Raw genomic sequence first — 110970 nt, forward strand, 5'->3', positions numbered from 1 at the left:
GGCCGCCCCGTCGAGAAGGCGCCCGTCGAGGAGCTGTATTACGATCCGAAACACCCCTACACGGTCGGGCTGATGAGTTCGATCCCGCGAATCGGCGACAGCCGCGAACGGCTCCAGACCATCCCCGGGACGATGCCGGACCTCGTGGAGGTCCCGCCAGGGTGTAGCTTCCACCCGCGGTGTCCCTACGCCGAGGAGTCCTGTACCCGCAAACAGCCTGGGCTGGTGGACCCCGAGACCGGGGAGCCGGCCGCTGACGACGCCGAACGGGCCAGCGCGTGTCTGGCCTACACCGGCGACCTCGACGGGGAACTCGACTACGAGGTCGTCGTCGACGGGGAGAGAGACGGAGGCGACGAGAGCGAGGACAACGCCGATAGCGGGACCATAGAGGAGGAACAGGATGCCTGGTGAGGAGCCGATCCTCCGTGCGGAGAACGTCACGAAGTACTACGACGCCTCCAGCGGGTTCATCGACAGCCTACTGGGCGGTGACCAGTACGTCAAGGCCGTCGACGGCGTCGACCTCGAACTCATGGAGGGCGAGACCTTGGGAGTCGTCGGCGAGAGCGGCTGCGGGAAGACCACGCTCGGCCGCACGCTCCTGCGGCTCACCGAACCGACCGACGGCTCCGTCTACTACCGCGGCGACGACCTCACGGAGATGGGGTCGAGCGAACTCCGTGGCCTGCGGACGGACCTCCAGTACATCTTCCAGGACCCCTTCGCCAGCCTCAATCCGCGGCTCACCGTCGGCGACATCATCGGCGAACCGCTCGACATCCACGACATCGCGTCGGGCGAGGAACGGACCCAACGTATCTACGATCTACTGGAGACCGTCGGGCTCAACCCCAGCCACACCCACCGGTATCCACACGAGTTCTCCGGCGGTCAGCGCCAGCGCATCGGCATCGCGCGGGCGCTGGCGGTCGATCCGGAGGTCATCATCTGTGACGAGCCGGTGTCGGCACTGGACGTCTCGGTGCAGGCACAGATCCTCAACCTCTTAGAGGAACTCCAGGCGGACTTGGGGCTGTCGTATATCTTCATCGCCCACGATCTGAGCGTCGTCGAGCACATCTCCGACCGCATCGGCGTGATGTATCTAGGCGAGTTCGCGGAGGTCGGGACCACGCGGGAAGTGTTCGAGCCACCACACCACCCCTACACCGAGGCGCTGCTGTCGGCGGTCCCCGAACCGGACCCGCTGTGGGAGGGTGAGGAGATCTTCCTCCCCGGGACGGTCCCCTCCCCGATGGACCCGCCGTCGGGCTGTCGGTTCCACACGCGCTGTCCGGAGATCATCCAGCCGGAGGGGTACGACATGTCACAGGCGGTCTGGCGGTCGGTCATGGATCTGAAACTCCGTCTGCGCCAGGCCGAGGGGCTGGAGTCGGTCACCGCCGTTACAGAGGAGACCGACGACCCGGCTACTGTCGACCGGGCGACCCTCGGTGAACTGGTCCGCGAGGAGTTCAACCTTCCCGAACGGGTGGCGGACCCCCAGGCCGAAGACGTACTCTCGACGGCCATCGACGAGTTGCACGCCGGCGACATCGCCGGCGCGACCGAGCAGTTAGCCGACGCCTTCGAGTCGCCCTGCGAGCGACGGCACCCGGAGATGATCGAGACCGGCGAGAGCCACGCGATCGCCTGCCTGCGCTACGAGGCGGAGTTCGACGACGACCACGCCGGCGCGACCGACGGGGCGACCGCCGACGACTGACCGTCGAAACGGTTTCCACGACTGACACCCTACGAGAACCAATGCGTCGCATCTACGAGTCGGGGGCCGTCTCGCGGGACGACGAGGACGCCTTCGCCCCCAACGAGCGCGACGAGGGAGTCCAGCCCCAGGCGATGCGGTCGGTGCCCGGCCGGCGGCTGAGCAGCCTGCTCGTTCCCGACTGGCTGTGTTACCGTGCGCTGTCGGTCGCCGTCGAGACGCCGAAAGCCACATTCGAGGTTGGGGAGGCCGTCCCGATCCGCGTGACGATGCGCAACGCCCTGCCGATTCCCGTGACGGTTGCCACGGAGACGCCGCTGCTGTGGACCTGGCAGGTCGACGGCGTCCCGGAGGCCTCACACGTCGAGCGGCCCATCGCCGACGAACCCGGGGAGTTCGCCTTCGACCGCGGCGAGCGCAAGGCGTTCACCCGCAACTGGCGCCAGTCGTTCCGCGTCAGCGAAGACGAGTGGGAACCGGCCGGACCGGGCGAGTACTCGATCGGGGCGCGCCTGAACGTCCCCGAAGCGGCCGAGAAGGGCGTCACCGCGGAGACGACGATCCGCGTCGAGGAGTGACCTTTACTTTCGGCCCGTGCGATCCTGCGCTATGAGCAGCGACGGTGCGTCGGTGATCGACCGGCTCAGAGAGCCCGACTACACTGGCGACAACCGCTGTTGGCCGTGTACGGTCGTCAACCTCGGGATCGCTGTGGCCGCCTGTGGAACGGTCGCAGTCCTGTGGGTGGAACTGGGTGCGATCCTGTTCGGGCTCTCGCTGTTGGCGATCTATCTCAAGGGGTATCTCGTCCCCGGGACGCCGACGCTGACGACGCGATACCTCCCCGAACCCGTGTTACAGGCGTTCGGAAAGGGGTCGGCGACACCGCGGGACCCAGGGGCCGGCCAGGAGTGGGAAACCATCGCGAAGGTCAGGGACCACCGGGAGAACGCTATCGACGTCGACGAGTTCCTCCGGGACGCCGGTGTCGTCGAGAACGGCGACGGGAAGCCGGGGCGGGAGCTATCCGGCGGGTTCCGGTCGGCGCTGTGGGAGCGGGTCGATCCGGAAGCCGGCGAGTCGGCCGTTCGAGAGGGACTCGCGACCCTGTTCGACGTGTCGCCGGCCGGGATCACCACCGAGGACGAGCCGTATCCGGCCTTCGTCGTCGACAAGCGGGTCCGACAGTGGCCCTCCGGAAGCGCGCTGGCGGTCGACCTCGCTGCCGACGCGATCCTGCGGGAGCGAAGCGAAGACTGGCCGGCGGTGCCCCTCGAACAGCGACTCGACGCGCTGGGGACGGTACGGACGCTGATCCAGCGGTGTCCGGCCTGTGGCGGCACCGTCGCCGAGACCAGCGACACGGTCGAGGCCTGTTGTGGCGTCCACGAGGTCGTGGGCGTCCAGTGTGTCGACTGCGGGGAGCGACTGGCCGAACTGGACGCGACGACCGACGACGCGAAACTCACCTCCTGACGATGGACAAGCAAGCTATCCGCGAGCGGGTGTGGGACGCGCTGGAGGCCGAGGGGATCGCCCGCTTCCCGTTCCCGCCACACGGACGCATCCCGAACGTCGCCAGCGCCGACGGGGCGGCCGAACGGCTCGCCGAGACGGCCGTCTGGACCGACGCCGAGACGGTCAAAGCCAACCCGGACGCGCCACAGCTTCCGGTCCGACGCCGCGCGCTCCGGGCGGGCAAGACAGTGTACATGGCAGTCCCGCGGCTCCGCGAGGAAGACTGTTTCTACGAACTCGACCCGGCACGGCTCGACGATATCGAGCGGGCGCCGACGGTCTCGAACGTCGCCGACCACGCTCGGCAGGTCGGCCCCGAGGCGGTCGGTACCGTCGATCTCGTCGTCTCGGGCTCGGTCGCCGTCACCGAAGCCGGGGCACGGATCGGCAAGGGCGAGGGGTTCAGCGACCTGGAGTTCGCCGTCCTCCGGGAACTCGGCCTGGTCACCGACGAGACGGCGGTCGCCACGACCGTCCACGAACGTCAGATCGCGGGCGGCCCCTCGGGAGCCGTCGAGTCGGCGTCGGTCCCCGTCGACGACCACGACGTCCCGATGGACTGGGTCGTCACGCCCGGCCGTACCGTCGAGACCGAGACGCCCTACAGACGCCCGTCCGGTATCGACTGGGGAGCGCTGCCGCCCGAGCGGATCGACGAGATTCCGGTGTTGGCCGCTCATGCACCGGATCGGTAAACTCCCTGGCGTCACGTAGCCCCGTGTTCTTTACGCACGGCACCCTAGAGAGGGGTATGGACAACCCCGGACACGTCGGGGATATACGAACCGACAGCAAGGAATCGAACGCCGTCGGGCTGTTGTACGTCGGCGGTAGCGACGGGTCGGAGACGGTGACCGCGGCAGCTAGCGCCGCGACCACGCCCTTCGAACTCTACACCTGCAGCCGCGTCTCCGAAGCCTTGGAACTCATTGCGACGGAGCCGATCGACTGTGTCGTCACGGAGCAGACGCTCCCCGAACGGACCGGGCTGGCACTGCTGGGGGAGATCAGGGAGCGAGCGGACGATCTCCCCGTCGTCCTGTTTGCCGACGACGGGGACGAGACGGTCGCCAGCGAGGCGATCTCCCTGGGCGTCACCGACTACATAGCGAAGACGCCGATCGAAGAACAGGCCGACCTGCTCCTGCGTCGAGTCGCGGCGATCGTCACGGAGCGGGACGAACAGCAGGCGATCCTCGATCGCATGACCGACGCGTTCTTCGCGCTGGATCGGAACTGGGAGTTCACGTATCTCAACGATCGCGGCCGGGAGATCGTCCGAGAGGCCGCAAGCGAGCACGTCTCGACGGACGAACTCGTCAGCCGCAACATCTGGGAGATCCTCCCGGAGGCCATCGGCACGGAGTTCTACGAACAGTACCACGACGCGATGGACGAGCAGTCCCCCGTCGTGTTCGAAGCCAAGTACGAGAAACTGGACACGTGGTTCGAAGTCCGCGGGTACCCCTCCTCGACTGGGCTGTCCGTCTACTTTCGGGACATCACCGACCGGGTAGCGCGCGAGCAGTCGATCACGCGACGGGAACAGGCGCTCAGGGAGATGTACCGTGTGACGGCACAGAAGGAGACACCGCTCGAAACGAAGGTCGAATCGCTGCTTGCCATCGGCAAGGACCTGCTCGGGACGGAGTTCGGTGCGCTCTCCCGCATCGAGGGCGAGACGTACGTCTTCGAGATCACCGACACCCCCGAACACGGTCCGAAACCCGGTGATACGGTCCCGCTGTCGACAACCAACTGTGAGCGAGCGATCGTCGAAGCGGAGACGCTGGTCCTGTCCGATATCGCCGAACAGGCACCCGAACTGACCGACAGAGCGGGCTTTATCGATCAGGGGGTTCGTTGTTATCTCGGGACACCCGTCGTCGTCGACGGGTCGGTGACCGGGACGTTCTGTTTCTACGATCAGGCGGCCCGGACAGAGCCCTTCTCGGAGTGGGAGGTCACGCTGGTCGAACTGATGGGGAACTGGGTCAGCTACGAGCGCGAGCGCCAGCGTCGCGAGCAGGCGCTGACACGCGAGCGAAACCGGATGGCCGACTTCGCGAGCTTCGTGAGCCACGACCTTCGTAACCCGCTCAACGTCGCAGTCGGTCGCCTCGACCTGATCGAAGACGAGTACGACGGCGACCCTGAACACGTCAGCACGGTCGAATCGGCACTGGAACGGATGGACGACCTCATCGAGGACGCCCTGACGCTCGCTCGCTCGGGCGACCGAGTCGTCGAGACGACGACGGTCGACGCTGGTTCGATCGCCTGCTCGGCCTGGGCCGGGATCGGCGGCGAGTCAGCGACGCTGAACGTCGTCGACTCGTTTACGCTGGCGGGCGACGAGAACCGCCTCCGACAGCTGTTCGAGAACCTCTTTCGGAACGCCGTGGAGCACGCCGGAGACGGAACGGCGGGAGTGACCGTCCGCGTCGGCCCGCTTTCGGACGACAGTGGCTTCTTCGTCGCCGACAACGGGCAGGGGATTCCCGCCGACGAACGCGAGCAGGTGTTCGAGAAGGGGTACACCACGTCTACCGAGGGGACGGGACTGGGACTGCGGATCGTCAGCGAGATCGCGACGGCCCACGGTGGCGAGGTAACCGTCACCGAGAGCGAGGACGGTGGCGCGCGCTTCGAAATCCGCGGAATTACTGTCGATAGCTCTTGAGTCAGGTATTTTTAGTACCACCGTGGAAAGTACTAGCGGTATGGGAGCTGCAATCAAAGCGCTCTCCGACACGGGGACGTTGCTGCGTCACAACCCGGTGATCGTCCTGCTGGGTGTGCTCTCGATGGCGGTACTCGCGGTCGTCAACTTCGTGTTGGGGCTCATTCCGCTGATAGGAAATCTCGTATCGTTGTTCGTCTATCCGGCCTTCATCGCCGGACTGCTGTCGCTGATCTACGCCGGTCGGGACGGGAGCGCCGACCTCTCCGACTTCACCGACGGCCTGGGTGAGCACTATCTCCGGATGCTCGGTGCGTACGCACTGGTGACGGTCCCGACGGTTCTTCTGGTTATCGTCGTCGCTGTCGTGACGGCGACCACTGTCGGACTGTCGAATCCACAGCCGGGATCGGCGACCCCCTCGGCGACGCCGATGCTCCTCGTGTTCGCGCTGATGGGCCTCGCCGTCGCCGTTGGCTACCTGGGACTCCAGTTTTTCAACGTCGCTATCGTCAGCGGCGCCGGTGTCATCGAGTCGTTTACCACGTCCCTCGGCCTGGCCACCAGCGCGCCGTTGAGTACGCTCGGGTTCACGATACTGAAGACGGGACTGGGAGCCGTCATGCTCGGTCTCCCGCTCGCGGTCCTGGTCGTGACCGGCGCCGGACTAAGCGAACTCACCGCCGGCAGCAACCCGCTCGCCGGCGGCGTCCTCGTGTTGGGACTGCTGGCGTACTGGCTCGTCGGGATCCCGCTGTGGCGGGTCGTCAGCAACACCTACCACGTGGCGTACTTCAACCGCCGGCAGTTCGCCTGAGCGGCCGACGCGGTCACAACGGCCCACGAAGGCGGGCCGCGCTACTCCAGTTGTGCCGTACAGTCCCTGATCAACCCGTCGAGGTTCTCGGGAAGGGTCGGGTGGTAGGCCCGGTCGGGCAGGTCCCGGACGTCCAGGCCGAGTTCGACGACGATCTGGAGCGTCTTCGCGAAACTGTCGGCGTGGTAGTGCAGCCCCTGCCAGCCCAGCACCGTCCCGTCGTCGGCGTCGACGACGAGTTTCGCGAGTCCGTCGGAGACATCTTTGGACTTGAATACGCCGTCGTCGCTGGCTTGCCGGGTCGCCGTGACAACGTCGTAGCCGGCCGCGTTGGCGGTCCCTTCGGTGTGGCCGACACGGGCGAACGGATAGATGCCGAGCCCGGAGAAGATGACGTGGTGGTGGACGTTCTCGTAGGGTTGGGGCTCGGCACCGGCTTCCTGCCGTCGGATGTTCTCGGCGGCGGTAAAGCCCTGCTCCTTGGCGACGTGGAGGATCGGTTCCTTGCCGTTGACATCGCCGATCGCGTAGACGTGGTCGGCGTCACGGGACTGCATCGTCTCCTGCGCCCAGTCGCCCTCGGGGGAGACGCCGGCGTTTTCCAGCCCGAGGCCCTCGACGGTCGGCCGGCGCCCGGTGAAACAGAACAGCTGGTCGGCCTCGTAGGCCTCCTCGCTGCCGTCCTCGAACTCCACGGACAGGCGAACGCCGCCGTCGTCGGTCGGTTCGAGTCGCTGCTCGTAGCAGTTCGTCGGGATGTCGATCGCCCAGTTGTCCTCGTAGATCCGGCGGGCCTCGTCGCCGAAGGCCGGGTCGGCCTCGTCGATCGGCCGCTCGTCGTGTTCGATCACGGTCAGGTCCATCCCGCCGGCCTCCGCGAGGTAGGGGACCATCTCCATCCCGATGTAGCCAAAGCCCATCACGATCCCCGAGTCCGGGAACTCCGTGGCGTGGAGGACGTCCTTGCTCGTCATGAACTCCACGTCCTCGATACCGGGAACGTCGGGGACGTTGACAGACGAGCCGGTCGCGACGACGATGTAGTCGGCGTCGTAGTCGGTGCCGCCGGCCCGGACGGTGTGGTCGTCGACGACGGTCGCGGTGTCGTGGACGAACGTCACGTCGTCGCGTTCGGCCATCTCGTGGATCGAATCGCGGCGGTGGCCGGCCCACCCCCGCGTCCGGTCGTTTTTCGTCTCGACGACGGCCTCCAGGTCGACATCGGGGATATCGCCGACGAGGCGGTCGTCGTGACGAGCCTGGAACCGGTGGGCTGCCGCCGACAGGACCTCTTTCGAGGGCATACAGCCTTCGAGGATACAGAGGCCACCGCCGGGATCACCGTCGTCGATGAGTGTGAGTTCGATCCCGTCCATCTCGACGAGGTCGCCGGCGGCCGCAGCGCCGGCGCTCCCGTACGCGCCGATGATGACGACGTGAGTCATACCGAAGTCACGGTCTCCGTGGGGATAAATTCTGTAGAAGTGTGTCCGCCCCGGACACGACCGGGCGTCAGTCGTCGGTGCCGGCCGCCTGGTCGGTGACAGCGGCGGTCTCGTCGTCCGGCAGGACCCCGAGCGGGCGGTCGCGATTGAACAGCCGGTCCCAGACGACGAGCACCGACGGGAGGACCAGCAGCGACGTGAGGAAGGCGTAGGCGACCGACATCGCCGTGAGGATGCCGAACTGGCCGATCGCCGGGAACACCGCAAGCGCCAGGACGCCGATGCCAAACACCGTCGTCAGCATGCTGCCGAGCAATGCCCCGCCGGTCCCCCGGACGGTCCGGTCGAGCGCCGTCGTCATGTCGTATTCCTCGATCTCGTCGGCGAACCGGTGGGTGACGTGGACGGAGTAGTCGACCCCGAGTCCGATCGTGATCGCCAGCATCGTGGCCGTCAGCGCGTTGAGCGGGATCTCCAGGTAGCGCATCGTTCCGGCCAGCAGGGCGACGGTGACGACCACTGGGATGATGTTAGCGATCCCCAGCGAGGCCCGCCCCTCCAGGAGGTAGTAGATGAGCACCAGGAACAGCGACGCTCCGACCAGTGCGATCGCGAGCGACTGGATCGCCGACTCGAAGATGACATCCGAGACGGCCTGGAAGACGACGATCGATCCCGTCGCAGTGGCGTCGAACCGGAAGTCCTCCGCGACGGTCCGGGCGTCTTCAGTCACCTCGGAGTTCGAAGCGTCGGACTCGACCGTGTAGACGACCCGCGTGCTCCGGTAGTCCTCGGTAATATAGTTGAGCGCTTGTCCGCGGACCGGGGAGTCCAGCAGGTAGTCGTAGATCTTCTCTAAGTTCTGGTCGGGGACCCCGTTGTCGTTAGCGTCGTTGCGTTCGACGAGTCGCCGGAACTCCTCGTCGCGTTCGGCGTGGTCCTGGATGACCGTCACGATCGACGTCGAGGACGCACGGCCGTCCTCGCGGACGAACGAGTCCGGTGGGTCCGAACCCGCCTGATGGATCTGTTCGAGGGCGCTGTCTTTCCGCATCGGCCCCTCGACGTATATCGTCGCCTGACTGCTCTGGGTCGAGGAGAACTTCTCTTCGAGGAAGTTGGTGATACCGGTCACCGTGTACTCGCTCGGGGCGAACGGTTCGGGTAACTGTTCGAGGTAGTCAGGGTTGTCCTCCGGCGGGAGGAAGTCCTCCTGAGAGAACGACGTGGAGACACCCGTCGCGTACGCACTCGCGCCGCCGGTGACGACGAGGACGAGCAGCAGGAAGACGACCGGTGCCCGCTGGGAGATGACGACACCCCCACGGAGGACGCCACCGAGTGCCGATCCTTCCGAGCCCAGCGGGCTCTGGCTGAACGTCGGGATCGGATACCGTTCCCGCAGACGGTCCAGTTCGACTTTCGCGGCCGGGAGGAACACGCCGAAGATGGCGAAGGTAAACAGGATGCCGACCGCAGCGACGTAGCCGAAGTCCTGGATCGGCGGGAGCGAACTGGTGAGGTTCGCCAGGAAGCCGATCACCGTCGTCCCCGTGACAATGAAGAAGGCAACGATCAGCTGATCGGTCGTGATCTTCATCGAGGTCTCGATGTCCGTCCCGTTCTCACGTTCCTCGCGGTAGCGGTTGATCGCGTGAATCCCGAAGTCGATGCCGACCGCCAGCAACAGCGGCGGAACCGCGATGAGCATCTGGGAGAACGGGATGCCGGCAAACCCCATGAACCCGAACGTCCAGATGATCGTCATAAACAGCGAGAGCAAGCCAAGCGCCATGTCCGCGAGGTCCCGATAGGCGATGGTCAGGAACAGGAGGATGAACAACACCGCGGCCGGAACCGTCAGGATGAGCGAGTCAGCGACGACGTTGGAGAACTCGTCGGCGAGGATACCCGAACCGAACACCGTGATCCCGTTAGGGCCGGTCGACGAGACGGTGAAGTCCGCCTGTTTCTGGATTCCCGTCAGCGGGCTCGACCCGCCCTGGCCCGACCCCGAGGAGATGCCGGCGGGGACCTCGTGAGTGACGAGCCCGATCGTCGCGGAGGCGCTGGCGGAGCCACGGTTGAAATCGTTGCTCACCAGCGAGGTGAACTGCGGTGTCTCCGTGGCCGCATCCCGGACTGCCGCGTCAATCTCGCTGTCGGTCGCGCGCTCGACGGCGCGGATCTGTGCCTCGGTGGTAGTCGCCTCGGGGTCAAGCTGTTCGGCGACGAGTCCAGCGGCGGAGGATGTCGACGTGACCCGGAGATTCGCGTGGTCCTCCAGGCGCTTCTGTGACCGGAGCATCCGCAGCATCGACTCCTTCGAGAGGACGTTGTTGCCATCCTGGATGAGCTGTGTGTTTCCGGTGTCGGTCTCGAAACTGGGGGAGAACTTCGTGTTGACCTGCTGGAGGGCCTCCTCGGCCGGGAGCCCGGTCGTGAACTGTGACGTCCCGGCGTTCGTCGAGACGCCGCCGAGTCCGGCACCGAACAGGAGCGTCACCACTAGGAAGGTGATGACGACTCTCCTGGAGTCATCGACGATGCGGTCGTCGATCCAGTCGATATACCGCTGGTGATCCATCTTATCGGTACCTAATGTATCCTGCAACGGCGAGCACACTCAGCAGGACGACGGCGCCGATCAGCCCGAGCGGGAGTCCGCCGCCACCGCTGCGTTCCGTGACGGAGATCGGGACCCGGTAGGTGTCAGAGACCGGCGTGTCGCCGTCGGGTTCCTCGTACTGGAAGTCCATCGAGATGGGGTAGGTCTTCTGCATCGCCGTCCCACTGGCGCTGATACCGAACGTTAGCGTCTCGGACTCGCCCGGTTCGAGGCTCGCGATGAACGCCTCGTCGTCGGTTGCCGAGATCGGCGAGTCGGTGAACAACTTCGCCTCGATGTTGGTCAGCCGTTCGGTGTCGACGTTGGTGATCGTGAGTTCGATCGTCTTGGACTGGCCGACACTGACGTTGACATCGGTGGTGTCGAGACGGAACTCGTCGGTCCCGTCGGCGACCGACTGCTGTATCTCGATCGTGTCGCTCTCGCGGCGGTCACCCTCGCGGTTGCGGTAGCGAGTGGCGAAGTCGAACTGGCGGGGGCCGCCCTCGGCGCCGTCCGAGATGTCGACACCGAACGAGACCTCCGCCGAGGCGCCGGGTTCGAGGTCCCCGACGGCGTATTCGGTCTTCTGTGGCGAGATGTTGGTGTTGTCGCTCCGCCAGACGAGGACGACGTTGCGAACCGTGTTCCTGCCCGTGTTCGTCAGTGTCGCGTTGAGCCGTCCATCGTCACCGGCCCGGAGGTTCGATTCGACATCGGTCAGGCTGAACGTCTGCTCGGGTTCGGGCTGGAGTCCGAGTTGGATGTTCTCGTCGGCGCCGGCGTCACCCTCCGGATCGGTGTAGCCGACTGTGGCGACGAGCGCGTAGGGGCGCACCTGTGCGTCCTCGCTCGTGGTCGCTTCGACACGGACCGTCCGGGTCTCGCCGGGCTGCCAGGCCCCGACGTACTGGGTCGACGATTCGGAGCCGCTGAACGAGATATCACTGCTCTGTGAGGTGATCTGGACGGTCGCGTCGTTGACCGCGACAGGCCCGTCGTTGCGGAACGTGACGTTGTAGGTCCCGGTGTCACCGATGGAAACGTCGCTTTCGAGATCGGTGACGCTGAAGGTCTGTTCGCGTTCCAGATCGACGCCGACGGACTGGCGGGCCGAACTGCGGTCCGCTCCGTCCTCGTCCTCGAAGTTCACCGAGAGGTCGAACTCGTAACTGTCGGCTTCGGCGTTGGCCGTCGAGCCGACTCGGTAGCGGAAGGTCCGAACCTCACCCGGTTCCCACTGGGAGACGTACCGGGAACTGGCCTGTTGGCCGCCCACAGAGAGGTCGGAACTACTCGCCTCGAAAGCGACCGACGCGTCACTGGCGGCCTCCGAGCCGGTGTTCTCGACCGTGACCGCCACTGTCCCGGTCGAGGCGACGCGGGCGTTCGAGTCGACATCGGTGACATCGAACTTCGCACGGTCCGAGACTTTGACCGTGACGTACTCCCGAGTCGTCGCGGTTCTCTCGTCCCGGTCGCCGGTGGTCTCGGAGATGTACTCGGTGTACTTGTACTTCAGATCGACCGGGACCCGGTAGGTCCCCGGTTCGGCGTCGTCGTGGACCACCACGTTGAAAGAGATGGGTTGGGTGGTCGTCTCGGGCAACGAACCGTAGACCTGCTGTTCGGTCGTGATCGTGAACGGTCCACCGCCGTCCAACACGTCGACCTGCAGGCCACGAGCGGTGGTTACCTGGCTGTTGTAGTTCGGGTTCCGTGCGGACGCCGTATCCAACGATCCGGTGTTGGTCAACACAACGTCGAACCTCGTCTCCTCGCCCGGAACGACCGTCGAGTCGGTGAGCGTGGCTGTGATGTCGGGGCTTCCGACGACAGCACCGGCGGCGATGCCGGGAACCAACAACAACAATGCGACAACTGCCAGCGTGAGAAGTGTGCGTGAGTTCATAGCTGTGACTGAGGGCAAACGATACGGGTACTACTCGCGGAACGAAACAGCGTGAGCCGGTGGAAACGCGGCGTCAGCGGCGGACGTGACAGGGTTGTCTCGGCCCCCCCACGGATGTCTCGGCTGTCGTGATCCATTCCGCGTTCTCGGCTCGAATGAACGTTCGGTTGGTTATCAACGTTGTGGTTCACCCGTCATCTACAGGGTATTTACCTTCCCGAACGAATATTCGGTCAGGATGGTCGACGGGGTTCCCTTCAGCGACGAGCCGGGAGATTCACGGGAGGCAATCATGCAAGCGACGTTCTGCGCGCTCCAGGAGCACGGCTACGCCGGACTCTCGATCCAGCGTATCGCCGACCAGGCGGAGTTGAGCAAGTCGACGTTCTACCATCACTTCGACGGGAAGGACGACCTGCTGCTGTCGTTTCTGGAGTACATCCTCGATACGTTCGACCAGCTGTTCCAGCTCGAATCCTCGGGGGACCCCCACAACGACCTGAAGACGTTCATGAGCCTGATCCTCGGCGACCTCCCGCACGCGGAGGAACTGCCCGATAGGGACGCCGCGCTACGGGCCTACGTGGAACTGCGCGCACACGCTGTCCGAACCCCCGAGTTCCGCGCGAAGTTCACGGAGACCGACCACCGGTTTACCGACCGGGTGGCGACGATCATCGAGGAGGGGATCGACGAGGGCGTCTTCGCCGACGTCGATCCGGAACTGACGGCCCAGTTCCTGCTGACCATGCTCGACGGGATCGTCCTCCAGAGCGCGACCCGGGAGGACGATCCTGTTGAGCCGATGCGGGAGTCACTGGACGCGTATATCGACGAGCAGCTTGTGGTCCAAGACGAGAAGTAAGCCCGGCACACTCTAGTCGTTCTCGCGGCGGATCGACTCGTGGGCGTCGACGATCCTTTCGAAGTCGTCGATCGCGTCCCGGAGCCCCGCTTGCAGTTCGTCGGCACGGTCCCGCAGTGCCTGATACTCGCTGCTGTCTTCGAGTTGTCTGGACGGCTTCTCCGCTTCGAGGACCGCCAGCTTCGCCGTGATCTGGAAGTACTCGTCGAGACGGTCGTCCTCGCGGGGTTGCGAGAGGTGCTGATCGAGTGTCGCCAGTAGCGTCTCCCGGTCGACCGGCTTACAGAGGTAATCGTCGAACCCCATCTCTAGAATGTTCAACTCGGGGTCGACGGCCGTGATCATCACGACAACCCCCTCGTAGCCGCGCTTGCGGAGTCGATCGAGCACGTCGTCGCCGTGGACATCGGGCATTCGCCGGTCGAGCAAGACCGCGTCGAACGACGGCCCGGCCCTGTCCAGGGCAGCCTCGCCGCCGTAAACCGTCTCCGTCTCGTAGTGCCCCGCGAGACGAGCAGCCTGCGTGTCCGCGACCGCTGGCTCGTCGTCGACGATCAACACGCGACCGCGGGTGGAGGCTGACACAGTCTCTCACTACGGCAGCGCAGTAAGTATGTCTGGCGGCTGGCCGGATGCGGAAAACGTTAACCCGTGGCCGGGCGACTGACCGGGTGATGGCCGGGACATCGGACGAGCAGGACGGGGGTCGGTTCGGGAGCGTCGCGACGATGGTGGTCTGGATCGGGGCCGGTGCGCTCCTCGTCGCCGGCGGGGCGCTCGCCGTCGGTGCGGCCGTCGAACTCCCGCTGTCCCAGGCGGTCCTGGGCGGACTGGGGGTCGCACTCGGCGGCGGCATCGGCGCGGTCGGATATCTCGTCTCGGCCGACGACATCCAGCAAGTCGACACGGAACGGACGGGAAACGCCGTCGAACTGGACGAAGAGGAGATCCCTGCCCCGGAACCGATCGATCTGTTCGGCGGCCACCCCGATCCGATCCTCTACTACACCGACGAGGGGTACGGCCCGGTCGTTCGGGCCGCAAACGAGGCGTTCGGGGACACGTTCGACGTTCCACCCGCCCGGATCGCCGGGACGCCACTCGGAGAGACGCTGATGACGGTCGACTCCGGGGCGATCGACGCCGAATCGGTCACGGACGATGGGTTCGATACGACCGTCACCTGTGAGACAGCAGCCGGTCGGAAACAGTTCCGAGTCCGGTCGGTCGGGGACGGGACCGACGGCTACCTGTTGTACACACCGGTAGAGTAAGGGACCGGCCAGTCAACCGGGCCGACGACCGATCTCTTCGAAGGCCGTCTCGATGTCCTCGAACTCCGCGAGGGCCTCGTCCATCTCATCTCTGAGTCGTTCGGCCCGCTGTTGGAGCTGTCCCATCTCGTCGCTGTCTTCGATCGACTGTGGCGTCTTCTCGGCTTCCAGGAGCGCGAGCTTCGATGTCGCCTCTAAGTACTCGGTCAGTCGCTGGTCGTAGCGGCGAGCGGCGAGTTGCTGTTCGATCGCAGCGACGAGGTCGTCCTTGTCGACGGGCTTGCACAGGTAGTCGTCGAACGGCATGTCGATGATGTCGAAGTCCGGATCGACGGCTGTGATCATGATGACCCGGATCCCGAGATCGCGATCACGGATCTCATCGAGCACGTCGTCGCCCGAGATGTCCGGCATCCGTCGATCCAGCAGGACGACATCGATGTCGTCGTCGATCATCTCCAGGGCTTCCCCACCGCCGTAAGCTGTCTCGGTCTCGTATTCGTTCCGGAGTCGCAACGCGTAGACGTCCGCGACCTCCGTCTCGTCGTCGACGACGAGGACAGTAGCCTCTGTCACAGTATCCTGTAGTGCCCGCTGTGGACATATAACTATAGCGGGGAAGTCCCGTCTCCGGTACGGCTGTAACGGAAGTTTAATGATCGCGTCACGGCGAGATTCGGGATAGGAATGCTCGCGCCGCTGCAACTCATCGACAGCTTCCTGCTGAACTACAACGTTGGCGACGTCCTGTTACTGAGCTTCGTCCTCGGCGCTGTCGGAGTGCTTCCGACGCGATCGCTCCGTCTGCTGGGGCTGCACACGCTCGGCATCGGCGTTGTACTGCTGATCCTCCCGACAGCCACGATGGAGCCCAGCACCGGAAGCGTCCTGACATCGGCGTTCCAGTACAAGCTGTTCGGGCTCGTGTTGCTCGTGATCGCACCCGTGCTGTTCTCACTGGGTCGGCGCTAGGCGAGTTTCTCCAGCGCGGTGAAGAAGTCAAGCGGCGGTCCCGCGAGACGAATGGGATCGCTCGCCCGCGAGATAACGACCTGACATGGCGGTTCGAGCTTCTGTCTGACACGTCCGTCACTGACCACGACACCCGTGTCTCGATCGCTGACTTCGACGACGATCTCGCTGTCGGCGTCGACGACCAGCGGTGGCATCCCCTCCGCGCCGGCCATCTCGGTGACGATGAGTCCGTGGAGATCGGGGTGGACCAGCGGCCCGCCCTCGCTCAGGTTGTACGCCGTCGAGCCCGTCGGTGTCGCGACGAGGACGCCGTCGGCGTGGTTGTCGGTGTAGGTCGCGCCGTCGACGCGAACCCGAAACGTCGCGCCGCCGCCGTGACCGCGATGGGACCCCTGGACGACGACTTCGTTGAGTGCTGGCGAGAGTGTCCACCCGTCGCCACTGGCTCGAATCCGTGCCAGGGCACGGGTCCGTGCGCTGCCGGTCTTCTGGATGTGTTCGACCTCGGCGACGACTGTCTCGATCGCCTCCTCGGGCGCGATAGCGTTCAGGAACCCGACTTCGCCGAGGTTGACGCCCATGATCGGCGTCGATCCTGCCCCGCGGGCAGCATAGAGGAAGGTCCCGTCACCGCCGATACTCACGACGAGATCGCAATCGTCCATCGACTCGACGGGTGTCGTCTCGGGTGGCGCACGCTCCCAGTCGTCGTGGTCCACGGCCGTTTCGCCGGTGGTCTCGTCGACCACGACAGCGGCGGAGACCTCGTCGAGACGGTCCGAAAGCGTACTCGCAAGCGAGATGGCCCGGTCGTTGTTGCGCTGGGCCACGATGCCGACGGTCATACCGATAGCTACGGCGCTGCGGTCATAAACCAACCACGGGTTCGGACCCTGTTAGACTAGATCTCTTCAAGGGAAGCGAACTCGCTCCAGCACGTACAGTCCAGGTCGTCGATCGAGGTCACCTCGTCGGGGAGCGACGAGATGGGCATCCCGTCGTCGAACTCCTCACACCCTTCCCGATGGATGGAGAAGTCACCACTCGCCATAACTGGCATACAGGCAGCCACGTAACTCGGAAGTATAAATCCCGCTATCCGGGGCTATCGGCCGGGTGTGTCGAGCATCCGAACAGTTCCGATCCGGTCTTTTCGGTGTCTACCTTTCCACAGCGAGAGAGTCCCGCCGTTCACGGCGGGCGTGAATCGCGTACACTCCTGTGAGGAACCGTCATGTTACAACTGGCCGTGAGTCTCCAACGATCACCAGCAGTTTTCACTTTCACTTTGGTTGACCGGTATTTACGTTCCCACAACTCCTACTGGTAGTTGGCAGATGAAGCGTACCAACACGTTCGCTGTGCGACCGCTCTCCGAGACTGGAGAGCAACTGCTACGGGACCTGTTGGACGCTTCCGCCGCTCTCTGGAACGAGGTTAACTATCAGCGCCTCATGCGGTACAACGACGAGGACGGCTTCGAGGGCGATGTGTGGGACGCCGACACCGGCAGGCTCGAAGGGAAGTACAAAGGCGTTCTCGGCGCGTCCACGGCCCAACAGGTGATACGGAAGAACAACGAAGCGTGGCGCGGGTTCTTCGAGAACAAGAAAGCGTGTCACGACGCCTCGAATGCATCGGTCACAGAACACCCCGAACCACCGGGGTTTCGTGGCAACGAGGACGACGGACGGCAACTCAAGACCGTCATTCGCAACACGTCGTACACCGTCGAATGGGGAGATCGCTCCCGGCTTGAGATACTGGTCGGCAGCGAGTTGAAAGACCGATACGACCACACCGGGCGTCTCCGCTTGGAAATCGCTGGCAACCCGAATTGGCCCGACTACGAGAAACAGGGCCGGTTAGACCTGTGGTATGACGAGACTGACAGCACCTTCCGGGCTTCGCAACCCGTGACTGTTTCTGACGAGACACGGGCGACTCCACTGGCCTCAGAGAAGGCCGCTCTGGACATTGGTGCAAACAATCTCGTCGCCTGTACCACCACAACCGGCGAACAATACCTGTACGAAGGCCGTGAGCTGTTCCATCGATTCCGTGAGACGACACGAGAAATCGCCCGGTTGCAGTCCAAACTACCGGACGGCCGATACAGTAGTGAGCATATCCGGCGACTGTACCACAAGCGAACCCGCCGCCGTGACCACGCCCAAGAAGCGTTGTGTCGTGACCTGCTGGAACGACTGTACGAGGAGGGCGTTGACACGGTGTATATTGGCGGGTTGACTGACGTGTTGGAGACACACTGGTTGGTCGAAACCAACGCCAAGACCCACAACTTCTGGTCGTTCAAGAAATTCACCGAGCGACTGGCGTGTACCGCCGAGGAATACGGTATCTCGGTGGAAGTCCGGTCGGAGGCATGGACCAGCCAAGAGTGCCCGCAATGCGGTTCGACAGACCGAACAACACGGCATCAGGACACACTCACCTGTCCATGTGGATTCAAAGGCCACGCCGACCTCACAGCCTCAGAGACGTTCCTAGAGCGGCAGACAGAGCAGTCAGCCAGGCCGATGGCACGGCCCGTGCGGTTCGAGTGGGACGACCACAACTGGTCGGGGATATCACACCCTCACGAAAGTCCCAAAGAACAGCGCACAGACCCGAGTACCGTCCACCGTAACGGGAATATTGTCTCCAGTGAGTCTTAGACTGGTTGAGACTCCCACGGAGGAAACCGCGCCGTTTACGGCGCGGAGGATGTCATAGGACGCCCATCTCGGTCAGCCGTTCGGGGAGATACGTGTCGGTCACGAAGTCCAGCCCGCGGGAGGCAAGCGCCTGCTGTTCGGCCTTCTTCCCGATGTCCAGTTGGAGTTCGATCTGTTCCTCCCAGAAGTCGGTCTGGAACCGGGGGTCTTCCAGTTCCGACTCCAGCGCGTTGATGTCCGAGTCCGACAGCGGGTCCGTCGGGAGATCGTACTCGACGATATCCTCCGGTCGGATGCCGACGAACTGGGCCTGTGGGGTCGCCAGATACTCCGAGAGGTGGGCGGACTTGATCGATCCGTAGGCGACCGACCCGTAGATGCGGTACGACCACGGGTCACCGTCTGTAAAGACCACGACCGGGAGATCGAGTTCGTCGTGGAGCCGCTTGGTGATCCGCCGTGTCGCCCGGGCTGGCTGGCCCTTCAGGTGGACCACGATGACGTTGTACTCGTCGTCGAAGCCGTTCTCGACCAGCCGATCGCGCATCCCGCCGGTCTCGACACAGAGGACGAAGTCGGCGTCGTTGTCCAGGAACTCGATGGTGTCGGGGTTGTTCGGGATCTGGTAGCCGCCCTCGCCGACGTCCTTCTGGCAGTGGATGACCCGCTCGCCCCGGCGGGTCTGCTCGCGCAGTTCTAGCGGCCCCATGATCGTCGCGCCCGACTCCTCGGGGCGCATGTGGAAGTCCTCGCGGGTCACGTCGGAGACGATCTCCAAGTCCTCGATGAGCTGGTTGGACTCGTCCTGGCTGTTGAACTGGGCCTCTTCGAGGTCCCAGGACTCCGAGAGGTAGTACAGTTCACGCAGTGTCGACGAGCGATCCTCTTCGAGTTGCTGGGCGAGGAAATCGATCGCGTAGGTCGCTTTCAGGAGCTTCTCGGCCCCGGAGACGGACTTGGCCGACCGCGTCGAGGTGCGGTCGCCGTAGACCCAGACGTTCTTGTCCTCGTCGTACTCGATGTTCGATTTCGTCCGCGTGGGGATCGACATCGTCGGGACGTCCCCCTCGGCGAACTGGTCGTAGAACTCCGCCGCGAGGTCGATGAGTTGCTCGCGGGCCTCCTCGGTGTCGGGTGTCGTGCTCTCGCTCATATCAGGCATCCACCGTCAGTTTCTCCGCTTCGATACCGTCGACCGAGACGGTGAACTCGGCCTCCGCTGTCACGCTGTACTCCAGTACGGCCCGGTCGCCGGCGGCGACCGTCGGCGACCACTTGACGAACCACTCGCCGTCCATCTCGACGACCGTCGCGCCGTTGGTGTCCTGCGGTTCGGCGGTGACGATGTCGGTCAGTTCGATGTCGGCGTTCGTGTCGTCGTTGTTCTCGACGACGAGCCGGACCGTTCCGTCCTCGACCTCGCGTTCGACGAGGACGTTGTTCATGATGCGGGCCAGCGAGTCGTCGATGTGTAACTCGTCGTTGCCGGTGACCTCGGTGAGTTTCTCGGCCATCTCCGGGAGGATGGTCGCGAGCTTGTTCTGTTTCTTCCGGCGCTGTTGCATCGACCGGCGCTTGTTGAGGTAGCTCTTGAGTTCGCGGGCCGCCTCCCGGATGGCGAGTTCGATCTCGTCTTCCATCTCGGGGACGTTGGCGATGGCGTCCTTGGACTCGCTGGTGAACGGGACGTTCGTCGAGGCGACATGGACCATCAACACGGCGGGGCCGTTGGGGATGCCGGAGCCGCCGGGCTGGTCGAGGTTGTAGTTGCGCCAGTTGATCGACTTGACCACGTCGGTCGTCGCACAGGCGCCGCGTTGGTAGACAAGCGGGACGCGGTTGGCGAAGCGCATCACGTCGATGTTGCCCTCTACCGGGATGTCGCCGCCATAGGCGATCCCGGCCTCAACGATGAACGGATCGCCGCCGTGGACCGACGCGTCCCGTGTCGACGCCGCGTAGAAGTCCGCGTCGAACTCCTTTCGTAGCCCCTGTTCGACGAGTTCAGCGTTGATCGGCGCGAGACAGTCAGTCGGCGGTGCAATGATGTCGGTCTCGCGCATCGCCGAGAGCAGTTCGCTGGCCGTGTCGCGGTCGTCGGCCACGTCCGTGACCTTCGGTGGGTCGTCGGGGACGCGGACCGCGATATCCCACAACTGGTCGAGAATCTTTTCCCGGGCCGTCTCCCCGAAGGTCTCGCCGTCCTGTTCCTCGGTCATGTCGGCGGCACGGGCGACGTACCCCCCGAGCGCGTCCCGGGTCAGGACGTGGCTGTCGTCGCCGAACTTCTCGGCCAGTCGGCTCGCCAGTCCCTCGATTGCGGCGTCGTCTTTCCGTTTGGTCGTCGCCGCGTCGACGAGTTCGTAACAGTCGCTCGCCCGCTCGGCGGTGACGGCGTCCCAGGCCGCCTCGACGGCGTTTTCCCGGACCGTCGAGCCGAAGGTCGTGTCGTACTCCGCCGCCACGTCCGCGGCCGTCTCGTCGACGATCGCCGCGATCTCGTGGTGAGCCACGCGGTCGCTCTCTCCGATCACGTCGGCCACCGCGGTCGCGAACGCGGCGGTCGCCTCCGCACCTTTGTTCGCGACGGCGGCCTCAACGGCCGTCTCCACGTCGACCTCTTCGTGAGCCTGTGGCGGGCTCCAGGCCATCCCGCGCCCGTAGTGGCGGTCGTTGAGGTTCGCGATGACCTTGTCGGCGGTCTTGCCCCCGACCCTGGTGAACTCCTCCTGGAGGAACCCGGAGATCGAGTACGAATCGGTCGCCTCCAGCATCTTCAACAGCGTGCCGAGTTCGACGCCGTGGGGGTGTGGGCGGATCTCCTCGGTCTCCTCCGGCAGGTCCGCGCCCTCGACGCGTTCGAACTTCTCCGGTTCGTCCAGCCCGGGCTCGTCGAACTCGATGCGTGCGTGGGGGTTGACGACCGCCGTATCCTGGATGTAGTCGTGCAGCGACGACCGGGCACGCATGTTCGCCTCCATCTCCAGTTCGATGCGGGTCCCGTGGGGCCGCTCCCAGGTAGTCGTCTCGTCGGCGCTGATCTCCGGTTCGTTCGAGTCGGTGTCGACGATGAGTTCGAAGTATTGTGCGTCGGACTGGCCTTTCGGCCGGGACGTGATCTTCGCCGGCTTGCCCGAGGTGAGCTGCGAGTACAGGACCGCAGCGGAAATCCCGATTCCCTGCTGCCCGCGGTTCTGCTCGCGGGCGTGGAAGCGAGAGCCATAGAGGAGCTTCCCGAAGATCTTGGGCAGTTGCTCTTTCGTGATTCCGGGACCGTTGTCCTCGACGATCAGGCGGTAGTAGTCGCCGGCCTCCTGGATCTCGACGTAGATATCGGGGCGGATGCCGGCCTCCTCGCAGGCGTCCAGGGCGTTGTCGACGGCCTCCTTGACCGCCGTCACGAGCGCCCGGGCCTCCGAGTCGAACCCCAGCATGTGTTTGTTCTTCTCGAAGAACTCGGCAATGGAGATGGCCCGTTGGGATTCGGCCAACTCCTCGGCGATCCCCTCACCGTCGCCGAGTCGGGACTGATACGAAGTCATTGTCGTGCGGTAGGTACCGGCGTCGAGGTTAAAAGGTGTTCGCCGCCGGAGTGAAAGTGAAACTGCCGCCGGCAGCGACAGTAGTGTGACAGTTATTTCGTTTGACGAGTGGGCGGAAAATTTCTCCAAAGTCGCCGTCATCGCCGGGTTTTGCTGCTCGGCCTTCCGCACGCGCGTGCGGGAGTTTTATCAACCCCCATCTACTAACAAGAGTAAGTTCCTATGTCAGGAGAGTCCGATGAGTACGGCGCAAAGTCGATCCAGACCCTCGAAGGGCTGGAAGCCGTCCGGAAACGACCCGCGATGTACATCGGGTCGACGGACGCCAGAGGCCTCCACCATCTCGTCTACGAGGTCGTCGACAACGCTATCGACGAAGCCCTCGCCGGCTACTGTGACACCATCGACGTAACCATCCACGAGGACGGCTCCGTCTCCGTCAGCGACGACGGACGGGGCATCCCGGTGGACGAACACGAAGAACACGGCCGCCCGGCCGTGGAGGTCGTCATGACCATCCTCCACGCCGGCGGGAAGTTCGACAACAAGTCCTATCAGGTCTCCGGTGGCCTCCACGGCGTCGGCGTCAGCGTCGTCAACGCCCTCTCGAAGTGGCTCGAAGTCGACATCAAACGCGACGGCGCACTGTGGCGCCAGCGGTTCGACCACGGCACGCCCGAGTACGATCTGAAGAAGGTCCGTGAGTTAGCGCCCGACGAGGGGACCGGGACCACCGTTCGGTTCTGGCCCGACGACGAGATCTTCGAGACCGGCGAGTTCTCGTTCTCGACGCTGTCTTCCCGACTGCGCGAACTGGCCTTCCTCAACTCCGGTGTCGGCATCACGATCGAGGACGAACGCGACGGCACCGAGGAGACCTTCGAGTACCAGGGCGGAATCAGGGAGTTCGTCGAGTATCTCAACGAGACCAAAGAGCCCCTGCACTCGGAAGTCATCTACTTCGAGGACGAGGACGACATCGCCGAGGGGACCGTCCAGGTCGAGATCGCCATGCAGGGCACCGACGACCTCCAGGGGTCGATCCACGCCTTCGCGAACAACATCAACACGCGGGAAGGCGGGACTCACCTCACGGGGTTCAAGACGGCGCTTACACGCGTTGTCAACGACTACGCGACCGACAACAATCTGCTCAAGGACTTAGACGACACGCTCAAAGGCGACGACATCCGCGAGGGGTTGACCGCGGTCATCTCGGTCAAACACCCCGACCCGCAGTTCGAGGGCCAGACGAAGACGAAACTCGGTAACAGCGAGGTCCGGGGGATCGTCGAGTCGGCGATGCACGACGGCCTGGCGACCTTCTTCGAGGAGAACCCCGACACCGCAGAGATGGTCGTCGGCAAGGCCGTCGAGGCCGCGAAGGCACGCAAGGCCGCCAAGAAGGCCGAAGAGCTCACCCGCCGGAAGTCCGCCCTGGACTCGACGGCACTGCCCGGGAAACTGGCCGATTGCCAGACCCGCGATCCGGAGGACGCCGAACTGTTCATCGTCGAGGGCGACTCCGCGGGCGGGAGCGCGAAACAGGGGCGCAACCCCGAGTACCAGGCGATCCTCCCGATCAAAGGGAAGATCCTCAACGTCGAGAAACACCGCCTCGACCGCATCTTGGAGAACAACGAGATCCGGAACCTCATCACCGCGCTGGGCACCGGCATCGGCGACGAGTTCGACATCGACGACCTTCGCTACGAGAAGATCATCATGATGACCGACGCCGACGTCGACGGCGCCCACATCCGGACGCTGCTGTTGACGCTGCTGTACCGGCACATGAAGCCGCTCATCGAGGCCGGCTACGTTTACGCGTCCCAGCCCCCGCTGTACCGCGTTCGGTACCGCGGCGAGACCTACGACGCGATGACCGAGCAGGAACGCGACCGGATCGTCGAGGAGCAGTGCAACGGTAACCCCACCCAGGTCCAGCGGTTCAAGGGACTGGGCGAGATGAACCCCCAGCAGCTCTGGGACACGACGATGGACCCGGACAACCGCATCCTCAAGCAGATCACCATCGAGGACGCCGCGGCGGCCGACAAGATGTTCAACGTCCTGATGGGTGACGCCGTCGAGCCCCGCAAGGAGTTCATCAAGGAACACTCGCCGGAAGCCGAGTGGGTGGACATATGAGTTCGGACGTTCCAGACGACGCGAACGCACCGGCAGACCGCATCAAACACGTCCGCATCGAGGACGAGATGGAGCAGTCCTACATCGACTACGCGATGTCGGTCATCGCGGGGCGGGCGCTGCCGGACGTCCGCGACGGGATGAAACCCGTCCACCGGCGCATCCTCTATGCGATGCACGAGATGGGCGTCTCCTCGGGGTCGAGCCACCGGAAGTCCTCCTCGATCGTCGGGGAGACGATGGGTGATTACCACCCCCACGGTGACAGCGCCATCTACGACACGCTCGTTCGGATGGCACAGGACTTCTCGATGCGCTATCCGCTGGTCGACGGCCAGGGGAACTTCGGCTCGATGGACGGGGACCCGCCAGCGGCGATGCGGTACACGGAGGCCCGGATGGCCCCCATCGCCGAGGTCCTGCTCGAAGACATCGAGAAAGACACCGTCGACTTCTCCAGTAACTACGACGACCGCCTCCAGGAACCGGACGTCCTCCCGGCGAAGGTCCCGAACCTCCTGTTGAACGGCTCCTCGGGTATCGCGGTCGGGATGTCGACGAACATCCCGCCGCACAACCTCGGCGAGCTGGTCGACGCGACGATCCACCTCATCGAGAACCCCGAGGCGACCGTCGAGGACCTGATGGAACACGTCAGCGGGCCGGACTTCCCGACCGGCGGCAACATCGTCGGCCGGGACGCCATCTACTCGGCGTACGCGACCGGCCGCGGGCGGCTCCGGGTCCGTGCCGAATACGAGGTCGACCGCGAGAACGGCCGGATCGTCATCAGCGAACTCCCGTATCAGGAGAACAAGGCTCGCATCGTCGAGCGCATCGCCGACGACGTCAACGAGGGCAAGATCGAGGGCATCGCGGACCTCCGTGACGAGTCCGACCGCAACGGCGTCCGCATCGTCGTCGAACTCAAGCGCGGCGCAAACGTCGATGTCGTGGAGAACCGTCTGCTGGACCACCACCTCGAATCGACCTTCGGCGTCATCAACCTCGCGCTGGTCGACGGTCAGCCACAGGTGCTCTCGCTGAAAGCGAGTCTCCAGCACTACGTCGAGCACCGCCGGGAGGTCGTCCGTCGGCGCTCCGAACACGACCTGGCCGAGGCCCAGGACCGCGCACACATCCTCGAAGGCCGGCTGAAGGCCCTGGAGAACGTCGAGGACGTCGTCGAACTCATCCGCAACAGCGAGGACCGGGACGCCGCCCGGGCCGGCCTCCACGAGGCGTTCGACTTCTCGGAGGACCAGGCTGCCCACATCGTCCGGATGCAGTTGGGGTCGCTCACCTCGATGGAGTCCGCGGAGATCGAGGCCGAGTACGAGGAGGTCCAGGAGACCATCGACTACCTCCAGGCAGTGCTTGACAGCCAGGCGAAACTCGACGGCGTCATCACGGACGAACTCCGCGAGGTCAAAGCCGAGTACGACGACGAGCGCCGGACTTCGATCATCGAGGACGAGGGCCAGGTCACCCACGAGGACCTCATCCCCGAGCAGGACTGCGTGGTCGTCATCACGGAGGACGACTACATCAAGCGGATGCCCGTCGAGAACTTCGATCCCCAGAACCGCGGCGGCAAGGGGATCATCGGTGCCGACCCCAAGGAGGGCGACCGCGTCTCGAAGGTCTTCCGTGCCAACAGCCACGACTACCTGCTCTGTTTCACCAACCAGGGACAGGTCTACCGGCTGAAGACCTACGAGATCCCCGAGATGTCCCGCACCGCCCGCGGGAAGTCGGCGGTCAACATCGTCAACTTGGACGACGGCGAGGAGATCACCGCCGTCGTCTCGACGGACGACTTCGAGCCCGAGGAGTGTCTCACAATGGTCACCCGCGACGGCTACGTCAAGCGGACCTGTGCCGCCGACTTCGAGAACATCCTCTCGACGGGCATCCGCGCGGCGAAACTGGAGGACGGCGACGAACTCGTCGACGTCGAGGTGACCGACGGCACGAAGGACCTGGTCATCGCCTCCGAGGGCGGGATGACTATCCGCTTCGACGAGGACGAGGTCAGCGAGATGGGGCGGTCCGCACGCGGTGTCAACGGAATCAAACTCGAAGACGATGACAAGGTCGCGGCGATGGTCGCGACCGACGACGACGACGAGCGTGCGCTGTTGACCGTGACCGAACACGGCTACGGCAAGCGGACGAAACTCACCGAGTACCGCGCCCAATCCCGCTACGGGAAGGGGCTGGTCGACATCAAGACCGACGATCGAAACGGCCGGGTCCGCACTGCGAAGGCCGTCACCGGCGACGACCACCTCGTCATCATGTCCGAACGGGGCCAGATCATGCGCATCCGCGCCGACGACATCTCGCAGGTCGGCCGCAACACGAAAGGCGTCACGATCATGGAACTGGAAGACGGCGACGGTGTCGCGAGTGTCACCGTGGTGCCGACCCTCTCTGAAGAATAGTAACCGCGAGCCAGGCGATCAGCTTTTTCGCCCGTTGATACCTCATTCGGGGTGATCGTAACGAATAGCAGTGTTCCGTCGGGACGGTGGCACATGTCCGCCGACAGGTCCCCCTCGGACTGGACGAGTCCGGAATACGTCGCGACGGTCGTCGGCGTCCTCGCGACCGGGGCGCTCGTGTTCTACAGTTCGCTAACTCCGTCCGGCCCGACTGTCGACGAGATCGTGTTCGTCGTGCTCGCGATTACCCTCCCCGCGACTGTCGCGTACGAACTCGCACGCCGACTGGGCTGATCCACAGGCATAATTCTGTCGCCGGTTGCGCTGAGCCGCAACCCGACCTTTTATATAATGCACCCGGGGTCCGATAGTCGACACGCGATGGTTCCCGACGAGACGACACGACGCGAGGCCCTCCGACTCGCCGCGGGATCGCTCGCGGCCGGGACGGGAGCGAGCCTGAGTGGCTGTACCTCCGCACTGCCACCGCTTGGCTCGCAACTCGATTTCGGTCGTGTCGACGTTCCCGACCCCGACGAACCGACGTACAGACAGTGGCTTCCGGCGCCCTCCCGGATCGCCGACGACCGTCGACACTACAACGTGTTGTTCCGGCGGCCGACAGCCATCGACTACATCGCTCCCGTGCGCTTTGCTGTCCCGAAGAAGTCCCTGCTGACCGATCTCGACTACGTCGGCGTCGACTACCCGGAGTACGACCGCCTGCTCTCGACGCCGTTCGGCGTCGTCCTCGACGGACAGTTCGACGCCTCGACGGTCACCGAGGCGCTTGCCGACACCGGCTACGGCCGCGAGGGGGCGTACCACGAGTACGACCTGTTCACCCGAAGTGACGACCCGCGAACGGTCGCGCTCCGGGACGGGACCGTCGTGTTCGCCAGCGAGCGCGCTCACGGGACCCCGGACATCCGGGCGCTCGCCGACGCCGAGGCGGGCCGGACCGACCGCTACCACGAGGTCAGCGACCGGTTTGCCCGGGCGAGTACGGCCATCGGCGAGAGCCGGATGGTCGAGTTCCGCCGGCCGAACGAAGCCCGCAATTGGCTCAAAGCCGAGGCGTTCCGCTTCGAGGGCGAGACTGCCTATCACGTCGTCACACACCACTACCCGGACGACGAGGCGGTGCCGACCGATCGGCTCAAACAGCGCAGCGTCCAGAAGACGCTGCTGACCCGCGAGGTGGACGCGTTCCACTACGAGGAACGCGGACAGATGGCGACGGTCGCCGGTCGGGTCCCGCCCGGCGAGGGACTCGATCCGGCGACGGAGCCGTACCCGCCACACGCAGCCTGGGGCGGGGCCGTCGACTCCGGGACCGTGACGCTCCGCCACGAGGCCGGCGAGACCGTCGACGCGGCGAACCTCCGGTACGAACTGCGCTCCCCGGCCGGAACCACCGTACAGAGCGGGGCACCGTGGTCCGGTACCGAGACAGTCCGGGCCGGCGATACCACGACCGTCTCCCTGGACGGATCGACCGACGTAGCCCGGTTTGTCCTCCAGTTCACGGCCGAGGGTGCCAGCTACGGCTCGGTGTTCACCCTCGAAACGGGGGGAGACGGATGAGTGTGGCGACCGCATCCACCGACCGGCAGGCCTGGTCCCCGTCGCCAGCGGTCGAGCCCCGACACCACGGGAGGTTATTTCACCAGCGCATGACAGAGACACCTGTGTCAGAGGACACCGACCTGTCGACCGTCGTCGGCCTCCTCGACGACGAACACGCCCGGTCGATCCTCGTGGCGACGAGCGAGGAACCGCTGTCGGCGACGGAGCTGAGCGAACGGTGTGACGTCTCCGTCTCCTCGATCTACCGTCGCCTCGACCGGCTGGCGGAGGCAGACCTGCTTGACGAGCAGACCCGGCCGCGACGCGACGGCCATCACGAGACGGTGTACGTCTCCCTGCTGGACCGGTTCGAACTCACGATCGAGGACGGAACCCTGGAGTGGACCGTAGAAGGGACCGAGACCGACGTTGCCGACGAACTCACTCGACTCTGGGGGAACTTCTGAGATGGTCGCTGTCGGTTCGCTCACCGGGGTACTCACCGGCGCTGCGGCGACCGGATCGGCGGTGATCGGCCTCTACATCGGGTATCACGCCTACCGGGGGCTCCGTCGCCACGGCGATCCGGCGATGCGGTATCTCTCGGTCGGCATGATCGTCCTGTTCGGCGTCACCTATCTGGTGGCCCTACTCGGACAGGGACTGATCGCCTCCCACGTCGTCGGCATCCGCTACCAAGACAGCTTCCGCCTGGTCGTCAGGCTCCTCCAGTTTACCGGACTCGTGCTCATCGCGTACTCGCTCCGGCTCGCAACCGACGGCGGCGTGTTGTCCCGCTGAACCAGCCGTCGTAGTCACCGACGGGCGGTCAGAGAATCCGCTCGCCGAACGCACTCGAAACGAGTTCACAGGCCAGTTCCGCCGTCCGATTGTGTTCGTCGAGGATCGGGTTGACCTCCACGACTTCCATCGATCGGAGCGAGGCCCTGTTGTCGGCGACGTGCTCCATGGCGATGTGTGCCTCCCGGTAGGAGACACCGCCCCTGACGGGTGTCCCGACGCCGGGCGCTTCCGTCGGATCGAGCCAGTCCAGATCCAGCGAGACGTGGATCGCGTCGGTGCCGTCGGTAGCGATAGCGAGCGCCTCCTGGACGACCGTCGAGGCCCCACGGGTGTCGATGTCGGACATCGTAAAGGCCGTCACGTCGCTCTCGGTGAGCAACTCCCGCTCGCCCTCGTCGAGGCTCCGTAGTCCGACGAGGACGACGTTCTCCTCGCTGACGCCCGGAACACGCGCCCACGGTGTTTCCCCGAACCGCCCCTTCCCGAGAATCCCGGCCAGCGACATCCCGTGGATGTTGCCGCTCGGCGTCGTCCGTGGGGTGTTGAAATCCCCGTGTGCGTCGAACCAGACGATTCCGAGTTCCTCGTCGGGATCGGTCGCTCCGTCGACGGTTCCCATGGCGATCGAGTGGTCACCACCGAGAACCAGCGGGAACTCGCCGTCGGCACGTGTCGCCGCAACAGCCGCCGAGAGATCCGCACAGACCTCCCGTGTCTCGGGGAGGAACTTCGCACGACCGTCCGGGAGGTCGTTCGCGTCCGGATCGCCCGCCTCCGGTCGTGGAACGGCGATATCACCGCCGTCGATACAGTCGAACCCGAGATCGTCGAGCCGATCCGCGAGGCCACCGTACCGGATGGCCGACGGTCCCATGTCGACGCCCCGGCGGTCGGCGCCCAGATCCATCGGGACTCCCAGGACACGCACGTTCTGTCGCATACATTCAGTATAAACGGTCTCAGTAAAAAATGGTGCCAGTTAAGTTAGTCTACCGAGTACCTTTGGGACAATGGAACAATGCGAGTCGGACCACTCCACCGAAGGGTCGATCCACGTTCTCGTCGTCGATCCCAACTCGGCACGGGGGGATCGACTCGCGGACTCTCTGGAAAGACAGGGTGCCATCGAAGGATACGGGAGTGTGTCTGTCAGCGAAGCCATCGACCGACTGGCGTGGCCCGATATCGACTGTCTGGTCGTTCGCCACGGCACTGAGGGGTTCGACGCCGTCGAGGCAGCCGACGCGATCCGTGAGAAACACCCCTGTCTCCCGATCGTCCTGTTTACGACCGTCGCGGACTCGACGATCGCGGAACAGGCCGTCGGGACTGCAGTCGACGAGTTCGTCGACGGCACCGACGGTGACGCGATGGCTCGACTCGCGGCCACCGTCGAAGACGCCGCACTGGATTCGAGCGCACAGAAAGGACTGACGACACCACCCCTCGACGAGAACCCAACGCCGAACGTCGATTCCGGGGCTGTCGAGGAGTTGCTGGCCGAGGGCATCGATGCGGGCCGCCTCTCGCAACTCCTCCACAAGAGCCGGCTGTTCGATACGATCATGGAGTCGATTCCAGTCCACCTCTATATCAAGGACGCCGACGCGCGTCACCTCTACGTGGGAACCGGCTACTTCGAGGAGCCACTGGAGGAGTTCATCGGAAATACCGACCCCGAGATCGGACTCTTCGCCGGCAGGCAAGCGCTACGAGCCCACCGAGAGGACAGCCACGTCATCGAATCGGGCGAGCCAATCCTGAACAAGGTCGAATACCTGCCGATGATCGACCAGTGGAACCTCACCTCGAAGGTCCCCTGGCACGGCCCCGACGGGGAGGTCGTCGGACTCATCGGTGTGACCCGTGATATCTCGGCCCGCAAGGAACGCCAGGAGGAGGTCAAACGCCAGAACGAGCGGCTCGAACGGTTCTCGAAGATGGTCAGTCACGACCTCAGGAACCCGCTGCAGTTGGCGACGATGCGGCTCGAACTCGCTCGCCGGGCCGACGACCCGACGCCACACCTCGACGACATCGACGAGGCACTGCAGCGGATGGATAGCCTCATCGAAGACGTACTCGCACTGGCGAGACAGGGCAAACAGGTCGTCAGTCCCGAACCAGTCGAACTCGACGGCATCCTCCGGACAGCCTGGAGTTCGGTCGACGCCCCGGGAGCGACGTTCGTGATCGACTCTCCACCCGGGGTGGTCTTGGGTGACAAGGGACGATTGCGACAGTTGGTGGCCAACGTCTTCCGGAACGCGATCGAACACGGTGGACCGTCAGTGACAGTCACCGTCGGGCAACTCCCGGACGACACCGGGTTCTACATCGAAGACGACGGCCCTGGGTTCCCGAACCCGAATAACGCCGACCTGTTCGAGGTCGGCTACACCACCAGCGAGACGGGAACCGGGCTCGGGCTCTCGATCGTCGCGGAAATCGCCGACGCACACGGCTGGACCGTCCGTGTGGGGACGAGAGACGAGGGCGGTGCACGGCTAGAGTTTGCGGACGTCGAGCGGCCGTCCGGCAGGTGCGACACCGAGGCTGACAAAAACTGAGGGGAACCCCGGCCCAGCGAGGGACGACTGTGACGGGTCCCCCGCTTCGATCGGCTCAGCGTCTTCCCGTCAACTCTCGATCTGTGGCCACTCGTCGGTACTCACGTATACTGTTCACAGACCCGTTCGATTCCGTCCTCGAACGAGATCTGGGGCTCCCAGCCGGTCGCCTCGTTGATCTTCGAATAATCGCCACAGGTGTCGTGGACGTAGACGTCTTCGGGGATCGGGTTCTCGACGAACTCGGGGTCGATGTCGGTCCCGAGTTCGTCGTTGAGCATCTCGACGACAGTCAGGAAATCGTATGCGTCGCCGGTTCCCAGGTTGTAAACGCCGTTCAGTTCGTGGTCGGCGGCCTGTTCGAGTCCGCGGACGATATCCGTGACGTGCGTGAAATCACGGGTCTGAGTGCCGTCGCCGTACAACACCGGTGGTTCGCCATTGGCCATGTCGTCGGCGAACTGTGCGATGACGTTGGCGTACTCACCTTTGTGTTCCTCGGCCCCACCGTAGCCCTGGTAGACGGAGAAAAACCGCATCCCGGCGAGCGAGAGATCGTAGTGGTTGTGGAAGTATTCGGCGTACGTCTCGCGGGCCATCTTCGAGGCCTCGTAGCCGGTGTTGACCGTCACGTCCATCTCCTCGGGGGAGGGCGCTGTCTGACTGCCGTAGATCGACGACGTGGAGGCGTAGACGACGGTGTCACAGCCGTCGTCACGGGCCTGTTCGACCGTGTTGACGAACCCCTCGACGTTGACCCGAGCGCCGTGGGTCGGGTTGTCCTCGTGCATCTGATAGGAGGACAGCGCCGCCAGATGGAACACGACATCGACATCCGTCGGGAGATCGTCCTCGACGACGCTACGCTCGACGTACTCGACCTCCTCGGAGACGTTTGTCGGCGTCCCGAGATAGCCGTCGTCGACCACGATCACGTCGTTGTCCGCCGCCAGCGAGTTCGCGAGGTTCGACCCGATGAATCCGCCACCACCGGTAACCAACACGCGTTGACCGTTCATGTTTGTCCCACGTATACCGACTGACAAGTGGGTATCGGTTGCGGGTCACCGGTATGGACCCACCACCGTCGCTTTTAAGGACGGTTGTACCGAACGAAATATTATGTCATCGATAGAACTGACTCCGAGTCAAAAAAATATCTTACAGGAACTCGTAAACCTCTACCGCGAGAGTGAGAGTGCCGTCAAAGGCGAAGATATTGCGGAGAAAGTCGACCGGAACCCCGGGACGATCCGTAACCAGATGCAGAGCCTGAAGGCGCTCCAACTCGTCGAAGGCGTTCCTGGCCCGAAAGGCGGGTACAAACCGACTGCGACGGCCTACGACGCCCTCCAGATCCAGGATATGGACCAGGCAGCCGAGGTCCCGCTTCGGCACAACGGCGAACTCGTCGAGAACGCAAACGTCGAGGAGATCGACCTCACGAGCGTCCACCATCCCGAGGAGTGTCGCGCCGAGATACAACTGCAGGGGTCGATCTCGCAGTTCCACGAGGGCGATTCGGTTACTGTCGGCCCGACACCGCTCTCGAAGCTCCAGATCATCGGGACCCTCGAAGGGAAAGACGACACGAACAACAAGCTCATCCTGACGATCGACGATATGCGGGCACCGGCCGGAGAACCGGAGCACTGACCGGCCCGACTCTCTGCTGTTCTCTTTTCCGTTACCGCATGCGAATCTATCACGAACGATTATCCGGGAAAGCAGTGCTCTGACAGCGATTTCAAAGCCTTTGTATCACCGGACTACCGAGCCCCCTGTATGACAGACCACGTTGTCGTTCTCGGCGCAGGGTATGCCGGTGCTGGCACCATAAACAGCCTCGAATCCGAACTGAACGGCGAGGCGGACATCACCTGGATCTCCGATACGGACTACCACCTCGTGCTCCACGAGTCCCACCGCTGTATCCGTGACCCGAGCGTTCAGGAGAAGATCTCGATCCCGGTCCACGAGATCAAAGAGCCAAGCACCGCGTTCATCCAGGACGAGGTCACCGGTATCGACACCGAGGATCGGCAGGTCGAACTGGCCGACAGCGACGACGTCGAGTACGACTACTTGCTGGCCGGGCTGGGCACCAGTACCGCGTTCTTCGGCATCGACGGTCTCGAAGAGTACGCACACACGCTCAAGAATCTCGACGACGCGCTGGGTATCCACGACGCGATCCAGCAGGCCTCCCGCGAGGCCTCCCGGAACGACCCCGCACAGATCGTCGTCGGCGGTGCCGGCCTGTCGGGCATCCAGACGTGTGGCGAGATCGCGGAGTTCCGTGACGATCACCGTGCGCCGCTTGACATCCACCTCGTCGAGGGGCTGGACGAGATCTTCCCCGGGAACGACCCCGAACTCCAGGGTGCGCTGCGCAAGCGCCTGGAGAACCGCGACGTGAACATCATGTGTGGCGAGTTCATCGGCGAGGTCGACGAGGAAACCGTCTACATCGGTGACGACGAGGAACTCGACTACGACGTGCTCATCTGGACCGGCGGCATCACCGGCCGGGAGTGTATGCAGGACGTCGATCTTGACAAGGACGAGCGCAACCACCGCATCCACGCGGAAGGTGACTTCCAGACGGAAGACGAGCGCGTCTTCGCCATCGGCGACTGTGCACTGATCGACCAGCCCGGCGAGAACCCCGCCCCGCCGACGGCCCAGGCAGCATGGCAGGCCGCCGAGGTCGCCGGCGAGAACCTCGCCCGCGCGGTCCGTGGCCAGCCGCTGAAGACCTGGACCCACAAGGACAAGGGGACCGTCATCTCCGTCGGCGAGCAAGCCGTCGCCCACGACGTCGTGAACGTTCCCATCGACACGTTCGGCGGACTGCCGGCGAAGATGCTCAAGAAGGGCATCGCCGCCCGCTGGATCTCCGACGTGACCGGCTTCGGCCGCGCCGCGAAGGCGTGGCCCGACATGTAGAACCGCGTTCTGACGATCACTTCGTGTTCGACGGGCTCTGCGAAGTGACCCGTTCATCACACAGCCGTTTCGTGCCCGTTCACCCGGACGACCGGTCCGCTCGACTGGCAGAGGTGGCCGGAATTTCGGCCTGCGGTCCCGTTTCGACGAGCTACCGGAAGACAGTGGTCGCGGGGCGTCCTGGACACTAGACCTATTTAGTATCGTGTCATCGACTCCCACAAATGGCTCCCGACGACAGCAAGACGGACGGCGGCAGCGACTCCCCCCAGCCCTCCTACGTCCACTGTCCCGACTGCGGAACGAAGGCGTCCGCGGACTGGTCGTTTTGCAGAAACTGTGAAGCATCGCTCAGCGACGCGGAGCCCGCGGAGAGAACGTTCAGCGGGGACGACAGGCACAGCTCGGAGTCCATCGGTGAGGAGACGGGCTGTCCGAAGTGCGGTCACACGGACGCGGAGGTCGACAACATCACCACGACCGGTGAGGGCGTCACCCGGCTCCTCGACATTCAGAACCGGCGGTGCAAAGCGGTTTCCTGTACCAGATGTGGGTACACGGAGTTCTACAAGGGACAGGACGCGAGCGTAGTGCTCGACCTCTTCATCGGATGAGACCGACGACGGGTGGGTGTACTACTCCGCCTACAGCCCGGAACCAAAGCGTTGGGACGGAGAGACACACCGACCGCTACCGGTCGATCGAGAGCCCGGCGTGCCACCGGTCGGCGTCGGCGGCGGCGACGGCCTCGTCCATCCGTTCGAGGTAGGTCACGGCGAGGCTGGCACAGTTCGCGGCCTTGCGCTCGCCCTCGGTACGGAACTCGCCGGTGACGCGGTTGGCGTACACCGTACAGACGGCGCCGGCGCGTAGACCGTAGAGGCCGGCGAGCGTGAGAATGCTCGCGGCCTCCATCTCGAAGTTGAGGACGCCGGCCTCGCGGAGTTCGTCGAGTCGTTCCTCCGTGCCGCGGGCCTCGAAGCCGCCGAATCCCGGCCGTGACTGGCCAGCATAGAAACTATCCGTCGAACAGGTCACCCCGAGGTGGTAGTCGTAGTCGAGTTCCTCGGCGGCGGCGACCAGCGCCGAGACGACCCGGTGGTCGGCGCTTGCGGGGTAATCCTCGCGGACGTACTCGTCGCTGGTCCCCTCCTGACGGACCGCACCAGTCGTGATGACCAGATCCCCGACGCTAGCTTCCTCGCGGATCGTGCCACAGGAACCGACCCGAAGGAACGTGTCGGCACCGACCCGGGCCAGCTCCTCGACGGCGATCGCGGCCGACGGGGAGCCGATCCCCGTAGAGGTGACCGAGATGGGCGTTCCCTCGTGGGTACCAGTCGCGGTACGGTACTCCCGGTGGTTGCCGACGATTTCGTGGTCCTCCCAGCCGTCGACGACCTTCGCAACCCGTTCGGGGTTGCCCGGCAACAGGACACTGTCGGCGACGTCGCCGGGACCGACTTCGAGGTGGTACTGCTCGTCGTCGTTGGGATCTTCGCTGTCGCCGGTCATACGTCCAGGTGGGCCTTCGTGATGGTGTTTGGAAGCAGTTCCCCCAGCGTGTACTCGCTGACTTCGCCGTCGCCCTCGTCGCAGTAGATCGGCAGGTCCTCGCCACAGAACTCCGCGAGCGACTGCCGACACATCCCACAGGGCGTGACACCGTCGCGCTTGTCCGAGGCGACCGCGAGGCGAGCGAACTCGCGGTGGCCGTCCTGGACCGCTTTGCTCAGCGCGAGTTCCTCGGCGTGGATGCTGTTGCTGTAGTTGGCGTTCTCGATGTTACAGCCGGTGTAGACGGCTCCGTCGGCCGTCTCGATAGCGGCACCGACCCGGTACTCGGAGTAGGGGGCATAGGAATTCCCGATAGCCGTCCGGGCTGTCTCCAGCAGGTCGTTCATACCGGGGCAACTCGTGGGACGGGCAAATACCCACCGGCGCCGCCGGGACAGCACCGAGAGACAGTCTGTACGGTCGGACGGAGCGCCGACTCAGCCCTCGGACTGTGCGGCGACGGCGTCTGCGACCGTCTCGACGACGCCCTCGACGAGCGCGTCGACGTCGTCGCTCTCGGCGTAGACCCGGACGTACGGTTCGGTCCCGCTGGGGCGGACCAGCGTCCAGGACCCGTCTTCGAACGAGAGTCGGACACCGTACTCCGTCGAGACACCAGCCTCGGGGTAGGCGGCGGGCAGTGATTCCGTCAACGTCTCCATGGCGTCCGCCTTCGCGGCGTCCGGACAGTCGACGCTGACTTTCCGGTACGGTCGCTCGGGGACGACCGCTCGCCGGTCGGCCAGCGACTCCGCGGCGAACAACCGGGTCAGGACGGCCGCGCTGACGACGCCGTCGATCCAGCCGCCGAACACCGGGTGGATGTGTTTCCAGGGCTCGCCGGCGAAGACGACCGCAGTCCCCTCGTTGGCGTCGGCCCTGACCCGTGCGATGCCCTCGTGGAGCGCGCCGAGGTGGACCCGTTCGACCCGGCCGCCGGCGGCCGAGACGCGTTCGTCGACCCGCCCGGAGGCGTTCGGCGTCGTCACGACGACGGGGTCATCAGCGGCCGAGGCCCGCGTGTAGTGCTCACCCAGGATCGCCAGGATCGTGTCCTCGTGGACGATCGCGCCGTCGCTGTCGACGACGACGATGCGGTCGCTGTCGCCGTCGTGGCCGATGCCGACATCGACTGCGGTGTCGGCGACGAACGACCGGAACTTCGACAGCGTCTCGGCCGTGGGTTTGCTCTCGCGTGCCGGGAAGTAGCCGTCGACGTTGGCCTCGACGGCACGGACGTTTGCGCCCAGTTCCCGGAGAACCTGTGGCGTCGCGACACCGGACATCCCGTTGCCGCTGTCGACCGCGACCGTCAGGTCGCTGGGATCGCTGCCGTAGTCGCCCGCGTACGCGGCGACCGCCCGGCGGTACTCGGCGAGCGGCTCGACGGGGGTGGTGTCACCCCACCGGCCCCACTCGGTCGGCGCGAGTCCCGCGTCGATGCGCTGGCTGATGCGGCGCTCGGCCTCGCCGTCGTACTCCTGGCCGTCGACGAACAGTTTGATGCCGTTGTCGTGTGGCGGGTTGTGACTCGCCGTGATCATCGCGCCCCGGCGCTCCCGTGACGCCCAGGCCAGCGTCGGCGTCGGTACCGCTCCGACGCGGACGACCGCGACACCGGCGCTTGCCAGTCCTGCGGCGAGTGCGTCGGCCAACGCCGGGGAGGTGATCCGGCCGTCGTACCCGAGCACGAACTCCTCGCCGTCCTGTCCCGCAGCCCGCCCCACCTCCAGCGCGAGTTCGGGGGTCACTCGCTCGACTACGTCTCCTCGAATTCCGGCCGTCCCGAACAGTTCCATACCGCTTCTCGGAACGGCTATCGCTTAGTTCTGTCCTCGCCCGTTTTGCAATGGTGATCGCCACCACCGGAAAAACAGCCTCAGAGCAGTTCGTCGAAGTCGTATCCTTCGATGTCGACGCCGTCGCTCGTGACATCGGCCAGGTAGATGCCGTTGCCCGACCCGGTATCGCGTTCGGCAGCAGCCTTGATCGCGGCGGCGGCGACCTCGCGAGCCTCCTCGTTGGTCATGTCCTCCTCGTAGCGGTCCTCCAGGGTCCCGTAGGCGACGGTCAGCCCGGAGCCGGTAACGGTGTAGTCGTCCTGCATGACGCCGCCGGCGGGGTCGATTGAGTAGACGTGGTGGCCGTCCTCGTCGACGCCCCCGAGGATGGGGTTGATCATGAAGAAGGGGCCGCCACGGGCGAAGTTCCCCGCGAGCGTCGAGAGCGCCTGCATGCTCATGTCTTCACCGCGACGGGCCTCGTAGAGGTTCACTTCGGCCCGCAGCGAGCGGATGAACGACTGGGCGCCGCCGACGCTGCCGACCAGGGTCAGCGCCGCAGTCGGGTGGATCTGTTCGACCTTCTGGACGTTTTTGTTCGAGACGAACCGGCCGCCCAGCGAGGCGCGCATGTCGGTCGCGATGACGACGCCCTCGCTCGTCGCGATCCCGATCGTCGTCGTCCCGGTCTTGTTGACTTTCTCCGTGTCCTGCTCGCTGCGGTCGGGCAGGGAGCCGACCTCCGGCTCGTAGGGATCGGTCTGGAACTCGTCGGTCGACGGGGGACGCTGTCGCTGAGAGAACGGTGAGTCAGGAGTGGTGTCGCGCATTAGCGCTTCTTTCCCGTCGGGCGGTGATAAATCCTCTTCTTGGAACTCCCTTACGCACTCGCCCGGTCGTAGGCCGAGTTCAGTTGGGTCACCAGGCGGTCGATCGGCAGTCGCAGTCCCACGCGCTCGGTGACCATCGCAACCGGCAGGAGTGCGATCCCGAGCAGCAGCGTCAGTTGATACAGTGCGAGCACCGCGGCGGAGTACAGTCGAACGTCCATCGGTCTATAGCACCAGCCAGGGAGAGAGTCGTATATAAACCTTCCGTCGAGTTTAGTGAGAAAAAACCGCCGCAGTCTGGTGGTTTTACGCGACACCCTCTCGTTTGGCTGCTGCTGGCTCAGTGGCCCCGCTTCGAGCGTAACACGAGTGTCGATGAACTGCCTCGTTCGCATAACTTATGGCGATAATGACGGTGACGTGCGCACACCGACGAATCAAAACTATCGAGTAGTCGGCCCACATTGGAGGAGATATGAACTACCTCGTGGCGATGGAAGCAGCCTGGCTGGTTCGTGACGTAGAAGATATCGACGACGCGATCGGTGTTGCCGTGAGCGAAGCAGGCAAGCGCCTCAACGAGGCCGACATGGACTACGTCGAGGTCGAGGTCGGCGCCACCGGGTGTCCCGCTTGCGGGGAGCCGTTCGACTCGGCGTTTATCGCCGCCGACACGGCGCTGGTCGGACTGGTCCTCGAAATGGAAGTGTTCAACGCCGAGTCGACCGAACACGCACAACGGATCGCCAAGAGCGAGATCGGCGGCGCGCTCCGTGATGTCCCGCTGAAAGTCGTCGAATCCTTCGAGACAGAGGCCGACGAGGAATCCGAAGCCGAGGCCTGAGCCGACCGCCGGTGGCTTTTTGTATTACCCCAGGTTATCGGAGGGTATGGACTTACCCACGTCAGCGGACCTCCGGGAACGCCGTACCGAACTCGATCTGACCCAGAGCGAGTTGGCCGACAGGGCCGACGTTTCACAGCCGCTGATCGCACGGATCGAGGGCGGCGACGTCGACCCGCGGCTCTCGACGCTGCGCCGGATCGTCAACGCCCTCGAAGAAGCCGAAGGCGGGATCGTCCGCGCTCGGGATCTGATGAACTCGCCAGTCCACAGCGTCGAACCGGACGATTCGGTCCACAACGCCAAGGAACTGATGGACGGGAAGGGGTTCTCGCAGGTCCCGGTCGTCCGGGACGGCTCCCCCGAGGGACTGATCGGGAACTCGGACATCCGCCAGCGCGACGAGGAGAACGTCGGCGAACTACCGGTCGCCGAAGTGATGAACGAATCGATCACGACCGTCGAACCCGACGCGACCATCGACACCGTCGACGACTACCTCAACCACAACGCCGCCGTCCTGGTCGTCGAGGACGGCCAAACTATCGGCGTCATCACCGAGGCCGACATCGCCCGGACGGTCAGCTGAGCGCCCTGTCGACCGGCCGCACTACTGTAGTTCTAGTCCCCGCACCGCCACGCACTCCTCGCCTTCGCCGACGATTCGTGCGTCTTCGCTGTCCTCGACGACAGCTTCGGCGTCCGCTTCCGGCAGCGCCGCCACGAAGCCGGTCCCGCGACCACTTTTTACTCCTCGGGTTCGACTCGCGGCTTCACCGCGGTCGAACCGCTCGTCACAAAAACGTGGGGCAAAACTCCCTGCTGGCTCACTCCGTTCGCCAGCAGTACGCATCCTCACGTCACCGCAACCGCACCACGACCGCACTACTGTAGTTCTAGTCCCCGCACCGCCACGCACTCCTCGCCCTCAGTGACTTCGCCGACGATCCGCGCGTCCTCGCTGTCCTCGACGACAGCCTCGGCGTCCGCTTCCGGCAGCGCCGCCACGAAGCCGGTCCCCATGTTGAACGTCCGGTGCATCTCCTCGTCGTCGACGGTCCCTTCCTCTTGGACGAACTCGAAGACCGGCTGGGCCTCGAACGGATCGGTGATCTCGTAGCGGTGCTCGCCCATCCGCGTGAGGTTCGTCCAGCCGCCGCCGGTGACGTGGGCGGCGGCGTGAGTTTCGTGGGCGCGCAGCGTCGGCAACACGTCGGTGTAGATACGAGTCGGTGTCAGCAGTTCCTCGGCGATCGTCCGGTCCGGGTTCGGCGGGAACGGGTCGGTGTACTCGTGGTCACGGGTGACCGCTTCGCGGGCCAGCGTGAGCCCGTTCGAGTGGATACCCGAGGACGGCCAACCGACGATCGCGTCGCCGACCTCGGCTTCACCGGGGAAGACGGCGTCTTTCGGCGCCAGGCCGGCACAGGTGCCGGCGATGTCCAGGCCCTTGATCACGTCGGGCATCACCGCCGTCTCGCCGCCGACGAGTGCGACACCCGCCCGCTCGGCGCCCTCGCGCAGGCCCGCACCGATCGCCTCGCTGGTCTCCTCGTCGGGGACTTCGACAGCCAGATAGTCGACGAAGGCGACGGGTTCGACGCCTGTAGCGACGAGGTCGTTGACGTTCATCGCCATGCAGTCGATCCCGATGGTCGAGTAGTCGTCGATCGCCTCGGCGACGAGCAGTTTCGTCCCGACGCCGTCGGTCGCCAGCGCGAGGTACTGATCGCCGATATCGACCAGGCCCGCGTAGTCCCCCTCGAACTCGCCGGCGGCGCCGATGAGTGCCATCGTAGCCGCCTCGCTCTCGTCGATGTCGACGCCGGTCTGGGCGTACGTGAGTCCCTCTTCTTCGGGGTCGTCCTCGGCTGTCATGTCCGAGAGGGTGCGGGGCGCGGGCAAAAGCCCATCGTTCCATCAGAGCACGAACAGCGCGCCGATGCCGAGCAGGATCGACGGCACGGCCACGACGAGGAACACGCCGGTACTCCACTCGCGGACCTTCCGGCCGTCCAGCGGACCGAACGGAATCATGTTGAACCCGGCCAGCAGGAGGTTGATCTGGAGGCCGCGGCTGGCGAGGTCCCAGAGAAAGCCGCCGACACCGCTGGTGGCGAACGCGAGATACGGAACGAGAAAGACCACTGCCAGTCCGATGTTCGTCACCGGCCCGGCCAGCGCGATGAGACCGTTCTCCTTGGGCGTGATCCGTCCGCGATGGACGACGGCACCGGGCGCAGCGAAGAGAAATCCCACGAGCGCGCCGACGATCGCGAAGCCCAGCATCCGGTAGTCGGCTTTGAACGCGGCGACCTGGCCGAAGCGGATCGCGACGACCTTGTGTGCGAGTTCGTGGAGCAGGAAGGCGACGCCGACGGTCAGCAGGCTGACCACGAGGGTCCGTATGACGACGCCGACGGAGACCCCGCCGACGGTCCCGAGGAGCGCATCGGTCAGCCGCGGTTCCAGCAGGAGCGTAAACGCGAGCCCCAGCGCCAGCCAGGCGACGAACAGGTCCTGGAGTTCCTGACGAGTGAACGTCAGGTTCACCTCACCACCCCCCAGAGGAGGTCCGCGCTGTTGCGGGCACCGCGGAGCATCAAGCGGGCGACCCCGTCGACGCCCCCGATCTCCTGTGAGAAGTACGGTAACAGGACCGTCGCGAACAGGAAACTCGCGATCATGCTCCCGACGTTTGTCAGCGCGACGATCATGATGAGCCGGAAGAGCGGCACCGCACGCAACCGCTTGATGAGGTCGAGGATCGGCGACTCCTCGTCGGCGAGGATCTCGTTCAGCGTCGCGATATCGCCGACGTTGACCGAGATGTACCGCAACTCGACGTAACCGGCGAACCAGCCCGGTGCGAGCAGGGGGTTGACGCTGGTCATCCAGGCGACCCCGCCGCCGACGAGCGAACTCGTCCAGTGGGCGCCGGCCAGTCGGGCGAGCCCCGCGGCGATGATACCGTTGATGAAAAACCAGGCGCCGAACAGTCGCAGGAGGAACGCGTCGTTGACGCCCGCCATCACGAGCAGGACGAAAAACACCAAGAAGCCGACTGTCATCACGTATCCCAGGAGTTTGTACACCGAGAACCGGCTTCCCGTCTCTTTCCCGGTCAACGACTCCATGGGCGGGAGTTCCCCGGGGTGCTCCAGATACCGCTCGATCCCCTCCCTGTGTCCGGCGCCGACGACGGCAACCACGTCGTAGCCGGCGTCACGGAGCGCAACGAGCCGGTGGGCGATATAGGCGTCCCGTTCGTCGATCAGTGCCTCGGCGCCGCCCGGCGAGAACCGCCGGAACTCCTCCATCATGGCGCTGACGGCGTCGGTGTCGGTCAGTTGCTCCATGTCGAACTCGTCGATCTCCTCTTCACTGTGGAGTTGCGTGACGAACGCGGCGACAGGGACACCGATCCCTGCGGTCACGAGGACGCCGACGAGGACGGTGTTCAGGACGGAGGCCAGCGAGCCGACGGCGGCGGTCGGGATCAGGACCGGCCAGCCGACGACACCTGAGACGACGGCCGCCATCACACCGAAGACGGCACCGATAGTGAGGCCGACGGTCAGTGGCGGCCCCATCTCGGCCATGAGACTTCCGAGTAGTTTCAGTTTCTCCAGTGCGGTGAGCCGGGACCAGAACCGCTGGACGGTCGTCTGGATATCGCGGTCGACGAGCGCGACACCGAGCCCGTGTTGCTCGGCCGTGTCGATCGCGGCCTGCATGTCGGCACCAGGTTCGATATCGAACCGGTCACCCAGACGTGCCTGGATGTACGAGAGCATCCAGTACGCGAGAAACTGGAAGACAGTGTTCCCACGGAGGAGATCGCCGGCGTCGAGGTCGTCGGGGGTCTCCCCTTGCATCTGCCGGTAGCGACCCTCGTCGAGTTCGACAGCGACGATGTCGGGCTGCTCCTCGGTGATGCGTTCCCGTACTTCCTCGACGCTGTGCTCCGAGACGTGGGCGGTACCGACGACACGGACACGGCCGGCGCCCGACGGCTCCGGGAGTCCGTCTGCCACCGACTCCGCGTGTTCGGTCATCAACCGCTCTACACAGTCGGGTCCTTTACCCTTGTCGGGACACAGCAAGCTCCGTGAGGAGGAAACACACGGATCGGCGTGGGTTTCTGTTACAGCAACGACAGCAGTTCCAGTTCGGATACATACCCGCCGATACCGGCCACAGTATCTCCGGAAGTCGAAGTTAGATTTAGCAACCGAGTATCGAGAACTACCGGACTGAGGGAGATAACTACTTGGTAAGTAGGTTACCCGTATACCATGAATATTGATATGTATGGCGCCAAAACAATTCGGAGAGGAATGTACGATCTGACCGGATTCCAACGAGATCTGTTGTACGTGATCGCTGGCCTCGACGAACCACACGGACTCGCGATCAAAGAGGAATTAGAGCACTACTACGAAGGCGATGTCAACCACGGCCGTCTCTATCCCAATCTCGATACACTCGTCGAGAAGGGACTCATCGAAAAAGGGGAACTCGACCGCCGGACGAACTTCTACACACTGACGAAGCGTGGCCAGCGTGAACTGGACGCACGCAACGACTGGGAAGCACAGTACGTCTCGGCGTAGTGGCGCCAGTGGGTTCTGTTCCGCTATCGGAAGCGAGTGGCTACCTGTCGACAGCGAACAGCGAATAGCGACAGCAAGGTTATATCAGGCTCCACGAAAACTCTGGAGTATGGTGCGTCTCCGCGGTCGGTGGTCGGACGCATGAGCGACGACGACTCCACAGAACAGGAGGACGGTGACTGGTTCGAAGAGGCAATCGAGGAGTCGGACGACGAGTCCAGCGACCGAGTCGGTGGTGACGACGCCGACCCCTTCGAGGAGGGAACTGACGGTTCCGAGAGCACCGGCGGCGGGACGAGCGAGAGCCCCGACGAGGAGAGCGGCAGTCCCTTCGGCGATAGCGGCAGTGAGAGTCCGTTTGACGATAGCGGCAGTGAGAGTCCGTTCGACGGGGGCGGCGGCGACAGTCCGTTCGGTGACAGTGGTGGTGACAGTCCCTTCGACGACAGTGGTGGAGAGGAAGAAGGCGGTCTGTTCGACGACGACTTCGCGTCCGCGTTCGATTCAGCCGGGGGCGGAGACGGCAGTGGCGGCGAGTTCGAAGACGAAGATTTCGATTCGGACATCCCGCGGATCGATATCGGTATCGAGGGGCTCGACCGGATGATCCAGGGCGGGATTCCCGAACGTCACCTCGTCGTCACGGTCGGTTCTGCAGGGACCGGGAAGACGACGTTCGGGCTCCAGTTTCTCCATCACGGGCTGGAGATCGGCGAGAGTTGCATCTTCATCACGCTCGAACAGTCCTACGAGTCGATCATGGACACCGCTAACGACCGGGACTGGGAGTTCGAGCAGTACGAAGCCAACGATCAACTCGCTGTCATCGACTTAGACCCCGTCGAGATGGCAAACAGCCTCGACAACATCCGCGGGGAACTCCCGCGGTTGATCGAGGACTTCGACGCCGACCGGCTTGTGCTCGACTCCGTGTCGCTGCTGGAGATGATGTACGACGACCAGGCCAAGCGCCGTACCGAGGTGTTCGACTTCACCCGAGCGCTGAAAAACGCCGGCGTGACGACGATGCTGACCTCGGAAGCCAGCGAGGACAACGCCTACGCCTCCCGGCACGGGATCATCGAGTATCTGACCGACGCTGTCTTCATCCTCCAGTACGTCCGCTCGGAGACCAGAGAGACGCGACTGGCCGTCGAGATCCAGAAGATCAGGAACGCCAACCACTCACGCGAGACCAAACCCTACGAGATCACGATGGAGGGGATCAGCGTCTACCAGCAGGCGAATATTTTCTGAGCGGCGTTCAGACTGCGGCCGCCGCGGAGGGTTCGGTCTCGTCGGATCGTTTCATCACGTCGTTGTAGCCACCGGCCCACAGCTCCGCGGCGACGACGTATGCGTAAAACGAGAAGAACGGCCCGATGATCGCTCCGAGTCCGGGCACCACGTTGAGGACACTGACGGCGATACCGGCCGCGAACAAGATCCCGACCGAGATGAGCCACGGGACCGCGTAGTCCGACGACAGCGCCAGTTTCCGGAGCGCTCCGATGTCGAAGGCGGCACCGAGGCTATCCTCACAGGCGAAGTTGACGATCGCCGCGACGGCGAAGTAGCCAAACACGAGCGAGAGGATCCCCGAGATGACGAACCCGCCCAGCAGGCTCGCCATCCCGAGGCCGGCTCCCGCATCGGTACCGGTCAGGAACCCCATGATCGCCGTGCCGACTGTGAGGGCGAACACACCGACGGGGATGATCATGTAGACCAGCCCGATGACTGTCGCCTTCAGTCCGTCGACGAGGAGCTCTCCCCACTCGTCGAACACCGGCGGTTCGGTCGCGCCTGCGGCGCGCTCGCGGATCGCCCGGACGACGTATCCGCTGACCAGGATCCCCGGAACGATCAGGAAGCTGAACAACACGAGCAGACCGCCGATGATGACCGTCTTTACCCACTCGTCGCTCTCCATCGGATAGCGCAGTGAGTCTTCACTGAAGCTCATGTTACGGATACATACTTTACACCCACATAACCTTTTGTGTCGTGTCACCGATCCGCATTCACGACCGACAACAGTTAACTCACGTCCGGTCGAGACGCCCGATATGGTTCTGTTAGTTCCGTTCGACGGGTCGGATCTGTCCGCGGCAGCGCTCGAACGAGCGACCGAGTTCGCCGCCTACCGGGACGAGGAGGTACTAGTGTTGAGCGTGGTCCCGCAAGCCCCGGAGTTCGCGCTGGAACGGGGCTGGCTCAACGCTGACGAGACGTTCAGCACCGAGCTGGTCGCGGATAAGCTCGAAACACAGGTCCACGAGATCGCCCCCGACGCACGCTTCCGCTGTGAAGTTCCGGAGGACGTGAGTTCGATGGCGTCGCTCACCACCGATGTCGTTCGGACGATCCGAGCCGTCGCCAACGAAGTGAACGCCTCGATCCTCTTCATCGGCAGCGAGAACGCCGGCCGGGTGTCGACGCCGGTCACGAGCGTCGGTGCGCCGGTCTCGGAGGACCCCCAGTACGACGTTCACATCGTCAGACACGCCTGATCAGCGGACGACCGTCACCGGAACCGTCGCCCGTCGGACGACGATCTCCGCGACGCTTCCGAGGAGAATACGGGAGACGCCGGAGCGGCCGTGACTCCCCATCACGATGTGGTCGATGTCGTTGTCCTCGGCGTAGTCGACGATGGTCTTCGTGGGGCGGCCGACCTCCAGCGCGTGCTCGGTCTCGCCGCCGCCCGCAGCACGGATCGTCTCATCGAGTTTGTCGAACAGTTCCTCGGCCGTGCGCTCCTGTTGTTCGTACCACTGCTCGGAGAAGGAGGGGACCGATGCCTGGGCGCTGTAGCCCGCCTCTGCGGGATTGATGACGTGTAACAACACCAGCGTCGCGTCCGGAAACTCCTCGGCGGCGAACTCACAGGCGTGTGCTGCCCCGTCGGACCCGTCGACGGGAACGAGGATGCGCTTTCCCATACAGTACGTGGTCACGCCGTCGGGCTTGAACCTTTGGCCCGAGAGCACTACAATTCCGAGAGCACTCGGAGGACGAGTTGAAGGATGTGGATGAACACACCCATCACGGCGATGTAAATGCCGATGGCGTTGAGCAGGTCACTGGCGTACTGGTCGGTCTTGAGCGCCCAGATCTCGTAGACGAGGTCGGCGAGGAACCCGAGGAAGAAGAACACGCCCGCGACGACGACGAAGGCCGGCGCGGCGAAGTACGCGACCGCCCCGACGACGAAGCCGCCGCCGAAACAGACGTACGAGTACAGTTGCCAGCGCGAGAAGTCGTGGTCCGTCTTGAACACGATGACGGCGGCGACAGCGGTGATGAGGCCGGTGACGACCGCGGTGATCCCCAGCGCAGGCGCTCGGATCGACGCGGGTGCGACCAGGAGAATCGCCGAGCCGAGCAGCCCGTAGCCAGTCTGTGTCAGGGCCACGCCGGCACCAGCAAGCGGCATGTTTCCGCTCTCAGTCCCCTTTCCAGCCAGCCAGTAACCGCCGCCCACCGTCACGAGGAAGACGGCGATGCCGATGAAGAAGTTCGAGAACAGCACGGCCCCCAACTCCGCTATCGGGGTATACGAGAGGGCGAGCATCAACAGGACGTTGACGACAACCAGTGCGGACGCGATACCCGCGACTTTGTTGACGTTGGTCGTCGCTGTCGGCTGTGCACTGACCGATCCGTAACCGCCGGGTTCCGCCATATTCGGTTTTCTCACTGTCGTCGTACTTGTAACTTAATAGACCGCGCCCGTAATCCAGGCCGGTTCTCGGAAGCCAGGTTCGGACGACGGTGTGGCCCGCTCGCTGCCAGCGTTCGGGATCGCTTGACAGACAGCGTGGTCCGGGGAGTCGGGAGAGTTACGTGGCTATCACGTCAACGGGGAAGCGATGCGCTATCAGGCCGCGGCAGTCGACGACGAAACGACCGACGACACTCCGGTAGCGGGGGGTCGTCGATGACGGCCTACGAACCGGGCGGGGACGCCGTCGACCGGATCGTCGACAGCATCGCCGAGACGGCGACGGCGGTCCGGGACGGACTCGCCAGCGACCGGACCGCGAAGGTCGGAACGAACCCCAGCGGCGAGCGCCAGGAGGCCGCCGACGTCCGCGCGGACGAGTTGTTCGAGGAGGCACTGTTGGCCCACGAGGAGGTGGGGACCTACGCCAGCGAGGAGCGCCAGGAACTCGTCGACGGTGGGTCGGGGGAGTACCACATCGCACTCGACCCGCTGGATGGCTCCTCGAACCTCCGGTCGAACAACGCGATGGGGACCGTCTTCGGCATCTACGACGCGCCGCTGCCCGCGAAAGGACGCGACCTCGTCACTGCCGGGTTCGTCCTCTACGGGCCGATCACGACGATGGTCGTCGCCCGCGACGGCGTCGTCGCCGACTACCTCATCGAGGGAGAGACCCCGGAGCGACTCGCCGACGACGTCACGCTCCCCGAGGACCCCGACATCTACGGGTTCGGCGGGTTCGTCCCCGACTGGCCGGACGATTTCACGGCCTTCGCCCGGGAGATCGAACAGGAACTGAAACTCCGCTACGGCGGCGCGATGATCGCCGACATCAACCAGTTGCTCACCTACGGCGGCATCTTCGCGTATCCGGGACTAAAGAGCAACCCGAACGGGAAACTTCGCCTCCAGTTCGAGGGCAACCCTATCGCCTTCGTCTTCGAGGCGGCCGGTGGGGCCTCCTCCGACGGCACACAGTCGATGCTCGATATCGAACCCGAGGGGTTCCACCAGCGGTGTCCGCTCCACGTCGGCAACACCGAACTCATCGAGCGACTGGAAGCGAGCCTGGAGTAGCCGGGCCGTCGGTCACTCTCGCCCGTGGCGGGTTACACACGTCGAGAGACCGATCAGCTCGACGGGCTCGGAGTTGTCCGGCGAGTACACCACCCGCTGACCTTTCTCCATGTAGGGGACCTTCGATTCGAGGTTCGTGGGGATATTCACCGCGGAGATCGCGTCGTCGTCGCCCAGGTTCAACACCATCGTCGTGTTGATCTGTTTGAACACCGAATCCGCGATGTCCTGGGGGTCCTGCGTGATGAGATACAGCCCGAGCCGTTCCTTGCGGCCCTGTTTCGCCGCTTCGGTGAACTTCCCGATGACCTTCCGGGCCTGGACGCTATCGGCGTCTGTCAGGAAGTTGTGGGCCTCGTCCATCCCCAACACGAGGGGCGTCTCCTTGATGCGGTCGTAGGTCGGGTCGTTCGAGAGCTTCTGGTCGATGAGCAGGCTGGACACCGCCAGCACGACCGTCGAGGCCGTCCGCGAGTCGGAGATGTGGTAGGTCGGGATGACCGTCAGCCCGCCCGCGCGGACGAACTGTGAGATCTGGTCGGTAATCGGGCGGGCGTCCTGATCGAAGACGGCCCCGAACCCACGCACGCGGCGCTTGACCGCGTCGAAGGTCGCCTCGTGGATGTCGCCGGTTTCGTCGAGTTCCTCCTTGAGCGCCGGGTCGTTGAGGAACGTCAGGAACTGGTCGTAGGTCGCCTCCCGGCCGTACTCTCGCTTGAAGCGCGGCAAGAGCGTGTTCACGAGGGCGCCGTACTGGTTGTCGTTGAGGCTGGAGCCGGCGATGAGCCACGGGTTCTCGTGGACCAACGAGAACGGAACGGTGAACTCGACCTGCTCGGCGCGGTGGTGGCTGGCGCTGTAGTCGGCCCCGGCGACTTTCGGAACGAACGCGATGGTGTCGTCGTAGCCGCCCGTCGCGACCCCCTCCCGTTCACAGCGGCGGGCGAACTCGTCGGTCATCGCGGGGTTGTCGTCGTGCATCTGTGCGTACTCGTCCTGGGGGTCGAACTGGACGACGGCCAGTTCCGGGGAGCGATCGTCGGTCATCTCGTATGTCCGCCCGAGATACTGCCGGAGGACGTTCTTCGAGGCGTGCGTCTTCCCCGACCCCGTCCCGCCGGCCACGAGCGTGTGCCGGAAGACGAGCGGGTCGCCGTCGTCGTAGCTGTCTTTCAACCGGTAGTCGATCGTCGGTGGCTCCGCGGCGGTCCGGACCTTCTCGCCGCCGACCGAGAGGTGACCCAGGAAGACGCCGTCTTCGGGGATCTTCAGCCCGGTCTTGATCTCGCTCTTGTCGGTGGCCTCCCGGACCACCGTCTCCGGTTTCGGGACCCGATCGGTCATCCGCCGTTTGAGGTCGTCGCCGTCCGAATAGAGGACTGCGACCGGGTCCAACTCGGCGATGAACTTGAAGTCCTGTTCGTCGATCCCCTGCTCGCGCATCGCTCGCCGGGCGTGGATCTCTGTAGCGTCGTCGGCCCGGAACTCCTGGGCGTACTCTAAGGCAGTGATCCGACAGAACAGCCGCTCGCCGTCGGGATAGGGGACCAGGAGGTACGTGCCGAGCCGGACCGCCGAGCGGTTCGCGGCGGTGACGTAGGCGAGCAGGAGCGATTCGTCTTCCTCCTCGCTGATCCGGAGCCCGTTGGTCGCCGAGAGCACGCCGAGCCCGCTGTCGGGGTCGGCCGGCGAGACCTCCATCGGCTCGAAGGCGCTGTCGGGTTCCGCCTCCTCGGCTGCGCGGTCGGTCTCGGCGGCCGGAGCCTCGGCCGTGTCCTCGTCGGTCGGCCCGTCGTCGGCGTCGAAATCCGTGAAATCCCCGAGGTCTGACATGCTCTCATCGAGGGTGGCGGGGAACTAACGCCTTTCCCTGCCCGGGCGGGCACGGAGACATTCGGTGGAGGGGGACAGTCAGTCCGGAACTGGAACCCTTACCACGGAGGGCGCCACAGCACAGATATGAACCGGGTGCGGGTGGCGTCGTTCAACGTACGGTACGACGCCGCCAGCGACGGCAGGGACAACTGGGCACACCGCCGGCGGCTGGTGGCCGGGACGATCCGGTACCACGCCCCCGCCGTCGTCGGCGTCCAGGAGGCGATGACACACCAGCTTCGGGAACTGCAGTCGATGCTCCCGGAGTACGACTGGGTCGGCGACCCGCGGGACAGCGTCGCCAGTGGCGGCGAGCACACCGCCATCGGCTACCGGACCGACCGCTTCGACTGCGTCGCGACGGGGACGTTCTGGCTCTCGGAGACCCCCGACGAACCGGGCAGCGTCGGCTGGGACGGGGCGTATCCCCGCGTGGCGACCTGGGCTCGGTTGGCCGACGGCGACCCCCTCGTCGTGGTCAACACCCACCTCGACCACAAGGGCGAGCAGGCCCGCCGGCGCGGGGTCGATCTGGTACTGGAGCGACTGGACACCCTCGTCGACGGCGAACCGGCCGTCCTCCAGGGGGACTTCAACTGCGTCGTCGGTGACCCCGCCTACGAGCGTGCGGCGGGTCGGTCGCTGTCCGACGGCCGAACGCTCGCGGACACGCGGTCCCTGACAGACCACCGTCACGGACCGACGACGACACGGACCGACTTCCACGACCTACTCCCCGAGATGGGCATCGACCACGTGTTCGCCACGGACGACCTCGACGTGACGAGCCACGCCGTCTGTACGGACCGGGACGACGACCACTACCCGTCGGATCACCTCCCCGTCGTCGTCGACCTCCGTCGGTGACGCCGTCCGGAGAGAGCCTTTTGTCGCTGTGGTCCCTACGTGAGGGTATGCTCCACATCCGCGGATCGGCCGGCGGTACCGGGTTGACCGGGACCCTGTACGAACCCGGTGAGTCGCCACCGTCGTTCAAGGGCGCACCGGACGGCGGCGCTCCCTACGTCTGGGTGTGTGACGCCTTCTACGAGGTCGAGAGCGGTGGCCAGACGCAATCGATCGGCGACCGCGAGGTCAACGTCGCCTTCGAGTCGCCGATGCCACAGGGGTTCGAGGACCGCGATACCGCTATCGAGGCGGCCAAAGACCACGTCCGGACACAGTTCGCCCGGCTCGGCGTGACCGAGGCCGCGGTCGAGGTGACCGTCCTGCAAGCCGAGGAAGCGCAGTAGTCCGGCACCGAGAGATCAGAAGGCTTCTTCGACGGCGCCCCAGCGCAAGTCGTCGTAGCCCCGCTCCCGGTCGGTGTCGAAAGCGCGTTCGATGCGGCGCGTGAGTTCCTCGCCGCCCTGACGGTCGATCCCGGCGAGTTCATCGGCCTTCGAGACGGCCAGAGGAGGACCGCGCTCGGCCGCGACATCGTGGAGCACCTGCCGGGCGAGTCGCTCCCGACAGTCGGGGTCCCGTGTGAACGCGTAGGGAGCCTCCACGCGAAAGACGAGATCGTTGCGCGGGTCGTAACAGACGAAGAACGTGACCTCGTAGGCCTCGGGGTCCAGTTCCCGCTCGATGCCCAGCGCGTTCCCGTCGGCCGCCATGACCCCGTCGGTGCCCGCCCGCGAGCGGAACCAGTTCGTACAGGTGAGCGCGTCGGTCCGCCGCTCGCCGTCGTCGTCGCGCCGTTCGAGTACCCGCCGGAAGAAGGCGGCGTCGTCGACCCACGGCGCGTTGGTCTTGCGGCGAACCGCGCGGGTCAGGGCCTTCGTCGAGGAGTTCTTGACGAAGCCGATCAGGGGGACGCCCCGCTCGACGAACCGTTCGACGAGTTCGACGTAGTTGCCGACGACGGTCTTCGGGCGGTCGTCCTCGGCCAGCAGGTCGGCCAGTTCCGTCTCGCGGTCCGCCCAGCGCAGGAGGCCGGTCGGGTAGATCGGCCCGTCGAGGACGAACAGGTCCTCGACCATGTCTGCGTTCGTCAGCGCGTGCTCGCTCTCGGCGAGATACAGCGCCAGCGCGTGGACGACCCGCTGCTCGTAACGGTCGACCTGCGGGGCGTTCAGGACTCGGCGTTTCGCGTAGCCCCGATCGTCGACCGCCCAGTCCTCGGAGAGTGAGACCGTGGCATCGTTGGAGTGGACCGCCATGATGATCGTCCGCCCGCGGTGGAGTTCGACATCCGAAGGAACCGCACTCATCGCCGCCTGGGCGACATCCAGCACCAGGCCGTTCTTGAACGTCGTCGGGTTGATCGTCCCCGAGTCGAGTCCGTGCTGTGTGGGAAAGGGTGGGTCCGTCAGTGCGATGTCGTCGATCGGGACCTTCCGGCGGCGTCGGTCGCCCATCGGAGTCAGGATCTCGTCGCCATCGTGATAGAGCGGGTCCAGAAAGTCCTCCCACACCCGCTGGGCGGCGGCGTCGTGATCGCTCGTCTCGACGGTCTGGCGCACCTGGCGTGCGAGGTGCGCGATGCCGTCGACGTGTACCGGGTCCAGGGTCATGGCGGTTGTTCGACGGCGGGGAGGTAAGGCTTTGGTGGGACATTTTAGGGACCGCCGGCCGACTGCGGGAGTATGAACCTGGGCAGACGGCACCGTGTCGGAGGGAGACACTGACTCGTGTTGTTCGACGGTCTCTTCGTCGCTGTGGCGGTCGTGGGACTGTGGATCGGTGCCGAACAGTTCGTCACCGGCGCGAGTCGGGCGGCCCGCCGGCTCGGCGTCCCCGGACTCGTCGTCGGGCTGACCGTCGTGGCCTTCGGGACCTCCGCGCCGGAGTTCGCGGTCACTCTCGACGCCGCGCTCTCGGGACGGCCGGACGTCTCGGTCGCGAACGTCGTCGGCTCGAACGTCCTGAATCTGGGCTTCATTCTGGGCGGGGTCGCGCTGGTCCGCTCGCTGCCCATCGGTCGTGACCTCGTCCGGCGGGACAGCACACTGCTCGTCGGGACCACGCTCCTGTTGCTCGTGGTCCTCCGCGATCTCCGAGTGAGCCGCGGGGACGGGCTCGTGCTGTTCGGTGTCCTGGTGGCTTATCTCGTGGTCCTGGCGCGTGCGGGCTCGTCGGGCACCGGCGAGGACCGTCCGACGAGCCAGCCGTTCGGCTGGCTCGACCTCGGCCGGTTGGTCGGCGGGCTGGGACTGGTCGTCGGCGGGGCGCATCTGCTGGTCACGTCGGCGGTCGACATCGCGCTGGCCGTCGGCATCTCCGAGTGGGTCATCGGCGTGACCGTCGTTGCGGCCGGTACCTCGATCCCGGAGTTCGCGACCTCCGTCGCCGCCGTCCGTCAGGGACGGGTCGGCATCTCCGCCGGAAACATCGTCGGAAGCTGCGTGTTCAACACGCTCGGCGTCCTGGGACTGGCCGCCGCGGTCCAGCCACTCCCCGTCGCTGGGGCCGCTATCGGGACGACGCTGTGGCTGCTGGGGTTGACTGTCCTCGTGACGGTGCTGTTCTACACGAACGAACTGCTCTCGCGGGTGGAAGGTGCTATCTTGGTCGCACTCAACGCGGTGAACTGGGTACTGGATTTCGTCGTCTACGGGTAGTTCACTCCTCGCCGGACTGGTCACGCAGGAGTTTGTCGATGGCGTCGGCGATCTCCTCGTAGGAGTTCATCGAGAGTCCGTCTGTCGTGATGAGCACGCCCTGACGCTGTGTCGCCACCCGGAGGAGATAGCCGTTCTCGAAGGCCCGAACGGTAAAGCGATAATCGCCGAGTTCGGACTCCTGGTAGGCGTTCTCGGTCTGTTTGTACCCCTGCCACTCGTGGCCGACGAAGTCGTTGAGGTCGGCGTCACGTTCGAGGTCCTCCCGCAGATAGAGCTGTTCGTAGTCGGCGCGAGTGAAATAGGTGACAGAGCGCAGTGAGTCGCCGGTCGCCGTCCGGGCGGTGGTGACGATACTGTCGGCGAGCTCGTCCGAGAGGATATCTGGGCTCATAGCCGGACGGAGACGTTCCACCCTATTAATATCGAGGTTCCCGGCACCCTCGACGACCACGGGACGGTACGTGACCGAAGCCCTCTTTTGGGTCTCCGGCGAGGGTCCACCCATGCACGTCGGTCTCGTCATCCTCGACGGCTGGGGGCTCAATCCGGACGAAGACACGCGGGACGCCGTCGCCGCGGCCGCGACACCGAACTTCGACCGCTACTGGGACGACGGTGCCCACTCGACGCTCGCGACCCACGGTCGCCGGGTCGGTCTCCCGGAGGGGCAGATGGGCAACTCCGAGGTCGGCCACCTCAACATCGGCGCCGGCCGGATCGTCAAACAGGACTCGGCCCGGATCACCGACAGCATCGCCCGCTCGCGCGGCGAGAGTGCGCCCGACGACGACGCAGACGACCCCCCGTTCTTCGAGAACGAGACGGTCCTGTCGGCCTTCGAGTACGCCGACGATCACGACGGCCGCGTCCACTTCATGGGGCTGGTCTCCGACGGCGGCGTCCACTCGTATCAGGACCACCTCCACGCGCTGATCGAACTGGCCGGCCAGCGCGGGACCGAGGCGGTCACCCACGCCTTCACCGACGGCCGAGACACCTCCCCGACCGGGGGCGAACAGTACCTCACGGACCTGCAGACCCACGCCGAGGCCCACGGGACGGGCCACGTCGCGACCGTCTGTGGCCGCTACTACGCGATGGATCGGGACCAGAACTGGGACCGGACCCGCCGGGCCTACGACGCCATCGTCGAGCGGGCCGGCGATCACCACGCCAACGATCCCGTCACGGCCGCCACGAGTTCCTACGAACGGGACGATACCGACGAGTTCATCGAGCCCACGACGGTCGGGGACCACCCCGGACTGGCCGACGGCGACGCGGTCCTCTTCTTCAATTTCCGGGCCGACCGCGCCCGTCAGCTCACGCGGATGCTCGGGGACATCCGCCCGGAGGACTGGGGCGCGGACACTACCCCGCCGGAGACCCGGCTGGTGACGATGACCGAGTACGACGCGACCTTCGACGTGCCCGTCGCCTTCCCACCGAACCAACCCGAAGACGTACTCGGCGAGGTGCTCGCGGCGAACGGGCTCACGCAGGTCCGTCTGGCCGAGTCCGAGAAGTACCCCCACGTCACCTACTTCCTCAACGGTGGCCGCGAGGTGGAGTTCGACGGCGAGATGCGCCGCATCGTCGAGAGCCCCGATGTCCCGACGTACGACCGCCAGCCGGAGATGAGTGCACCCGAACTCGCCGACACCGCCATCGAGTTCATCGAGACCGAGGACCCCGACGCGCTCGTCCTCAACTTCGCGAACCCCGACATGGTCGGCCACACCGGCGACTTCGACGCGGCCGTCGCCGCAGTCGAGGCCGTCGACGAGCAACTGGGCCGCCTGGTCGCGGCGATCAACGCCGCCGGCGGACACGTCCTGCTCTGTGCCGACCACGGCAACGCCGACGACATGGGAACAGTCGAGGACCCACACACCGCCCACACGACCAACCCGGTGCCGTTCGTCTATCTCTCGCCGGACGGCACCGCCGACGGGAGGACCGCCCGCGACGGCGGGACGCTCGCGGACCTGGCCCCGACGATGCTCGCGCTGCTGGGTATCGATCAGCCGGCGGCGATGACCGGCGAGTCGCTCGTCGAGTGACGACAGAACGGTTCCGCGGGCTACAGCGACCGCCGGGAGACGTACCGCGGGGGGACCCGGTCGGTCGTGTAGGTCGCGGTCCCACGTTTGACGATATCGTTGCCCTCGGCCCGCATCGCCGCCGCGTCGACGACCAACACCACGGGGTCCTCGGCGTGGCGCGCACCGACGGCCTGGGCCTCCTCGACACTCTCCGAGAGGTGGACCTTCTGGCGTGACATCGGTCGCAGCCCTTCGTTCATGATCGCGTCGACGTGTCGCGGCGCGGTGCCGTGGTACAGCGTCTCCGGAACCGGCGTGGGTGCCGACGCCAGATCGACCGGGACCGAGTGGCCGTACGCGGCTCTGATACGTTGTTCCCCGCCCGCCTCGTCCAGTTCGAACCGGCCTTTCGGGTCCGTCGCGACGACGCCCTCGACGTGGTCGCGGGTCGCCCAGTCGTAGTTGTCCTCGACCGCACCGACGAGTGCAGCCAGCGGCGTCCACCCGGCCTCGTCGAGTTCGATCCCGGCGTCGTCGGGAAAATGCCGTAGGGCACCGCTGACGAACTTCGAGAGCCGTCGTCGACGGCTGCCGTCCAGGACTTCACGGCCGACCCGGTCACAGACCGGGCACCCCTCCCCCTGGTAGTACCTGTGGGTCTCGCAGGCGAAGATCGGGTCCGGCATGTCCGGGGGTTCGAGCAGGGGGCGGAAAACTCGATCGGTCAGTTCTGGAGTTCGGCGTTGGCCCGTGCGACCTCGTAGCGGATCGCCAGCACGTCGAAGTGGTCCGTCAGTTCTTCCCGAGTCCGACGGATCGACTCGGGATCGCCGGGCGGGAACTCCTCGGCGAGTTCCAGCGCCCGGTCGAGGTCGTCCCGGGCGCTCGATAACAGGTCGTAGGCCGTCTCCTCGTTGCCGGCGTCCCACTCCCAGTCGCCGGCTCTCCGCCGTTCCCGGGCCGACGCCAGCAGCGCCTCGATCAGATCGGCGATGACAGCCTCGCTCTCCGCGCGTGCCGTCTCCTCGCCGCCCTCGAAGGGGCTGTCGCCGCCGGCGACCAACTGCGCGACCGCGCGGTAGCTGTCGAGAGCGCCCTCGAGTGCCGCCACCCGCTCGGTGGGGTCGTCGACTGTCTCGGCCCGTTCGTGGGCGTCTCGGGCGGTCGTCAGCGGGCGCTCGGCGACTGTCGTCGCGAGTTCGGTAGCGGCGGCCAGCCCCTCCTGTGCCGCCTCGTCGTCGATATCGTGTGTCGTCGCCACGTCGGTGGCGTCCTGAAACCGCTCCCGGGCCGTCCGGACCCGGTCGTAACTCTCCTCGTACTGTCGGTCGTCGAGCATCCGGCGGGCCTCGGCGAGGAGTTCCTCGCCGCGGACGACGTTGCGGTCCCGGACGAGCCGATAGAGGTCCGTTTCGAGCCGGTCGATCCGGTCCTCGACGCCATCGAACGGCGCGGCATCGGCCCCCTCACGGGCCGTCTCCAGTGCGGTTTCGGCGTCGGCTCGGTACTGGTCGAACGCGGTCCAGTCGGCCGATTCGAGCGCGTCGGCGAGCGCGTCACAGTGGTCCGACAGCGTATCGAGCGCGGTCCGGACCTCGCCCCAGACGCCACACGCCTCCTGAAGGAAGTCCGCGACCTCGTCGATGTCGGCTTCGCGTGCGGTGAACTCCCAGATCGCCCCGGCGCTGGTCTCGAACTGGAGCCGTGCGGTCAGGAGTTCGGTGACTGCCTCGGCCTCATCGACATCGGCGTACGGGAGTGAGGCGACGTAGTCGCCGTCGGAGCGGGCGGGCGGGTCGCCGACGAGCAGGAGGACGCGACGGTCGGTCAGAGCGGCGACGGCGCCACAGTCCTCGCCGGCGGTAACCTGCGTCGTGTCACCGTCCTCGGTCCGTTCGACGCCGACCCGTCGGTTGGTCAGGAGGTGAAACAGCTGTTCGTCGCTCCCGAGGTACGCGTCCAGCCGGCGCTGGTCGAGAAGATCGTCCACGTCGCTGTCATCGCCCAGGAGTGACGGCCCCATACCTAGCTCTCAGTATCCACTGCGATCTGTCTGCTCTATGTGGAATTTACCCTATGGTTCTGATAAACATACTGGTCCCGCGTGATACTGCCGCCACCGTCAGCCTCGGTTATCCCGTCCGAAAGGAGAGGTCGAGCGTCGGCGCCGAGTGAGTCAACGCACCCATCGAAATCACGTCGACGCCAGTCCCGGCGTAGTCGGGAACGTCCGCAACGGTAATACCACCGCTGGCTTCGGTCAGCACAGGGCCGTCGACGAGGTCCACGGCACGCTCGATCTCGGCGGGCGACATGTTGTCCAACAGGACGATATCCGCGCCGGCCGCGGCCGCTTCGGGTGCCGTCTCCGGCGTCTCGACCTCGACTTCGATCTTCGTCGTGAAGGACGCACGCTCACGGAAGTGATCGACGGCACCCTCTAGTCCCATCTCGGCGACGTGGTTGTCCTTGACCATCACCGTATGCGAGAGGTCCAGCCGGTGGGTGTCCCCGCCGCCGGCAGCGACCGCTCGCTTCTCGATCCCGCGCAGTCCGGGCGTCGTCTTGCGGGTGCAGGCGATCCGTACGTCGCCGTCGACCGCGCGGGCGGCCTCGACGGCCCGTCGGGTCGTCGTCGCCACGCCGGACGCGTGACCAACGAGGTTGACCGCGACCCGCTCGCCGCGCAGCGTCTCGCGAGCGGGGCCGTCGGTCCGCAGGACGACATCGCCGGGGTCGATCCGCTCACCGGCGTCGACCGGCGTTTCGACAGCCACACCGAGATAGTCGAACACCGCCGTCGCGGCCTCCAGGCCGGCGGCGACGCCGGACTCCTTCGCGACGAGTCGCCCCTCGGTCTCCCCCGGAACGTGGTTCGTCACGTCGTGGTGGCCCACGTCCTCCCGGAGCCAGCGCTCAACGTCGGTGTCGGTGAGCATCAGTCGGCGGTCGGCTCCGGCGGCTCGTCGGCCGCCGTGAGGTTGTGGGTCCCGACGCTGGTGTCGTTCTCGGCTGCGTGGCGGGCGACCAACAGCGCCGTGACGCTGGCGTTGCGGAGTTCGTACAGCGACCGGGCGGTCCGAGTCCGCACGTAGGCGTCGACCTCGCCCTTGAGGCGTCGCAAGACGGCCATCGACCGCCCGAGTTCGGCGGGGTCGCGTTCGACGCCGACGTACTCGTCCATCACCCGGCGTAGCCGGTGGAACTTCTCGCGAGCGAAGCTGTCCGGGAGGTCCGGGTCCCGTTCGAGCAGGTCCGGGGCCTCGATGGGCTGGATCGCGTTCCCGGCGGCGTCTTCGCCGGCACGCAACCCCCAGACCAGTCCCTCCAGCAGCGACGTGGAGGCCAGTCGGTTCGCGCCGTGGACACCCGTTCGGGAGCACTCCCCGACGGCGTAGAGCCGGTCGAGCGTCGTCCGGCCGCGGTCGTCGACGGCGACCCCGCCACAGAGGAAGTGTTCGGCGGGCGCGACGGGGATGCCGTCGGTCCAGTCGACGCCGTACTCCTCGCAGCGGTCGGCCAGGCCCGGGAATTCCTCGGCGAAGGCCAGCAGAGAGACATCCAGCCGAACGTCGCCGGTGGCCTCGCGCTCGGCTTTCACGGCGCGGGCGACCACGTCGCGGGGAGCCAGTTCGGCGTCCTCGTGGTAGTCGGGCATGAACCGGTCGCCGTCGCCGTTCCGCAGCAGGCCGCCCTCGCCGCGGACGGCCTCGCTGACCAGGAAGGCGACCGCGTCGTTGCCTGACTCGTCGCTGTCGTCCGACTCGCCGACCACGCAGGCGGTCGGGTGGAACTGGACGTACTCCATGTCCGCGACCTCGGCGCCGGCCAGGGCAGCCATCGCGATGCCGTCGCCGGTGGCGTCGTCGGGGTTGGTCGTCCGCGGATAGAGTTCACCGATGCCACCGGTCGCCAGGACGACGCTGCCAGCGAACCAGGGTTCGACGGCCCCGTCGGACTCCAGCATCGCGCCGTGGACCCGGCCCTCGTGGCGAATCAGGTCCAGCGCGGCGGTGTCGTCCCTGATCTCGACGCCGTCGTGGTCGTCGAGGTAGTTCAGGAAGGGGACGTGGATGTGCTTGCCAGTGGCGGCGTCGACGTGGAGGATGCGGTCCTCGCTGTGGGCGGCCTCGCGGGCATAGTCCAGGTTCGAGGGACTCGCTGGCACCGTCGACGCCCGCTCGTCCGGGTCCGTCGAGCACGGCTCGACGCGGTCGAACTCGACAGCCAGCGTCTCCAGTAACACGTCCTCGACAGCCTCGTTCGCGTTCTCGACGAGCACGTCGACGGCCTCGGGGTCTGCCGTCCCGTCGCTCGCGGTGACGATGTCCCGTTTGAACTGTTCGGGATCATCACGGGAGACGGCGATACCCCCCTGTGCCCACCACGAGGAGGCCCCCTCCGGACGGGTCGCCTTCGTCGCGACGGTCACGTCACTGCCCTCACGAGCGGCCGCGAGTGCTGCCGCCAGCCCGGCGATGCCCGAGCCGACGACCAGCACGTCGGTAGTATTGTGGTCGGTCATGGTCAGATCTCCAGCATCCGGTCGAGTGCGACCTGTGCCAGTTCCTTCTCCTCGGGTGCGACCTCGATGACGTTGCGCTCCCGGCCCGCGACCAGTTCCTCCAGCACCCAGGCGAGGTAGTTGGGGTCGATTTGGCGCATGGCGTTGCAGTCCATGCAGGCGTCCCCACACAGCGGGAGGACGTTCACTTCGGGGTACCACCGCTGGAGGTGGTGGGTGAGGTGGATCTCGGTCCCGATCGCCCAGGTGTCGCCGGGATCGGCCGCCTCGACGGCCTGGCAGATATCGGCCGTCGAGCCGGCCACGTCCGCGGCCTCGACGACCTCGCGGCGACACTCGGGGTGGACGATGACGTTGGCGTCGGGATAGTCGGCGCGGATATCCTCGACGTGGGACTCGCGGAACCGCTCGTGGACCTGGCAGTACCCCTCCCAGAGGATGACGTCGTGCTCGACGGCGGCCTCGGCGTCCGTGCTCTCGGGGTCCCAGGGGTCCCACTCGACGATCTCGTCGTCCAGCCCGAGCCGGTGAGCCGTGTTCTCGCCGAGGTGTTTGTCCGGCAGGAACAGCACCTTGTCGCCGTGCTCGAAGGCGTACTCGAAGGCCTTGTGGGCGTTCGAGGAGGTACAGACCAGCCCGCCCTGCTCGGCACAGAACGCCTTCAGATCGGCGTAGCTGTTCATGTACGTGATGGGGACGATCTCCTCGTCGTCGAGCGCCGCGGTCAGTTCCGCCCACGCGGCGTCGACCTGGAGCGCCTCGGCCATCCCGGCCATCGGGCAGGAGGCTTCCATCGACGGAAGGATCACCTGTTGGTCGTCGTCGGTGATGATGTCGGCGGACTCGGCCATGAACGTCACACCGCCGAAGACGACGTAGTCGGCGTCGGCCGCCGCGGCCTCCGTCGAGAGCTGGTAGGAGTCCCCGACGAAGTCGGCGTGTTCGACGATCTCCCGGCGCTGGTAGTTGTGGCCCAGAACGACCACGTCGTCACCGAGTTCGTCGAGGGCGGCTTCGATCCGCTCCGTCCGCTCGTCTTCGCCCAGTTCCCGGTACTCCGGGGGAAGCTGTTCGAGGTTGTCGTATTTGAAGAGACTGAGGTCCGTTTCGAACGCAGCTGTTTCCATCTGTGGCATGGGTACGGTATCCTGTGGCTACTAGGCGATTCGGACTGGTGTATTGAAAAAATTTTGCCTTCGATACTGGCTACTGAGGGGAATAATGAGTTGTATATCGGCAATTGGTAGATTTTGTTTTATGTTAACGAGTGTCAATACCCGGATCGCGAGCGAACTGGACAGCCAGCGAGGGGGACCAGGGGCGACGAGAGCGGCTGAGTGACGGCTGACAAGAGCAACTGTTAGGGGTGCGGCCCGCCACCGCCCCTGTATGACCGACGCCGAGACCCTCGCACAGCGCGTCCGCGAGGGTGAACTCCGCCTGTACGAACTCGAAGACCACGCCGACCCGGATACGGCCGCCACGGCCCGCCGGCGTCTCCTCGCCGAGGAGACCGGCGCCGACCTCTCGACCGTCGGCGACTACGGCTTCGACGCCGACGAAGCCGACAGCAACATCGAGAACATGATCGGGACCGCACAGGTCCCGATGGGCGTCGTCGGGCCGCTACCGGTCGACGGCGGGGCGGCCGACGGCGAGCACTACCTCCCGCTGGCGACGACCGAGGGAGCCCTGCTGGCTTCGGTCAACCGCGGCGTCTCGGCTATCCGGACTGCCGGCGGCGCCACCGCACGAGTCCTGAAATCCGGGATGACCCGGGCGCCGGTGTTCAAAGTCGCGGACGTGGCTGCCGCGGGGGAGGTCTCGGCCTGGGTCCGGGACCACGTCGACCGACTGGCCGAGGCCGCCGAGGGGACGACGAGCCACGGCAAACTCCAGGAGGTCACCCCCTACACCGTCGGGGACAACGTCTTCCTGCGGTTCTCCTACGACACCAAGGACGCGATGGGGATGAACATGGCCACCATCGCGACCGAGGCCGCCTGTGAGGTCGTCGAGAGCGAGACGCCGGCCGAACTGGTGGCGCTGTCGGGCAACCTCTGTTCGGACAAGAAACCCGCGGCGATCAACGCCATCGAGGGCCGGGGCCGGACCGTCTCTGCGGACGTCCTGCTCCCCCACGAACAGGTCCAGCAGCGCCTGGATACTACCACGGACGCCATCGTCGAGGCAAACACCCGCAAGAACCTCGTCGGCTCCGCGAAGGCCGGTGCGCTGGGGTTCAACGCCCACGCGGCCAACGTGATCGCCGCGGCCTTCCTCGCGTTCGGCCAGGACGCCGCACAGGTCGTCGAGGGCGCAAACACCATCACGACCGTCGACGCCCGCGAGGACGGACTGTACGCCTCGGTGACGCTCTCCTCGCTGGAGGTCGGGACCGTCGGCGGCGGGACGGGACTGCCGACCCAGTCGGAGGCGCTGGAGGTAGTCGGCTACGGCGGCGGTGGCGACCCGCCGGGGAGCAACGCCGACGCGCTCGCGGAGGTCATCGCCGCCGGCGTCCTGGCCGGCGAACTCTCCCTGCTGGCGGCGCTGTCCTCACGACACCTCTCCTCGGCCCACGCCGAACTCGGGCGCTGACGGCGGTCACTGGCGGGACTGGTTCACCAGGAACCCGACACCGGCGACCAACACGACCACGCCGGCAAGCAGCAGGTCCCCGTTTCCGAGCAACGGCCCCGCGACCAGCAGCGCCCAGGCGACCGCGAACACGCCGTGGGCGAGCGCGAACAGGCGCCGCCCGCGGCGAGCGAAGACGACCGTCCCGAGCGTGAACCCAGCGGTCAGCGCGACGGCCGAGAGCGCGACCGGACTCACCGACAGCCCGCCGATCGGAACGGACCCGACCAGCGGCGTCACCAGGAAGAGCAGTCCGGAGAGCCCGACGAGACAGCCGACCGCGACCGGCCCCGGTTCCAGATCGAGCGTGGTCGTCATAGGAGCCGGTAGCGCCCCCGGGACTCGGTGACCTCGCCGGCCCTGACAAGCTTTTGTAAGGCCCTCCGCGTGTAATCGGGGGGAACGTCCCGCTCCCGGGCATAGGCGACGACCTCGTCCTCGGTCGGGGCGTCGAGCGACCGGAGTGCCGCCAGAACCGTCTGCTTCCGTGACTGTCCCCCGCCGGCACCCGTCTCCGCGCGTTCGCCGGCCGCCGCCACGCTGTCGGTATCGACGCCCGACTGTTCGAGGTACGTCTCGTCGTCGACGCCGGCATCCTCGACCCGGCGCTCCATCTCCGCGACCGAGTCCAGGTCGGCGAACGCGTCGCCGTGGCCCTGTCGATTCGCCAGCATCGAGGCCCTGACCTCCCGTGCGTGGGCTTCGTCGTCGGTCTCGACGAACCGCCGGCGCTTGTCGTGTTGCCGGCGGGACCCACAGCGGGGACACTGACTCGTCGCCTGCTCGCCCTCGACGATCCAGAGGGCGCTGCACTCGCTACACCCCACGACGGCGTACATGGTCGGGGGTTAGGCCCGCGTCCGATTGAACGTTCGGATGGCCCGCCGACCCCTGGATTTAGGCCGGTCGCTATCGATCGCCGGGACATGGAGGAAGTTTCCCAGGCAGCCAGCGAGACTGTCGAGGCGGTCGATGGCGTCCACCTGACCCAACTGGTCGTCGGCGAGCGGATGAGCGCCCAGCAGTTCCACATCGAACCCGGCGCCGTCGTCCCGGAACACAGCCACGATCACGAGCAGATCGGCTTCGTCGTCAGTGGCGCGTTCACGTTTTTCATCGACGGCGAGGAGTCCGTCGTCAGTTCGGGTGACTCCTACGTCATCCCCGGCGGTGAACCCCACCGGGTGGAGAACCGGACCGACGAGCCAGTGACCGGCATCGACGTGTTCAGTCCGCCCCGGATCGACCCCGACTGGCGCGACTGAGACTCGGGCCACTACTGGTTTGTAGGAGTATCCCTAAGTCGGCTCGATGAGACGGCTCGGGCTCCTGATCGTCGGCCTCGCGCTACTGCTTGCGGGCTGTAGCGGGTTGAGCGCACAGGATGCGAACGAGCCGGTGACACCGGCGCCGATTCCCACCGACGAGGCACCGTATCCACCCGGCGTCTCCGAGCGGGCGATCGAGCCGAATGTCCTCGCTCGCTCCCACGAAGGAGCGCTCCGGACGACGAGCTACACGCTGACGACTCGTCAGTACATCGTGGCTGCGGACGGGGAGATACTGCGCCGGACGAACCGCTCACGGCAGGTCGCGACAAACGCGACCAGTTACCGCGGCTACTTCTCACAGAACACTACCAACTACCCCAGCGCCGGGCTCACGACGCGAGTCGACTACTGGACCAACGGAACCGTCGTCGCGACCCGACACCAGGAGCGGACCGGCCGCCAGTCGCTACACATGTGGTTCGTCGAGAACGGCGACTCGATGACCGATCTCACCGCACACCAACGGATCGAGGCCGTACTCGGTGCGGTCGACGTGACCGTCGCACGCCACGAACCCGACGGCGATATCGTCCTGACCGGCTCGGAGTTCGTCGACCGCGAGCGACTCATCCGGCCGCTGTTCGTCAGTCATCCGACGAACGTCAGCGTCCAGTTACGGGTCCGCTCGGACGGGACTGTCGTCACGAAACGGGTCGGCTACGACGCCACACTCGGTAGCCACGACATCCGGGTCGTCCGGGAGACCCGCGTCACCGACGAGGGGACGACGACGATCAACCGGCCGGCGTGGGTCGCGAACGCGACGCTGTCGACCGAGGAGTGACGAAAAATCGCGGGTTGAGTAGGGGAGGTCTCGATATGCTCACGGAGAGAGCCGGGAGGCTCTCTACGAGAGTTGTTCGATGTTCTCGACGACCTTGTCCGCGTACTCGGAGGTCGAGAGCTTGGTGCCGCCCTCGATCTGGCGCTCCAGGTCGTAGGTGACATCGCCGCTGGAGATGGTCTCCTCGACAGCGTCACGGACGAGTTGGCCGGCGTCCTTCCAGCCCATGTATTCGAGCATCAGGCGACCCGAGAGGATCATCGCGGTCGGGTTAACCTTGTCCTCGCCGGCGTACTTCGGGGCCGAGCCGTGGACTGGCTCCGCGAGACAGCGGGCCTCGCCGAAGTTCGCACCGGGAGCGATGCCGAGACCGCCGATCTGTGCGCCGGCGGCGTCGGACATGTAGTCCCCGTTGAGGTTCATCGTCGCGATGACGTCGTACTCGTCGGTCCGGGTCAGGAGCTGCTGGAGCATGTTGTCGGCGATGCGGTCGTTGACCACGAGCGTGCCCTCGGGGGCCTCGCCGTCGTACTCGTCCCACAGCTCGTCCTCGGTGATAACGTCCTCGCCGTACTCCTCTTCAGCGACCTCGTAGCCCCAGTCGCGGAAGGCGCCCTCGGTGAACTTCATGATGTTGCCCTTGTGGACCAGCGTGACGCTGTCGCGGTCCTCCTCGATGGCGTAGTCGATGGCCTCACGGACGAGCCGCTTGGTCCCGAACTCGGTGATCGGCTTGACGCCGATGCCGACCGGGCCGTCGTGGATGGTCTCGTCGAAGTTCATCTCCTCTTCGACGAACTTCTTGACCTCCTGGACCTCGTCGGTGCCGGCCTCCCACTCGATGCCGGCGTAGACGTCCTCGGTGTTCTCCCGGAAGGTGACCATGTCCATCTCGCCGGGGTTCTTGACGGGCGACGGGACGCCGTCGAGGTGGTAGGTCGGGCGGACGTTGGCGTAGAGGTCCAGCGTCTTCCGCAGTGCGACGTTCAGCGAACGGAAGCCAGCGCCGACCGGCGTCGTGAGTGGACCCTTGATGGCGACGTTGAACTCCTTGATCGCCTCGACGGTGTCGTCGGGCAGGTTCTCGTCGTACTTGTCACGGGCCGAGGAGCCGGCGTAGACGCGCATCCAGGAGATGTCGCGCCCGGTCGCGTTCGCGGCGGCTTCGAGGACCTTCTGGGCGGCGGGACCGACATCGGTCCCGATCCCGTCCCCGTGGATGATGGGGATGATCGGGTTCTCGGGAACGTCGAGTTCGTTGTCCGCTGTGACTTCGATCGGGTTGCCCTCGTCGGGCACCTCCACTTTGTCGTAATCGTATCCCATATCTCGGGCATCGATAGTGGCGCCTAAAGGATTGCCGTTTTGCTGCAAGAACGGTAACGTGGGACACAGGGACGTGGACGGTCAGCGGACGGCATCGAGCATCGCCGTCAGCTCCCGCGGACCACTCGAAACGAGCGCCCGCGGGAACCGGCGTCGCGCGTTTCCGACGGCGTCCTCCAGCGCATCCCCGGCGTCCTCGAAGACACCGCTGCCGTGACCGACAAGCACTCGCTCGGGATCGAGGTCGGCGAACGGCTCCCGAGGCGGTGACAGCCGGAGAAAGAGGTTCACCGCCAGCCGTTCGCTCCCGACGGTGAACGACTCGCCGGTCGAGAGAACGTCGGGCACGTACAGGGTCCCGTCGCGTTCCCGGTAGGCGACGGTCTCGCGCCAGGCCCCCAGCGGGTTCAGCCGCCGGAGTTCGAACTCCGCGAGCGAGTTCGTGACCCGGCGTGTGGGCACGTCCAGCCGCTCTACGACGCGGTTCAACCCCGTCGGGACCGTCACCGGAACGTCGTGGTGCCGGGCGAACGCCGCCGCGTCGCGAGCGTGGTAGTCCGCCAGAACGGCCACGCCGACGACATCCCCGAGATCGGCGTACACGTCGGTCACGTCCGGCGCGTCCAGCGGGTCGAGGAGCCAGACACCGCCGTCGTCGTCACGGATCGCGTGGCTCGTCCGGCCGCCGCCCTCCTCGGGATGGGCTTGCCAGCCGACGCCGTCGGCGAAGCGGTCGACGACCTGGAGGGTGGTAGCGTCCTCGCGGGAGTACATCGGCATGGCTGAGACGGGAGCAGCCACCGAGAAAGGCGTTCAGGTTCCGGCAGGTCGGTTACTGGATGCGGGTGCCAAGCGGCGCGTCCTCGTGAGTGGTCAGCAGGTCCGCCTCGTCGCCGGCGGCCAGCACCATTCCGTTGGATTCGATACCGAACAGCTCGGCTTTCTCCATGTTGGCCAGCAGGATGACCCGCGTCCCCGGAAGCTCCTCGACATCGTGGAGCTTCGCGAGGCCGGCGACGACCTGCCGGACCTCGTGGCCGATGTCGACCTCCAGGCGGAGGAGCTTGTCGGCGTCCTCGACCGGCTCGGCGGTGACGATCTCGCCGACGCGCATGTCGATCCCCTCGAAGTCCTCGAAGCCGATCCGCTCCTCGACGAGCGGTTCGAGGTCGGCCGTCTCCTCGGCTTCGCCCTCACTGTCGTCCGTGTCGTCCTCGCTCGCAGCCTCGACGCGGCGCTGGAGCTGTTCCTGGAGGGCTTCGATGTGGTCGTCCTCGACTTGCTCGAACAGTTCGACGGGCTCGTCGAACTCGGCGGGCGGTTCCGAAAGCGCCGTCTCCAGGGTCACGTCGGCCACGGAGCCCCGTTCGCCGAGTTGGCCCCACAGCCGCTCGGCCTTCCCGGGCATGACCGGCTGCATGACGACGGCGACGGCCTTGGTCAACTGCACGCAGTCGCGGATGACCTGGGCAGCCTCCTCGGGTTCCTCGCCGACCAGGTTCCAGGGCTCGTTGCGCTGGATGTACTCGTTGCCGTAGTTCGACAGTTCGATGGCGACCTCGGCCAGCGATCGGATGTCGTACTCCCGGACGGCGGTCTCGAACGTCTCGATCGCGTCCTCGATGCGCGCCTCGACGTCGTCGCTGACCGCCGCCTCGGGCGTGCCGTCGTAGTTCCGGTGGGCGAACAGCAGCGACCGGTAGGCGAAGTTGCCGACGTTGCCGACGAGTTCGCCGTTGACGCGCTCTGCGAAGCGGTCCCAGGAGAAGTCGACGTCCATCTCCAGGCCCGCGCCGGTGGCGATGTAGTACCGGAACAGATCGGGGTGGAAGCCGGCGTCGAGGTACTCGTCGGCCCAGACGGCACGGTTCCGGGAGGTCGAGAGTGCCTTGCCGTCGATCCCGACGAAACCGGTCGCCAGGATCGTCCGGGGTTCGTTGTACCCCGCGCCCCGCAGCATCACCGGCCAGAAGACGGCGTGGTGCTGGATGATGTCACGGCCGATGACGTGGATGATCTCGCCGTTGTCCGCGCTCCAGTCGTCGTCCCACTCGGTGCCGTGCTCGGCGTCGCCGCCGAGTTTCCAGACGTCCTCCCAGTCGTACTCGTCGGCGCCGACCCGCTCGGAGTACTGCTTCGTGGAGGCGACGTACTCGACGGGGGCGTCGACCCAGACGTACAGCACGAGGTCCTCTCCGTCCCCGTCTTCACCCGGGTAGTCGATCCCCCAGTCCATGTCCCGGGTGATACAGAGGTCCTGTAGTTCGCCCTCGATCCACTCCCGGGGCTGGTTCTGGGCGTTGTCGGTCCCCTCTAGACGGTCGAGGTATCCTTGGAGGTACTCCTGGAAGTCTGCCAGGCGGAGGAACTTGTGTTCCCGCTCGCGGTACTCCGCGGGGTTGCCCGTGATCGTACTCACGGGGTCCTCGATCTCGCCGGGTTCGAGGTGGCGCTGGCACCCCTCGTCGCACTCGTCGCCGCGGGCCTGCTCGCCGCAGTACGGGCAGGTCCCCTCGACGAACCGATCCGGGAGTGGCTGGTCCTCCTCGGTGTCCCAGGCGACCTGGATCTCCTTCTCGTGGACGTGATCGTTGTCGATCCAAGAGCGGACGAACTCCTGGGTGAGTTCGGTGTTCGTCTCGTCGTCGGTGTGCCCGTAGTTGTCGAACTCGACGTTGAACCGCGGGAACGTCTCAGCGTAGGTCTCGTGGTACTCCAGGGCGAACTCGCGGGGCTCGACGCCCTGCTGGGCGGCGTTGACCGCTACCGGCGTCCCGTGCATGTCCGACCCACTGACGAAGGCGGTCTGTTGGCCGATGCGACGCAGGGCACGCGAGAGGGCGTCCCCGTCGACGTACGTCCGGAGGTGGCCCACGTGGAGGTCGCCGTTGGCGTAGGGCAACCCACAAGTCACCACCGCCGGCTGCTCGGTCGGGAACTCGTCGTGGCTCATACCCGGTGTGTGCCGCCCACGGGTCAAAAGGGGGGCGGTTTCCGGGCGCGCCGTCGCGTTTGGCCACATCGGTAGTGACGGAACGCGACGACGCCACCCGTCCTACAACAGCGCGAGCGTCCCGCCGGCCAGTCCCAGCGTGACCAGCAGGCGACCCGCGCTGCCCGCGAACGTCGCCGCGCCGAACCGGAGGTAATCCTCTTCGAGAACAGTAAAGGCGTAGATCGACAGCGTGTCCGGGAAGAAGGGGACACACAGCGCCAGCGCGAGGCCGACGTAGCCGTACTTCTTCGCGATCTGGATCGTCTTCTTCTCCGACCACTCGATGATGTCGAACCGCGAGTTCTTGATCCACCGGATCAGCGGGCCGTACTCCTTTGCCTCCTGTCCGATATGGAAGGCGAAGAGACTCCCCAGGGCCTTCCCGAACGCGCTGACGACGATGATGACCGCCATGTTCCCCGTCGTCGACAGCCCCAAACGGAGCGTCTCGGCGGGGACGAGGACGACCTCGCTCGGCAAGGGGAGGATGAACGCGATCAGAAACGAGTACAGTCCGATGATGCCCAGCCCCGTCGGTCCCGTCGCGGTACAGACCGCCTCCTCTAACGGGGACAGAGCCGTTCCCGACGACGTACAGTCGGCGGCGAAGATTATCATCGCGTGGAGGGGCGCTACCAGGTCCACACCCCCCATAGCAATCAGGGGGTTCTAAACCTTGGTATGTTTTCTCCGTAGTCCACAATACTCCTCACCAGCGATCGAGGGGGCCGCTCGCGGCCGCCAGGAGCGCTATCTACCGACTACGGCGGTGTGAACGGGTGCCAGCCGGTCGGTTGGTCCGGAAGGCCACGGACCCTGAGTTCGTTGTCCCCGTCGTCGCTCTCCCGGACCTCGATCCGGCCGTCGGCGACCTGGCTCAGCGTGTTGACCGTCTTCGTGTCGTGGGTCGTGGGATCGATCGCGAACACCCCGAGCCCGTCGGCACTGTCGATACGTCCCGAGAGGGTCTGTGCGAACTGGAACAGCGATCGCAGGTCGACGTACATCGACAGCGAGGAGAGACTGATGAGACTGGTCCGGACACGACCGGCCGTCGCGTCCGCGTACAGTGACTCGTACAACGCCGAGAACTTCATCCCGATGCCGGTCAGATCGCTCTGGGTCGAGACGTACTTGACGTTCACGCCGGGTGGTGACTGTCCGATCTCCTGTCCGCTGCAGTCGATGACGCCCACCAGATCGGTGTCGAGGGACGGATGGGTCTGTCGGCAGGCGTCGAGGACTTTCTTGTGTGTCTTGTTCGTCGAGATGTACAGTGCGCCTTCGCCGTCGCTGTTCCCGTCGGTGACCATCGAACGTGCCAGGTCCTCGGTCCGGCTGAGTGCCGGGCCGGCGACGAGCACTGTCGTCCCCGGCGCCACCGGTTCGAGTGGCACACCGTCGCCGAACCCGTACCCCGAGTCGCCCTCGGAACTCATCGGTGGCTCCCCTCCAGGGCCTGGCTCGCATCGACCCGGGCACGTAACTCGATGAGGTCCATCGCCACGGACGCGAGGTCCCGGAGGTACGCCTCGTCGGCCGGCGAGAACGAGCGTGGTTCGTCGTCGTAGATGCACAACGGCCCGATCACCAGGCCTGCGCTCGTGACGAGGTTCGCACCCATGTACGACCGAATACCCAATTCGAGAAGCGAGTCACTCCGGGATTCGAACCGCGGGTCTTCGGTGACATCCTCGACGGTCATGACATCGTCGTCTTCGAGGATCGTGAACGTACAGATCGAGTCCTCACGGTCCATCGTCTCCCAGTCCTCGGCACCGCCGTGGCAGGCCAGGAACTCCTGGCTGTGTTCGCTGATGATGTTGATCGACGCCTGGTCGACATCGAAGTGTGTGGCCGCGAGGTCGGTGATCCGGTCCAGCGAGGACAGTAACTCCTCGTCGTCGAGGTCGTACGAGCGGAGAGCGGCGATCCGCTCGGCCTCGTTCTGCGGGACCGGATACGTGTTCTGGGTCCGCGCTTCGATCGTCGTCCGGAGCAACTCGACGAGCCGTTCGGCCCCGAACACCGACCCCTTGCCCACGTACTCCGTGATCGACCCTCGGAGTTCGTCGGTGTCGATCGTATCGGGATCGGTCTCGGTATAGAGGATACAGCCGGCGTCCGGACACCGCTCTCTGGCCGTGTTGATGAGATCGAACCCCGTCCCGTCGGGAAGTGTATACTCGGTGATAATCGCGGCTGTCTCCTTGGTCAGCGCGGCCTCCGCATCACCGAGTGTCGCTGCCGTTTCGATGCTGTGATCGAACGCGCCCAGTTCCGACCGGATCGTCTCGACAGTGTCGGCGCGGGTCCCCTCGTCCGGGTCGACACAGAGAATGCGGTCTGTCATTCGAATCCTGGGTGAGAGTTGTCACTGGCGACTATGTACGTACTGGCCCGCGTATCAACAGCGAAAACGCGATCGGTCAGTACCAGTCCAGGTCCGCCACGCCACCTTTTTCCGCGTCGGGTGTTCTCGCGGCGCTTCGCGCCGCTGCGGGCACCCTCCTCGAAAAACGTGGGCGAAAAAGCCGCTCGGACGCCGTTGGCGTCCTCGCGGTCACCAACAGTTAGTACCAGTCCAGATCCGCCACGAACGACCGCAGCATCGACCGGGTGACGTGGGGCATGCAGACGACGCGCATCTCGCCGGCGCCGGTCTTCGAGACCCGCCAGCCCCGTTCGCGCAGTTCGTCGGTCATCGGCACCGAGAGGTCCGCCGCGACCAGCGGGAGTTCCGGGCCGACGACCTCGTGGCCGCGGGCGTCCAGTTGGTCGGCCAGCCACTCGGCGTTGGCCATCGAGCGCTCGTACTGTTCGCGGTAGCCGGCCGGCCACAGCGCCTCCATGGCGGCGACCGCCGAGGCGACGCCGGCCCCCGAACGCGTGCCGGTCAGTGTCAACTGGCTCGTCGACTCCAGATACGGCGTCTCGACGGCCAACTCGTCCAACAGCGAGCGCTCCCGCGCCAGCAGCCCGCCGGCGGGGACCGCGGCCTGGCCGACCTTGTGCGGGTCGATGGTCATCGTGTCCACGTCCGCGTGGCCGAAGTGCCAGTCGTGGTCGGTAAAGGGGAGGTAGAACCCGCCCCAGGCGGCGTCGACGTGACAGAGCGCGTCGGCGTCCGTCGCGAGGTCGGCGATCGCGGGGATGGGGTCGACGTAGCCGTACTCCGTCGAACCGGCGACCCCGACCACACAGACGGTGTCGTCGTCGATCAGTTCCGCCATGGCCTCGACGTTCACGCGATGGTCCGTCGCGGGAGCGGTCCGCAACTCGATACCGAGCACGTCGGCGGCCTTTGTAAAGGAGAAGTGGGCGTGGACCGGGGCGACGACGTTCGGATCGTCGGTGTCGGCGCGGTTCCTGGCGATCCGGATCGCCTGGATGTTGGCCTCGGTCCCGCCGGAGGCGACGTAGCCGGCCGGGTCCGGTAGGCCAGTTAGCTCACCGAGGGAGTCGACCGCCTCGGTTTCCAGTTCCGCGACTGTCTCGTACGTTCCAGGGTCGCCGGGGTTGGTCGCGAGGAACCGTTCTGCGGCCTCGCGGGCCGTCGGATGTGGGACCGTACACATCGAGGAGAGTACGCGTTCGAAGTCCTGTGGTTCGGCCCGCTGAAGCATTCTATACGGTATACGGCGGGCAACCGGTTTATCGGTTTTGCTCGACTCGCCCCGGATACCGCGTCGCCCTCACAACAGTCCGGCCAGTGGTCGGAACAGTTGGGCCACCCCAGAGGGGGCGGTTGTCCCGCCGAGACCGGCGAAGGCGACGCCGACGGCGATCAACACGAAACCCCGTGTGAACGAACCCATACCTCCAGAGGGAACGACGACGAGATCAGCTTTCGCTGGGTCACCAGTTCGACGGCCCGATCTTCTTGGTCGCCTTCGCGCGAAAACCCGTCGGCCCGACCAGCGACTCGAACACCGTCTGGCGCTCCGAATCCAGCGCACCGCCGAAGGAACCGACACGCATCGTCCGGTAGGTCTCGAACCCCTTGTCGTTGGAGTAGAAGTAGACAGCACCGTGGAGCAAGCCGTGGATTCGATCGTCGTCACGAACGGCGCTGGCCCGTCGGTCGAGTTTGACGTATGCGACGTTGCCCCAGTTGACGACGGCTTCCCGCAGTCCCATGAGAAAGGCGATCTCCCGGCCCTGCGAGAGACCGAACTCGGTCGCACGCTCGATATCCGACAGCGAATCGATCACGAGGATGTCGTCGGCCGCCTCGGTGATCTCCTCGCTGATGTCTTCGAGCAGGTCCCCGAACGTGGCGTCGTCGGCCGCCTCGTCCTCGCCCTCGACAGTCCCCTCGGCCGCCTCGATCTCGCTGTCGCCCCGACGGGCGTCGAACAGCGCCTTCGGGACCGGGAGGAGTTCCATGAACCGCTGGGAGAAGTCGACGACGGTCATGTTCTCGGTCAGCGTCTCGAACTGGTAGCCGTCGAGCACCGCGTCCAGTTCGCTGTAGACGTGCTCGCGGTCCTGTGAGAGCGTGACGTAGGTGACCGACTCCGGGATCGTGTCGCTCCGACGGGCGATCCCGTTGGGGACCATCTCCGGGGTGTGTTTCGCCAGCATCAGCGTCGCCAGACTCGTATAGACGAACGCGTCCCCACCGGCGTCGGGCGCACCGGCGACCAGAACCGTACTCCCGGTTGGGATTCCCCGGAGGGTGCCGTCCAGACCCGGGATACCGAACGGCATGTACGAGACGCCCGCACTGATGCTCTTGGCCTCTGGCGCAGACGGAGTCATACCACAACGACGGCGAGGGCGGTAAAAAGTGGTGTGAAGGCCGATCAGCGAACCGATTCCAGCAGCAGCCGTTGTTCGACCCGCTTGACCTCGTGTTGGACGTCACGGACCGCGTCGATGTTCGGCGAGATGGAAGTGACGCCCTCGTCGACGAGGAACTGGACCATCTCGGGTTTCGAGGCCGCCTGGCCACAGATGCTCGTCGCCACGTCGTTCTCCCGGCAGGTACCGATAACCTGGCTCATCAGGTCCAGCACGGCCGGGTGGAGTTCGTCGAATCGGTCGGCGACGTTGCCGTTGTTGCGGTCGACCGCCAGCGTATACTGGGTGAGGTCGTTGGTACCAAAGGAGACGAAGTCCAGCCCCGTCTCACACAGCTCCTCGATACACAGCGCGCTGGCGGGCGTCTCGACCATCACGCCCCAACGGCGCTTCGCGGGGTCGATGCCGACCTCCTGCATGAGCGACTTGGCGCGCAGGATGTCCTCGGCGTCGGTCACCAGCGGGAGCATCAACTCCACGTTGTCATAGCCCAGGTCGAACAGCCGCTGGAAGGCCCGGAGTTCGAGTTTGAACTCGCCGGGCCGGTCCAGCGACCGGCGGATACCCCGGTAGCCAAGCATCGGGTTGTGCTCGCTGGGTTCGTCCTCGCCGCCCTGGAGCTGTCGGAACTCGTCGGAGGGAGCATCCAGTGTCCGGACCCGCACCGGCCGGGGGTAGAACGCTTCTGCGGCGGTCCGGACGCCCTCGACGATCTCGTCGATGTAGGCCCGTTCGCCGTGGTCCTCGACGTAGCGAGCCGGCGTCTTGTCCGTCGAGAGGATCATGTGCTCGATTCGGAGCAGGCCGACGCCGTCGGCACCGGTCGCCGCGGCCCGCTCGGCGGCCTCGGGGATCGAGACGTTGACCTTCACCTCGGTCCCGGTCATCGGTTTGATCCGGGAGTGTTCGCTGCTTGGCTGGGCCGCCGGTTCGGGCTCGTCGTCCTCCTCGGTGGCGACGGAACTCCCTTGCTCGACAGTCCCCATGTCGCCGTCGAGCGTGACCGTCTGGCCGTCCCGAAGCCTGTCGGTCGCGTCCTCGGCACCGACGACCGCTGGGACGCCCAACTCCCGGGAGACGATAGCCGCGTGGCTCGTCATCCCGCCCTCATCGGTGACGATGCCGGCCGCTCGCTTCATCGCCGGCACCATGTCGGGCGTGGTCATCTCGGCGACGATGATGTCGCCCTCCGAGACCTTATCGAGGTTGTCGAGTTTGGTAACGATACTGACCGTACCGGTCACCGTTCCCGGACTGGAGCCGATTCCCGTCAGCCGGACGGCGTCGGGGGCCTCCATCTCGCCGCCGTCGGCGACACCGGCCGCCGTGGCGTCGGTCGTCCCGTCGCCGCCATCGTCGGCACTGTCGGCCGTCCCCTCGTCGATGGTCGTGATCGGTCGGGACTGGAGGACGTATACGGTGTCGTCGTCGATGGCCCACTCCACGTCCTGTGGCTCGCCGTAGTGGTCTTCGACCTGTTCGCCGATCGCCAGCAGGCGCTCGATCTCGTCGGCCGAGAGGACCCGTTCGGTACGCTTCTCCTCGGGGACCGAGCGCTCGATCGTCTCGCCGTCCTCACCACGGACACACATCACTTTCTTGTCGGCGACGGTGACTTCCTCGATCTCGCCGCTCTCGCGATCGACGATATAGTTGTCCGGCGAAACAGCCCCGGAGACAACGGCCTCGCCCAGCCCCCACGCGGCTTCGAGGATTGCCTTCGGTGCCCCGGTCGAGGGATGACTCGTGAACATAACGCCGGACTTCTCGGCGTCGACCATCTCCTGGACGACGACCGCGATGTCGACGTCGACATGGGAAAAGCCCTGTTCCTGGCGGTAGTAGATCGCCCGCTGGGTGAACAGCGAGGCCCAGCATTCCTTGACGCGATCGAGCAGGTCGGCCCGCGAGACGTTCAGGTACGTCTCCTGCTGGCCGGCGAAGGAGGCGTCGGGCAGGTCCTCCGCGGTCGCCGAAGAGCGGACCGCGACATCCGACTCCCCCATCTGGTCGTACGCGGCGAGCAGGTCCTCGCGTACCGACGGGGGCGTGTCGGTCTCCAGGATGAGTTCCTGTGCGCGTTCGGCGGCCGCCGCGAGCGCCTGGGAGTCGTCGCTGTCGATATCGACCGTCTCGAACAGCTCCGTGTCGATCCCCGATTCTTCGATGAACGAACGATAGGTGTCGGCCGTGACAACGAACGCCGACGGAACCGGCAGCCCGGCCGCGGTGAGTTCTCCGAGAGACGCTGCCTTGCCGCCGACCACGTCGAGGTCGTCGGCACCGATATCGTCGAGCCACAGTGTTGGCATTGACTCATCGAGTTGTTCATGAACAACGAGTATGATCTTTCCGGTCGCGGCATTCCCGGCTTCCGTTCACTCGAAACCGAGACAATCAGATCTCGATGATGTCGTCGTCCTCGGCGGCCGGCGGGACAGTGATATCGCCGGACAGCGACGTGACTCCGCGGCCACCGATCCACACTTCGAGTCCGTCGGTATCGACTGTCACTGTCCCCGGGCGGTCGATGAAGTGGCCCTGCTCGACGACCACCTGCTCGACCGTACTGTCGATGGCACCGTGGCGGCGGATGTAGGCGCCACAGGCTCCGGCAGCAGTCCCAGTGACGGGGTCTTCGGCGATGCCGGCAAGCGGGGCGAACGCTCGCCCGTGGAGCGTCGATCGGCCGCTGATCGTGTCGAACGTGAACGGGTAGATCCCCTCGGCGTCGACCGCCCTGCAGAGTTCCTCGATCGCGGTCACGTCGGGGTCGATACTGCCGAGATGTTCGAAGTAGTTCACCGGGACGACCAGCCACGGGACCCCCGTATCGGCGACCGACAGGGGGAGGTCCGCACCCACGTCCCGGAGCGTCGCTACGTCGAGTCCGAGCGCGTCCGCGACCCGCTGCTCGTCGAGATCGACCGTCCGGATGTCGGCCTCGCCCTGTTCCATCCAGACCATGCCGTTTTCCTTCGTCTCGACCTCGAAGACGCCGGCTTCCGTCGCCATCGTGTGCTGGCCGTCCTCGACGACTCCCCGTTCGGCGAGGGCCGCGTGCGCAGCGACGGTCGCGTGCCCACAGAGGTCGACTTCCCGTTCCGGCGAGAAAAACCGGAGCCGCCGGTCGGCGTCGCTGTCGGTGGCCGGGAGGACGAACCCCGTCTCGCTGGCCCCCAGTTCGCTGGCGACGGCCCGCATCTGGTCGGCTGTCAGTCCCTCGGCCTCGGGCACCACACCGGCCGGGTTGCCGGCCAGTGGCTCGTCGGCGAAGGCATCGACGAGCAGCGCCTGTCTCGTCTCCATGCCCGCCCGTTGTGGGGTTGCAGTGATAACCTTTGTCGGTGTCCGGCGCGGATTGATGTACGCTCGCGACCAACGGTCGGTATGCTCTCCCCGTTCGTCCGGCGCTGTCCCGACTGTGGACACGTCGGCTGGAGCCGCCGGTTCGCCGTCGTCAAGCGGTCGCCGCAGGTGGTCGCCTGCCCGTCGTGTGACCACCGCTTCGAGACCGCCGATTCGCCCCTGCTGAACTGAGCGCCGTCCTGAAACCGTTAAGTCCCGGCGCACAAGCGATGACACATGGGCGAGTTACCGGAGGAGTTTCCGTGTACCATCACCAACTGGGAGTATATCTACGGGCTCTGCCGCGACGTAGCCGACGAGGTGAAAGCGGCCGACTTCGAACCGGATGTCATCGTTGCGCTGGCACGCGGCGGCTGGTTCGCCGGGCGGTGTCTCTGTGACTTCCTGGGATTGGACGACCTGGCGAGTCTGAAGGTCGAACACTACGTCGGGACGGCACAGAAACGCGGCGAGCCGGAAGTCCGCTATCCGCTGGCCGACGGCGCCGTCGACGGCAAGGACGTTCTGATCGTCGACGATATCGCCGACACCGGCGGCTCGATCTCGACGGCCGCCGAGTGTGTCGAGGACAATGATCCCGCGAGTGTGCGGACGGCCACGCTCCAGTTACTCCAGACCAGCGAGTACGAACCCGACTTCGTCGGCGAACGGCTCGATACCTGGCAGTGGGTGGTCTATCCGTGGAACTTCGTCGAGGACATGATCGAGGTGCTCGAAGGCGTCATGGAGAAGTCCGACCGACAGCACCACACCGCCGAGGACCTCCGGAAACTCCTCGCGGAGTACCACGGGGTCACGCGCATCTCGATGGAGGTCGCACAGCCCGGCCGGCTCGACGAAGTCCTCACCGAGATGGAGCGTCGGGCCGTCGCCGAGGGGACGACGACCGCCGACGGGACCGACGCCTGGCGACTCGCCAACGGTTAGCTGTCGTCGCCGTCTTCCTCGTCGACGGGGACGGAGACGGGGCCGTCGTCATCGTCGTGGTCGTGTCGGTGTTCCTGTTCCATATCACCCAGCGCGTAGCCGACCGCGTAGCCGGTCGACCCGCCGACGAGTCCGCCGATGCTCGCGCCGACGGGGCCGCCGGGAGAGCCCAGCACTGCGCCGACGAATCCGCCGACGGTCGCCGACCGTTCCGCCGCTCGTTCGGGGTCCTCGTCCAGGGGGTCGCAGTCGTTGCCAGTCATAGGACGGTCGGTCGTTCGGGTCGCGCGGTTGAAACGTTTTCGTGACCCGCCTACCGGTCGCTGGCTTCCTCGTGGATCTCGATCCACTCCCGGAGCGGCCCCCTGATCCCGTCGATGTCGACGTTTACTCCACCGTTGAACCGCCAGGTCGCCCGCGGGGAGTCGTCGCCGAAACGGATCGGGACAGTCACCGTGAGGTCCTCGGCCTCCAGGTAGATCGACTCCTCGCGGTCGACCGTCTCGTCGAGGAGTCGCTCGACGGCGGCCAGCAACTCCTCCGGGTCGGGCTCCGGGACGCCCGCTTGTTGGCTCATATCCACACCAACGACGGCCGTCGTCTTGTGTGTTGTGCGGGCTCGACCCGCGGAGTCTTGAACGTGGGACCGCTACGGAACCCATGGAGGAACGAACGGGGACGTTCCGCGTCTTCCGTGTCGTCGAGTCGGTGCCCCACGTCAACTTCTTCGACACGTCGGAGACGCGGCTGTACACGGTGTTCCAGTCGGGCTACGATGAGCAGTCGACCGTCGACAGTCTGCGGACCGGCGACCTCGTCGAGGCGACACTCGCCGGCGATCCGGAGGACGCCGACGACCCCTGGTCGATCCAGTCCGTCGAGCGGCTCGGCGGTGTCGCGATGGACTTCGCCGTCAACGCGGAGCCACCGGCGGTCGCCAGAGAGCTGTGGGAGCCGGGCCTGGACCACCCCGCCAGAGCGATCCTCAAAGAAGACGGCACGCCCGTCGCAGAGGTGTACGTCCAGCCGCGCGATCCGCTGCCCGGCGGGTCGTTCGTCCCGAGCGTCCTCACCGGGCTGGTCCCGATGGAGCCGTGGCTGACCGAGCTACCGAGCGTCGGAGAGCCGGCGACGGACGCGCTGTTCATCGATCCCGACCCACCGGATACCGACCAATACAGTCGCCCTTACGGCGTCGTCGTCTTGTTTTCCGACGGGGCCGACGAGACGCTCGCGGAGTTCCGCGAGCTGTACGACTGCCCGCCCGGGTCCGACACCCGGCCCGACTACGACCCCTACGGTATCTGAGCCGGTCAGACCGAGACCACGAGTGGCACCGGAACGAAACAGAGCACGCCCAGCAGCAGCGTCACGACGCCGACTGCGCTCCGGCCGGGACCCAGCGGCGTCTCGTCGAAGGGGGTCACCGCGCCGGCACGGCTGAACACCAGCGCGAGGACGCCCCAGAACCCCCAGAGGAAGGCGCCCTGACCGCGCTCGAACGCGACGAGGTAGCCCGCGAGCCCGAACAGTGCGATCGGGACGACGAGCTGGACGCTGCCGAACCGCTCGCCGACCAGCGACCGGACGACGTGAGCGCCGTCCAGTTGGCCGACCGGCAGCAGGTTCAGAAACGTGACGAAGGCGCCGACCCACCCCGCGATGACGACCGGGTTGACGATCGTCGTCGGGTCCGAATACTGTAGCGGTTCACCGACGAGCACGGCGATCCCCTGGATCAACGGCGGAAAGCCCAGTTCGACCTGGGTGACGATGCCGCCGGCGACCTGGACCGGCGGGAGCGTGACGCCGACGGCCGTCACGACCACCGTGGCGACGAGGCCGGCCAGCGGCCCCGCGACCCCGATGTCGAACAGCGCGCGCCGGTCCGGGATGTTGTCGTTCATCCGGATGACCGCGCCCAGCGTCCCGATGACGTTGAACGGCAGCGGGATGAAGTAGGGGAGGCTGGCCTCGACCCGGTGGTATCGGCTCAACACGTAGTGGCCCGACTCGTGGATCGCGAGGATACCCAGGACGCCCGCGGCGAAGGGCCAGGCCTGGATGATCGAGGCGGGGTCTCCCAGAACGTCGAGGCCGTACCATCGGCTGCCGGCGAACAGCGTCGACAGCAGCGTCGCGGCCGCCAGGAGGACGTTCGTCCACGGGATTCCGTCGACGCCGACCGAACGCTGCTGGGCGATCAGAACGTGTTCGCCCGTCTCCTCACGAAGCGCGACCCGGTACCCCCGTTGACGGAACAGCGGCCCGATCCGCTGGAGGATCGTGTCGCTGTCGACGACCGGGTCGCCGTAATACTTGACACCCTCGTCGGTCGCCGCGTCGACCTCGTAGACGCGAAAGCTCTCCGCCAGCCGTCTCGGGGCCGGAAGGTCCTCGGGCAGGCGCTCGGGGTCCCGGACGGTGCCCGCCAGACGGTCACCGGGAAACTCACCCGGGAGGGAGTCCTCACTCATCGTCCCGGCTAGGGACTCGACCCGTTTAGGCTGTTTGCCGGAGCCGGCCCGGAGCATTATAATCGTACACGTCCACGGCGAAGGTATGGATATCACCGAGAGCGATCTTCCCGGTGTCGGGAAGAAACACGAGATCGATATCGGGGGCGACAAGCGCCTGGTTATCGTCACCCACAACACCGGAAAACGGCAGCTCTTCCTGAAAGACGGCCCCGACGCCGACTCCGAGGAACTGTTCGAACTCTCGGACCAGTTGGCCCGAACTGTCGGGACGATCCTAGAGGGGGCGTACTTCCAGCCGGTCGCCTCCGAGAGCGTCGAGACGATGCTCGCCGAAGGGACGCTCCTGGAGTGGTACGCCATCGGGGACGACTCGCCGCTGGTCGGCGAGACCCTGCGAAGCGCCGACGTGGCTCACCGGACCGGCGTCACCGTCGTCGCCATCCAGCGCGAGGAGGAGGTGCTCTCGGACACGCTGGCCGAGACCGAACTCCGGGCTGGCGACACGCTCGTCGCCGTCGGCGACCGGGAGAGTTGCGATCAGTTCGAGGACCTGCTGACGGGGGACGCGTAGGTGTCTCCCAGCGCCTGCCGGAGGTGACGTGGAGTGGCGAACCTGCTGGAAGTCGGCGTGATGTTCGCGGCCATCGCGGCCGCCGGCGTGCTCTCGACCCGGCTGGACAAGTCTGTCATCCCTTTCTACATCGTCGTCGGGATGGTGCTCTCGCCGTCGGTCGCCGGCCAGTTCTCTGTCGGCGGCTACGCGCTCCCGTCCGTCGAGTCCACCGAGTTCGTCGAGATCGGTGCCGAACTCGGGATCGTCTTCCTCCTCTTCTTCCTGGGCCTGGAGTTCAATCCGAGCCGACTCGTCGAGAGCCGCGACCGAATCGTCCGGGCCGGCGTCATCGATTTCGTGGTGAACTTCACCGCGGGCCTCCTGCTTGGGTTCGTCCTCTTCGGCGATCCGTTGGCGGCCCTGCTGGTTGCCGGTATCGTCTACATCTCCTCGTCGGCGATCATCACGAAGTCACTCATCGATCTGGGGTGGATCGCCAACGACGAGGCCGACCCGCTGTTGGGGACGCTGGTCTTCGAAGACCTCGTCATCGCGGTCTACCTGACTATCGCTGCCGCGCTCGTAGCCGGCGGGAACGATCCCGTGGAGACGGCGACCTCCGTCGGCGTCGCCGTCGGCTTCATCCTCGCGCTCGTCCTGGTCGTCTACCTAGGGACCGCCTGGTTCGAGCGGGCGCTCGCGACGACTTCGCGGGAGTTCACCGTCCTCCGGGCGATCGGGATCACAGTGCTCGTCGCCGGTGCTGCCCTGGCGCTGGGCGTCAGCGAGGCCGTCGCGGCCTTCTTCGTCGGGATGGCCTTCGCCTCGACCTCCCACGTCCACGACCTGGCGGAACTGCTCGAACCGATCCGGGACACCTTCGCCGCGGTCTTTTTCTTCTGGATCGGCGTCGAGACCGACCCCGCGCTGGTCGCCGGGGTCGCGGGTCTGGTCGCCGTCGCAGCCGTCGTCTCGGTTCCGACGAAAGCCGTCTCGGGCTATCTCGGCGGCCGCGTCTACGGCCTCAGTATCCGGCGCTCGACGCGGGTCGGCCTGGGGATGGTCACCCGCGGGGAGTTCTCGCTGATCATCGCCGCCGTGGCGCTGACCGGCGCCGGCGGGTCGCTGTCGGCCGCGATGGCTGGAGAACTCTACTCGTTTGCCGTCGGCTACGTCCTCGTGATGAGCATCCTCGGCACGCTGTTGATGCAGTACTCCGAACCCATCGAGACCGCCGTCGAGTCCCGACTCGGCGGCTGATCAGTCCGCGACAGCCTCTTCAGAACTCAGCACGGTGTTGGGGTCCTGTATCCAGAGGTCACCGAAGAGATCGTCCTGCTGGAGACGGACCTGCCCGCGGTGGGCCAGAAAGAGCAGTCCCAGGAACGTCTCGACGCGGGTCCCGCCGGCGGTCTCGACTTCCTTGTACAGCACCTCCTCGCGGCCCTGGTCGTAGTGTTCCCGGACGGCTGCGTGGACGTCCTCGATGATCGCGTCCATGTCCTCCGCGTGGGCCGTTCCGGTGACGTCGTCGACCGTCGGCTCGTCGTCCATCCGGAAGTCGTCGTTGGCCCGGTAGTCCAGTTCCTGTGTCCCGCGGTCGTAGCCGCTCGGGGAGTCGCTCGTGTCGTACTCCCGGGACTCCTTCCACCAGGAGTCCCGTTCTGCCTCCCGGAGGTCACGGACGAGTTCGTCTAGCGTCTGTGGCATTCCCCGGGCACGCCGGCGTTCGAGCCGCCGGTCCATCTCGGACTCCAGAGCGGTGAACGGGTCCGGGTCCTCGATCGGCGCGTCCTCGGTCATCGCCTGCTCCCAGGGTTCTGCGGGTTCCTCGGCCGACTCGTCCTCGCCGAGCATCGCGTCGCTTTTCATCCGGATGAGCACGGAGGCGTAGAACAGGACCCGCCCGGAGGTCCGCAGGTCCGCGTCGTCGATGTGGTCGAGGAACTTGTCGGTCACTTCGACGACATCGATGTCCCAGGGATCGATCTCCCCGTCGTCGGCCAACTGGACGAGCACCTCGACGGGTTCGACCTCCTCGTCCTCGCCGTCGGCTGTCTCCTCCTCCGGCGAGTCGTCGAGCAGCGACTCCGCGTCCTCAGAGTCTAGTGGCTCCCTGTCCTCGCGGGTCCCGTCGCTCCCCGCTTGACTGTCGGAGCCTGGCGGCTCCCTGTCCTCGTGTCCGCTGATGTCTAGGGGGATGTCGTCGTCTGTCATTGTCAGTCGTCCGCAGGTGCTTCCTCACCCTCGTCTGTGCCCGAGAGATCGATCCCGGTAACAGCCGAGACGTTGTCGCCCTGCATCATCACGCCGATCGCGCGCTCGGAGCGATCGAGCATCGCCGAGCGATGCGAAACGACCACGAACTGGGCATCGCCGGCCAGTTCGTCGACGAGTTCCCCGACGAGTTCGGCGTTGGCGGCATCGAGGAAGGCGTCGACCTCGTCCAGGGCGTAGAACGGCGCGGGGTTGTGTCGCTGGATGGCGAAGATGAACGCCAGCGCCGTCAGGGACTTCTCGCCCCCGGACATCGCGTTGAGCCGCTGGATGGGCTTGTCGGCGGGCTGGGCTTTCATCGTCAGGCCGCCGTCGAAGGGGTCGTCCTCGTTTTCCAGGTGGAGGTGGCCGGTGCCGTTCGAGAGCCGCTCGAAGATCTCCTCGAACTGCTCGTTGATGGCGTCGAACGACTCCATGAACGTCTCCTTCTTGCGGGCCTCGTAGGTGTCGATGCGCTCCCGGATACCGTCGGCCTCCTCGACGAGCGTCTCGCGTTGCTCCTCCAGTTCGTCGAGATCCTCCGCCACATCGTCGTACTCGTCGATCGCACGCATGTTGACCGGTTCGAGCGCCTCCATCTCCGCGACCAGTCGCTCGATCTCGGCCTCGACAGTGTCGTGGTCCGGGACGTCCTCGGGGTCGTACTCCCCAACCTGCGCTTCGAGTTCGTCGATCTCCCACTCCAAGCGCTCCCGGTCGTCCCGGGAATCGTCGAGGTCGCGCTCGACGTCGCTGACGGCGGTCTGTTGCTCGTCGCGGGCCTCCTTTGCCGCCGAGAGCTCCTCGCGAAGCTCCTCACGCTCGGCCTTGAGGTCGGCCAGTTCTTCCTCTAGATCGGCGATCTTCGCCTCCTTCTCGGCTTTGAGTTCCTGTTTCTGTGCGACCTGTTCTTCGAACTCGGCGATGCGTTCTTCCTGTTCGGCTTTCCGGTTCTGTGCGGCCTCGATGTCGTCGTGGAGCTCCTCGACGGCGTCCTCTGCGTACTGTTTCTCCAGTTCGAGTTCGTTCCGGCTGCCCTCCAGTTCGTCGAGCCGGTCCTCCAAGTCGTCGATCTCGCCCTCGATGGCCTCGCGCTCGTCGGTCAGCGCCGGGAGCTCGGAGTCTTCGACTTCGGCCTCTAGCTCGTCGATCTCGGTTTGTAGCGCCGCGATCTCCTCGTCTTTGGCCTCGATCTCGGCTTCCAGTTCGTCCATCTCGTCGGCGACGTTGGCCCGCTCGGCCGCGATCTCGGCCAACTCCTCGTCGAGTTCCTCGATGCGAGCCCGGGTGTCGTCGACGGCTTCCTGCTTGCGTTCGATCTGGGCCTCGATGTCCCGGACCTGCTCGGTCGCGTCGGACTCTCGGTCGCGGGCGTCGTCCAGTCGCTGTTCGACGTCCCGGAGGTCGCTGCGGACGCTCTCACGTTCTTCCTCCAGATCGGTGATCCGCTGGGCGACCCGTTCGAGTTTGCCGGCCCCGCCGGAGAAGGAGTACCGCGTCCCCGAGGACGACCCTCCAGTCATCGCACCGCTCTTCTCGACGAGGTCCCCCTCCAAGGTGACCATCCGGAAGTCCCCGATGAGGTCCCGCGCCGTGTCCATGTCGTCGACGATCACGGTGTCGCCGAGCACATAGGCGAAGATCCCGGCGTACTCCGAGTCGAAGTCCACGAGGTTGTACGCGAAGTCGACGACGCCGTCGTGGCTCGGCAGCGACGGCAGCGACCGGCGCTGCATCTTCGTGATCGGCAGGAACGTCGCCCGGCCGGCGTTGCGCGATTTGAGGTAGTCGATACACTGCTGGCCGACGCCGTCGTCGTCGACGACGACGTGTGCCAGTCGTCCCCCGGCGGCCGTCTCACAGGCTGTCGCGTACTCGGGATCGACGCCGCCGAGCTGCCCGACGGTGCCGTGGACCCCCCCGAAGTCGTTGTTCAGGATGGTCGTCACCGCGCGGCCGTAGGAGGAGTCGCCCTCCTGGCCGGCCTTGGCTTCGAGTTCGGCGTACTCCTGTTGTTTGGCGCTGATCTCGTCTTCCAGCTCGTCAAGATCCGACTGGAGTTCGCGTTTCTCCGCCCGCAGGTCGTCGACCACCTCGCCGATGGTCGCCTTGTTCTCGCGGGCTTTCTCCAGTTCCGTCTCTAAGTCCTCGATGTCCGCCTCCAGATCGGGGATGCGCGCTTCACACTCCTCGATCTGGTCCCGCTTCTCGTCTTCCTCGTTAGAGCGCCGGCGGGCCTCGTCGAGCAGACGGTCCTGCTCGCGCTGCAGGTCGTTGTGCTCGCTTTTGAGCGTCTCTAACCGATCGCGTTTGGCTTCGAGTTCGTCTTTGACCTCCTCGAACTCCTCGCCGACGGCGTCGATCTGCTCTTGGACCTCGGCCAGTTCGGTCTCCTTCTCGGCGATGTCGGCCTTGAGGTTGGACTGCTCGACTTTCGTCTCGCGGATCTCGCTCTCCAGATCGTCGATACTCTCTTGTTTGCGGTCGATCTGGACGAACGCCTGGCGGCGCTTGTTTTCGGCCTCCTCGACAGCCTCCTCGGCGGCCTCGATCTTGTCCTCGAACCGGGAGATGTCGCCCTTGATCTCCTCGATATCGCGTTTGATCGCGAGCTGCTCGTCCTCGCCTTTGCGCTCGATCTCCTGGTTCAGTTCCTGGAGTTCGTCTTCCAGGCGGACGACCTTCCCCTGGCGCTCGTCGAGTTCGGCCTGGAGGTCCGCGAGTTCGGTCTCCAGCTCCTCGATATCGCTCTCGACGGCGTCCAGTTCCGCGCGCTTGTCTTCCAGTTCCGCGGCCTTTCGGTAGCCCTCGTACTCCTCTTTCTCCTCGCGCAGCGACTGGTACTCCAGGGCCGTCTCGCGTTCGTCCTCCAGTTGGTCGAGCCGGTCCTGTTTCTCCTCGATACGTAACTCGGCCTCGTCGATGCGCTCCTGGACGACCTCCAGTTCCTCGAAGGCGTCCTCTTTCTTGGCGTCGAACTGCGAGACGCCGGCGATCTCGTCGATGATCTCCCGCCGGGCGCCGGCGGTCATGTTGATGATCTCGGTCACGTCGCCCTGCATGACGACGTTGTACCCCTCCGGCGTGACACCGGCCTGTGCGAGCAGGTCCTGGATGTCCGAGAGGTTGACCGAGCGGCCGTTGATGTAGTAGTAGGAGTAGTAGTTGTCCTCGGTCTGTTTGACCCGGCGTTTGATCGAGATCTCGTCGACGTCGCCGACGTCCTCGGTACCGGCGGCGTTGACGACCTGCGAGCGGTCGAGCGTACGGTCGTCGTTGGCCAGGATGACCTCACAGCTGGCCTGTCGCTCGCCGGAGACATCGGCGTCCTCGTCGGCGTGGCCGGGGTTGTAGATGAGATCTGTCAGTTTCTCGGCCCGGATACCCGACGTGCGGGCCAGGCCGAGGGTGAAGAGGACAGCGTCGATGATGTTGGACTTGCCTGAGCCGTTCGGACCGCTGATGGTGGTGAAGTCGTCGTAGAACGGGATTCGGGTCTTCCGCCCGAAGCTCTTGAAGTTGTCCAGAACGAGCTCTTTGATGTGCATGCGGTGTGGTGGGCCGGGTCCCTACGCGACGATGATGTCCGACTCGGACTCCTCGGTGGTTTCGGCGTCGGCGGGCGCCTCGGCTCCCTCCTCTGGCGGTTCCTCGGGGGCCTCGGTGTTAGATGTGTCGGCCCCGTCGTCGAACTCCGCGTCGACTTCGGCGTCGACATCGGTCTGTTGGCTGGCGATGGGACCCACTTCGCCGTCGACGGCGTTTTCCATCTCGCGAAGGCGGACTTTGCACTCGACGAGTTCGTCCGTGAGTCCTTCCACGGATGCTTCCAGTTCCTGGACGCGTGCTTCCAGTTCCGCGACGCGGTTGTCGCTCATATGAACACACGTTCCGGCCTGGACACTTATACCTACGTCAGACAATATCATGGATTCTGACAGCTCTCGGACGAGTCCGGTGATTCGCCCGCGTTCGGGCGTGGTCGTTAGTCTTTAGCCACCCGACGCCGAACGCCGGGTAATGACTGCACAAGCCGCCGAGTCCCGCGAACTCGCGGCCGTCATCGGGCTGGAGGTCCACGTCCAACTCGAGACGGATACGAAGATCTTCTGTGGCTGCTCGACCGCGCCGGCCGACGAGCCAAACACCCACACCTGCCCGGTGTGTCTCGGACTCCCGGGCGCGCTGCCGGTCGTCAACGAGGGCGCCGTCGAGGCTGCCGTGAAGATCGGGAAGGCGATCGACGCCGACGTACCCGAGGAGACCACGTTCCACCGGAAGAACTACTACTACCCCGACCTGCCCAAGAACTTCCAGATCACCCAGTACGACGCGCCGATCTGTCAGGACGGCGAACTCTCCTTTGCCGTCGAGAGCGAGCGGCGGTCGGTCGACATCCGCCGTGCCCACCTCGAAGAGGACCCTGGGTCGATCAAGCACGTCCGCGAGGGGACCGGCCCGCTGGAATCCCGGACCTGCTCGATCGACCGGGCCGACTACACGCTCGTCGACTACAACCGCGCCGGGACGCCGCTGATGGAGATCGTCACCGAACCGGACTTCCGGGCACCGGGCGAGGTGCGAGCGTTCCTCGAAAAGCTCGAAGAGGTCCTGGAGTACCTGGGCGTGTTCGACCCCGGGCGGGACGGCAGCCTCCGCATCGACGCGAACCTCTCGATGGTCGACGCCGACGAGGTCGGCGACGACGGCGAGATCGACGAGTCGGTGCTGGAAGACGCCAACCGGACGGAGGTCAAGAACATCTCCAGCCACAAGGGGGCGGAACAGGCCCTCTCCTTCGAGGCCTCCCGCCAGCGGAAACTCATCCAGTCCGGGCGCGCGGTCGAACAGGAGACCCGCCATTTCAACGAGACCCACGGAAACACGGTCTCGATGCGCTCGAAAGAGGAAGAGAAAGATTACCGATACTTCCGGGAGGCCGACCTGCCGCCGCTGCGTGTCGCCCACTGGAAGGACGAACTCTCGATCCCCGAACTCCCCGACGCCCGCCGTGAGCGATTCGTCGCGGAGTACGGGCTCAGCGACGAGGCCGCCTCGAAGCTCACCTCCACCAAGCAGGTCGCGGACTTCTTCGAGAGCGTCGCCGAGCGGTTCGACGCCGACCTGGCCGCGACCTGGGTCGCCGACAACCTGCTGGGCGAACTGAACTACCGCGACATGGAGATCACCGACGTCGACAACCGTTTCGACGAGGTCATGCGGCTGGTCGAACTGGTCGCGACCGACGAGATCACCGCCAAGAACGCCCGTGAGAGCGTGCTCCGCGGGATGCTCGACGACGGCGACGATCCCGAGACGATCGTCGACCGGGAGGACCTGGGCAAGACCTCCGGCGACGAGATCCAGCAGGCCGTCGAAGCGGCGATCGACGAGAACCCCGACGCCGTCCAGGACTTCCACGACGGCGAAGGCGGCGCGATCAACTTCCTGGTCGGTCAGGTGATGCAGAAGACCGGGGGAAGCGCCGATCCCGGCGACGTGAACGAGCGGCTGCGGGCCGAACTGGAAGACTGACAGGAGGGTGGTTTGCAGTCGCTGTCGCGGTGCGGTGGCCGGGAGCGCTCCGTTGCGCGACCTGGGGACGGGCGGGGCATGGCTGAGAGCATCCCGCGCAGGAGGCGCGGTTTCACCGGACGAGCGCTCTCCGAGCGCTCGTCCGGCCGTTTTTCTCCATGTTTTTGCAAACGAGGTTCGCGGAGCGAACCCCGTGCAGTAAAAAGTGGTCGCTAGTCGTCCAGTTGCGCCTGCCACTCTCGGACCTGGGTCTCGCTGACTCCCTGGACCTCCGTGGCGACGGTGTCGGAGTTAGCCTCCCGGAGCGCATCCAGGTCGTCGACGCCGGCGGCTTCGAGTTTCTCGGCGGTCGCGGAGCCGATGCCGTCGAGATCTGCCAGGTCCTCGACGGCGTTGCGGGCTTTGTACTCCTCGTAGTTACAGATCGGGCAGCCCAGTTCCCAGGGGTCGTCGCTGTCGGAGTCGACGACGAGTTCGGGCAAATCGTGGTCCTCACAGTAGGTGTCGGTGATCGCGATGTCGCCGTTCCGTGGGAGGGGCAGCGAGTAGTCACAGTCGGGGTAGCGCGTACAGCCCACCAGCCGCGATCCGGAGCGGAGATGCTTGATCGCGAGTTCGCCGCCCTCGTCCTCGCTGCAGTCCGGACACGGGCCGATCACCTCGTCCTCGCTCTCGTCGGCGGCTTCGGCCTCACAGCGTGGGCAGCCGTGGACGAAGGTGTCCCGGCCGGCCAGCATCTTCACGTGGTGCATGTCGTGGTCCTCACAGACCTCCTCAAGGACGAGCGGCTCGCCGGTCGAGGGCAGCGGGAGCGTGTTCCGACACTCGGGGAAGCCATCACAGCCCACGAAATACGAGCCCTGTCGGGAGCGACGGACGAGCAGGTCCTCGCCGCACTCCGGACACGGTCCCAGGGTCTTGTCGGCTTTCAGCGACTCCTGGAGGTAATCGCCGATCTCTTCACGGGACTCGCGAAGTTCCTCGAAGACGCGTTCGAGCATCTCGCGGGACTCGTCGGTCACGTTCTCCAAAGTGGCCTCGCCGTTGGCGATGCGGGTCATGTCCGCCTCCAGTTGTGCCGTCATCTCCTCGCTGACGACGTGATCGGCGAACTCCTCGGCGGCCTCGACGACCGCCATCGCCAGCGTCGTCGGTCGGGGTGGGTCCCCCTCGATGTAGCCGCGGTCGTACAGCTTCTCCAGGGTGTTGTGTCTCGTGCTCTTCGTGCCGACCCCCAAATCCTCCATGGTCTGGATGAGTCGGGACTGGCCGTACCGGCGCGGCGGCTGGGTCTGTTTGGCCTCGATGCGGACCTCGGGCATCGCCAGCTCCTCGCCCTCCTCGACGTCGGGGACGTGGTTCTCACTGGCGCTGGAGTAGGGGTAGACGGCGTGGTACCCCGGTTCGACCAGACGCTTGCCGTTTGCCTTCAGCGAGCGATCGGCGGCCTCGGCGACGACCCGAAGGTGTTCCCAGGTCGCTGCCTCGGCGACGGTCGCGAAGAACCTGCGGACGATCAGTTCGTACACTTCCCACTCGTCCTCGGAGATATCTGCCTTCGAGGGTAACTCTCCGGTCGGATGGATCGGCGGGTGGTCGGTCGTCTCCTCGTCGCCCTCCGTCGGTGCGATGTCGTCCTGTTCGAGGAGGGATTCGGCGTCCTCGGCGAAGGCCGAACCGACGAACTCGTCCAGCAGGTCGTCGGGGTCGAGGTCCTCGGGGTAGACCGTGTTGTCGGTCCGCGGGTAGGTGACGTAACCGGCGGTGTACAGCTCCTCGGCGATGGACATCGCCCGCTGTGCGGAGTAGCCAAGCGAGCTGGCCGCGGAGATGAACGCGGTAGTATTAAACGGTGTCGGCGGACTGTCGGTCCGAGTCCGACGGCGGACGCTCGTGACCGTCGCGGCGTCGACGCTCTGGAGGTCCTCGTAGGCGGCTTCGGCGGCCGCTTCGTCCCAGACGCGCTCGGCCTCGGTTCCGTCGTCGTCGTAGAAATACTGTGCCTCGAAGGCCACGCCGTCCTTCTGGAGGTCGGCGAACAGCTCCCAGTAGTCCTCGGGATCGAACGCCTCGATCTCCCGTTCGCGGTCGACGATGAGTTTCAGGGTCGGCGACTGGACCCGCCCGACTGAGATGAAATCGTCGCCGAGTTGCCGCGCCGACAGCGAGAGAAAGCGCGTGAGCGCCGCGCCCCACATGAGGTCGATGATCTGTCGGGCCTCGCCGGCTGCGGCCAAGTCGAAGTCGATCTCGTCAGGTTCGGCGAAGGCCTCCCGGACCTCCCGGTCGGTGATCGAGGAGAAGCGGACGCGACTGACCGGGATGTCGGTCTCGTCGCGGATGAGTTCGTAGGCCTCCTTGCCGATGAGTTCCCCCTCGCGGTCGTAGTCGGTCGCGATGACGGCCTCGTCGGCGCGGCGGGCCAGTTGCTTGAGCGTCGTGACGATGTTCTCCTGGGTCGGTTCCTTGGTCACGTCCGCCGAGATGAGTTCGACCGGCTCCACGTCGCGCCAGTCGCTGTATTCGGGCGGGAAGTCGACGCCGACGACGTGGCCAGAGAGGCCGACGACCCGCTTGTCCCCCCAGCGGTAGACGTTGACGCCGTTGCGTCGCTCGCTCTCCGCGCTCCCCTCCGACAGGATTTCGGCGATGCGCCGTGCGGCGTTGTCCTTCTCGGTGATTATCAGCTCCATCGGACACCACCTGTGGCTATCATTGGTCCCGATAGGTCCGGACGAGTTCTAAAGTGTTTCGCCGAAACCGACGGACAGCGCGGGTGTGCGCGGCGTACGCGGTCGCTCGCGCTCGCGTGTGCGGGGGATGGACTTATCTCTCGGCCAGACGCGCTCGTCCGAGCCTGATGCCTTCGGCGACTGCCCAGCCCAGCAGGACGACGCCGGCCACCAACCCGTAGAAGAGGTCCCAGCCGCTCATCCAGACCGGGCGCAGCCACGGGGTGTAATGCCCCCAGAGCGCGCCGACCGTGGCCGCGGTGTCGTCCAGGGGCGTCCCGACGAAGCTCGCTTCGATGAACGTTCCGACCGGGGCCGACTCGTTGCCACCGGCCGTGAGGTTCGCGCTCCCGGAGAGCGTGTAGCTCCCGGTCGCGTTCTGCTCGCGGATCGTCGGCCCCGTCGAGCCGTCGCCGTGGGCCACTCGCTCGGAGTCGTAGGGACCCCAGGTGGCGTAATACTCCCAGACGACTTCACCTGTCGGGGTCACCTCGATAACCCGGTGGTTGAGCGTGTCGGTGATGAGCGTGTTGCCGTTGGGAAGCCGGTCGGCGTCCCGGGGCCAGTTCAACTGCCCGGAACCGACTTCCCAGGTCCGGGTCCAGTTCCCGTTCGTGTAGGCGTACTCGACGACGCGGTCGTTGTGGCTGTCGGCGACCAGGATCGTCGGCGTCCCGTCGGCCCCACGGAGGAAGTCGGGGTTGTGTTGCTCGTTGAGGATGTCGTGGTTGCCGTCCTCGCCCAACTGCAGTTCGATCTCACCCGTCGTCCGGTTGACGAGGATGACCTGGTCGAAGTTCCGCGGCGAGGCGAGGAACTTGTCGTCACCGACGGGATCGATGTCGTTGCTGTGTGTCCAGTCGTCGTCCTGTCCGCCGTCGGTGCTGGCCGGGTAGTGGTCGCGGTAGCGCCACCGCCAGGTGACGGTATCGGTGGTGAGGTTGTAGACGAGCAATTCGTCGTCGGAGACCCCCTCGCTCTCGTTCCAGGCCCGCATGTGCGAGACCGCCAGTGCAGTGTCGTTCAGCATGTCGATGTCGTGGGTGTCCTCGTACGGGAGCAGTCGTTCCCACTCGCGCTCTCTGGTCTCGGGGTCGAGTTCGTACACCAGGGTCTTGCCCTCCCGTGGGGAGACGACGAGCAGGTTCCCGTTCGGCAGTGGATCGACGTCGAAGAACCACGCGTCGGTCCCCTGTCTGCTCGTGTAGGTCCACTGGAGCCGGCCCCGCTCGTCGACGGCGACCAGCCGGGCCGGTTTCTTGGGGTTCGTGTTCCCCTGGAACGTGTAGCCCTGGGTACTGACGACGGTGGTGCCGTTGGCCGGCGACGTGACGGTCCCACGCTGGAGTGTCGTCGCCTCCCGGTCGTCTGCGGTCACCGCACTGACGGCTATCGGCGCGATCAGCGAGACGACCAGGAGCGCAGCGAGGAGGCGTGCCACGGTCGCCCGGGAATAGTCGGCGGGGAGCACACCACCACTTCGGCGAGCCCGTCGATTAACCCTTTTGAGACGGCTGCGCTGTGGCCGTGTTCGGACGGCCATCCGGGACTTCGATGGCCTCTTGTCGTCGAGGGTTCGAGCCACACCATGGACAGACGGCTCATCACCGGCCTCCGTGCGACCGTCGCGGCACTCGTGTTCGCGACGGCGGCGTTTCACCTCTGGTGGGGGCTCCCCCGGAGTATCGTCTACCTCCAGGCCGCCGAGGGTTTTCTCCTTCGCGGACTTCCCCCGGACCCGCGTCCGTTTTTCTTCGTCGCCTTCGCGGTGGTGTTGCTCGCCGGCCCGTATCTCGTCACCCGACGGATCGTCAGCCTCCGGAACGCCTATCTGACCGGGATGGTCCTGCTCGCCGGTTCGATCGCCGCCTGGGTGTTCTGGCACGCGACCGGCCACGGTGCGTTCCTCGTCGACGGCTTCGACGCGCCGGGCGGCGGCGCGGGCCACCACGGCGGGAGCCTCGTCCTCCTGATCCTGGATCACTTCGTCACCGAACCGGTCGAGTCCGCGATCAAGACCATCGAGTTCCTGGGAGTCGCCGTCTTCGTGACGCTGCTGTGGAAAGACCCCGCGATCATCCCCGGCGAGAACGCAGTCGAACCCGAGGCAGAAACAGGCGACGCCGTGGAGAACTGACGCCGCGGGGTGAACTACCGGCCGGAGGGCCGAACGTCAGGGGATGGACCGTCCGCGTCGGGTGGTTACAGGCCAACCGCGCCGCGTGCCGAACCGTTCGCGGACGCGTTGCCCCCGGCACTGGCGGTCGTCTCGGTGTCGACGTCGGCGTCGACGGTCGCGTTCGATTCGCTCTCGCTGTCGGCGTTCGCGTCACTATCCGCGTCCGCATCGCTGTCGGCGTGGACGGCCGCGTTGGTGTCGGCGTTTGCCGTCGCGTTCACGTCGGCGGCAGCGCTGGCATTGGCGTTCGCTCGGGCATCGACAGCCGCATTGGCGTTCCCTGAATTCTCGGCCTCCGCCGAAGACTGCTCGTCGCTGTGCTGGTTACTGCGGTCGCTCGCGTTGTCGCCGTGCGCGTTCTCGTTGGCGGGGGCCGCGGGGTCACCGGGGCCGCCGGCAAACAGTTCGACGACCATGTCGATGACGACGCTGGCGCCGAAGCCGTTGCCGGACCGATCACCCTCGGAACCGTCCCGTGCGCTCTCGGTGGCTGCGGTGGGTTCCTCGGTCGGCTGATCGCTGTCGTTCGAACGCCGCTCGTCCGCGGCCGTTTCGCTAGCCGTCGCTTCGGCGTTCGCCTCCGTCTCGACGTCCACGGTGACCGTCATCGTGCGCTCGGCGGCCGCCTCGCCGGCCAGGGTGACGACATCCTCGGCGTCGACCTGTTCGCTCTCGATACCCACGTCGACCGCTGCGGTCGTCTCGGGCGTGGGCACGCGGATCTGTCCGTCCGCGTCCGTTTCGTACTCGCCTTCGGCTGCGACCTCGGTCTCGCCGAGGCTCTCGATGTCCACGGCGGCACCGGAGACGGCCTCGCCGTCGGACTCGACGGTCACCACAGTCTCGTTCTCGGTCGTGTGGACCGTCACAGTGAGCGATTCGCCGGCAGTACTACTCGCGTCGCCGCTGGCCGCGGCAGCCGGCGCGATACCGGCGGTGGCCAGCAGCACTGCCATCACCGCTGTCAGTGTCGTTTGTCGGATCATCGTCCACTCAGATCGAGGGGCAGTTGATAAAAGGAATTTCTGACAAAACCGTCCAAACGTGCGTATTATCAGGATAGAGCGGCTATCAGCCGAGAACTGTGTACTCCAGACAATATTTAAAAGAACGCGACTTCGGGCACAAGATACTTGTCTCTCTCAGGGAAACTACGTGCCGAGCGAACCGTCCGATGACCCGTTCGACCGTCGCCCTCGCCGTGGGGCTCGTCTGCTGTGTCCTCCTCGCGTCAGGTCTCGGAGCGGCCGTCACGACCGACGAGAGGGCTGTTCCGTCCGGTCTGGTTGCGGACGACGGCGTGGTCCCCTCGGACAACGATACGTCGACGGTCGGTGAGACGACCGACAGCACCACGTCGTCTGTCGACGAGACGACGGACGATGCGGCAGAGACCGACGACAATACTACGTCGACGGTCAGTACCACGACGGAGACTACGACATCGACGGTACCGAAGACGGCCGAGAACACGACGGGGTCCGTCGAGGAGACGACCGAGAACGCCGCGGACACGACCCGAACAGTCCGCGACGACGCCGAGTCGGCCAGCGAGTCCGCCGGGTCGACGCTGGACGGTGCGTCGAACACGACCGTGAACGCGACTGCACGCCCGTCGGTGAACGCGACCGCGGACGGAGCGGTGAACGTGGACGGGACCTCGGCCCGGGGAGCGACGCCCGACCAGACCGGAACGACCGCCCGAACGAACGCCGACGGCACCGCGGCCGGTGGAGCGAACCGTTCGACCGCAAACGCTTCCAGCACCGCGGCTAACGCGTCGGCAGGGGCTGCGAGCGGAGCAAAGCCGCCGGGCCTCGGCGGTGAGATGCCGACGCCGGACGGGAAGAGCGTCGCCGTCGGTGTCGGTGCGACGGTCGCAGCCGGTGCGGCGGGGCGGGCCTACGTCGGGGCGACGGGCGGGAGTCCAACCGCCGCAAGCGGTGTCGCCCAGTCGAGTGTTCCCTTCGTGCGAACTGCCTACCGCGGAGTCGCCGACCGCCTCTGGCGGTTCCTCGGTATCGCCGGCTACGCGCTCCACTCCGAGGACCCGCTGGAACACGAGACGCGGGCGGACCTGGCGGCGGCCATCGAGGACAACCCCGGCGCGTACCTCTCGGAACTGGCCGACGCCAGCGACGCCTCGATGAGCACCGTCCGGTACCACCTCAAAGTCCTCGAACGCGAGGCCGTCGTCACACCCGTGAAGATCCGGGGCAAGCGCCGGTATTTCTCCGGCGACGAACCGACCGACAAACTCGCTGCCGCGCTGGCCGACGACGCGACGGAGACCGTCCTCCGGGCGCTCGCGACCGTCGGACCGGCGTCAGTGTCGGCACTGGCCGACGAACTCGACCGGGACCCAAGTACCGTGACCCACCACCTCGACCGCCTCCAGGAATCCGGTCTCGTCGAGCGCGAGCGCGACGGCCGCGCGGTGGTCAACTCCCTGGCACCGACGGCCGCTGCCGCGATGGCACCGCGGGTCGGCGAGCGCGGCGATTCGCCCGCCGTCGGGTCCAGTCCGGGTGATTGACGACCACTTTTTACTTCGTCGCCCTTCCTCGCGCGCTCGAAGAGCGCGCTGTGGGAGGGCTCCTCGCAAAAACATGGGGAAAAACGGCCGAACGCTCGGCGTAGCCTCGCGTTCGGTGAACCGGCGGCTGCGCCGCCGGATGCTCTCTGTCAGCCCCCGCCCGTCCCCAGGTCGCGCAACGGAGCGCTCCCGGCCACCGCCGCGACAGCGACCGCCACCGCGATCTACAACTGTAGATGCGAGGTCGAACTCGGGCCATCGTCGTCGTCGATCCCGCCCTCGTGGTGAAAGTCGTAGTCGTCGTCGATCAGGAAGACGGTGCCGTGTCGCTCGGCGATGTCGACCCCGGGGAGAGTCGTCCCCGCCGCTTCGCCGTTGTCGCAGTCGCCCGAACACGCGTCGAACAGCGACCCGTGGCGGGGACAGATCAGTTGGCCCTCCCGCATCGGGACGCCACGGCCGGTGTCGAACCGCTGTTGCTCGTGGGTGCAGACGTTGACCCACGCTTCGACGCCGTCCTCGCAGGGGACGACGACGATTTCTTCGAGGTCACCGTAGGGGTCCGTCGCGGTGAACAACACCGACCCCTCCTCGTGGACGGCCTCAACCGTCGTCAACTGGTGCATGGGAGATGCTTTGCCGCCAGCCGCTAAGGCATGGTGGTCACTCGGCGAAGTCGGCTTCGGGCGCGACTAGTCGAAGTACCGTAACGTCGGTGGTCGATGTCGCTATCGCGGCGGAACTGAAACGGGGCTTCCCGGGTCGCTGACGGTAACAGTACCGCTGAAGCGGTCGGGCGTGCCGAAACGTACTGGTTCGACAGGACCGAATGGATGTCACGCTACACATCCCGGCCATCCGAAGCGGTTATGCCGACAGACAAACGTCACTGCGGTATGAGCGACTGGGCGGACTGGGACCACATCGTCAAGATCGACCCGGACAAGACGCTGGTCGACGGCGAAACGTTCGAGGACGTAGCTGCGACCGGGACCGACGCGATCGAGGTCGGCGGTACCACTGGGATGACCGAAGAGAAGATGCAGCGGGTCGTCGAGGCCTGCGGAAAGTACGACATCCCCGTCTACATCGAACCCTCGAACCCGGCGTCAGTCGTCCACAGCGACCGCCACGACGGCTATCTGGTCCCGGTCGTGATGAACGCCGGCGACGTGACCTGGATCACCGGCGCCCACAAGGAGTGGATCCGTATTGACGACGAGATCGACTGGTCCAGAACCTTCACCGAGGCCTATATCGTGATGAACCCCGAGGCCTCCGTCGCCACCTACACCCAGGCCGACTGCGATCTCGATGCCGAGGAAGTCGCCGCCTACGCCGAGGCCGCCGAACACCTGCTCGGCCAGGAGATCGTCTACGTCGAGTATTCGGGAATGTTGGGCGATACCGAGATCGTCTCCGCTGCGGCCGAGGCCATCGACGACGCGACGCTGTTCTACGGCGGCGGGATCGGCGACTACGAGTCCGCCCGGCGGATGGCGGAACACGCCGACACCATCGTCGTCGGCGATCTCGTTCACGACGAGGGCGTCGACGCGGTCCGTGAGACCGTCGAGGGCGCCAGAGACGCCCACGCAGCGACCGCCGATCGCTGACACACGCCGCTTTTCTCCGCCCAGTCCCTACGGCGGCTATGCAGCAGGTGGAGGCGGTCGTCTTCGACCTCGACGGGACGCTGTGTGAGTCCACCCAAGACGAGGAAACGGTGTTTGCCGGTGCCTTCGAGGCCGTCGACCTCCCGCAGTTCGGTGCCGTCGACGAGCTGTGGGCGGCTCTGGACGGTCCACCGGACCCCGAGGACGAGCAGTCGTATCTGGCTGCCGGCTTCCGCCGGCTCGGCGCACAGTACGGCCACAGACAGGTCCCGGCCGACGAACTGGCCGCCGGGCTGCTCGACACCGTCGACCGGCGCGCCGTCGCCTTCCGTGACGGGGCGGACGGGGCGTTGCGAGCCGCCCGAGCGCACGGTCCAGTCGGTGTGTTGACCAACGGTCCTGCAAGCCGTCAGCGTCCGAAAGTCGAGTCGCTGGCGCTCGCTGATAGGGTCGACACTGTCTGGTACGCGGGCGACCGGCCGCGGCGCAAGCCACATCCGGAGCCGTTCACCGACGTGTGCGAGACCCTGGGAACCGCCCCAAAGGCGACGCTGTACGTCGGCGACTCGCTTGCCTACGACGTGGCGGGCGCACACGGTGCCGGCCTTCAGGCCGCCTGGTGTCCCCGGACACCCGGGGACAGCGAGGGCTACCGTCCCGAATACGTCTTCGACAGTCCGGCGGACCTCATCGAGGTGTTGGAGCGGTCGGACGAACCTCGACAGCCGTGAGCGACGTCGAACAGGTGTTCCGTCGGGTCGTCCCGGACCGGATGCCCGAGACGATCGAACGGCCGCGTCAAGGGAACCACAAGAGGACAGCCGTCGCACGGTACCCCGACCGGCCCGCAGTCGTCGTCCAACTGGCGGACGACCCCGCGGCGGTACACACCGAAGCCACACTACTGGCTGCCGTCGCCGACCGGACGAGCGTTCCGGTTCCGCGGCTGCTCGCACACGGTCGGCTCGACGGGCGTGGCTATCTCGTCACCGAGTACGTCGACGGCACGGACCTCCACGAGCGGTTCGACGCCCTCCCGGCGGATCGACGCCAACAGGTCGCCCGACAGTTCGGGAGCGTGCTGGCGCGGCTCCACGAGGCGTTTGCCTTCGAGTCGGCCGGGCCGCTATCGGTCGATGCCGGCGGGTCGCTGATCGGTGGCGGTCGGTCCATCGCCGAGGCGTTCACTACCGCTGCCGAGGACGCCCTGGCAGCACTGCCGGCGGCGTTCGACGACCTGCGGCCGGAACTTGCCGCCGCGCTGGAGCCCCCTGCCCGAACCCGGCGGCCGCGGCTGTTCCCCTGGGACCTCCGGCCAGGGAACGCCCTGGTGTCGGCAGGCGACCTCGCCGCTGTCCTCGACTGGGGTGGCCCGCAAGCCGCCGATCCGGCGCTGTCGGTCGCCAAGACCGAACACCTCGTTGCCCGCTGGTACGGGACGGACCCGGAGCCGCTCCGGAGCGCGTTTCGCGGGGGTTATCGGTCCGTTCGCCCGCTGCCGTCGGTCCCGCGGGCCTACCGAGTGGCGGCCGTCGTCACCGCCGCGGTCGACTCCGCGGGCGTGGTGACCCGACCGCACTACCCCGAACGGACCGGGGCCGAAGCCGTGGCGATCCACCGCGCGTGGCTGACCGAGTGGCTGGATACCGGCGAGGGTGAATAAACGGAGTTTAAGTCCGTCCCCGCAAACGGACGAATATGGACGACCGAACCTACACAGCGGACGCCGAGCCCGGCGAGACGGTCACCGTCGCCGGCTGGGTCCACGAGCTTCGAGATCTGGGTGGTATCGCCTTCCTCATCCTGCGGGATACGACCGGCAAGATCCAGGTCAAGTTCGAGAAAGACGAGATGGACGAGGCCCTCGTCGAGACGGGGCTGAACGTCCACCGAGAGTCGGTCATCTCGGTCACCGGTGCCGTCGAAGAGGAGCCCCGTGCTCCCACCGGCGTCGAGGTCACACCCGAATCGGTCGACGTGATCTCCGAGGCCGACCCCGAACTGCCGCTTGACCCCTCGGGGAAAGTCGACGCCGAACTCCCCACGCGGCTGGACAACCGGACGCTGGACCTCCGCAAGCCCGAGATCAAGGCCGTCTTCGAGATCCGCGCCGAGGTCCTGCGCGCGGTCCGGGACGCATTCCGTGAGATCGGCTGTACGGAGATCAACACCCCGAAGATCGTCGCGACGGGAACCGAGGGTGGCACCGAGCTGTTCCCGATCACCTACTTCGGCCAGGAGGCCTTCATGAACCAGAGCCCCCAGCTGTTCAAGCAGCTGATGGTCGGCTCCGGGCTGGAGCGGGTCTTCGAGATCGGCCCGATCTTCCGCGCCGAGGAGCACAACACGCCCCGACACCTCAACGAGGCCACGTCGATCGACTTCGAGTCGGCGTTCTTCGATCACACCGAGGCGATGGACGCCTGCGAACACGTCGTCAAATCGGCCTACGAGGCCGTCGCACAGAACTGCCAGGAGCAACTGGAAGCGCTTGATCTGGCCGACGAGTTCGCGGCCCCCGACGGTGAGTTCCCGCGGCTGACCTACCAGGACGCCCTCGACCGGATCAACGCGACCGGCGAACTCGATGAGCCGCTGGTCTGGGGCGACGACCTCTCGACGGAGGCCGAACACGTCCTCGGCCAGGAGGTCGGCGAACACTACTTCATCACTGACTGGCCCAGCGAGATCAAGCCGTTCTACATCAAGGACCACGACGACGACGAGGAGGTCTCGACGGGTTTCGACATGATGCACCCGTCGATGGAGCTTGTCTCCGGCGGCCAGCGTGAGCACCGCTACGACCACCTCGTCGCCGGCTTCGAGCAGCAGGGCCTCGATCCCGAGGCGTTCGAGTACTACACCAAGATGTTCCGCTACGGCATGCCCCCCCACGCCGGCTGGGGTCTCGGTGGCGAGCGGCTCATCATGACGATGCTCGGACTGGAGAACATCCGCGAAGCGGTGCTGTTCCCGCGAGATCGGCAGCGACTCAGTCCGTAGGACTGGTCGTTAACTGTCGAGCGGGTGCTCGTTGGACGAACGAAGTGAAGTCCAACGGTGTTCCCGCGAGATCGTCAACGTCTGAGCCCGTAGGCGAAGACGTTGAGAGCGCACGAGAGCCACTGCACGGCTCTTGGGCAGACCGGCAGCGACTCAGTCCGTAGGACTGGTCGTTAACTGTCGAGCGGGAGCCAGAGAGACGAGCGGAGCGAGTCTCTCCCTGTTCCCGCGAGCCGCGACGGTAACGACGGAACGCTTATCACCGCGAGTATCCGACCGCCGGGAGTGGGCGACGACGTCCAGTTCCGGAAGGCCAGGCCCGAAGACGCCGGCACGATGTTGTCCGTCAAGCGCGCGGCGATCCTCGGTATCGAGGACGAGCGGTACACTGAGGGCCAGCTTGCGGCCTGGGCACCGGACGAGGGGAACATCGAGGCCTTCGAGGCGTCGCCGTCGGCCGACCAGTACGAGATCCAGGTGGCGACGATCGACGACACCGTGGTGGGATACGGCGTCCTCCAGTTGCCGGAGCAGCGACTGGACGCACTGTTCGTCAGTCCGTTCTACGCCGACATGGGCATCGCGACGACGCTGTTGAAGCAACTCGAAACCGCCGCACGGTTCGCTGGCATCGGGGTCGTCGAACTCGCGTCCTCACTCAGTGCGGTCGGGTTCTACGAGCGGCACGGCTACGAGCGGACGGGAACCATCCACCGAGAGATCGAGGACGTGACCGTCCCGTTCGTGACGATGGAACGCCACCTCTCCCCTGAAACCCCACAGAACGATGGGTGACCGGTTTTCGTGCCATCGGGGGACCATCCGATACCGATGTCGACGTATCGGTTCACCTGCCCCGAGTGTGGGGCTGCCGTCACCGTCGATGCCGGCGCACGCGAGCGACTCCTCGACGCTGGCTGTGCCGTCTGTGGCGCCGGTGTCGGGACGGCAGCGTTCACCTCGGCGAACACGTTCGGGACAAGCGTCTGACCGACAGCCCCCGTCCTGTCACGTATGGCGACGGAACAGCGTGACAGTCGGACGATGGACGTCCGGAACATCGACGGCGAACCGTTCGGAGAGATCATGAGCGCGCTCGACGACCTCGAGGAGGGCGAGAACCTGGAGTTGGTCAACAGTTTCGAGCCGGTCCCGCTGTACGACGCTCTCAGTGCGCGGGGGTTCACCCACGAGACCGATCGGATCGCCGACGACGAGTGGCACGTCCACATCAGCCCGGAGTGAGATGAGCGACCCGCGGGTCACGCGCTGGACCCGCAGGCTCGTCGCGGTCGGCGTCCTGTTTTTCCTGGCTGCGCATCTCGCTGTAGCCGCCGATCTCGGCCGCCGAGCGGTGGTCGTCCTCGGCCTGTACGGGTTCGTCCTGCACGTCCTGTTCGGGAAGGCCTACGCATTGGTCCCCGCGTACTTCGACCGTGATCTCGCGCTCCCGTGGGCACCAGCCGTGCAGTTCCCGCTGTCGGTCGTCGGAACGGCGGGACTGGCGCTCGTATCCGCGACGCCGGCGTGGGTCACCACGGTCGGGCGCGCCTGCTGGGGACTGGGTGTCGCCGTGTTCCTGGGGTCGCTGGGCTGGACCCTCCGAACGAACCTCACGGGACGCGAGACGGGCACGGGCGGCGCAAACACCCACCGGAGGGATGTCGACAGGCTCGCCAACGCCGTCGTCCCGGTCGCGCTCGTGTACCTGGCCGCTGGCGCGGTCGCCGTCACACTGCCGGCCCTCGGACGCCAGTGGCTCCTGCCGGCGCAGGTCTCGCACCTGCTCGGGGCCGGGACCGCCGCGCTGTTCGTCTTCGGTGTCGGGTTCCGGCTGTTCCCCCGGTTTCTCGTCGCCGAACCGCCCCGGCCGCTGGTCTGGCTCGTCCTCCCGGCCGGAGCGGTCGCACCGGCGTTGCTTGCTGTCGGGCTGTTCGACCGTCGGCTCCTCCTGGTCGGTGGTATACTGGAAGCGCTCGCAGTCGTCGGGTTCGCGGCGGCCTACGTGGTCATGTTTCGCCGTTCGGACCGGCGACGCGTGGGCTTTTACGCGGTTCTGGCGGCCGTCGGCTACGGCGTCGTCGGTGTCGGGCTGGCGCTGGCGACAGTCTTCGATGGGCGGGACCCCGCGCTCGTCCGGGCACACTACCGGACGATGCTGCTGGGCTTTCTCGGGTTGACCGTGATCGGTGCCACGTTCCAGTTCTACCCGCCGACCGTCGGCCGGTCGCGGCTATCGACGGATCGGGTCGCGACGGTGACGATCGGACTACTCGTCGTCGGACTCGGGGGACAACTACTGGGGATAGTTAGTGAATCTCCACCGCTCGTGTTCGGTGGCGAAGCGGTCGGCGTCGTCGGCGCAGGCCTGTCCTGCTGGCTGCTCGGAGCGGCGTTCCGTCGCCGTTAGTCCGCCAGGATCGAGTCCATGAGCTTGGTCTGGGCCGCCGCCAGGTGCTCGGCGAACGTCGACACCGAGATGTCGAGCGCCTCGGCGACTTCGCCGGCGTTGGCACCCTTCGGATACTCGAAGTAGCCCATCTCGACGGCAGTCTCCAGAACCTCCCGCTGGCGGTCGGTGAGTTTGCTCCGGTCGACGACGGTCGTGTCCATCACCGTCGCGTCGCCGTCCCGTCGCAACGACCGCAGCGAGACGCCGTCGTAGAGATCTTTGAGCCGAGTGACGATGGCTCGAACCCTGTCGACGTCCGGTGCGTGAAACGTCAACATGAGCCGGCCGTCGACCGCACGGATGTCCGCGACCGGACACGAGAAGGTCTCGACTGCTTCACAGACACAGTCCGTCCGGTCGCGCTCGAATCGATACCGCCCCCCGTCGCCCGCGGCGAAGACCTGTTCGGCGCCGGGGTAGGCTTCGACGACGTCGGCCTCGCCGTCGGTCGTGAACTCCTCGACGACCTGTCCCCCCTGTGGGCTGGACCGCGAAACGTCGGTCACGGAGGCCCCGACCTCTTCGGTGACATCCGCCACCGGACAGGCACCGGGGGAGTCGACCGCCAGTTCGACCCTGATACCCGAGTCGCTCATACCAGACTGTGCGGACTACTGGCATAAAACGGGGGTCGCTCGTTCCCAGTGTCTGAAAAACCCCCTCAATCGGCCGGGTGCTGATCGGGAATGGGGCCGTCGTAGCCCGGTGGTTCGTACTCACACAGCGGGTCCGCCGCGAGCGGGTCGCCGGTGGTCGCGTAGGCTCGCGAACGGCTCCCGCCACAGACACCACGGAACTCGCAGGCACCACACTTGCCCGACAGCGCGTCGTCGTCCCGCAGCGACCGGAACAGCTCCGAATCGCGGTAGATGTCGACGACGCTCCGTTCGCGGACGTCACCGGCCGACTTCGGGAGGAATCCGGAGGGGTAGACCTCGCCGGTGTGGCTGACGAACGCGAACCCCTTACCAGCCCGGACGCCCATCCGTCTTGTCGGGCCGCCCTCCTCCCGCTGTTGCATCCCGACCCGGCGGTAGTGGGGTGCTTCGGTCGTCTTGACACCGAAGGGGGCCTCGTCGCTGACCTCGTGGAGCCACTCCATGACTCGCTCGGCCCGGGCCGGCGGGATCGGGGTCAACACCCGACCGCGACCGACCGGGACGAGGAAGAACACCGACCACAGGACCGCACCCAGTTCCGCGACCCGCTCCCGGATGGCCGGCAACTGCTTGACCGTCTCCGCACAGACCGTGGTGTTGATCTGCAGCGGGATGTCGAGGTCCGCGGCCGCACGAGCGGCCTCCATCGTCGCCTCGAAGCTCCCGCCCTCGCCTCGGAAGGTATCGTGAGCGACGGCGTCGCCGCCGTCCAGCGAGAGGGCTAGCCGGCGGAGTCCAGCGGCCGAGAGGTCCGAGAGCGCCTCGCGGGTGATCGAGGCGGTGCCACTGGGCGTCAGCGTCATCCTGAGCCCCTGGTCGGTACCGTAGTCGACGAGATCGACCACGTCGTCCCGGGCCAGCGGGTCGCCCCCCGAGAGGACGACCAGTTGCCCCTCGCCGAACTCGCGGGCGTCGTCCAGCAGCGCCTTCCCCTCCTCGGTCGACAGCTCCCGGGGGTGACGGCGCGGCTGAGCGTCGGCCCGGCAGTGTTTGCAGGCCAGCTCACAGGCCTGGGTCAGCTCCCAGATCAGGACCAGCGGCCGTTCGGTCAGGTCCATGTCCCCGTACATCAGACGTGCACCCGGGTGACGTGGCCGCCACAGCCACACTGCTCGACGTACTCGACGTCGATCCCGTCGCCGTAGGCCGACTCCAGTTCCGCGAACAGGTACGTCTCGGGATGGCCATGCTCCCCGTGGGTGACCAGGTTGACGTGGTGTCCCGCCGTCGTGTGTTCGATCGCCTCCATCGCCTGCTCGACGACCAGTCCCCGGTCCTCGGCGTGGGCAGGCTGTTCGAGGTTCGCCGACCAGGAGTTGTCGTGGACGGCGTCGGTCACCGACGGGATGTCTTCGTGGGCGTGGCTCATACCCGGTAGTTAGCGGGCTGTAGGGGTCCGTCCTGTCCCGTACATGTTCGGGGAACGTCGTCAGTCAAGCGAGTCGCTCTTCCAGCCAGTCGAACTGCGCTTCGAGTTCCTTCCGCCGTTGGCGGTCGACGACCGTCGAATCGAGCAACTGGCCGACCACGGCCAGATCCAACGCGGTGTACTCCGTCGTCGCGGTCACCGTCGTCCCCTCACCGTCGGCGTCGACGTGGTACTCGGTTCGCATCGACTCGAAGGCGCCGTCGCGTTGCTCGTAGACCAGCGCCGCCCCCTCCTCCTCAACGATATCGAGGACGAGTTCGATGTCGAACAGCCCGACCCGGTTGTTGATGACGATGGTGTCGTCCTCGACGGTCACGTCGTCGAAGCCGGCACCGAGCATGAACGCCTCCAGGTCGGCCATCTCCTGGCGGACTCGCTCGGGCGTCGCGTCGAAGGTTCGTCTCACCGACACGCGTTCCATATCGGATGGCGACCGTCCGGCGGGATAAGCGTTCGCCACCCCCGAACATGTCCGGCTGGATGCTCTTTGGTACCGGCCGCGTGCTCGTCTCTCTGCAGCGCACACCGCTCCTCCGGGCGAACCGCGAGGTCCTGTGTGCGATCGAGACGCCACCGGATTCCGGCGTCGAGGAGCGTCTGGACGACGTGGCCGCCCGGCTGCTGGACCCCGTTTGAGTCCCCTGCCAGTACACTGATCCGTCTGGCCCGTGAAGCGAACATGTTCGGCAACACTGCTCTGCGCTCTCGCCGAATATATTCGGGTGAGAACGATGCCACGCGCAGAACTCACGCTCACGGTGCCAGAGGACATCTGGATCGGTGACGTCTCCAGACAGCACGACGTCACGGTTCGGGTCTTAGCTGCGCTTCCCGACGAGGAATCAGGGGTCGGGCTCGCGGAGGTGACGACCGACGACCTGCCCGGCGTCCTCGGCGACATCGAGAGTCGGGAGCCGGTGACCTCGATGGAGATCCTCTCGACGACGAACGACACCGCACTGATACAGTTCGAGACGTCGACTCCGCTGTTGCTGTTCCCGATCCAGGGGTCGGGGATCCCGTTAGAGATGCCGTTTACCCTCGAAGACGGAGAGGCCATCTGGGAGATCACGGCCCCGCAGGAACGGCTCTCCCAGTTGGGCGAGCAACTCGACGAGTTCGGCATCCCCTTCACCGTCGAGAAGGTCCAGCAACACGTCACCGAGGAGCCGGTCCTGACCGAGAGCCAGCGTGATCTCGTCCGGACGGCCGTCGAGGAGGGGTACTACGACACCCCACGACGGTGTTCGCTGACCGAACTCGCCGAGACGGTCGGGATCGCGAAATCGACCTGTAGCGAGACGCTCCACCGAGCCGAAGAGCAGGTGCTCAAGCGGTTCGTCTCGGAACTGGAGGGCGCGCCGAGTCGAAGCGCGTAAGAATCCCCGCTGTGAGTGAACTGACAATGAGCAACGACGCCGACGAGGTTCATAAGAACGCCGAGCAGGACGTCATCGCAGTCGATGCCGACGACAACGAGGAGGGGCTGGTCAACCGTCTCGACGCCCACACCGGCGACGGCGTCCGGCACCGGGCGTTCACCGCACTGCTGTTCGACGAAGAGGGCCGTGTGCTGCTGGCCCAGCGTGCCGCCGGCAAACGGCTGTGGGACACCCACTGGGACGGCACCGTCGCCTCCCACCCCGTCGAGGGCCAGACACAGATCGAGGCGACCCGCGAGCGCCTGGAGGAGGAACTGGGGGTCTCGCCCGATCAGTACGAGAACCTGCGGGTCACCGACCGCTTCGAGTACAAGCGCTACTACGAGAACGCCGGCCTGGAGTGGGAGGTCTGTGCGGTGCTGCAGGCGACCCTGCACGACACTTCGCTGGACCCCAACCCCGAGGAGGTCGACGGCCTCATGTGGGTCCCCTACGAGCGCCTGCGCGAACATCCCGAGTACTACCGGCAACTGCGGCTCTGCCCGTGGTTCGAGATCGCGATGCGCCGGGACGAAGAGCGGTAACGACCGACCTGTCGTCCGGTTTTTCGGCCTGGCCGCCCTACCCCGGGTATGGACGTTCCGCTGTACGACGACCTCGACGGACAGGTCGCGCTGGTGACCGGCGCGACACGGGGGATCGGGAAGGCGATCGCCGACGGCCTCGTTAGTCACGGGGCGACGGTGTACGCCGGGGCGCGGGACCCGGCGGACGTGACGGCGGCCGACCGCCGCGCGGTCGAACTCGACGTGACCGACGACGCCGAGATGGCCGCCGCGGTCGACCGGATCGACGCGGAGGTCGGCCGTCTCGATATGCTCGTCAACAACGCCGGGGTCATGGACACGCGGGAGCCTCTGGCCGAGATGCCCACCGACGCCATCGACCGGACGTTCGAGACGAACCTCCGGGGACCGACGGTACTGACCAAACACGCCCTCCCACTGTTGCTCGACCGGCCCGGCGGCCGCGTCGTCAACGTCTCCTCGGGACTGGGCGCGATCACGGAGCGTCAGTCCGGCGGAATGCCCGCCTATCGCGTGTCGAAGACCGGGCTGAACGGGTTGACGCGGTATCTCGACGGGGAGTACGCCGCCGAGGGACTGCTCGCGAACTCGGTGTGTCCGGGCTACGTCCAGACGGACATGACCGAGGACAGCGCCCCGCGGACGCCCGAGAAAGGTGCCGAGACGCCGGTGTGGCTCGCACGGTTCCGCCCCGAGGCACCGAGCGGGGAGTTCTGGCGCGACCGGGAGCGAAAGTCCTGGTGAGTCACGCCTCGTCGTACTCCGGGGGTTTCGCGGCGGGGAGGCCGACCGCGACGGTCGTCCCCGGCCCGCCCTCGAACGAGAGTGTCCCACCGACATTGCGGACGACCCAGGCGACGAGCCACAGGCCGACGCCGGAGCCGTGCTGGAGCGGCGTCTCCTCGCCCGCCTGGATGACCTCCCGTTCGTGGGCGGCGATACCCGGTCCGTCGTCGGCGACGGTGACGAGGACCCTCGGCGGTTCCGCACGGTAAGTGACGGCGACGTCGACGTTCACGCTGGCGCCGCCGTCCGCTCGGCCGGCTGCTGTCGGGCCGTCGGTGGCGTCCCGTTCGGGCGAGCGGCCGTGTTCGACGGCGTTGTCGACCAATTCCTCGAAGGCAAGCGAGAGCGACGGCCCAGCGGACACCCAGACGTCCTCGTCACAGGAGAGGGAGATATCGGCCGCAGGATAGGTCTCCCGAGCGTCCTCGATCAACGGGGCGAGGACGCTCGCAAGTCGGACCGGTCGAACCGACTCGTCTTCCAGTGCCTCCGAGACCCGGCCGATCTTGTTGCTCCGATCGACGACAGTGTCGACCGTGTCCCGGATGCGCTCGATCCGGTCCTGGTCGTCGTCGGTGATCCGATCGGCGAGGAGGTCGGCGTTGCCCCGGACGACGTTCATCTCGTTGCGGATGTTGTGCCGCAGGAGGCGGTTGAGAACGTCGAGTCGTTGCTCGCGCTGGCGCCGACCGGTGACGTCCCGGAGGCTGATGAGGTGGCCGGAGACGACGCCGTAGGCCCGGTACAGCGGCGTCACCCGCACGTCGTAGTAGTTCACCGCACCGTCCCGTTGTAGTTCCGTCTCCGTCTGGATAGATTCGCCCGGATCGGGAACAGTCGCCGCCAGCGCCGGCAACAGCTCCGCCAATCGCCGGCCCTGGAGCGCGTTCCGCTCGCGATCGAACAGCGCGACGGCCGCGTCGTTGACGTCGACGATGCGGCCGTCGTCGTCGACGATGACGACCTGATCGTCCATCTCGGCGAAGATCGCCTCCCGCCCGAGGTCACGGGTCACTGGGGCGACATCGAGCAGATGCCCGCGCAGGAGTGCCGCCGAAAGGACGACACCCGAGACGACATAGCCCAGACTCGTCGGATCGAACTGAGTCGGGATCGCGTTGAGAACGTGCAGCGCCTGGGCGACGGTCGGCGCGGTGATCGCGAGCAACAGGACGATCGCCTGCCCGCGGAACGACTCGTTGGCTCGAAACGTCGTCCGGAGCAACAACCCGCCACCGCCGAGAATCAGCGCCAGGATGTACGCGAGATGCGCCAAGTACAACAGCGTCCACTCGGGTGCGAGCGCGCTCGTCCCGCCGAGAAGCGTCGTCGTGCTCCCCTCCCAGACCAGTTGATGAGCGGCGTTCGACCAGACGAGCGTGACGAACGCCCCCGGTTCGACCAACAGGAGCGCGAGTCGCCGGCGGGTGAGCCACTCCGGACGCCCGCTGTACTCCAGGACGGTCGCCAGCCAGGCGACCGGGACGACCACGGAGAGGGTCAACTGCACCTTGAGGAGCCAGCGCATCGTCTCGATGTCGGGGACCGCAAGCTCCAGGCCGTGAGCGACGGCCCACAGACTCGCGGCCACGACGAACGCTGCGAGGGGGCCAGCACCCGGG

General features: G+C 65.9%; 112 protein-coding genes (2 of these 112 running past the window's edge). 54 read left to right on the forward strand and 58 right to left on the reverse strand.

Annotated features, from left to right (window positions below; translation table 11 throughout):
• The 7 genes in view from VJ109_RS03215 to VJ109_RS03245 are tightly spaced (at most 56 nt apart) and all read left to right on the forward strand, a layout consistent with a single transcriptional unit that may run on beyond the window.
• Positions 1–414, forward strand: the final stretch of a protein-coding gene (locus tag VJ109_RS03215) for an ABC transporter ATP-binding protein (RefSeq protein WP_324758953.1). It extends 687 nt beyond the left edge of the window; only the last 414 of its 1101 coding nucleotides appear in the window; its start codon lies beyond the left edge, outside the window; its stop codon occupies positions 412–414.
• Positions 404–1729, forward strand: a complete 1326-nt coding sequence (locus tag VJ109_RS03220) for an ABC transporter ATP-binding protein (RefSeq protein ID WP_324758954.1) — start codon at positions 404–406, stop codon at positions 1727–1729. The genes VJ109_RS03215 and VJ109_RS03220 overlap by 11 nt, the downstream gene beginning before the upstream one ends.
• A 41-nt stretch (positions 1730–1770) precedes the next feature.
• Positions 1771–2307 (forward strand): DUF7974 family protein, encoded by a 537-nt coding sequence (locus tag VJ109_RS03225; protein WP_324758956.1) that lies wholly within the window; start codon positions 1771–1773, stop codon positions 2305–2307.
• Between the two features lie 31 nt (positions 2308–2338).
• Positions 2339–3205 carry a DUF8054 domain-containing protein gene (locus tag VJ109_RS03230; RefSeq protein WP_324758958.1) on the forward strand — a complete coding sequence of 289 codons (867 nt, stop codon included), beginning with the start codon at positions 2339–2341 and terminating at the stop codon, positions 3203–3205.
• A gap of 2 nt (positions 3206–3207) precedes the next feature.
• Positions 3208–3942 (forward strand): 5-formyltetrahydrofolate cyclo-ligase, encoded by a 735-nt coding sequence (locus VJ109_RS03235; RefSeq protein ID WP_324758960.1) that lies wholly within the window; start codon positions 3208–3210, stop codon positions 3940–3942.
• 56 nt (positions 3943–3998) lie between these two features.
• Positions 3999–5930 (forward strand): hybrid sensor histidine kinase/response regulator, encoded by a 1932-nt coding sequence (locus VJ109_RS03240; RefSeq protein WP_324758961.1) that lies wholly within the window; start codon positions 3999–4001, stop codon positions 5928–5930.
• A 40-nt stretch (positions 5931–5970) separates the two neighbouring features.
• On the forward strand, positions 5971–6747 hold the full coding sequence (locus tag VJ109_RS03245) for a DUF7847 domain-containing protein (RefSeq protein WP_324758962.1): 777 nt from the start codon (positions 5971–5973) through the stop codon (positions 6745–6747).
• Between the two features lie 41 nt (positions 6748–6788).
• Here the strand turns inward: VJ109_RS03245 and VJ109_RS03250 are convergent, their stop codons facing one another.
• From VJ109_RS03250 to VJ109_RS03260, 3 genes are all read right to left on the reverse strand, one after another.
• Positions 6789–8192 carry a dihydrolipoyl dehydrogenase family protein gene (locus tag VJ109_RS03250; RefSeq protein WP_324758964.1) on the reverse strand — a complete coding sequence of 468 codons (1404 nt, stop codon included), beginning with the start codon at positions 8190–8192 and terminating at the stop codon, positions 6789–6791.
• A gap of 67 nt (positions 8193–8259) precedes the next feature.
• Positions 8260–10779 carry an efflux RND transporter permease subunit gene (locus VJ109_RS03255; RefSeq protein ID WP_324758965.1) on the reverse strand — a complete coding sequence of 840 codons (2520 nt, stop codon included), beginning with the start codon at positions 10777–10779 and terminating at the stop codon, positions 8260–8262.
• 1 nt (position 10780) lies between these two features.
• Positions 10781–12712 carry a COG1361 S-layer family protein gene (locus VJ109_RS03260; protein WP_324758966.1) on the reverse strand — a complete coding sequence of 644 codons (1932 nt, stop codon included), beginning with the start codon at positions 12710–12712 and terminating at the stop codon, positions 10781–10783.
• Positions 12713–12950: 238 nt separating this feature from the next.
• Between VJ109_RS03260 and VJ109_RS03265 the strand changes: the two genes are divergently transcribed.
• Positions 12951–13577 carry a TetR/AcrR family transcriptional regulator gene (locus tag VJ109_RS03265; protein WP_324758968.1) on the forward strand — a complete coding sequence of 209 codons (627 nt, stop codon included), beginning with the start codon at positions 12951–12953 and terminating at the stop codon, positions 13575–13577.
• Between the two features lie 12 nt (positions 13578–13589).
• On the opposite strand, the gene VJ109_RS03270 is transcribed toward VJ109_RS03265, so the two are convergent.
• Positions 13590–14138, reverse strand: coding sequence for a response regulator (locus VJ109_RS03270; protein WP_324760378.1), 549 nt, complete (start codon positions 14136–14138; stop codon positions 13590–13592).
• A gap of 113 nt (positions 14139–14251) precedes the next feature.
• On the opposite strand from VJ109_RS03270, the gene VJ109_RS03275 reads away from it, so the two are divergent.
• Complete coding sequence (locus VJ109_RS03275; RefSeq protein ID WP_324758969.1) at positions 14252–14851, forward strand: hypothetical protein; 600 nt, start codon at positions 14252–14254, stop codon at positions 14849–14851.
• Between the two features lie 12 nt (positions 14852–14863).
• Here VJ109_RS03275 and VJ109_RS03280 read toward each other — a convergent pair whose 3' ends face one another.
• Complete coding sequence (locus VJ109_RS03280; RefSeq protein WP_324758971.1) at positions 14864–15427, reverse strand: response regulator; 564 nt, start codon at positions 15425–15427, stop codon at positions 14864–14866.
• 111 nt (positions 15428–15538) lie between these two features.
• Between VJ109_RS03280 and VJ109_RS03285 the strand changes: the two genes are divergently transcribed.
• The gene (locus VJ109_RS03285) at positions 15539–15823 is read left to right on the forward strand and encodes a DUF8006 family protein (protein ID WP_276180451.1); all 285 of its coding nucleotides are present in this window, start codon (positions 15539–15541) and stop codon (positions 15821–15823) included.
• Here VJ109_RS03285 and VJ109_RS03290 read toward each other — a convergent pair.
• Positions 15820–16671 carry an NAD(+)/NADH kinase gene (locus tag VJ109_RS03290; protein WP_324758972.1) on the reverse strand — a complete coding sequence of 284 codons (852 nt, stop codon included), beginning with the start codon at positions 16669–16671 and terminating at the stop codon, positions 15820–15822. The two genes, VJ109_RS03285 and VJ109_RS03290, sit on opposite strands and share 4 nt — an antisense overlap.
• 56 nt (positions 16672–16727) lie before the next feature.
• Positions 16728–16886, reverse strand: coding sequence for a hypothetical protein (locus VJ109_RS03295; RefSeq protein WP_276180447.1), 159 nt, complete (start codon positions 16884–16886; stop codon positions 16728–16730).
• Positions 16887–17163: 277 nt separating this feature from the next.
• Here VJ109_RS03295 and VJ109_RS03300 point away from each other — a divergent pair, with 277 nt between their 5' ends.
• On the forward strand, positions 17164–18504 hold the full coding sequence (locus tag VJ109_RS03300; RefSeq protein ID WP_324758974.1) for an RNA-guided endonuclease InsQ/TnpB family protein: 1341 nt from the start codon (positions 17164–17166) through the stop codon (positions 18502–18504).
• Positions 18505–18556: 52 nt separating this feature from the next.
• Here the strand turns inward: VJ109_RS03300 and VJ109_RS03305 are convergent, their stop codons facing one another.
• Positions 18557–19657: a DNA topoisomerase IV subunit A gene (locus VJ109_RS03305; protein WP_324758975.1), complete on the reverse strand. Its 1101-nt coding sequence runs from the start codon at positions 19655–19657 to the stop codon at positions 18557–18559.
• 1 nt (position 19658) lies between these two features.
• Positions 19659–22046, reverse strand: coding sequence for a DNA topoisomerase VI subunit B (locus tag VJ109_RS03310; RefSeq protein WP_324758976.1), 2388 nt, complete (start codon positions 22044–22046; stop codon positions 19659–19661).
• A gap of 222 nt (positions 22047–22268) precedes the next feature.
• Between VJ109_RS03310 and gyrB the strand changes: the two genes are divergently transcribed.
• The 6 genes from gyrB to VJ109_RS03340 all read left to right on the forward strand — a co-directional run bounded on the left by gyrB (position 22269) and on the right by VJ109_RS03340 (position 29014).
• Positions 22269–24197: a DNA topoisomerase (ATP-hydrolyzing) subunit B gene (gene gyrB / locus VJ109_RS03315; RefSeq protein ID WP_324758977.1), complete on the forward strand. Its 1929-nt coding sequence runs from the start codon at positions 22269–22271 to the stop codon at positions 24195–24197.
• Positions 24194–26644: a DNA gyrase subunit A gene (gene gyrA / locus VJ109_RS03320; protein WP_324758978.1), complete on the forward strand. Its 2451-nt coding sequence runs from the start codon at positions 24194–24196 to the stop codon at positions 26642–26644. The genes gyrB and gyrA overlap by 4 nt, the downstream gene beginning before the upstream one ends.
• Before the next feature lie 93 nt (positions 26645–26737).
• Positions 26738–26938: a hypothetical protein gene (locus VJ109_RS03325; RefSeq protein ID WP_324758980.1), complete on the forward strand. Its 201-nt coding sequence runs from the start codon at positions 26738–26740 to the stop codon at positions 26936–26938.
• A gap of 57 nt (positions 26939–26995) precedes the next feature.
• Positions 26996–28231: a hypothetical protein gene (locus VJ109_RS03330; protein ID WP_324758981.1), complete on the forward strand. Its 1236-nt coding sequence runs from the start codon at positions 26996–26998 to the stop codon at positions 28229–28231.
• Between the two features lie 89 nt (positions 28232–28320).
• On the forward strand, positions 28321–28680 hold the full coding sequence (locus VJ109_RS03335) for an ArsR/SmtB family transcription factor (RefSeq protein WP_324758983.1): 360 nt from the start codon (positions 28321–28323) through the stop codon (positions 28678–28680).
• Position 28681: 1 nt separating this feature from the next.
• Positions 28682–29014 carry a DUF7521 family protein gene (locus VJ109_RS03340; RefSeq protein ID WP_324758984.1) on the forward strand — a complete coding sequence of 111 codons (333 nt, stop codon included), beginning with the start codon at positions 28682–28684 and terminating at the stop codon, positions 29012–29014.
• A gap of 28 nt (positions 29015–29042) precedes the next feature.
• On the opposite strand, the gene rocF is transcribed toward VJ109_RS03340, so the two are convergent.
• Entirely contained in the window at positions 29043–29957 is a 915-nt protein-coding gene (rocF, locus tag VJ109_RS03345) for an arginase (protein ID WP_324758986.1), read from the reverse strand.
• A gap of 70 nt (positions 29958–30027) precedes the next feature.
• Between rocF and VJ109_RS03350 the strand changes: the two genes are divergently transcribed.
• The gene (locus VJ109_RS03350; RefSeq protein WP_324758988.1) at positions 30028–31587 is read left to right on the forward strand and encodes a receiver/sensor box histidine kinase; all 1560 of its coding nucleotides are present in this window, start codon (positions 30028–30030) and stop codon (positions 31585–31587) included.
• Positions 31588–31688: 101 nt separating this feature from the next.
• On the opposite strand, the gene VJ109_RS03355 is transcribed toward VJ109_RS03350, so the two are convergent.
• Complete coding sequence (locus tag VJ109_RS03355) at positions 31689–32606, reverse strand: NAD-dependent epimerase/dehydratase family protein (RefSeq protein ID WP_324758990.1); 918 nt, start codon at positions 32604–32606, stop codon at positions 31689–31691.
• Positions 32607–32709: 103 nt separating this feature from the next.
• Here VJ109_RS03355 and VJ109_RS03360 point away from each other — a divergent pair, with 103 nt between their 5' ends.
• From VJ109_RS03360 to VJ109_RS03370, 3 genes are all read left to right on the forward strand, one after another.
• On the forward strand, positions 32710–33243 hold the full coding sequence (locus tag VJ109_RS03360; RefSeq protein ID WP_276180423.1) for an HTH domain-containing protein: 534 nt from the start codon (positions 32710–32712) through the stop codon (positions 33241–33243).
• A gap of 129 nt (positions 33244–33372) precedes the next feature.
• Positions 33373–34536, forward strand: a complete 1164-nt coding sequence (locus VJ109_RS03365) for an NAD(P)/FAD-dependent oxidoreductase (protein WP_324758992.1) — start codon at positions 33373–33375, stop codon at positions 34534–34536.
• 224 nt (positions 34537–34760) lie between these two features.
• A complete protein-coding gene (locus tag VJ109_RS03370; RefSeq protein WP_324758993.1) occupies positions 34761–35150 on the forward strand; it encodes a zinc ribbon domain-containing protein in 390 nt (129 codons plus the stop codon).
• Between the two features lie 76 nt (positions 35151–35226).
• Here VJ109_RS03370 and VJ109_RS03375 read toward each other — a convergent pair whose 3' ends face one another.
• The 5 genes from VJ109_RS03375 to VJ109_RS03395 form a co-directional block, all read right to left on the reverse strand.
• Entirely contained in the window at positions 35227–36051 is an 825-nt protein-coding gene (locus VJ109_RS03375) for a nucleoside phosphorylase (RefSeq protein WP_324758995.1), read from the reverse strand.
• The gene (gene cdd, locus VJ109_RS03380; protein WP_434737270.1) at positions 36048–36440 is read right to left on the reverse strand and encodes a cytidine deaminase; all 393 of its coding nucleotides are present in this window, start codon (positions 36438–36440) and stop codon (positions 36048–36050) included. Before cdd ends, VJ109_RS03375 begins: the two co-directional genes overlap by 4 nt.
• 90 nt (positions 36441–36530) lie before the next feature.
• Positions 36531–37892 carry a phosphohexomutase domain-containing protein gene (locus VJ109_RS03385; RefSeq protein WP_324758997.1) on the reverse strand — a complete coding sequence of 454 codons (1362 nt, stop codon included), beginning with the start codon at positions 37890–37892 and terminating at the stop codon, positions 36531–36533.
• An 80-nt stretch (positions 37893–37972) separates the two neighbouring features.
• A complete protein-coding gene (psmB, locus tag VJ109_RS03390; RefSeq protein WP_276180411.1) occupies positions 37973–38704 on the reverse strand; it encodes an archaeal proteasome endopeptidase complex subunit beta in 732 nt (243 codons plus the stop codon).
• Between the two features lie 50 nt (positions 38705–38754).
• Positions 38755–38925 (reverse strand): hypothetical protein, encoded by a 171-nt coding sequence (locus tag VJ109_RS03395; protein ID WP_276180409.1) that lies wholly within the window; start codon positions 38923–38925, stop codon positions 38755–38757.
• Between the two features lie 254 nt (positions 38926–39179).
• On the opposite strand from VJ109_RS03395, the gene VJ109_RS03400 reads away from it, so the two are divergent.
• Both VJ109_RS03400 and VJ109_RS03405 read left to right on the forward strand, forming a co-directional pair.
• Positions 39180–39548 (forward strand): DUF555 domain-containing protein, encoded by a 369-nt coding sequence (locus VJ109_RS03400; RefSeq protein WP_276180407.1) that lies wholly within the window; start codon positions 39180–39182, stop codon positions 39546–39548.
• 46 nt (positions 39549–39594) lie between these two features.
• On the forward strand, positions 39595–40137 hold the full coding sequence (locus VJ109_RS03405; protein WP_324759001.1) for a CBS domain-containing protein: 543 nt from the start codon (positions 39595–39597) through the stop codon (positions 40135–40137).
• A 296-nt stretch (positions 40138–40433) separates the two neighbouring features.
• On the opposite strand, the gene purM is transcribed toward VJ109_RS03405, so the two are convergent.
• Genes purM through VJ109_RS03425 form a run of 3 tightly spaced genes read right to left on the reverse strand, consistent with a single transcriptional unit; the run spans position 40434 to position 43606 of the window.
• The gene (gene purM / locus VJ109_RS03415; protein WP_324759003.1) at positions 40434–41426 is read right to left on the reverse strand and encodes a phosphoribosylformylglycinamidine cyclo-ligase; all 993 of its coding nucleotides are present in this window, start codon (positions 41424–41426) and stop codon (positions 40434–40436) included.
• Between the two features lie 42 nt (positions 41427–41468).
• Positions 41469–42101, reverse strand: coding sequence for a site-2 protease family protein (locus tag VJ109_RS03420; RefSeq protein WP_324759004.1), 633 nt, complete (start codon positions 42099–42101; stop codon positions 41469–41471).
• Entirely contained in the window at positions 42098–43606 is a 1509-nt protein-coding gene (locus VJ109_RS03425) for a TraB/GumN family protein (protein ID WP_324759006.1), read from the reverse strand. Before VJ109_RS03425 ends, VJ109_RS03420 begins: the two co-directional genes overlap by 4 nt.
• Before the next feature lie 282 nt (positions 43607–43888).
• On the opposite strand from VJ109_RS03425, the gene VJ109_RS03430 reads away from it, so the two are divergent.
• On the forward strand, positions 43889–44164 hold the full coding sequence (locus VJ109_RS03430) for a PadR family transcriptional regulator (protein WP_276180396.1): 276 nt from the start codon (positions 43889–43891) through the stop codon (positions 44162–44164).
• Between the two features lie 141 nt (positions 44165–44305).
• A complete protein-coding gene (locus VJ109_RS03435) occupies positions 44306–45421 on the forward strand; it encodes a KaiC domain-containing protein (RefSeq protein WP_324759008.1) in 1116 nt (371 codons plus the stop codon).
• A gap of 7 nt (positions 45422–45428) precedes the next feature.
• Here the strand turns inward: VJ109_RS03435 and VJ109_RS03440 are convergent, their stop codons facing one another.
• Positions 45429–46130: a DUF4013 domain-containing protein gene (locus VJ109_RS03440; protein WP_324759009.1), complete on the reverse strand. Its 702-nt coding sequence runs from the start codon at positions 46128–46130 to the stop codon at positions 45429–45431.
• Positions 46131–46233: 103 nt separating this feature from the next.
• Between VJ109_RS03440 and VJ109_RS03445 the strand changes: the two genes are divergently transcribed.
• Positions 46234–46677, forward strand: coding sequence for a universal stress protein (locus VJ109_RS03445; RefSeq protein ID WP_324759010.1), 444 nt, complete (start codon positions 46234–46236; stop codon positions 46675–46677).
• Here VJ109_RS03445 and VJ109_RS03450 read toward each other — a convergent pair whose 3' ends face one another.
• Together VJ109_RS03450 and VJ109_RS03455 are read right to left on the reverse strand one after the other, a co-directional pair.
• Positions 46678–47109 carry a universal stress protein gene (locus VJ109_RS03450; protein WP_324759012.1) on the reverse strand — a complete coding sequence of 144 codons (432 nt, stop codon included), beginning with the start codon at positions 47107–47109 and terminating at the stop codon, positions 46678–46680. It lies immediately after the preceding gene.
• A 47-nt stretch (positions 47110–47156) separates the two neighbouring features.
• Positions 47157–47852 carry a hypothetical protein gene (locus VJ109_RS03455; protein WP_324759014.1) on the reverse strand — a complete coding sequence of 232 codons (696 nt, stop codon included), beginning with the start codon at positions 47850–47852 and terminating at the stop codon, positions 47157–47159.
• A 255-nt stretch (positions 47853–48107) separates the two neighbouring features.
• Between VJ109_RS03455 and VJ109_RS03460 the strand changes: the two genes are divergently transcribed.
• The gene (locus VJ109_RS03460) at positions 48108–48971 is read left to right on the forward strand and encodes a class 1 fructose-bisphosphatase (RefSeq protein WP_324759016.1); all 864 of its coding nucleotides are present in this window, start codon (positions 48108–48110) and stop codon (positions 48969–48971) included.
• A gap of 12 nt (positions 48972–48983) precedes the next feature.
• Here VJ109_RS03460 and VJ109_RS03465 read toward each other — a convergent pair whose 3' ends face one another.
• Positions 48984–50804 carry an ATP-binding protein gene (locus VJ109_RS03465; protein ID WP_324759018.1) on the reverse strand — a complete coding sequence of 607 codons (1821 nt, stop codon included), beginning with the start codon at positions 50802–50804 and terminating at the stop codon, positions 48984–48986.
• A gap of 126 nt (positions 50805–50930) precedes the next feature.
• Here VJ109_RS03465 and VJ109_RS03470 point away from each other — a divergent pair, with 126 nt between their 5' ends.
• Both VJ109_RS03470 and VJ109_RS03475 read left to right on the forward strand, forming a co-directional pair.
• Positions 50931–51713, forward strand: a complete 783-nt coding sequence (locus VJ109_RS03470; RefSeq protein WP_324759020.1) for an endonuclease/exonuclease/phosphatase family protein — start codon at positions 50931–50933, stop codon at positions 51711–51713.
• A 47-nt stretch (positions 51714–51760) separates the two neighbouring features.
• Positions 51761–52099, forward strand: coding sequence for a DUF7113 family protein (locus VJ109_RS03475; RefSeq protein ID WP_324759022.1), 339 nt, complete (start codon positions 51761–51763; stop codon positions 52097–52099).
• 15 nt (positions 52100–52114) lie between these two features.
• On the opposite strand, the gene VJ109_RS03480 is transcribed toward VJ109_RS03475, so the two are convergent.
• Positions 52115–53365 carry a DNA double-strand break repair nuclease NurA gene (locus tag VJ109_RS03480; RefSeq protein WP_324759024.1) on the reverse strand — a complete coding sequence of 417 codons (1251 nt, stop codon included), beginning with the start codon at positions 53363–53365 and terminating at the stop codon, positions 52115–52117.
• Positions 53366–53482: 117 nt separating this feature from the next.
• Between VJ109_RS03480 and VJ109_RS03485 the strand changes: the two genes are divergently transcribed.
• On the forward strand, positions 53483–54412 hold the full coding sequence (locus VJ109_RS03485) for a sodium:calcium antiporter (protein ID WP_324759026.1): 930 nt from the start codon (positions 53483–53485) through the stop codon (positions 54410–54412).
• A gap of 1 nt (position 54413) precedes the next feature.
• Here the strand turns inward: VJ109_RS03485 and VJ109_RS03490 are convergent, their stop codons facing one another.
• The gene (locus tag VJ109_RS03490) at positions 54414–54806 is read right to left on the reverse strand and encodes a DUF7522 family protein (protein WP_324759028.1); all 393 of its coding nucleotides are present in this window, start codon (positions 54804–54806) and stop codon (positions 54414–54416) included.
• Between the two features lie 112 nt (positions 54807–54918).
• Between VJ109_RS03490 and gpmI the strand changes: the two genes are divergently transcribed.
• A complete protein-coding gene (gene gpmI, locus VJ109_RS03495) occupies positions 54919–56478 on the forward strand; it encodes a 2,3-bisphosphoglycerate-independent phosphoglycerate mutase (RefSeq protein ID WP_324759029.1) in 1560 nt (519 codons plus the stop codon).
• Positions 56479–56498: 20 nt separating this feature from the next.
• Here gpmI and VJ109_RS03500 read toward each other — a convergent pair whose 3' ends face one another.
• From VJ109_RS03500 to nadA, 5 genes are all read right to left on the reverse strand, one after another.
• The gene (locus VJ109_RS03500; protein WP_324759031.1) at positions 56499–57146 is read right to left on the reverse strand and encodes an RNA 2'-phosphotransferase; all 648 of its coding nucleotides are present in this window, start codon (positions 57144–57146) and stop codon (positions 56499–56501) included.
• Between the two features lie 38 nt (positions 57147–57184).
• Positions 57185–58483 carry a hypothetical protein gene (locus VJ109_RS03505; RefSeq protein ID WP_324759034.1) on the reverse strand — a complete coding sequence of 433 codons (1299 nt, stop codon included), beginning with the start codon at positions 58481–58483 and terminating at the stop codon, positions 57185–57187.
• Between the two features lie 109 nt (positions 58484–58592).
• Complete coding sequence (gene nadC / locus VJ109_RS03510; protein WP_324759035.1) at positions 58593–59399, reverse strand: carboxylating nicotinate-nucleotide diphosphorylase; 807 nt, start codon at positions 59397–59399, stop codon at positions 58593–58595.
• Positions 59399–60985 carry an L-aspartate oxidase gene (locus VJ109_RS03515; protein WP_324759037.1) on the reverse strand — a complete coding sequence of 529 codons (1587 nt, stop codon included), beginning with the start codon at positions 60983–60985 and terminating at the stop codon, positions 59399–59401. The genes nadC and VJ109_RS03515 overlap by 1 nt, the downstream gene beginning before the upstream one ends.
• A 2-nt stretch (positions 60986–60987) precedes the next feature.
• Positions 60988–62121: a quinolinate synthase NadA gene (gene nadA / locus VJ109_RS03520; protein ID WP_434737271.1), complete on the reverse strand. Its 1134-nt coding sequence runs from the start codon at positions 62119–62121 to the stop codon at positions 60988–60990.
• Between the two features lie 253 nt (positions 62122–62374).
• Between nadA and hmgA the strand changes: the two genes are divergently transcribed.
• On the forward strand, positions 62375–63586 hold the full coding sequence (hmgA, locus tag VJ109_RS03525) for a hydroxymethylglutaryl-CoA reductase (NADPH) (protein ID WP_324759039.1): 1212 nt from the start codon (positions 62375–62377) through the stop codon (positions 63584–63586).
• 6 nt (positions 63587–63592) lie between these two features.
• On the opposite strand, the gene VJ109_RS03530 is transcribed toward hmgA, so the two are convergent.
• Together VJ109_RS03530 and VJ109_RS03535 are read right to left on the reverse strand one after the other, a co-directional pair.
• The gene (locus VJ109_RS03530; RefSeq protein WP_324759041.1) at positions 63593–63943 is read right to left on the reverse strand and encodes a hypothetical protein; all 351 of its coding nucleotides are present in this window, start codon (positions 63941–63943) and stop codon (positions 63593–63595) included.
• Positions 63940–64464, reverse strand: coding sequence for a DUF5817 domain-containing protein (locus tag VJ109_RS03535; RefSeq protein ID WP_324759043.1), 525 nt, complete (start codon positions 64462–64464; stop codon positions 63940–63942). The genes VJ109_RS03530 and VJ109_RS03535 overlap by 4 nt, the downstream gene beginning before the upstream one ends.
• 87 nt (positions 64465–64551) lie before the next feature.
• On the opposite strand from VJ109_RS03535, the gene VJ109_RS03540 reads away from it, so the two are divergent.
• Both VJ109_RS03540 and VJ109_RS03545 read left to right on the forward strand, forming a co-directional pair.
• Positions 64552–64890, forward strand: coding sequence for a cupin domain-containing protein (locus VJ109_RS03540; RefSeq protein ID WP_324759045.1), 339 nt, complete (start codon positions 64552–64554; stop codon positions 64888–64890).
• A 46-nt stretch (positions 64891–64936) separates the two neighbouring features.
• A complete protein-coding gene (locus VJ109_RS03545; RefSeq protein WP_324759047.1) occupies positions 64937–65740 on the forward strand; it encodes a hypothetical protein in 804 nt (267 codons plus the stop codon).
• Between the two features lie 63 nt (positions 65741–65803).
• Here the strand turns inward: VJ109_RS03545 and icd are convergent, their stop codons facing one another.
• The 11 genes from icd to VJ109_RS03600 form a co-directional block, all read right to left on the reverse strand.
• Entirely contained in the window at positions 65804–67066 is a 1263-nt protein-coding gene (gene icd / locus VJ109_RS03550) for an isocitrate dehydrogenase (NADP(+)) (RefSeq protein WP_324759049.1), read from the reverse strand.
• Positions 67067–67147: 81 nt separating this feature from the next.
• Positions 67148–67846, reverse strand: coding sequence for a hypothetical protein (locus tag VJ109_RS03555; protein ID WP_324759051.1), 699 nt, complete (start codon positions 67844–67846; stop codon positions 67148–67150).
• A 52-nt stretch (positions 67847–67898) separates the two neighbouring features.
• On the reverse strand, positions 67899–70019 hold the full coding sequence (metG, locus tag VJ109_RS03560; protein WP_324759053.1) for a methionine--tRNA ligase: 2121 nt from the start codon (positions 70017–70019) through the stop codon (positions 67899–67901).
• Between the two features lie 102 nt (positions 70020–70121).
• The gene (locus tag VJ109_RS03565) at positions 70122–70706 is read right to left on the reverse strand and encodes a YqaA family protein (RefSeq protein ID WP_434737272.1); all 585 of its coding nucleotides are present in this window, start codon (positions 70704–70706) and stop codon (positions 70122–70124) included.
• Between the two features lie 116 nt (positions 70707–70822).
• The gene (locus VJ109_RS03570; protein WP_324759055.1) at positions 70823–71500 is read right to left on the reverse strand and encodes a DUF7504 family protein; all 678 of its coding nucleotides are present in this window, start codon (positions 71498–71500) and stop codon (positions 70823–70825) included.
• Positions 71497–72414, reverse strand: a complete 918-nt coding sequence (locus VJ109_RS03575; protein WP_324759057.1) for a GAF domain-containing protein — start codon at positions 72412–72414, stop codon at positions 71497–71499. The genes VJ109_RS03570 and VJ109_RS03575 overlap by 4 nt, the downstream gene beginning before the upstream one ends.
• A 220-nt stretch (positions 72415–72634) precedes the next feature.
• A complete protein-coding gene (gene mfnA / locus VJ109_RS03580; protein ID WP_324759059.1) occupies positions 72635–73687 on the reverse strand; it encodes a tyrosine decarboxylase MfnA in 1053 nt (350 codons plus the stop codon).
• 69 nt (positions 73688–73756) lie between these two features.
• The gene (locus tag VJ109_RS03585) at positions 73757–73879 is read right to left on the reverse strand and encodes a hypothetical protein (RefSeq protein WP_324759061.1); all 123 of its coding nucleotides are present in this window, start codon (positions 73877–73879) and stop codon (positions 73757–73759) included.
• Positions 73880–73919: 40 nt separating this feature from the next.
• Positions 73920–74825 (reverse strand): RAD55 family ATPase, encoded by a 906-nt coding sequence (locus tag VJ109_RS03590; RefSeq protein WP_324759064.1) that lies wholly within the window; start codon positions 74823–74825, stop codon positions 73920–73922.
• Between the two features lie 44 nt (positions 74826–74869).
• Positions 74870–77179 (reverse strand): phosphoenolpyruvate synthase, encoded by a 2310-nt coding sequence (gene ppsA / locus VJ109_RS03595; protein WP_324759066.1) that lies wholly within the window; start codon positions 77177–77179, stop codon positions 74870–74872.
• Between the two features lie 85 nt (positions 77180–77264).
• Entirely contained in the window at positions 77265–78176 is a 912-nt protein-coding gene (locus VJ109_RS03600) for a PhzF family phenazine biosynthesis protein (RefSeq protein ID WP_324759069.1), read from the reverse strand.
• A gap of 81 nt (positions 78177–78257) precedes the next feature.
• Between VJ109_RS03600 and VJ109_RS03605 the strand changes: the two genes are divergently transcribed.
• Together VJ109_RS03605 and VJ109_RS03610 are read left to right on the forward strand one after the other, a co-directional pair.
• On the forward strand, positions 78258–78407 hold the full coding sequence (locus VJ109_RS03605) for a hypothetical protein (RefSeq protein ID WP_324759071.1): 150 nt from the start codon (positions 78258–78260) through the stop codon (positions 78405–78407).
• A 45-nt stretch (positions 78408–78452) separates the two neighbouring features.
• Positions 78453–79163, forward strand: coding sequence for a phosphoribosyltransferase (locus VJ109_RS03610; RefSeq protein ID WP_324759073.1), 711 nt, complete (start codon positions 78453–78455; stop codon positions 79161–79163).
• Here the strand turns inward: VJ109_RS03610 and VJ109_RS03615 are convergent.
• Positions 79160–79426 (reverse strand): hypothetical protein, encoded by a 267-nt coding sequence (locus VJ109_RS03615; RefSeq protein ID WP_324759075.1) that lies wholly within the window; start codon positions 79424–79426, stop codon positions 79160–79162. The genes VJ109_RS03610 and VJ109_RS03615 overlap by 4 nt on opposite strands.
• A gap of 50 nt (positions 79427–79476) precedes the next feature.
• Positions 79477–79740, reverse strand: a complete 264-nt coding sequence (locus tag VJ109_RS03620) for a hypothetical protein (RefSeq protein ID WP_324759077.1) — start codon at positions 79738–79740, stop codon at positions 79477–79479.
• An 83-nt stretch (positions 79741–79823) separates the two neighbouring features.
• On the opposite strand from VJ109_RS03620, the gene VJ109_RS03625 reads away from it, so the two are divergent.
• Positions 79824–80471, forward strand: a complete 648-nt coding sequence (locus VJ109_RS03625; RefSeq protein ID WP_324759079.1) for a hypothetical protein — start codon at positions 79824–79826, stop codon at positions 80469–80471.
• Between the two features lie 5 nt (positions 80472–80476).
• Here the strand turns inward: VJ109_RS03625 and VJ109_RS03630 are convergent, their stop codons facing one another.
• Entirely contained in the window at positions 80477–81640 is a 1164-nt protein-coding gene (locus VJ109_RS03630) for a site-2 protease family protein (RefSeq protein WP_324759081.1), read from the reverse strand.
• Positions 81641–81725: 85 nt separating this feature from the next.
• On the opposite strand from VJ109_RS03630, the gene VJ109_RS03635 reads away from it, so the two are divergent.
• Both VJ109_RS03635 and VJ109_RS03640 read left to right on the forward strand, forming a co-directional pair.
• Positions 81726–82214 (forward strand): cation:proton antiporter regulatory subunit, encoded by a 489-nt coding sequence (locus VJ109_RS03635; RefSeq protein ID WP_324759083.1) that lies wholly within the window; start codon positions 81726–81728, stop codon positions 82212–82214.
• Positions 82215–82247: 33 nt separating this feature from the next.
• Positions 82248–83456, forward strand: a complete 1209-nt coding sequence (locus VJ109_RS03640; RefSeq protein WP_324759085.1) for a cation:proton antiporter — start codon at positions 82248–82250, stop codon at positions 83454–83456.
• Here VJ109_RS03640 and VJ109_RS03645 read toward each other — a convergent pair whose 3' ends face one another.
• From VJ109_RS03645 to VJ109_RS03655, 3 genes are read right to left on the reverse strand one after another with little or no spacing between them, the layout of a single operon-like run.
• Entirely contained in the window at positions 83457–84413 is a 957-nt protein-coding gene (locus VJ109_RS03645) for a segregation/condensation protein A (RefSeq protein WP_324759087.1), read from the reverse strand.
• A gap of 2 nt (positions 84414–84415) precedes the next feature.
• Positions 84416–88000, reverse strand: coding sequence for a chromosome segregation protein SMC (smc, locus tag VJ109_RS03650; protein ID WP_324759090.1), 3585 nt, complete (start codon positions 87998–88000; stop codon positions 84416–84418).
• A gap of 21 nt (positions 88001–88021) precedes the next feature.
• The gene (locus VJ109_RS03655) at positions 88022–88330 is read right to left on the reverse strand and encodes a DUF7518 family protein (protein ID WP_276180305.1); all 309 of its coding nucleotides are present in this window, start codon (positions 88328–88330) and stop codon (positions 88022–88024) included.
• 142 nt (positions 88331–88472) lie between these two features.
• On the opposite strand from VJ109_RS03655, the gene gatB reads away from it, so the two are divergent.
• A complete protein-coding gene (gatB, locus tag VJ109_RS03660) occupies positions 88473–89987 on the forward strand; it encodes an Asp-tRNA(Asn)/Glu-tRNA(Gln) amidotransferase subunit GatB (protein ID WP_324759092.1) in 1515 nt (504 codons plus the stop codon).
• 212 nt (positions 89988–90199) lie between these two features.
• Here gatB and VJ109_RS03665 read toward each other — a convergent pair whose 3' ends face one another.
• Both VJ109_RS03665 and VJ109_RS03670 read right to left on the reverse strand, forming a co-directional pair.
• Positions 90200–92680 carry a DNA topoisomerase I gene (locus VJ109_RS03665; protein WP_324759094.1) on the reverse strand — a complete coding sequence of 827 codons (2481 nt, stop codon included), beginning with the start codon at positions 92678–92680 and terminating at the stop codon, positions 90200–90202.
• A gap of 133 nt (positions 92681–92813) precedes the next feature.
• Entirely contained in the window at positions 92814–94190 is a 1377-nt protein-coding gene (locus VJ109_RS03670) for an aryl-sulfate sulfotransferase (protein ID WP_324759096.1), read from the reverse strand.
• Positions 94191–94307: 117 nt separating this feature from the next.
• Here VJ109_RS03670 and VJ109_RS03675 point away from each other — a divergent pair, with 117 nt between their 5' ends.
• Complete coding sequence (locus VJ109_RS03675) at positions 94308–94856, forward strand: hypothetical protein (RefSeq protein WP_324759098.1); 549 nt, start codon at positions 94308–94310, stop codon at positions 94854–94856.
• Positions 94857–94921: 65 nt separating this feature from the next.
• On the opposite strand, the gene VJ109_RS03680 is transcribed toward VJ109_RS03675, so the two are convergent.
• Positions 94922–95884 carry a hypothetical protein gene (locus VJ109_RS03680; RefSeq protein ID WP_324759100.1) on the reverse strand — a complete coding sequence of 321 codons (963 nt, stop codon included), beginning with the start codon at positions 95882–95884 and terminating at the stop codon, positions 94922–94924.
• 188 nt (positions 95885–96072) lie between these two features.
• Between VJ109_RS03680 and VJ109_RS03685 the strand changes: the two genes are divergently transcribed.
• Positions 96073–97434: a winged helix-turn-helix transcriptional regulator gene (locus tag VJ109_RS03685; RefSeq protein ID WP_324759102.1), complete on the forward strand. Its 1362-nt coding sequence runs from the start codon at positions 96073–96075 to the stop codon at positions 97432–97434.
• A gap of 224 nt (positions 97435–97658) precedes the next feature.
• On the opposite strand, the gene VJ109_RS03690 is transcribed toward VJ109_RS03685, so the two are convergent.
• Positions 97659–98060: a Rieske (2Fe-2S) protein gene (locus VJ109_RS03690; protein ID WP_324759104.1), complete on the reverse strand. Its 402-nt coding sequence runs from the start codon at positions 98058–98060 to the stop codon at positions 97659–97661.
• Positions 98061–98330: 270 nt separating this feature from the next.
• Here VJ109_RS03690 and VJ109_RS03695 point away from each other — a divergent pair, with 270 nt between their 5' ends.
• From VJ109_RS03695 to VJ109_RS03730, 8 genes are all read left to right on the forward strand, one after another.
• On the forward strand, positions 98331–99050 hold the full coding sequence (locus VJ109_RS03695; RefSeq protein ID WP_324759106.1) for a phosphoglycerol geranylgeranyltransferase: 720 nt from the start codon (positions 98331–98333) through the stop codon (positions 99048–99050).
• A gap of 38 nt (positions 99051–99088) precedes the next feature.
• Positions 99089–99781, forward strand: a complete 693-nt coding sequence (locus VJ109_RS03700) for an HAD family hydrolase (protein ID WP_324759107.1) — start codon at positions 99089–99091, stop codon at positions 99779–99781.
• Positions 99778–100713 carry a phosphotransferase family protein gene (locus VJ109_RS03705; protein ID WP_324759108.1) on the forward strand — a complete coding sequence of 312 codons (936 nt, stop codon included), beginning with the start codon at positions 99778–99780 and terminating at the stop codon, positions 100711–100713. The genes VJ109_RS03700 and VJ109_RS03705 overlap by 4 nt, the downstream gene beginning before the upstream one ends.
• 35 nt (positions 100714–100748) lie before the next feature.
• The gene (aspS, locus tag VJ109_RS03710) at positions 100749–102053 is read left to right on the forward strand and encodes an aspartate--tRNA(Asn) ligase (protein ID WP_324759110.1); all 1305 of its coding nucleotides are present in this window, start codon (positions 100749–100751) and stop codon (positions 102051–102053) included.
• Positions 102054–102338: 285 nt separating this feature from the next.
• Positions 102339–102848 (forward strand): GNAT family N-acetyltransferase, encoded by a 510-nt coding sequence (locus VJ109_RS03715; RefSeq protein WP_276180279.1) that lies wholly within the window; start codon positions 102339–102341, stop codon positions 102846–102848.
• A gap of 36 nt (positions 102849–102884) precedes the next feature.
• The gene (locus tag VJ109_RS03720; protein ID WP_324759111.1) at positions 102885–103043 is read left to right on the forward strand and encodes a DUF7560 family zinc ribbon protein; all 159 of its coding nucleotides are present in this window, start codon (positions 102885–102887) and stop codon (positions 103041–103043) included.
• Between the two features lie 24 nt (positions 103044–103067).
• On the forward strand, positions 103068–103298 hold the full coding sequence (locus VJ109_RS03725) for a DUF2249 domain-containing protein (RefSeq protein ID WP_324759113.1): 231 nt from the start codon (positions 103068–103070) through the stop codon (positions 103296–103298).
• 1 nt (position 103299) lies between these two features.
• Entirely contained in the window at positions 103300–104463 is a 1164-nt protein-coding gene (locus VJ109_RS03730) for a hypothetical protein (RefSeq protein WP_324759114.1), read from the forward strand.
• Here VJ109_RS03730 and VJ109_RS03735 read toward each other — a convergent pair.
• The 4 genes from VJ109_RS03735 to VJ109_RS03750 form a co-directional block, all read right to left on the reverse strand.
• Positions 104460–105101, reverse strand: a complete 642-nt coding sequence (locus VJ109_RS03735) for a helix-turn-helix domain-containing protein (protein ID WP_324759115.1) — start codon at positions 105099–105101, stop codon at positions 104460–104462. The two genes, VJ109_RS03730 and VJ109_RS03735, sit on opposite strands and share 4 nt — an antisense overlap.
• Before the next feature lie 65 nt (positions 105102–105166).
• Positions 105167–106234: a radical SAM protein gene (locus VJ109_RS03740; protein WP_324759116.1), complete on the reverse strand. Its 1068-nt coding sequence runs from the start codon at positions 106232–106234 to the stop codon at positions 105167–105169.
• Positions 106234–106533, reverse strand: a complete 300-nt coding sequence (locus VJ109_RS03745) for a CGCGG family putative rSAM-modified RiPP protein (protein ID WP_324759118.1) — start codon at positions 106531–106533, stop codon at positions 106234–106236. The genes VJ109_RS03740 and VJ109_RS03745 overlap by 1 nt, the downstream gene beginning before the upstream one ends.
• A gap of 64 nt (positions 106534–106597) precedes the next feature.
• A complete protein-coding gene (locus tag VJ109_RS03750) occupies positions 106598–107014 on the reverse strand; it encodes an SRPBCC family protein (protein ID WP_324759120.1) in 417 nt (138 codons plus the stop codon).
• Between the two features lie 59 nt (positions 107015–107073).
• On the opposite strand from VJ109_RS03750, the gene VJ109_RS03755 reads away from it, so the two are divergent.
• The 4 genes from VJ109_RS03755 to VJ109_RS03770 all read left to right on the forward strand — a co-directional run bounded on the left by VJ109_RS03755 (position 107074) and on the right by VJ109_RS03770 (position 109306).
• On the forward strand, positions 107074–107229 hold the full coding sequence (locus tag VJ109_RS03755) for a hypothetical protein (protein ID WP_324759122.1): 156 nt from the start codon (positions 107074–107076) through the stop codon (positions 107227–107229).
• Between the two features lie 95 nt (positions 107230–107324).
• Positions 107325–107972: a helix-turn-helix domain-containing protein gene (locus VJ109_RS03760; RefSeq protein WP_324759124.1), complete on the forward strand. Its 648-nt coding sequence runs from the start codon at positions 107325–107327 to the stop codon at positions 107970–107972.
• Positions 107973–107998: 26 nt separating this feature from the next.
• Positions 107999–108559 carry an NUDIX hydrolase gene (locus VJ109_RS03765; RefSeq protein ID WP_324759126.1) on the forward strand — a complete coding sequence of 187 codons (561 nt, stop codon included), beginning with the start codon at positions 107999–108001 and terminating at the stop codon, positions 108557–108559.
• 48 nt (positions 108560–108607) lie between these two features.
• Positions 108608–109306, forward strand: a complete 699-nt coding sequence (locus VJ109_RS03770; RefSeq protein ID WP_324759128.1) for an SDR family NAD(P)-dependent oxidoreductase — start codon at positions 108608–108610, stop codon at positions 109304–109306.
• A 1-nt stretch (position 109307) separates the two neighbouring features.
• Here VJ109_RS03770 and VJ109_RS03775 read toward each other — a convergent pair whose 3' ends face one another.
• Positions 109308–110970: the 3' portion of a histidine kinase N-terminal 7TM domain-containing protein gene (locus VJ109_RS03775; protein WP_324759129.1), read on the reverse strand. 77 nt of this gene lie beyond the right edge of the window; 1663 of the gene's 1740 nt are visible here — the last part of the coding sequence; its start codon lies off the right edge, out of view; the stop codon is at positions 109308–109310.

It is taken from the genome of Haloarcula montana (assembly GCF_035666295.1).
Classification (GTDB): Archaea; Halobacteriota; Halobacteria; order Halobacteriales; family Haloarculaceae; genus Haloarcula; species Haloarcula montana.

Excerpts from the sequence above, each read along its gene's own strand:
- VJ109_RS03285 (WP_276180451.1), top strand. The coding sequence starts at position 15,539 with ATGCTCGCGCCGCTGCAACTCATCGACAGCTTCCTGCTGAACTACAAC.
- nadA (WP_434737271.1), bottom strand. The coding sequence starts at position 62,121 with ATGCCACAGATGGAAACAGCTGCGTTCGAAACGGACCTCAGTCTCTTC.
- VJ109_RS03675 (WP_324759098.1), top strand. The coding sequence starts at position 94,308 with ATGGACAGACGGCTCATCACCGGCCTCCGTGCGACCGTCGCGGCACTC.
- gpmI (WP_324759029.1), top strand. The coding sequence starts at position 54,919 with ATGCACGTCGGTCTCGTCATCCTCGACGGCTGGGGGCTCAATCCGGAC.
- VJ109_RS03355 (WP_324758990.1), bottom strand. The coding sequence starts at position 32,606 with ATGAACGGTCAACGCGTGTTGGTTACCGGTGGTGGCGGATTCATCGGG.
- VJ109_RS03365 (WP_324758992.1), top strand. The coding sequence starts at position 33,373 with ATGACAGACCACGTTGTCGTTCTCGGCGCAGGGTATGCCGGTGCTGGC.
- VJ109_RS03575 (WP_324759057.1), bottom strand. The coding sequence starts at position 72,414 with ATGACAGACCGCATTCTCTGTGTCGACCCGGACGAGGGGACCCGCGCC.
- VJ109_RS03375 (WP_324758995.1), bottom strand. The coding sequence starts at position 36,051 with ATGACCGGCGACAGCGAAGATCCCAACGACGACGAGCAGTACCACCTC.
- VJ109_RS03735 (WP_324759115.1), bottom strand. The coding sequence starts at position 105,101 with ATGAGCGACTCGGGTATCAGGGTCGAACTGGCGGTCGACTCCCCCGGT.
- VJ109_RS03610 (WP_324759073.1), top strand. The coding sequence starts at position 78,453 with ATGGGCGAGTTACCGGAGGAGTTTCCGTGTACCATCACCAACTGGGAG.
- gyrB (WP_324758977.1), top strand. The coding sequence starts at position 22,269 with ATGTCAGGAGAGTCCGATGAGTACGGCGCAAAGTCGATCCAGACCCTC.
- VJ109_RS03725 (WP_324759113.1), top strand. The coding sequence starts at position 103,068 with ATGGCGACGGAACAGCGTGACAGTCGGACGATGGACGTCCGGAACATC.
- gatB (WP_324759092.1), top strand. The coding sequence starts at position 88,473 with ATGACTGCACAAGCCGCCGAGTCCCGCGAACTCGCGGCCGTCATCGGG.
- VJ109_RS03440 (WP_324759009.1), bottom strand. The coding sequence starts at position 46,130 with ATGAGCTTCAGTGAAGACTCACTGCGCTATCCGATGGAGAGCGACGAG.
- gyrA (WP_324758978.1), top strand. The coding sequence starts at position 24,194 with ATGAGTTCGGACGTTCCAGACGACGCGAACGCACCGGCAGACCGCATC.
- VJ109_RS03325 (WP_324758980.1), top strand. The coding sequence starts at position 26,738 with ATGTCCGCCGACAGGTCCCCCTCGGACTGGACGAGTCCGGAATACGTC.
- VJ109_RS03535 (WP_324759043.1), bottom strand. The coding sequence starts at position 64,464 with ATGTACGCCGTCGTGGGGTGTAGCGAGTGCAGCGCCCTCTGGATCGTC.
- VJ109_RS03470 (WP_324759020.1), top strand. The coding sequence starts at position 50,931 with ATGAACCGGGTGCGGGTGGCGTCGTTCAACGTACGGTACGACGCCGCC.
- VJ109_RS03230 (WP_324758958.1), top strand. The coding sequence starts at position 2,339 with ATGAGCAGCGACGGTGCGTCGGTGATCGACCGGCTCAGAGAGCCCGAC.
- VJ109_RS03760 (WP_324759124.1), top strand. The coding sequence starts at position 107,325 with ATGCCACGCGCAGAACTCACGCTCACGGTGCCAGAGGACATCTGGATC.
- VJ109_RS03385 (WP_324758997.1), bottom strand. The coding sequence starts at position 37,892 with ATGGAACTGTTCGGGACGGCCGGAATTCGAGGAGACGTAGTCGAGCGA.
- VJ109_RS03225 (WP_324758956.1), top strand. The coding sequence starts at position 1,771 with ATGCGTCGCATCTACGAGTCGGGGGCCGTCTCGCGGGACGACGAGGAC.
- VJ109_RS03615 (WP_324759075.1), bottom strand. The coding sequence starts at position 79,426 with ATGACTGGCAACGACTGCGACCCCCTGGACGAGGACCCCGAACGAGCG.
- VJ109_RS03655 (WP_276180305.1), bottom strand. The coding sequence starts at position 88,330 with ATGAGCGACAACCGCGTCGCGGAACTGGAAGCACGCGTCCAGGAACTG.
- VJ109_RS03750 (WP_324759120.1), bottom strand. The coding sequence starts at position 107,014 with ATGGAACGCGTGTCGGTGAGACGAACCTTCGACGCGACGCCCGAGCGA.
- VJ109_RS03540 (WP_324759045.1), top strand. The coding sequence starts at position 64,552 with ATGGAGGAAGTTTCCCAGGCAGCCAGCGAGACTGTCGAGGCGGTCGAT.
- VJ109_RS03555 (WP_324759051.1), bottom strand. The coding sequence starts at position 67,846 with ATGCCGATGTACTCCCGCGAGGACGCTACCACCCTCCAGGTCGTCGAC.
- ppsA (WP_324759066.1), bottom strand. The coding sequence starts at position 77,179 with ATGCCAACACTGTGGCTCGACGATATCGGTGCCGACGACCTCGACGTG.
- VJ109_RS03625 (WP_324759079.1), top strand. The coding sequence starts at position 79,824 with ATGGAGGAACGAACGGGGACGTTCCGCGTCTTCCGTGTCGTCGAGTCG.
- nadC (WP_324759035.1), bottom strand. The coding sequence starts at position 59,399 with ATGCTCACCGACACCGACGTTGAGCGCTGGCTCCGGGAGGACGTGGGC.
- VJ109_RS03250 (WP_324758964.1), bottom strand. The coding sequence starts at position 8,192 with ATGACTCACGTCGTCATCATCGGCGCGTACGGGAGCGCCGGCGCTGCG.
- VJ109_RS03295 (WP_276180447.1), bottom strand. The coding sequence starts at position 16,886 with ATGCCAGTTATGGCGAGTGGTGACTTCTCCATCCATCGGGAAGGGTGT.
- VJ109_RS03475 (WP_324759022.1), top strand. The coding sequence starts at position 51,761 with ATGCTCCACATCCGCGGATCGGCCGGCGGTACCGGGTTGACCGGGACC.
- VJ109_RS03425 (WP_324759006.1), bottom strand. The coding sequence starts at position 43,606 with ATGACCGAACACGCGGAGTCGGTGGCAGACGGACTCCCGGAGCCGTCG.
- rocF (WP_324758986.1), bottom strand. The coding sequence starts at position 29,957 with ATGCGACAGAACGTGCGTGTCCTGGGAGTCCCGATGGATCTGGGCGCC.
- VJ109_RS03620 (WP_324759077.1), bottom strand. The coding sequence starts at position 79,740 with ATGAGCCAACAAGCGGGCGTCCCGGAGCCCGACCCGGAGGAGTTGCTG.
- metG (WP_324759053.1), bottom strand. The coding sequence starts at position 70,019 with ATGAGCCACGACGAGTTCCCGACCGAGCAGCCGGCGGTGGTGACTTGT.
- VJ109_RS03300 (WP_324758974.1), top strand. The coding sequence starts at position 17,164 with ATGAAGCGTACCAACACGTTCGCTGTGCGACCGCTCTCCGAGACTGGA.
- VJ109_RS03700 (WP_324759107.1), top strand. The coding sequence starts at position 99,089 with ATGCAGCAGGTGGAGGCGGTCGTCTTCGACCTCGACGGGACGCTGTGT.
- VJ109_RS03685 (WP_324759102.1), top strand. The coding sequence starts at position 96,073 with ATGACCCGTTCGACCGTCGCCCTCGCCGTGGGGCTCGTCTGCTGTGTC.
- purM (WP_324759003.1), bottom strand. The coding sequence starts at position 41,426 with ATGACAGCCGAGGACGACCCCGAAGAAGAGGGACTCACGTACGCCCAG.
- VJ109_RS03770 (WP_324759128.1), top strand. The coding sequence starts at position 108,608 with ATGGACGTTCCGCTGTACGACGACCTCGACGGACAGGTCGCGCTGGTG.
- VJ109_RS03310 (WP_324758976.1), bottom strand. The coding sequence starts at position 22,046 with ATGACTTCGTATCAGTCCCGACTCGGCGACGGTGAGGGGATCGCCGAG.
- VJ109_RS03255 (WP_324758965.1), bottom strand. The coding sequence starts at position 10,779 with ATGGATCACCAGCGGTATATCGACTGGATCGACGACCGCATCGTCGAT.
- VJ109_RS03480 (WP_324759024.1), bottom strand. The coding sequence starts at position 53,365 with ATGACCCTGGACCCGGTACACGTCGACGGCATCGCGCACCTCGCACGC.
- VJ109_RS03235 (WP_324758960.1), top strand. The coding sequence starts at position 3,208 with ATGGACAAGCAAGCTATCCGCGAGCGGGTGTGGGACGCGCTGGAGGCC.
- VJ109_RS03465 (WP_324759018.1), bottom strand. The coding sequence starts at position 50,804 with ATGTCAGACCTCGGGGATTTCACGGATTTCGACGCCGACGACGGGCCG.
- VJ109_RS03630 (WP_324759081.1), bottom strand. The coding sequence starts at position 81,640 with ATGAGTGAGGACTCCCTCCCGGGTGAGTTTCCCGGTGACCGTCTGGCG.
- VJ109_RS03730 (WP_324759114.1), top strand. The coding sequence starts at position 103,300 with ATGAGCGACCCGCGGGTCACGCGCTGGACCCGCAGGCTCGTCGCGGTC.
- cdd (WP_434737270.1), bottom strand. The coding sequence starts at position 36,440 with ATGAACGACCTGCTGGAGACAGCCCGGACGGCTATCGGGAATTCCTAT.
- VJ109_RS03570 (WP_324759055.1), bottom strand. The coding sequence starts at position 71,500 with ATGAGTTCCGAGGGCGACTCGGGGTACGGGTTCGGCGACGGTGTGCCA.
- VJ109_RS03745 (WP_324759118.1), bottom strand. The coding sequence starts at position 106,533 with ATGAGCCACGCCCACGAAGACATCCCGTCGGTGACCGACGCCGTCCAC.
- VJ109_RS03585 (WP_324759061.1), bottom strand. The coding sequence starts at position 73,879 with ATGGGTTCGTTCACACGGGGTTTCGTGTTGATCGCCGTCGGCGTCGCC.
- VJ109_RS03405 (WP_324759001.1), top strand. The coding sequence starts at position 39,595 with ATGGACTTACCCACGTCAGCGGACCTCCGGGAACGCCGTACCGAACTC.
- VJ109_RS03600 (WP_324759069.1), bottom strand. The coding sequence starts at position 78,176 with ATGGAGACGAGACAGGCGCTGCTCGTCGATGCCTTCGCCGACGAGCCA.
- VJ109_RS03430 (WP_276180396.1), top strand. The coding sequence starts at position 43,889 with ATGTACGATCTGACCGGATTCCAACGAGATCTGTTGTACGTGATCGCT.
- VJ109_RS03720 (WP_324759111.1), top strand. The coding sequence starts at position 102,885 with ATGTCGACGTATCGGTTCACCTGCCCCGAGTGTGGGGCTGCCGTCACC.
- VJ109_RS03335 (WP_324758983.1), top strand. The coding sequence starts at position 28,321 with ATGACAGAGACACCTGTGTCAGAGGACACCGACCTGTCGACCGTCGTC.
- VJ109_RS03460 (WP_324759016.1), top strand. The coding sequence starts at position 48,108 with ATGACGGCCTACGAACCGGGCGGGGACGCCGTCGACCGGATCGTCGAC.
- VJ109_RS03665 (WP_324759094.1), bottom strand. The coding sequence starts at position 92,680 with ATGGAGCTGATAATCACCGAGAAGGACAACGCCGCACGGCGCATCGCC.
- VJ109_RS03515 (WP_324759037.1), bottom strand. The coding sequence starts at position 60,985 with ATGACCGACCACAATACTACCGACGTGCTGGTCGTCGGCTCGGGCATC.
- psmB (WP_276180411.1), bottom strand. The coding sequence starts at position 38,704 with ATGCGCGACACCACTCCTGACTCACCGTTCTCTCAGCGACAGCGTCCC.
- VJ109_RS03245 (WP_324758962.1), top strand. The coding sequence starts at position 5,971 with ATGGGAGCTGCAATCAAAGCGCTCTCCGACACGGGGACGTTGCTGCGT.
- VJ109_RS03530 (WP_324759041.1), bottom strand. The coding sequence starts at position 63,943 with ATGACGACCACGCTCGATCTGGAACCGGGGCCGGTCGCGGTCGGCTGT.
- VJ109_RS03265 (WP_324758968.1), top strand. The coding sequence starts at position 12,951 with ATGGTCGACGGGGTTCCCTTCAGCGACGAGCCGGGAGATTCACGGGAG.
- VJ109_RS03290 (WP_324758972.1), bottom strand. The coding sequence starts at position 16,671 with ATGACCGTCGGCATCGTGGCCCAGCGCAACAACGACCGGGCCATCTCG.
- mfnA (WP_324759059.1), bottom strand. The coding sequence starts at position 73,687 with ATGCTTCAGCGGGCCGAACCACAGGACTTCGAACGCGTACTCTCCTCG.
- VJ109_RS03435 (WP_324759008.1), top strand. The coding sequence starts at position 44,306 with ATGAGCGACGACGACTCCACAGAACAGGAGGACGGTGACTGGTTCGAA.
- VJ109_RS03765 (WP_324759126.1), top strand. The coding sequence starts at position 107,999 with ATGAGCAACGACGCCGACGAGGTTCATAAGAACGCCGAGCAGGACGTC.
- VJ109_RS03635 (WP_324759083.1), top strand. The coding sequence starts at position 81,726 with ATGGATATCACCGAGAGCGATCTTCCCGGTGTCGGGAAGAAACACGAG.
- VJ109_RS03220 (WP_324758954.1), top strand. The coding sequence starts at position 404 with ATGCCTGGTGAGGAGCCGATCCTCCGTGCGGAGAACGTCACGAAGTAC.
- VJ109_RS03590 (WP_324759064.1), bottom strand. The coding sequence starts at position 74,825 with ATGACTCCGTCTGCGCCAGAGGCCAAGAGCATCAGTGCGGGCGTCTCG.
- VJ109_RS03645 (WP_324759087.1), bottom strand. The coding sequence starts at position 84,413 with ATGACAGACGACGACATCCCCCTAGACATCAGCGGACACGAGGACAGG.
- VJ109_RS03445 (WP_324759010.1), top strand. The coding sequence starts at position 46,234 with ATGGTTCTGTTAGTTCCGTTCGACGGGTCGGATCTGTCCGCGGCAGCG.
- VJ109_RS03490 (WP_324759028.1), bottom strand. The coding sequence starts at position 54,806 with ATGAGCCCAGATATCCTCTCGGACGAGCTCGCCGACAGTATCGTCACC.
- smc (WP_324759090.1), bottom strand. The coding sequence starts at position 88,000 with ATGCACATCAAAGAGCTCGTTCTGGACAACTTCAAGAGCTTCGGGCGG.
- VJ109_RS03360 (WP_276180423.1), top strand. The coding sequence starts at position 32,710 with ATGTCATCGATAGAACTGACTCCGAGTCAAAAAAATATCTTACAGGAA.
- VJ109_RS03450 (WP_324759012.1), bottom strand. The coding sequence starts at position 47,109 with ATGGGAAAGCGCATCCTCGTTCCCGTCGACGGGTCCGACGGGGCAGCA.
- VJ109_RS03305 (WP_324758975.1), bottom strand. The coding sequence starts at position 19,657 with ATGAGCGAGAGCACGACACCCGACACCGAGGAGGCCCGCGAGCAACTC.
- VJ109_RS03605 (WP_324759071.1), top strand. The coding sequence starts at position 78,258 with ATGCTCTCCCCGTTCGTCCGGCGCTGTCCCGACTGTGGACACGTCGGC.
- icd (WP_324759049.1), bottom strand. The coding sequence starts at position 67,066 with ATGGGATACGATTACGACAAAGTGGAGGTGCCCGACGAGGGCAACCCG.
- VJ109_RS03275 (WP_324758969.1), top strand. The coding sequence starts at position 14,252 with ATGGCCGGGACATCGGACGAGCAGGACGGGGGTCGGTTCGGGAGCGTC.
- VJ109_RS03505 (WP_324759034.1), bottom strand. The coding sequence starts at position 58,483 with ATGGGGCCGTCACTCCTGGGCGATGACAGCGACGTGGACGATCTTCTC.
- VJ109_RS03330 (WP_324758981.1), top strand. The coding sequence starts at position 26,996 with ATGCACCCGGGGTCCGATAGTCGACACGCGATGGTTCCCGACGAGACG.
- VJ109_RS03260 (WP_324758966.1), bottom strand. The coding sequence starts at position 12,712 with ATGAACTCACGCACACTTCTCACGCTGGCAGTTGTCGCATTGTTGTTG.
- VJ109_RS03740 (WP_324759116.1), bottom strand. The coding sequence starts at position 106,234 with ATGTACGGGGACATGGACCTGACCGAACGGCCGCTGGTCCTGATCTGG.
- aspS (WP_324759110.1), top strand. The coding sequence starts at position 100,749 with ATGGACGACCGAACCTACACAGCGGACGCCGAGCCCGGCGAGACGGTC.
- VJ109_RS03500 (WP_324759031.1), bottom strand. The coding sequence starts at position 57,146 with ATGCCGGACCCGATCTTCGCCTGCGAGACCCACAGGTACTACCAGGGG.
- VJ109_RS03340 (WP_324758984.1), top strand. The coding sequence starts at position 28,682 with ATGGTCGCTGTCGGTTCGCTCACCGGGGTACTCACCGGCGCTGCGGCG.
- VJ109_RS03695 (WP_324759106.1), top strand. The coding sequence starts at position 98,331 with ATGAGCGACTGGGCGGACTGGGACCACATCGTCAAGATCGACCCGGAC.
- VJ109_RS03370 (WP_324758993.1), top strand. The coding sequence starts at position 34,761 with ATGGCTCCCGACGACAGCAAGACGGACGGCGGCAGCGACTCCCCCCAG.
- hmgA (WP_324759039.1), top strand. The coding sequence starts at position 62,375 with ATGACCGACGCCGAGACCCTCGCACAGCGCGTCCGCGAGGGTGAACTC.
- VJ109_RS03545 (WP_324759047.1), top strand. The coding sequence starts at position 64,937 with ATGAGACGGCTCGGGCTCCTGATCGTCGGCCTCGCGCTACTGCTTGCG.
- VJ109_RS03690 (WP_324759104.1), bottom strand. The coding sequence starts at position 98,060 with ATGCACCAGTTGACGACGGTTGAGGCCGTCCACGAGGAGGGGTCGGTG.
- VJ109_RS03455 (WP_324759014.1), bottom strand. The coding sequence starts at position 47,852 with ATGGCGGAACCCGGCGGTTACGGATCGGTCAGTGCACAGCCGACAGCG.
- VJ109_RS03240 (WP_324758961.1), top strand. The coding sequence starts at position 3,999 with ATGGACAACCCCGGACACGTCGGGGATATACGAACCGACAGCAAGGAA.
- VJ109_RS03755 (WP_324759122.1), top strand. The coding sequence starts at position 107,074 with ATGCTCTTTGGTACCGGCCGCGTGCTCGTCTCTCTGCAGCGCACACCG.
- VJ109_RS03350 (WP_324758988.1), top strand. The coding sequence starts at position 30,028 with ATGGAACAATGCGAGTCGGACCACTCCACCGAAGGGTCGATCCACGTT.
- VJ109_RS03395 (WP_276180409.1), bottom strand. The coding sequence starts at position 38,925 with ATGGACGTTCGACTGTACTCCGCCGCGGTGCTCGCACTGTATCAACTG.
- VJ109_RS03400 (WP_276180407.1), top strand. The coding sequence starts at position 39,180 with ATGAACTACCTCGTGGCGATGGAAGCAGCCTGGCTGGTTCGTGACGTA.
- VJ109_RS03680 (WP_324759100.1), bottom strand. The coding sequence starts at position 95,884 with ATGATCCGACAAACGACACTGACAGCGGTGATGGCAGTGCTGCTGGCC.